89 protein-coding genes, 3 pseudogenes and 1 CRISPR repeat array (2 of these 93 cut by a window edge) are annotated in these 115,343 nt (G+C 70.1%); of the genes and pseudogenes, 66 read left to right on the plus strand and 26 right to left on the minus strand.

The window, feature by feature from the left end:
* Positions 1-352, minus strand: partial view of a hypothetical protein gene (locus M3M27_RS00490; protein ID WP_140724704.1) — the 5' portion only. It extends 44 nt beyond the left edge of the window; the window shows 352 of its 396 coding nt (coding positions 1-352); the start codon lies at positions 350-352; its stop codon lies beyond the left edge, outside the window.
* 147 nt (positions 353-499) lie between these two features.
* On the opposite strand from M3M27_RS00490, the gene M3M27_RS00495 reads away from it, so the two are divergent.
* From M3M27_RS00495 to ligD, 3 genes are read left to right on the plus strand one after another with little or no spacing between them, the layout of a single operon-like run.
* Positions 500-895, plus strand: coding sequence for a hypothetical protein (locus tag M3M27_RS00495; RefSeq protein ID WP_218569728.1), 396 nt, complete (start codon positions 500-502; stop codon positions 893-895).
* Positions 895-1,803: a Ku protein gene (locus tag M3M27_RS00500; protein ID WP_140724707.1), complete on the plus strand. Its 909-nt coding sequence runs from the start codon at positions 895-897 to the stop codon at positions 1,801-1,803. The genes M3M27_RS00495 and M3M27_RS00500 overlap by 1 nt, the downstream gene beginning before the upstream one ends.
* Before the next feature lie 3 nt (positions 1,804-1,806).
* On the plus strand, positions 1,807-4,350 hold the full coding sequence (gene ligD, locus M3M27_RS00505; RefSeq protein WP_434026816.1) for a DNA ligase D: 2,544 nt from the start codon (positions 1,807-1,809) through the stop codon (positions 4,348-4,350).
* Between the two features lie 312 nt (positions 4,351-4,662).
* On the opposite strand, the gene dld is transcribed toward ligD, so the two are convergent.
* The 7 genes from dld to M3M27_RS00540 form a co-directional block, all read right to left on the minus strand.
* Positions 4,663-6,381: a D-lactate dehydrogenase gene (gene dld, locus M3M27_RS00510; RefSeq protein ID WP_434026817.1), complete on the minus strand. Its 1,719-nt coding sequence runs from the start codon at positions 6,379-6,381 to the stop codon at positions 4,663-4,665.
* Positions 6,382-6,401: 20 nt separating this feature from the next.
* A complete protein-coding gene (lldD, locus tag M3M27_RS00515; protein ID WP_434026818.1) occupies positions 6,402-7,562 on the minus strand; it encodes an FMN-dependent L-lactate dehydrogenase LldD in 1,161 nt (386 codons plus the stop codon).
* On the minus strand, positions 7,559-8,365 hold the full coding sequence (gene lldR, locus M3M27_RS00520; protein WP_434028062.1) for a transcriptional regulator LldR: 807 nt from the start codon (positions 8,363-8,365) through the stop codon (positions 7,559-7,561). Before lldR ends, lldD begins: the two co-directional genes overlap by 4 nt.
* Positions 8,366-8,494: 129 nt before the next feature.
* On the minus strand, positions 8,495-8,950 hold the full coding sequence (locus tag M3M27_RS00525; protein WP_434026819.1) for a DUF2214 family protein: 456 nt from the start codon (positions 8,948-8,950) through the stop codon (positions 8,495-8,497).
* Entirely contained in the window at positions 8,950-9,525 is a 576-nt protein-coding gene (locus M3M27_RS00530; RefSeq protein ID WP_434026820.1) for a methyltransferase family protein, read from the minus strand. The genes M3M27_RS00525 and M3M27_RS00530 overlap by 1 nt, the downstream gene beginning before the upstream one ends.
* Before the next feature lie 17 nt (positions 9,526-9,542).
* Positions 9,543-11,057 (minus strand): carotenoid oxygenase family protein, encoded by a 1,515-nt coding sequence (locus tag M3M27_RS00535; protein WP_434026821.1) that lies wholly within the window; start codon positions 11,055-11,057, stop codon positions 9,543-9,545.
* 14 nt (positions 11,058-11,071) lie between these two features.
* Positions 11,072-11,530 carry a DUF2141 domain-containing protein gene (locus M3M27_RS00540; RefSeq protein WP_434026822.1) on the minus strand — a complete coding sequence of 153 codons (459 nt, stop codon included), beginning with the start codon at positions 11,528-11,530 and terminating at the stop codon, positions 11,072-11,074.
* Here M3M27_RS00540 and M3M27_RS00545 point away from each other — a divergent pair.
* The 15 genes and pseudogenes from M3M27_RS00545 to M3M27_RS00615 all read left to right on the plus strand — a co-directional run bounded on the left by M3M27_RS00545 (position 11,529) and on the right by M3M27_RS00615 (position 34,348).
* Positions 11,529-12,740: a histidine kinase gene (locus M3M27_RS00545; protein WP_434026823.1), complete on the plus strand. Its 1,212-nt coding sequence runs from the start codon at positions 11,529-11,531 to the stop codon at positions 12,738-12,740. The genes M3M27_RS00540 and M3M27_RS00545 overlap by 2 nt on opposite strands.
* Positions 12,737-13,373, plus strand: a pseudogene (locus M3M27_RS00550) (response regulator). The gene M3M27_RS00545 and the pseudogene M3M27_RS00550 overlap by 4 nt, the downstream one beginning before the upstream one ends.
* 307 nt (positions 13,374-13,680) lie before the next feature.
* Positions 13,681-15,526, plus strand: a pseudogene (gene cas3 / locus M3M27_RS00555) (CRISPR-associated helicase Cas3'); the annotation flags it as partial.
* A gap of 21 nt (positions 15,527-15,547) precedes the next feature.
* Positions 15,548-16,357 carry a hypothetical protein gene (locus M3M27_RS00560; protein ID WP_434028063.1) on the plus strand — a complete coding sequence of 270 codons (810 nt, stop codon included), beginning with the start codon at positions 15,548-15,550 and terminating at the stop codon, positions 16,355-16,357.
* Positions 16,358-16,439: 82 nt separating this feature from the next.
* Positions 16,440-17,987 (plus strand): type I-E CRISPR-associated protein Cse1/CasA, encoded by a 1,548-nt coding sequence (casA, locus tag M3M27_RS00565; protein ID WP_434026824.1) that lies wholly within the window; start codon positions 16,440-16,442, stop codon positions 17,985-17,987.
* Position 17,988: 1 nt separating this feature from the next.
* Positions 17,989-18,510 carry a type I-E CRISPR-associated protein Cse2/CasB gene (gene casB / locus M3M27_RS00570; RefSeq protein ID WP_434026825.1) on the plus strand — a complete coding sequence of 174 codons (522 nt, stop codon included), beginning with the start codon at positions 17,989-17,991 and terminating at the stop codon, positions 18,508-18,510.
* 12 nt (positions 18,511-18,522) lie between these two features.
* A complete protein-coding gene (gene cas7e, locus M3M27_RS00575) occupies positions 18,523-19,656 on the plus strand; it encodes a type I-E CRISPR-associated protein Cas7/Cse4/CasC (protein ID WP_434026826.1) in 1,134 nt (377 codons plus the stop codon).
* Between the two features lie 2 nt (positions 19,657-19,658).
* Positions 19,659-20,321 carry a type I-E CRISPR-associated protein Cas5/CasD gene (gene cas5e / locus M3M27_RS00580; RefSeq protein ID WP_434026827.1) on the plus strand — a complete coding sequence of 221 codons (663 nt, stop codon included), beginning with the start codon at positions 19,659-19,661 and terminating at the stop codon, positions 20,319-20,321.
* On the plus strand, positions 20,296-20,907 hold the full coding sequence (gene cas6e, locus M3M27_RS00585) for a type I-E CRISPR-associated protein Cas6/Cse3/CasE (protein ID WP_140724754.1): 612 nt from the start codon (positions 20,296-20,298) through the stop codon (positions 20,905-20,907). The genes cas5e and cas6e overlap by 26 nt, the downstream gene beginning before the upstream one ends.
* Before the next feature lie 31 nt (positions 20,908-20,938).
* Entirely contained in the window at positions 20,939-21,826 is an 888-nt protein-coding gene (gene cas1e, locus M3M27_RS00590) for a type I-E CRISPR-associated endonuclease Cas1e (protein ID WP_140724757.1), read from the plus strand.
* Positions 21,826-22,125, plus strand: coding sequence for a type I-E CRISPR-associated endoribonuclease Cas2e (gene cas2e / locus M3M27_RS00595; RefSeq protein WP_140724760.1), 300 nt, complete (start codon positions 21,826-21,828; stop codon positions 22,123-22,125). The genes cas1e and cas2e overlap by 1 nt, the downstream gene beginning before the upstream one ends.
* Positions 22,126-22,188: 63 nt before the next feature.
* Positions 22,189-29,365: direct repeats of the CRISPR family, unit length 29 nt; unit sequence GTGTTCCCCGCGCATGCGGGGATGAACCG.
* 333 nt (positions 29,366-29,698) lie between these two features.
* On the plus strand, positions 29,699-30,442 hold the full coding sequence (locus M3M27_RS00600; protein WP_434026828.1) for an endonuclease/exonuclease/phosphatase family protein: 744 nt from the start codon (positions 29,699-29,701) through the stop codon (positions 30,440-30,442).
* Entirely contained in the window at positions 30,439-31,653 is a 1,215-nt protein-coding gene (clsB, locus tag M3M27_RS00605) for a cardiolipin synthase ClsB (protein ID WP_434026829.1), read from the plus strand. The genes M3M27_RS00600 and clsB overlap by 4 nt, the downstream gene beginning before the upstream one ends.
* A complete protein-coding gene (locus M3M27_RS00610) occupies positions 31,650-32,615 on the plus strand; it encodes a lysylphosphatidylglycerol synthase domain-containing protein (RefSeq protein ID WP_434026830.1) in 966 nt (321 codons plus the stop codon). The genes clsB and M3M27_RS00610 overlap by 4 nt, the downstream gene beginning before the upstream one ends.
* A gap of 80 nt (positions 32,616-32,695) precedes the next feature.
* Complete coding sequence (locus M3M27_RS00615) at positions 32,696-34,348, plus strand: amidase (RefSeq protein WP_434026831.1); 1,653 nt, start codon at positions 32,696-32,698, stop codon at positions 34,346-34,348.
* A 3-nt stretch (positions 34,349-34,351) separates the two neighbouring features.
* On the opposite strand, the gene M3M27_RS00620 is transcribed toward M3M27_RS00615, so the two are convergent.
* Positions 34,352-35,374: a PfkB family carbohydrate kinase gene (locus M3M27_RS00620; protein WP_434026832.1), complete on the minus strand. Its 1,023-nt coding sequence runs from the start codon at positions 35,372-35,374 to the stop codon at positions 34,352-34,354.
* A 70-nt stretch (positions 35,375-35,444) separates the two neighbouring features.
* A complete protein-coding gene (locus M3M27_RS00625; RefSeq protein ID WP_434026833.1) occupies positions 35,445-35,642 on the minus strand; it encodes a hypothetical protein in 198 nt (65 codons plus the stop codon).
* Positions 35,643-35,663: 21 nt separating this feature from the next.
* On the opposite strand from M3M27_RS00625, the gene M3M27_RS00630 reads away from it, so the two are divergent.
* The 6 genes from M3M27_RS00630 (at position 35,664) to M3M27_RS00655 (ending at position 50,395) form a co-directional block, all read left to right on the plus strand.
* Complete coding sequence (locus M3M27_RS00630; protein WP_434026834.1) at positions 35,664-38,429, plus strand: TonB-dependent receptor; 2,766 nt, start codon at positions 35,664-35,666, stop codon at positions 38,427-38,429.
* A 181-nt stretch (positions 38,430-38,610) separates the two neighbouring features.
* Positions 38,611-41,799, plus strand: a complete 3,189-nt coding sequence (locus tag M3M27_RS00635) for a TonB-dependent receptor (RefSeq protein WP_434026836.1) — start codon at positions 38,611-38,613, stop codon at positions 41,797-41,799.
* 227 nt (positions 41,800-42,026) lie between these two features.
* Positions 42,027-44,159, plus strand: coding sequence for a hypothetical protein (locus M3M27_RS00640; RefSeq protein ID WP_434026837.1), 2,133 nt, complete (start codon positions 42,027-42,029; stop codon positions 44,157-44,159).
* A gap of 113 nt (positions 44,160-44,272) precedes the next feature.
* Positions 44,273-45,292, plus strand: a complete 1,020-nt coding sequence (locus M3M27_RS00645; protein WP_434026838.1) for a pectinesterase family protein — start codon at positions 44,273-44,275, stop codon at positions 45,290-45,292.
* A complete protein-coding gene (pelA, locus tag M3M27_RS00650) occupies positions 45,289-46,335 on the plus strand; it encodes a pectate lyase (RefSeq protein WP_434026839.1) in 1,047 nt (348 codons plus the stop codon). The genes M3M27_RS00645 and pelA overlap by 4 nt, the downstream gene beginning before the upstream one ends.
* Positions 46,336-46,582: 247 nt before the next feature.
* Positions 46,583-50,395 carry a LamG-like jellyroll fold domain-containing protein gene (locus M3M27_RS00655; protein ID WP_434026840.1) on the plus strand — a complete coding sequence of 1,271 codons (3,813 nt, stop codon included), beginning with the start codon at positions 46,583-46,585 and terminating at the stop codon, positions 50,393-50,395.
* Positions 50,396-50,542: 147 nt separating this feature from the next.
* On the opposite strand, the gene M3M27_RS00660 is transcribed toward M3M27_RS00655, so the two are convergent.
* Entirely contained in the window at positions 50,543-50,683 is a 141-nt protein-coding gene (locus tag M3M27_RS00660; RefSeq protein ID WP_434026841.1) for a hypothetical protein, read from the minus strand.
* Positions 50,684-51,257: 574 nt separating this feature from the next.
* Here M3M27_RS00660 and M3M27_RS00665 point away from each other — a divergent pair.
* The 7 genes and pseudogenes from M3M27_RS00665 (at position 51,258) to M3M27_RS00695 (ending at position 56,992) form a co-directional block, all read left to right on the plus strand.
* Complete coding sequence (locus tag M3M27_RS00665; RefSeq protein ID WP_434026842.1) at positions 51,258-51,677, plus strand: DUF4431 domain-containing protein; 420 nt, start codon at positions 51,258-51,260, stop codon at positions 51,675-51,677.
* 138 nt (positions 51,678-51,815) lie between these two features.
* Complete coding sequence (locus tag M3M27_RS00670; protein WP_140724791.1) at positions 51,816-52,454, plus strand: DUF6766 family protein; 639 nt, start codon at positions 51,816-51,818, stop codon at positions 52,452-52,454.
* Between the two features lie 237 nt (positions 52,455-52,691).
* Positions 52,692-53,903 (plus strand): annotated as a pseudogene (locus tag M3M27_RS00675) (TonB-dependent receptor); the annotation flags it as partial.
* The gene (locus tag M3M27_RS00680) at positions 53,878-54,885 is read left to right on the plus strand and encodes a TonB-dependent receptor (protein WP_434027926.1); all 1,008 of its coding nucleotides are present in this window, start codon (positions 53,878-53,880) and stop codon (positions 54,883-54,885) included. The pseudogene M3M27_RS00675 and the gene M3M27_RS00680, both read left to right, overlap by 26 nt.
* 19 nt (positions 54,886-54,904) lie before the next feature.
* A complete protein-coding gene (locus M3M27_RS00685) occupies positions 54,905-55,183 on the plus strand; it encodes a hypothetical protein (RefSeq protein WP_434026843.1) in 279 nt (92 codons plus the stop codon).
* Positions 55,173-55,445 carry a hypothetical protein gene (locus M3M27_RS00690; protein ID WP_140724800.1) on the plus strand — a complete coding sequence of 91 codons (273 nt, stop codon included), beginning with the start codon at positions 55,173-55,175 and terminating at the stop codon, positions 55,443-55,445. Before M3M27_RS00685 ends, M3M27_RS00690 begins: the two co-directional genes overlap by 11 nt.
* Entirely contained in the window at positions 55,442-56,992 is a 1,551-nt protein-coding gene (locus tag M3M27_RS00695; RefSeq protein ID WP_434026844.1) for a PepSY-associated TM helix domain-containing protein, read from the plus strand. The genes M3M27_RS00690 and M3M27_RS00695 overlap by 4 nt, the downstream gene beginning before the upstream one ends.
* 206 nt (positions 56,993-57,198) lie before the next feature.
* On the opposite strand, the gene M3M27_RS00700 is transcribed toward M3M27_RS00695, so the two are convergent.
* The 3 genes from M3M27_RS00700 to M3M27_RS00710 form a co-directional block, all read right to left on the minus strand.
* The gene (locus tag M3M27_RS00700) at positions 57,199-57,660 is read right to left on the minus strand and encodes a hypothetical protein (protein WP_434026845.1); all 462 of its coding nucleotides are present in this window, start codon (positions 57,658-57,660) and stop codon (positions 57,199-57,201) included.
* A gap of 106 nt (positions 57,661-57,766) precedes the next feature.
* Complete coding sequence (locus M3M27_RS00705) at positions 57,767-58,798, minus strand: aldo/keto reductase (protein WP_434026846.1); 1,032 nt, start codon at positions 58,796-58,798, stop codon at positions 57,767-57,769.
* 64 nt (positions 58,799-58,862) lie between these two features.
* Positions 58,863-60,074, minus strand: a complete 1,212-nt coding sequence (locus M3M27_RS00710) for an MFS transporter (RefSeq protein WP_140724813.1) — start codon at positions 60,072-60,074, stop codon at positions 58,863-58,865.
* 169 nt (positions 60,075-60,243) lie between these two features.
* Between M3M27_RS00710 and M3M27_RS00715 the strand changes: the two genes are divergently transcribed.
* Both M3M27_RS00715 and M3M27_RS00720 read left to right on the plus strand, forming a co-directional pair.
* The gene (locus M3M27_RS00715) at positions 60,244-61,167 is read left to right on the plus strand and encodes a LysR family transcriptional regulator (protein ID WP_140724816.1); all 924 of its coding nucleotides are present in this window, start codon (positions 60,244-60,246) and stop codon (positions 61,165-61,167) included.
* Between the two features lie 32 nt (positions 61,168-61,199).
* On the plus strand, positions 61,200-63,026 hold the full coding sequence (locus tag M3M27_RS00720; RefSeq protein ID WP_434026847.1) for a DUF885 domain-containing protein: 1,827 nt from the start codon (positions 61,200-61,202) through the stop codon (positions 63,024-63,026).
* A gap of 532 nt (positions 63,027-63,558) precedes the next feature.
* On the opposite strand, the gene M3M27_RS00725 is transcribed toward M3M27_RS00720, so the two are convergent.
* Genes M3M27_RS00725 through M3M27_RS00740 form a run of 4 tightly spaced genes read right to left on the minus strand, consistent with a single transcriptional unit; the run spans position 63,559 to position 69,470 of the window.
* Positions 63,559-65,907, minus strand: a complete 2,349-nt coding sequence (locus tag M3M27_RS00725; protein WP_434026848.1) for a glycoside hydrolase family 95 protein — start codon at positions 65,905-65,907, stop codon at positions 63,559-63,561.
* Between the two features lie 10 nt (positions 65,908-65,917).
* On the minus strand, positions 65,918-66,775 hold the full coding sequence (locus tag M3M27_RS00730) for a rhamnogalacturonan acetylesterase (protein WP_434026849.1): 858 nt from the start codon (positions 66,773-66,775) through the stop codon (positions 65,918-65,920).
* Positions 66,776-66,789: 14 nt separating this feature from the next.
* Positions 66,790-68,415, minus strand: coding sequence for a carboxylesterase/lipase family protein (locus tag M3M27_RS00735; protein WP_434026850.1), 1,626 nt, complete (start codon positions 68,413-68,415; stop codon positions 66,790-66,792).
* Entirely contained in the window at positions 68,412-69,470 is a 1,059-nt protein-coding gene (locus M3M27_RS00740) for an alpha/beta hydrolase (RefSeq protein ID WP_434026851.1), read from the minus strand. Before M3M27_RS00740 ends, M3M27_RS00735 begins: the two co-directional genes overlap by 4 nt.
* A gap of 191 nt (positions 69,471-69,661) precedes the next feature.
* Between M3M27_RS00740 and M3M27_RS00745 the strand changes: the two genes are divergently transcribed.
* The 10 genes from M3M27_RS00745 to M3M27_RS00790 all read left to right on the plus strand — a co-directional run bounded on the left by M3M27_RS00745 (position 69,662) and on the right by M3M27_RS00790 (position 79,932).
* Positions 69,662-70,441 carry a 2-keto-4-pentenoate hydratase gene (locus M3M27_RS00745; RefSeq protein ID WP_434027928.1) on the plus strand — a complete coding sequence of 260 codons (780 nt, stop codon included), beginning with the start codon at positions 69,662-69,664 and terminating at the stop codon, positions 70,439-70,441.
* A gap of 39 nt (positions 70,442-70,480) precedes the next feature.
* Positions 70,481-71,479, plus strand: coding sequence for a TRAP transporter substrate-binding protein (locus M3M27_RS00750; RefSeq protein WP_434026852.1), 999 nt, complete (start codon positions 70,481-70,483; stop codon positions 71,477-71,479).
* An 11-nt stretch (positions 71,480-71,490) separates the two neighbouring features.
* On the plus strand, positions 71,491-72,030 hold the full coding sequence (locus M3M27_RS00755; RefSeq protein WP_434026853.1) for a TRAP transporter small permease: 540 nt from the start codon (positions 71,491-71,493) through the stop codon (positions 72,028-72,030).
* 3 nt (positions 72,031-72,033) lie between these two features.
* Entirely contained in the window at positions 72,034-73,317 is a 1,284-nt protein-coding gene (locus tag M3M27_RS00760; RefSeq protein WP_434026854.1) for a TRAP transporter large permease, read from the plus strand.
* Between the two features lie 107 nt (positions 73,318-73,424).
* Complete coding sequence (locus M3M27_RS00765) at positions 73,425-74,987, plus strand: family 43 glycosylhydrolase (protein ID WP_434026855.1); 1,563 nt, start codon at positions 73,425-73,427, stop codon at positions 74,985-74,987.
* A gap of 114 nt (positions 74,988-75,101) precedes the next feature.
* Entirely contained in the window at positions 75,102-76,160 is a 1,059-nt protein-coding gene (locus M3M27_RS00770) for a LacI family DNA-binding transcriptional regulator (protein WP_140724851.1), read from the plus strand.
* Positions 76,161-76,465: 305 nt separating this feature from the next.
* Positions 76,466-77,320: a 5-dehydro-4-deoxy-D-glucuronate isomerase gene (gene kduI, locus M3M27_RS00775; protein WP_434026856.1), complete on the plus strand. Its 855-nt coding sequence runs from the start codon at positions 76,466-76,468 to the stop codon at positions 77,318-77,320.
* A gap of 97 nt (positions 77,321-77,417) precedes the next feature.
* Positions 77,418-78,176: a 2-dehydro-3-deoxy-D-gluconate 5-dehydrogenase KduD gene (gene kduD / locus M3M27_RS00780; protein WP_434026857.1), complete on the plus strand. Its 759-nt coding sequence runs from the start codon at positions 77,418-77,420 to the stop codon at positions 78,174-78,176.
* A 161-nt stretch (positions 78,177-78,337) separates the two neighbouring features.
* The gene (locus M3M27_RS00785) at positions 78,338-79,462 is read left to right on the plus strand and encodes a GDSL-type esterase/lipase family protein (protein ID WP_434026858.1); all 1,125 of its coding nucleotides are present in this window, start codon (positions 78,338-78,340) and stop codon (positions 79,460-79,462) included.
* Positions 79,463-79,584: 122 nt separating this feature from the next.
* Positions 79,585-79,932 carry a DUF488 domain-containing protein gene (locus M3M27_RS00790; protein WP_140724863.1) on the plus strand — a complete coding sequence of 116 codons (348 nt, stop codon included), beginning with the start codon at positions 79,585-79,587 and terminating at the stop codon, positions 79,930-79,932.
* 26 nt (positions 79,933-79,958) lie between these two features.
* Here the strand turns inward: M3M27_RS00790 and phhA are convergent, their stop codons facing one another.
* Positions 79,959-80,849 (minus strand): phenylalanine 4-monooxygenase, encoded by an 891-nt coding sequence (gene phhA, locus M3M27_RS00795; RefSeq protein ID WP_140724866.1) that lies wholly within the window; start codon positions 80,847-80,849, stop codon positions 79,959-79,961.
* A 129-nt stretch (positions 80,850-80,978) separates the two neighbouring features.
* Here phhA and M3M27_RS00800 point away from each other — a divergent pair, with 129 nt between their 5' ends.
* Together M3M27_RS00800 and M3M27_RS00805 are read left to right on the plus strand one after the other, a co-directional pair.
* Positions 80,979-81,461: an Lrp/AsnC family transcriptional regulator gene (locus M3M27_RS00800; protein ID WP_434026859.1), complete on the plus strand. Its 483-nt coding sequence runs from the start codon at positions 80,979-80,981 to the stop codon at positions 81,459-81,461.
* A gap of 80 nt (positions 81,462-81,541) precedes the next feature.
* A complete protein-coding gene (locus M3M27_RS00805) occupies positions 81,542-81,778 on the plus strand; it encodes a hypothetical protein (RefSeq protein WP_140724872.1) in 237 nt (78 codons plus the stop codon).
* A 105-nt stretch (positions 81,779-81,883) separates the two neighbouring features.
* On the opposite strand, the gene M3M27_RS00810 is transcribed toward M3M27_RS00805, so the two are convergent.
* The 3 genes from M3M27_RS00810 to M3M27_RS00820 all read right to left on the minus strand — a co-directional run bounded on the left by M3M27_RS00810 (position 81,884) and on the right by M3M27_RS00820 (position 85,046).
* On the minus strand, positions 81,884-82,918 hold the full coding sequence (locus M3M27_RS00810; protein WP_434026860.1) for a patatin-like phospholipase family protein: 1,035 nt from the start codon (positions 82,916-82,918) through the stop codon (positions 81,884-81,886).
* 104 nt (positions 82,919-83,022) lie between these two features.
* Complete coding sequence (locus M3M27_RS00815) at positions 83,023-84,039, minus strand: AIM24 family protein (RefSeq protein ID WP_140724878.1); 1,017 nt, start codon at positions 84,037-84,039, stop codon at positions 83,023-83,025.
* A 167-nt stretch (positions 84,040-84,206) separates the two neighbouring features.
* The gene (locus M3M27_RS00820) at positions 84,207-85,046 is read right to left on the minus strand and encodes an ABC transporter ATP-binding protein (RefSeq protein ID WP_140724881.1); all 840 of its coding nucleotides are present in this window, start codon (positions 85,044-85,046) and stop codon (positions 84,207-84,209) included.
* Between the two features lie 138 nt (positions 85,047-85,184).
* Between M3M27_RS00820 and M3M27_RS00825 the strand changes: the two genes are divergently transcribed.
* From M3M27_RS00825 to egtD, 4 genes are all read left to right on the plus strand, one after another.
* Positions 85,185-86,390: a DesA family fatty acid desaturase gene (locus tag M3M27_RS00825; RefSeq protein ID WP_140724885.1), complete on the plus strand. Its 1,206-nt coding sequence runs from the start codon at positions 85,185-85,187 to the stop codon at positions 86,388-86,390.
* A gap of 71 nt (positions 86,391-86,461) precedes the next feature.
* Entirely contained in the window at positions 86,462-86,770 is a 309-nt protein-coding gene (locus tag M3M27_RS00830; RefSeq protein ID WP_434027929.1) for a hypothetical protein, read from the plus strand.
* Positions 86,771-86,882: 112 nt separating this feature from the next.
* Positions 86,883-88,172 (plus strand): ergothioneine biosynthesis protein EgtB, encoded by a 1,290-nt coding sequence (gene egtB, locus M3M27_RS00835; RefSeq protein WP_434026861.1) that lies wholly within the window; start codon positions 86,883-86,885, stop codon positions 88,170-88,172.
* A complete protein-coding gene (gene egtD, locus M3M27_RS00840; RefSeq protein WP_434026862.1) occupies positions 88,169-89,152 on the plus strand; it encodes an L-histidine N(alpha)-methyltransferase in 984 nt (327 codons plus the stop codon). Before egtB ends, egtD begins: the two co-directional genes overlap by 4 nt.
* 69 nt (positions 89,153-89,221) lie before the next feature.
* Here egtD and M3M27_RS00845 read toward each other — a convergent pair whose 3' ends face one another.
* Positions 89,222-92,830, minus strand: a complete 3,609-nt coding sequence (locus M3M27_RS00845) for an indolepyruvate ferredoxin oxidoreductase family protein (RefSeq protein WP_434026863.1) — start codon at positions 92,828-92,830, stop codon at positions 89,222-89,224.
* Between the two features lie 166 nt (positions 92,831-92,996).
* Here M3M27_RS00845 and M3M27_RS00850 point away from each other — a divergent pair, with 166 nt between their 5' ends.
* The 11 genes from M3M27_RS00850 to M3M27_RS00900 all read left to right on the plus strand — a co-directional run bounded on the left by M3M27_RS00850 (position 92,997) and on the right by M3M27_RS00900 (position 104,313).
* Positions 92,997-93,635: a tetratricopeptide repeat protein gene (locus M3M27_RS00850; RefSeq protein WP_218569737.1), complete on the plus strand. Its 639-nt coding sequence runs from the start codon at positions 92,997-92,999 to the stop codon at positions 93,633-93,635.
* A 77-nt stretch (positions 93,636-93,712) separates the two neighbouring features.
* Positions 93,713-94,630 carry an AEC family transporter gene (locus M3M27_RS00855; RefSeq protein WP_434026864.1) on the plus strand — a complete coding sequence of 306 codons (918 nt, stop codon included), beginning with the start codon at positions 93,713-93,715 and terminating at the stop codon, positions 94,628-94,630.
* Between the two features lie 116 nt (positions 94,631-94,746).
* On the plus strand, positions 94,747-95,379 hold the full coding sequence (locus tag M3M27_RS00860) for a ParA family protein (protein ID WP_140724903.1): 633 nt from the start codon (positions 94,747-94,749) through the stop codon (positions 95,377-95,379).
* Positions 95,380-95,394: 15 nt separating this feature from the next.
* A complete protein-coding gene (locus M3M27_RS00865; protein WP_434026865.1) occupies positions 95,395-95,871 on the plus strand; it encodes a SixA phosphatase family protein in 477 nt (158 codons plus the stop codon).
* 118 nt (positions 95,872-95,989) lie between these two features.
* Entirely contained in the window at positions 95,990-96,559 is a 570-nt protein-coding gene (locus M3M27_RS00870; protein ID WP_434026866.1) for a YceI family protein, read from the plus strand.
* Between the two features lie 20 nt (positions 96,560-96,579).
* Positions 96,580-98,520 (plus strand): phospholipase D family protein, encoded by a 1,941-nt coding sequence (locus tag M3M27_RS00875; RefSeq protein ID WP_434027931.1) that lies wholly within the window; start codon positions 96,580-96,582, stop codon positions 98,518-98,520.
* Between the two features lie 275 nt (positions 98,521-98,795).
* Positions 98,796-99,218, plus strand: a complete 423-nt coding sequence (locus tag M3M27_RS00880; protein WP_140724912.1) for a hotdog fold thioesterase — start codon at positions 98,796-98,798, stop codon at positions 99,216-99,218.
* A 139-nt stretch (positions 99,219-99,357) separates the two neighbouring features.
* Complete coding sequence (locus M3M27_RS00885) at positions 99,358-100,161, plus strand: lysophospholipid acyltransferase family protein (protein WP_434026867.1); 804 nt, start codon at positions 99,358-99,360, stop codon at positions 100,159-100,161.
* Positions 100,162-100,227: 66 nt separating this feature from the next.
* On the plus strand, positions 100,228-101,232 hold the full coding sequence (locus M3M27_RS00890) for a YheT family hydrolase (RefSeq protein WP_140724917.1): 1,005 nt from the start codon (positions 100,228-100,230) through the stop codon (positions 101,230-101,232).
* Between the two features lie 287 nt (positions 101,233-101,519).
* A complete protein-coding gene (locus M3M27_RS00895) occupies positions 101,520-103,592 on the plus strand; it encodes a tetratricopeptide repeat protein (protein WP_434026868.1) in 2,073 nt (690 codons plus the stop codon).
* A 106-nt stretch (positions 103,593-103,698) separates the two neighbouring features.
* Entirely contained in the window at positions 103,699-104,313 is a 615-nt protein-coding gene (locus M3M27_RS00900) for a YbhB/YbcL family Raf kinase inhibitor-like protein (RefSeq protein ID WP_140724922.1), read from the plus strand.
* Positions 104,314-104,356: 43 nt separating this feature from the next.
* On the opposite strand, the gene M3M27_RS00905 is transcribed toward M3M27_RS00900, so the two are convergent.
* The gene (locus M3M27_RS00905) at positions 104,357-105,211 is read right to left on the minus strand and encodes a DUF4377 domain-containing protein (protein ID WP_434026869.1); all 855 of its coding nucleotides are present in this window, start codon (positions 105,209-105,211) and stop codon (positions 104,357-104,359) included.
* A gap of 404 nt (positions 105,212-105,615) precedes the next feature.
* The gene (locus tag M3M27_RS00910) at positions 105,616-106,413 is read right to left on the minus strand and encodes an undecaprenyl-diphosphate phosphatase (RefSeq protein ID WP_140724929.1); all 798 of its coding nucleotides are present in this window, start codon (positions 106,411-106,413) and stop codon (positions 105,616-105,618) included.
* 238 nt (positions 106,414-106,651) lie between these two features.
* On the opposite strand from M3M27_RS00910, the gene glnA reads away from it, so the two are divergent.
* The 6 genes from glnA to ntrC all read left to right on the plus strand — a co-directional run bounded on the left by glnA (position 106,652) and on the right by ntrC (position 113,679).
* Positions 106,652-108,061 carry a type I glutamate--ammonia ligase gene (gene glnA / locus M3M27_RS00915; RefSeq protein WP_140724932.1) on the plus strand — a complete coding sequence of 470 codons (1,410 nt, stop codon included), beginning with the start codon at positions 106,652-106,654 and terminating at the stop codon, positions 108,059-108,061.
* Between the two features lie 312 nt (positions 108,062-108,373).
* Positions 108,374-108,712 carry a P-II family nitrogen regulator gene (locus M3M27_RS00920; protein WP_140724935.1) on the plus strand — a complete coding sequence of 113 codons (339 nt, stop codon included), beginning with the start codon at positions 108,374-108,376 and terminating at the stop codon, positions 108,710-108,712.
* A 21-nt stretch (positions 108,713-108,733) separates the two neighbouring features.
* The gene (locus tag M3M27_RS00925) at positions 108,734-110,185 is read left to right on the plus strand and encodes an ammonium transporter (RefSeq protein WP_140724937.1); all 1,452 of its coding nucleotides are present in this window, start codon (positions 108,734-108,736) and stop codon (positions 110,183-110,185) included.
* A gap of 214 nt (positions 110,186-110,399) precedes the next feature.
* Positions 110,400-111,155: an N-acetylmuramoyl-L-alanine amidase gene (locus M3M27_RS00930; RefSeq protein ID WP_140724940.1), complete on the plus strand. Its 756-nt coding sequence runs from the start codon at positions 110,400-110,402 to the stop codon at positions 111,153-111,155.
* A 45-nt stretch (positions 111,156-111,200) separates the two neighbouring features.
* The gene (locus M3M27_RS00935) at positions 111,201-112,259 is read left to right on the plus strand and encodes a two-component system sensor histidine kinase NtrB (protein WP_434026870.1); all 1,059 of its coding nucleotides are present in this window, start codon (positions 111,201-111,203) and stop codon (positions 112,257-112,259) included.
* On the plus strand, positions 112,252-113,679 hold the full coding sequence (gene ntrC / locus M3M27_RS00940) for a nitrogen regulation protein NR(I) (protein WP_434026871.1): 1,428 nt from the start codon (positions 112,252-112,254) through the stop codon (positions 113,677-113,679). Before M3M27_RS00935 ends, ntrC begins: the two co-directional genes overlap by 8 nt.
* Before the next feature lie 358 nt (positions 113,680-114,037).
* On the opposite strand, the gene M3M27_RS00945 is transcribed toward ntrC, so the two are convergent.
* Positions 114,038-115,343 carry the 3' portion of a hypothetical protein gene (locus M3M27_RS00945; RefSeq protein WP_434026872.1) on the minus strand. 791 nt of this gene lie beyond the right edge of the window, so the window shows 1,306 of its 2,097 coding nt (coding positions 792-2,097); its start codon lies off the right edge, out of view; the stop codon is at positions 114,038-114,040.

Genomic DNA, 115,343 nt, shown 5'->3' on the forward strand with positions numbered 1-115,343 from the left:
TGGCGGGGAAGGTCTCTTCCAGCGCCTCGTCCTGGTTCTCGCTCTCGTGTTGCTTGCGGCGGGCGCGCTGCTCCGGGTCCTCGCGGGAGCCCGCGCCGGGCCGTTCCGGCGGGTCCTTGCGGTCGCGCGACTTGGCCGGGTCCGGGCCGGCCTCGGCGTCGACCGTCAGGCCGCTGCCGATCTCGCCGGCCACGCGGCCGGGCAGCCGCGCCGGGCGCTCGTCCTCGCCGGAAAGGGCCTCGCCCGGATCGCGCCCGGCGCCGCGGTCCTCAGCCTCCTGGGTGTCGTGCTTGCCGCGCTGCTCGCCCGGGGGCGAGGGTTGTCCGCGGAGCGGATCGCGTGACCGTGACATGGCGTACCTCCATGCATGCAGCGGGGACGTGCAGTCCACCGCCATGCCGGTGAAAACCGCGCCAATGGCGCATGCCGGTTGTCACGCCTCGCTAACGGCGGCGGCGCTACAGCTGGACGCCCCTTCCGCCGATGCCGGAGCCGTGCCATGCGCACCTTCGAACGTCGCCCCGACCGCCGCCTGTTTGCCCAACTCGAACCGTCGTCGCCCGCGGCGCTGCCCGGCAGCCTGCCCCAGCCCGAACCCGGCGGGGTGGCCCAGGATTTCCGCCACTACAGCCTGGCCGACTACCGGCGCCGCCGCCGGCGCGGCGGGCCGAGCTGGCGCGACCTGTACCCGGCCTACGCCTTCGCCCTGCTCACCCACGCCGCCGACTGGCCCCGCGCGCCGCAGGACGGCGTCGAGGACGAGCTGGCCGCGCAGTGGGAGCGCATGCGCGGCTCCTCGCGGTTGAGCTGGCGGCGCGCCCGCCCGGTGGTGGAGGACGCGTGGCTGGCGCTGGACCACATCCCGGTCGCGGCCGTGCACGAGGCGCGGCACTGATGGCGCGGCCGATCTGGTCGGGGACCCTCTCCTTCGGCCTGCTCAACGTGCCGGTGTCGCTGATGAGCGGCGAGCGCCGCACCGACCTGCACTTCCGCATGCTCGATTCGCGCGACAACTCGCCGATCCGCTTCGAGCGGGTCAATGCCGAGACCGGCGAGGAAGTGCCCTGGAAGGAGATCGTCAAGGCCTTCGAGTACGAGAAGGGCAGCTACGTCGTGCTCGAGGAGGAGGACATCCGCGCCGCCGCGCCGGAAAGCCACGAGACCGTGGAGGTGGAGACCTTCGTCGACGCCGACGCGATCGACCCGCGCTACTACGAGAAACCCTACCTGCTGGTGCCGGGCAAGAAGGCCGAGAAGGGCTACGTGCTGCTGCGCGAGACGCTGCGCAAGGCCGGCAAGGTCGGCATCGCGCGGGTGGTGATCCGCACCCGCGAATACCTGTCCGCGGTGATGCCGCACGGCGACGCGCTGGTACTGCTGCTGCTGCGCTATCCGCAGGAGCTGGTCGATCCGGAGGAATACCGCCTGCCGGGCGAGAGCCTGTCCAAGTACCGCATCAGCGACAAGGAGATCGCGATGGCCTCGCAGCTGGTGGAGTCGATGTCCGGCGACTGGAAGCCCGACGACTACCACGACGAGTTCCGCGAGCGGCTGCAGGACATCCTGCGCAAGCGCATCAAGCAGAAGGGCGGCACCACGCGGATCGAGGACGAGCCGGTCGCGCGCGAGGACGCGGCCACCAACGTGGTGGACTTCATGGCGCTGCTGCAGAAGAGCCTGGACGCCAAGAAGCGCACGCCGGCGAAGAAGGCCGCGGCCAAGGAGCCGGTCCGGAAGGCGGCGAAGAAGAAGCCGGCCAAGGCCGCCAAGAAGAGCCCCCGGCGCGCCCGCAAGACGGGGTGATCGGTGTCGCTGCGGGACTACCAGCGCAAGCGCCGCTTCGACCGCCAGGGCGGCACGCCCGAACCGAGCGGCGACGCCGCCGGCGCCCCGTCGCGGCGGCCGATCTTCGTCGTGCAGCTGCACCATGCCAGCACGCGCCACTACGACTTCCGCCTGGAGGCCGACGGCGTGCTCAAGAGCTGGGCGGTGCCGAAGGGGCCTTCGCTGCGCGCCGGCGAGAAGCGCCTGGCGGTGCAGGTGGAGGACCATCCGCTGTCCTACGCCACGTTCGAGGGCGACATCCCGGAAGGCCACTACGGCGCCGGCCACGTCGACGTGTTCGACCACGGCACCTGGTCGTGCGAGGGCGACCCGCTGGAGGCGATCGCCGCCGGCAAGCTCGACTTCGTCCTGCACGGCGAAAAGCTGGAGGGCGGCTGGAAGCTGGTGCGCACCGCGCTGCGCGGCCGCCAGCCGCAATGGCTGCTGATCAAGCGCGACGACGGCACCGCCGCGGCGCTGGACGCCGACGACCTGATCGGGGCGCGGCCGCGGCGCAAGCCGCGCGCCGGTAGCGCGGCGGCGAGCCGGAAGCAACGCGAGGGCGCCGGGGCGCCGGCCGCGCCCCGGCGCGCACGGCACGGCAAGGACGCTAACTGGCACGCGCGCGCGCTGGCCTTGCCGGGCGCGCGCGATCGCCCGTATCCGCCGGGCTTCACCGCCCAGCTGACGATGTCGCGCGCGCACGCGCCGCCGGGCGAGGATTGGCTGCACGAGATCAAATGGGACGGCTACCGGCTGCTGGCCGACCTGGTCGACGGCAAGGCGACCTTGCGCTCGCGTGGCGGGCTGACCTGGACCGGCAACTTCCCGGAAGTGGTGAAGGCGGTGGAGGCGCTACCGGTCGCGGACGCGCGCCTGGACGGCGAGCTGGTGGTGCTCGACGCCGAGGGCCGCAGCGATTTCTCGGCGCTGCAACGGGTGCTGGACGGTACCTCCCGGCAGCCGTTGCGCTACCTCGTGTTCGACCTGCCGGGCGTGGCCGGGGTGGACCTGTCGCGCGCGCCGCTGGTCGAGCGCAAGGCGTTGCTGCGCCAGTTGCTCGGCAAGCGGCCCGGCACGCTGGCCTACAGCGACCACGTGGTCGGCCACGGCCCGGAGGTGTTCGCCGCCAGCGGCGAGAAGGGGTTCGAGGGCATCGTCAGCAAGCGCGTGGACGCGCACTACGTGAACGCGCGCAGTTCCGACTGGCTGAAGATCAAGCACGAGAGCAGCGACGAGTTCGTCGTGGTCGGCTACACCGACCCGAAGGGTTCGCGCAGCGGCTTCGGCTCGCTGCTGCTGGCGCGCCCGGAAGGCGCGGGCTGGCGCTACGTCGGCCGGGTCGGCAGCGGTTTCGACGACGCGATGCTGGCACGGCTGATGCCGATGCTGGAGGCGCGCGCGACCGCCACCGCGCCGGTCGAGCTGCCCGCGCACGTGCCGTTCCCGCTGCGCACCGTGCACTGGGTCGAGCCGCGGCTGGTGGTGGAGGTCGCGATGCGCGGCTGGGCCAAGGAGGGATTGCTGCGCCAGGCCAGCTTCAAGCGCCTGCGCGAGGACAAGCCGCTGGAGGAGGTGGGGCCGGCGCCGGCGGCAGCGGCGGAAGCCAGGCCGCGCAGCAAGGCGAAGGCTCCCTCGCGGACGGAGGAACGCGGCATGGCGGAGGACGACGTGCGCATCACCCATCCCGGCCGCGTGGTGTTCCCCGGCTCGGGCATGACCAAGGGGCAGGTCGCCGACTACTACCGCGCGATCGCGCCGTGGCTGCTGCCGGACGTCGCGCGGCGGCCGCTGTCCCTGCTGCGCTGCCCGGACGGCGTCGGCGGCGAATGCTTCTTCCAGAAGCACGAGAGCCGCGCGCTGGGCCCGCACGTGCATGCGGTCGCGCTGCGCCAGAAGAGCGGCGTGGAGGACTACCTCTACATCGAGGACGTGGCCGGCCTGCTGGAACTGGTGCAGATGAACACGCTGGAGCTGCACCCGTGGGGCTCGACGGTGGACGACCCCGAGCATCCGGACCGGCTGGTGTTCGACCTCGACCCGGGCGAGGGCGTGGGCTGGAAGGAGGTCAAGGCCGCCGCGCGCGACATCCGCGCGCGCCTGCGCGAAGCCGGGCTGGAGAGCTTCGTGCGGCTGTCCGGCGGCAAGGGCCTGCACGTGGTGGTGCCGATCGCGCCCGGCCCGGACTGGGCGCAGGCGCGCGATTTCTGCGAGGCCTTCGCGCAGGCGCTGGCGGGCACCGCGCCGGACCGCTACACCGCGACGATGAGCAAGCAGAAGCGGCGCGGAGTGATCTTCGTCGACTGGCTGCGCAACGGCCGCGGCAGCACCAGCGTGTGCTCGTGGGCGCTGCGGGCGCGCGAGCCGGCGGCGGTGGCGGTGCCGCTGCGCTGGGAGGAACTGGGCCGGATCGCCTCGCCGCGGGCGTTCCCGCCGGACAAGGCGCTGGCGCGCGCGAAGCGGCTGAAGGCCGATCCCTGGGAGGGGATCGCGCAGCTGCGGCAGCGCTTGCCCGCTTTCCGGTAGGAGTGGCTTCCGTTGCGATGGGGGTTTTCCGGGAAAGCCCGTCGCGACTGAAGTCGCTCCCACGAAAAGCGAACGCGGGAACCAAACTCAGGTGTAGGAGGGACTTCAGTCCCGATGGGGCTTTCCCTGGTCCCTCGGGGCGGGGAGGCCTGTGCAGCAGTCGCTGTCGGGACTGAAGCCCCTCCCACGGGGATCCCTTGCGGGGACGGGGATCGGGAAGGCTTCTTCGCGGCCGATGGCCCTGGGGCACCCAGAGCCGCTCCCGCGGGGAGCAAGGCGAAGGAAGAAGCAAAGCGAAGACGGTGAGCGGCCTCAATGCCCGCCGCAGTGGTCGCCCCAATGCTTCTGCCTGGAGGTCTGGCCGATGCCGGGGTTGAAGGTGTTGGTCGGGTCGAGCGCGCGGTAGTGCCGTTCCAGCGCCGGCTTGGCGCGGTAGAGATGGCCGACGTTGTGCTCGGCCGGGTACTCGGCGCCGCGCCGGTCGAGCAGTCCCCACATCGCGTGCTCGATCGCGAGCGGGTCGTGGCCCTTCTTCACGATGTAGTCCTGGTGGAACACGTGGCAGAAGAAATGCCCGTAGTACAGCTTGGCCACCAGCGCGTCCTCGATCGCCGGCGGCAGCGTCTCCACCCAGTCGCGGTCGTTGCGGCGCAGCGCCACGTCCAGCGCGACGATGTCCTCCACGCGGTCGCGATGCACCTCGCGGTAGCGCACCGCCGCTCCGGCCACCGCGAAGCGGTGCAGGAAGGCCTTGCGGCCTTCCTCGGCGTCGCACCGGAAATACGCGCCGGTGCCGCTGCCGGCGAAGTGTCGCCGGAGGAAGGCGTCGGTCCAGGGCGCGTCCTTGGCCGACACGCGCAGCAGCAGGTGGTGCTCGAAGCGGTCGCGGTACTCGCGCATGCGCCGCGGCAGGTGGCGGGGCAGCAGCGCCACCAGCGCCTGCAATGCCCTGTCGGCGACCCCGCGCAGGCCCAACGCCTCGAAGAAGCCGTCGACGCGGCTCTTCAGCGCGAACGCCCGGGGCACCACGTCGGTGCCGAAGCGGTCGATCAGCAGGAAGGTGTCCTTGCCGTACTTCTCGCCGATGTCGAAGGCGTCGCGGTGGATGTACTCGCCGGCGATCGGCAGTTCGGCCAGCGCGGTGAGCAGCTCGCGGCGGATCGCGGTGAGGTCGGCCGGATCGTTGCTGCCGACGTAGAAGACCGTGGAATCCTCGCGCGGGAAGGTGTCCAGCCGCACCGCGAACACGCACAGCCGGCCGGCCGAGCCGGAGGCCTCGTAGAGGCGCGCCGGGTCGGCGTTGAAGCGCGCCGGGGTGGGCGCGTCGACGTCGCGCACGTGCCGGGCGTAGAGCGGGTCGGACGCGGCCAGCGCCGGGTCGTCGACGATGTCGGCCTCGTCGTAGTCGCCGGCCTGCAGGCGCGCAAGGATCCGCTCGGGCGTGTCGCCGAGGCGGATGCCGAGATGGTTGACCAGGCGCAGCACGCCGTCCTCGCCGACCTGCGCGTACAGCGCCAGCTGCGTGTAGGCCGGCCCGCGCCGCACCAGCGCGCCGCCGGAGTTGTTGCAGATCCCGCCGAGCACCGAGGCGCCGATGCACGAGGAGCCGATCACCGAGTGCGGCTCGCGGCCGAGCGGGCGCAGCGCCCGTTCCAGCCGGTCCAGCGTCGCGCCGGGCAGGCAGACCACCTGGCGGCCGTCGCGGATCGGGCGTATGCCCGCCAGGCGCAGCGTGCTGACCAGCACGATCTCGCGGTCGTAGTCGTCGCCGTCCGGGGTGGAGCCGCCGGTCAGGCCGGTGTTGGCGGCCTGCATCAGCACGATGCGGCCGGCCGCGACGATCGCCTGCAGGGCGGACCACAGCTCCAGCAGCGTGCCGGGCCGCACCACCGCCAGCACCGGCCCGTCGCCGAAGCGGTAGCCCTTGCGGTAGCGCCGCGTGGCCTTCTCGCCGGTCAGCACGTGCGCGGCGCCGACCGCTTCGCGCAGTTGCCGCAGCAGCACCCCGGACGGGACGGGAGAAGCGTTCATGGCGGTCTCGCGACGGCGCGCTAGGGCGAGACCGTGTTCTCGCGCGTCACCCGCGCCAGCGAATCGCGGCCGATCTCGCCGATCGACCGGGCCCCGGTCAGCGTCATCGCCACGCGCATCTCCTTCTCGATCAGGCCCAGCAGGTGCTCCACGCCGGCCTGCCCGGCCGCGGCCAGCGCGTAGACGAAGGCGCGGCCGAGCAGCACCGCGTCGGCGCCGAGCGCGAGCATGCGCACCACGTCCAGGCCGGTGCGGATGCCGGAGTCGGCCAGGATCTTCAGCTCGCCCTTCACCGCGTCGGCGATCGCCGGCAGCGCGCGCGCGGTGGACAGCACGCCGTCGAGCTGGCGCCCGCCATGGTTGGAGACCACGATGCCGTCGGCGCCGAAGCGCACCGCATCGCGCGCGTCGTCCGGGTCGAGGATGCCCTTGATCACCATCGGACCCTTCCAGAACGCGCGGATCCACTCCAGGTCCTTCCACGAGATCGACGGGTCGAAGTTGGCGCCGAGCCAGCCGATGTAGTCCTGCAGGCCGGTCGGGTGGCCGCGGTAGCGGGAGACGTTGCCGAGGTCGTGCGGGCGTCCCCACAGGCCCACGTCCCAGGCCCAGCGCGGGTGCGCCACCGCCTGCAGCATGCGCCGCAGCGAGGCGTTCGGGCCGCTCATGCCCGAGTGCGCGTCGCGGTAGCGCGCGCCGGGCGTGGGCATGTCCACGGTGAACACCAGCGTCGAGCAGCCGGCGGCCTGCGCGCGTTCCAGCGCGTTCTTCATGAAGCCGCGGTCCTTCAGCACGTACAGCTGGAACCACATCGGCCGCCCGATCGCCGGCGCCACTTCCTCGATCGGGCACACCGACACGGTGGACATCGTGAACGGGATGCCCTTGCCGGTCGCCGCCTTCGCCGCCTGCACCTCGCCGCGGCGCGCGAACATGCCGGTCAGGCCGACCGGCGCCAGCGCCACCGGCATCGCCAGCGTTTCGCCGAACAGCTGCGTCCGCAGCGACAGGTCCGAGACGTTGCGCAGGATGCGCTGGCGCAGCGCGATGTCGCCCAGGTCGGAGACGTTGCGCCGCAGCGTGTGCTCGGCATAGGCGCCGCCGTCGATGTAGTGGAACAGGAACGGCGGCAGCCGGCGCTGCGCCGCGGCGCGGTAGTCGGTGGGCGAGGAGATGATCATGGGCGGTGTACGGGAGGCAGGCGCGAGGCGCGCGCTCGCCGCGCCTCGTCATCGTCGAGCGTGCGCAGCGAGGTATGCACGAATTCCAGGTGGGCGTGCGCGGCATCGCGCGCGCGTTCGGCATCGCCGGCGAGGATCGCGTCCATCAGCGCGCGGTGCTGCACCGCCAGCGGCTCGGACGTGCGCGGCGACAGGAACAGCTTCTGCCGGCTCTGCGAGATGTTGGTCTGCAACAGCTCGAACAGGCCGCGCATCACCTGCAGCAGCACCAGGTTGTGCGCGGCCTCGGCGATGGCCAGGTGGAAATCGGCATCGGCGCGCGCCTCGCCGGCCGGGTCGTTCCTGCCGTGCGCGGCCTGCAGGGCCTGGAACGCCGCGCGGATGCGCGCGTGGTCGGCCTCGGTGGCGCGCTGCGCGGCGTGCCAGGCGGCGGCGCCTTCGAGGGCGTGCCGGATCTCCAGCACGTCGAAGCGGTACTCCGGGTCGGCCTGGAACAGCGACAGGTACGGCGCCATCGGCCCGGCCAGCACCTGCTCGGGCGAAGGCGGGCCCTGCACGTAGGTGCCGCCGCCGACGCGGGCGCGCAGCAGGCCCTGGCTGGACAGCTGCGCGATCGCCTCGCGCAGCACCGTGCGCGAGACGCCCAGCGCGAGCGCGAGCGCGCGTTCGGCCGGCAGGCGCGCGCCAGGCTGGAGCCCGCGCTCGGCGATCAGGTTGCGCAACTGCTCGGCCACCCGGTCGGACAGGCGCGGCGTCGCGCTCCCCTGCCCGTCAGCGGACTGCGTCGGTGTATGCGTGGCCATGCTCGCGATGGATGACATTGGTATTACCAATGTTCGGAATCATGGCGACAAGTATGGCAGTCTTCGATCTTAACTACCAGGAAATCCTTTCGTGGCGGCCATGTCCGAAGGTTAAATTGGTATGTCCAATCAGAACAGCCCATGGCGCGCCATCAGCGCCGCGGCGACGAACAGCAGCGGCAGCAGCGCCAATTCCAGCGCCACGCAGCGGCGTACCGGCAACAGTTCCTGCGGGTCCGGCGCGAAATCCGGGCTGAGCCGCTGCACGCGGCGCCAGCGCAGCAAAGCGATGGTCGGGTAGATCGACACCAGGCCGATCGCCGCGAACAGGCCCAGCTTGGTCCAGAACCACGGGTTGTGCAGGTAGTAGCCGGCGCCCTTGAGGCCGTAGGCCACGCGCAGCGCGCCCACCGCCAGCACCGCCACGGCCGACAGCCCGTACAGCGCGTCGATGCGCCCGAGCCGGGCCAGCGCCTCGCCGCGCGGCACCGGCCGCAACAGCACCCATTCGGCCACCAGGCTCGCCACCAGCAGCAGGAAGGCGAGATGGTGCAGGCAGGCCAGCAGCAGGTCGCGGCTTCCCATCACCACACTCCCGGCAGCAGGCGCCAGCGCGTGGCGGCATAGGCGTCGTAGCGCGCGCCGAACGCCTCGCGCAAGGCCGCTTCCTCGACCCGGATGCGACGCAGGAACGCCCAGGTCGCCGCCGGCACGATCGCCAGCACCGACAGGACGCTGCCCAGGCCGAGGGCGAGCCCGCAGAACGCCAGCAGCGCGCCGGTGTAGGAGGGATGCCGCAACCGGCGATACGGCCCGTGCTGGATCAACGGCTGGTCCTGCTGGATCGTCACGTCGACGGTGAACCAGCGGTCGAGCGTGCGGATCGCCCAGATCCGGAACGCCAGGCCGCCGGCGACCAGCACGCAGCCGCTCCAGCGCAACGGCTCGATCCACGCCGCGGGGAAGCGCCCGGAGCGGAGGAAGGACACGGCCACGCCCAGCGCGATCGCGCCGTACAGCACGCGCCACAGCATCTTCAGCGTGCCCTGGTCGCGCGCGCCGCCGTCGGCCGCGCGGCGGCGGTGGCCGAGCAGGATCTCGTAGCCGCCCCAGGCGAGGTTGAGGAGCAAGAACGGGAGGTGGGGCGAGAGTGCGGGCATAAGGGGCTCCGGAACGATCAGGCGCGGGCGAAGTGGCCATGGAAGCCGAGCGGCACCGCATACGGTAGCCATGCCGTCGCCAGCGGGCCATCGTCGATATGGCGCGCATCGAGCACCGCGATGCCGCTGCGCTGGCGGTCCGCGTCCAGCAGCGTGCCGACCAGCCAGCCGTCGTCGGGACGGTGGCTGCCCGGACGCGGCACGAACACGTGCTCCTCGGCCATGATGCCGCTGCCGTAGCGGTGCACCTGCCTGCGGCCGCGCTCCAGGTCGTAGCCGGCCACCGCGTTGAAGTACGGCGTGTCGTGGCGGCCTTCCATGCACGGTGCATAAAGGCGCGCGCCGCGGTCGCCCGGCGTGCGCGGGTCGAACAGCGGGAACTCGATGCTGGCCACGTCGTGGTCGCGCCAGCGCGCCGCGCCGTGGCGCAGGTCCAGGTGCAGCGTGCGCACGCGCGCCTGCGAGTTGCGCGCGTCGCCGCTGCCGTGCATCGCCGCCTGCATCGGCGAGCGCGCCTCGTCGATGTCGGTGTGCTGCACGGCGCGCACCACGATCTCCCCGCCGCGCTCGTAGGCGTCGGCGAAGTGGTAGACCGCGGCGAAATCGGCCTCGAACCAGCGCGGCGCGTCCAGCGCATCCTTGGGCACCACCGCGATCCGGCACGGCGCGTCGGGCGTGAAGCGCAGGCGTTGGAAGAACGCGCCGCTGCCGGCGTAGCGGAACGGCATCAGCACGAACACCAGGTAACGGTCGGTCATCGCGAAGCTGTGCAGGTAGCCCTGCACCGGCGTGTCCAGCACCTGCGCCTGGCGCAGCGTGGCGTCCGCGCCGATCCGCCAGAGCATCAGGCCGGTGCCGCCCATCAGGCCGATCGAGCCGAAGTTCCACAGGCTGCCGTCGCGGTCGGCCAGCGGGTGCGCCGAGAACGGCACCGTGGCCAGGTCCGGGCGCCAGGTGACCGGGCCGAGCGTGCCGAGTTCGTCCGGGTCGAGCTCGAACGCCGAGCCGGCCTCGCTCATCGCGAACAGGCGGCCGCCGATCGTGATCACCGACGTGTTGGCGACATTGGCGTCGTCGTTGTTGCGGATCGGCTGCATGTCCGGCACCACCGTGCCGGCGGTGGGATACAGGAAGCGCCCGGCGGCCTGCTCGCGCACGAACTTGGGCGTGGCGACCATGCGCGCGCGGTGGGTCAGCGTGCCGTCGCCGCCGAAGTGCCAGCCATGCACCATGCCGTCGCCGTCGAACCAGTGGTCGTAGCGGAAGCCGGCGCGCTCGGTCCAGGCCGGGCCGTTGCGGTACAGCGTGCCGGCGAAGCCGGCCGGCAGCCGGCCCTGCAACGCCACCGTCGCCGGCCCGAGCGTCTCGTTCCGTACGCTGCGCCAGCCGACCAGCCACGGGTGTTCGCGCAGGCCGGCGGCGAAGCCGGCGCTGTCGCCGGCCTGGGCTGGCGCACTGCGCAGCAACGCGCCGCCGGCGGCAAGCCCGGCCCCGCCGGCCAGCAGGGAGCGAAGGAAACGGCGACGGTCCACGGCGGCCTCCGGTCTCAGCGCAGCGTGATGGCGATGGACGTACCGGTCGCCGGCAGCGCGAAGCGCGCCTCGTCGAAGGTCGGCTTGCGCATCACCTTGGGATCGTTGCTGAAGCCGTAGCCTTCCAGCGGCATGCCGAGCATGTTGGTGTCGAGCTTGCCGTTGCCGTTCTCGTCGTGCATCACGCGGACCGCGTACTCGCCTGCGGGCAGGTCCTTGAACTCGACATGCGCGTCCGCACCGGACGGCGCGACCGCGGCGGCGCGCAGCGGGGCGCCCTGGCCGTCCCAGCCGGCGGCGTCGACCAGGGCGACGTGGAGCTGGCCGGCCTGGGTCCGCACGCCGTGCAGGTCGATGCCCAGGTCGGCGGCGTGGACGGCGGAACATGCGGTCAGGGCAAGCAGGGCGAGCAGCGGCAGGCGGGTGGTCATGGCGGCGTCCTCCGGGTGGGTGGCGCCAGTCTTGCCGCCCATGCCGGGCCGATCAGCTGCCGCAGGTCATCGATCCGACCTGCCGGAAGTCACTTTCGGCGGCGGCCCCATTGCCGGAGGCCGCGCCTGCGGTCAGCATCCGCACATGCCCCGTTTCCTGCGCGAACTGTTGGAGCCGATGAGCCTGGCCGGCCTGTGCACGGTCGCCGCGGTCGCGTTGTCGTTCGGGGTCGAGGCGTCCCCGCATGGCGCGCTGCGCTGGCTGCTGCTGGGCGCGTTCGCGGTACTGTTGCACGTCCACGAGCTGCTGCCGTCGCGCTGGCACCTGCGCCATGCCGCGCTGCTGGTGCAGGGCGCGGCGGCGGTGGCGCTGATCTGGCTGGAGCCGCGCGCCGGCACCGCGCCGGTGTTGCTGGTGGTGCTGGTCGCCCAGGCGGCGATGCGCTGGCCGCGCTGGGCGGTACTGGCCTTCGCGGTGGTGCTCAATACCGGGATGTATGCCGCGCTCGCCCATGCCGGGTTCGAGCGGAAACTGCTGATCGTGGCGATCTACAGCGGCTTCGAGGCGTTCGCCGCGCTCGCCGCCCACTACGCCGTCACCGCCACCCGCGCCCGCGACGCGCTCGCCCGCGTCAACGCCGACCTGCTCGCCACCCGGGCCCTGCTCGCCGACAGCGCGCGCGACGCCGAGCGCCTGCGGCTGGCGCGCGAGCTGCACGACGTGGCCGGCCACAAGCTCACCGCGATGCGGATCAACCTGCGCATGCTGGCCGCCGATCCGGAACTGGCCGGGCGCGCGGAGATCGCCGCGGCCGAGAGCCTGTCCGCCGAGCTGCTCGCCGACATCCGCCGCGTCGTGCAGTCGCTGCGCGACGACGACCGCGGCCTCGACCTGGAGACCGCGCTGCGCGCGCTCGCCTCGCCGTTCCCGCGCCCGCGCCTGCAGCTGGCGATCGCCCCGCAGGTGTGCGTCACCGATCCGGCCGTCGCCGAGACGGTGCTGCGGCTGGTGCAGGAGGCGTTGACCAACGCCGCGCGCCATGCCGACGCCGCGCAGGTCCAGGTCCGCATCGCCCGCGAGGACGGCCAGCTGCGCATCGACATCGAGGACGACGGCCGCGCCGCCGCCACGATCCGCGAGGGCAACGGCATCGCCGGCATGCGCGAACGCCTGGCGGCGCTGCGCGGCCGGCTCGAGCTCGGCCGCACCGCCCGGGGCGGCCTGCATCTTTCCGCGAGGCTGCCTGCATGACCGCTGCGACCACCGTCGCGCTCGCCGACGACCAGGTGCTGGTCCGCGCCGGCCTGCGCGCGCTGCTGCAGAGCCAGGGCATCCGGGTCGCGCTGGAGGCCGACGACGGCGAGGCGCTGCTGGCCGGGCTGCAATCCACCGCGGTGGACGTGGTGCTCAGCGACATCCGCATGCCCGGCATGGACGGCATCGCCGCGCTCCAGGCGTTGCGCGCGCGCGGCGACCGCACGCCGGTGCTGTTGCTGACCACCTTCGACGACAGCGACCTGCTGCTGCGCGCGACCGAGGCCGGCGCGCAGGGCTTCCTGCTCAAGGATGCGGCGCCGGAGGACCTGCGCGAGGCGATCGTGCGCGTGGCCGCGGGCGAGACGCTGCTGCAGCCGGTCAGCACCGATCCGGTGCGCTCGCGCTACCAGTACCGCGACCAGGGCGCGCCGCGCGACACCTTCGGCGAGCGCGAGGTGGCGATCCTGCGGCTGCTTGCGGGCGGCTATTCCAACAAGGAGATCGCGCGGACGCTGTTCCTGGCCGAGGGAACGGTCAAGAACTACGTGTCGACGATCCTGGAAAAGCTGGGGACGCGCGATCGCACGCGGGCGGTGTTGAAGGCGATTCACGTTGCGGGTGATTTGAGGGAGTGGGTGTTTTCATCGGAGCATGGCCACCTTACAGTAGCCAGCAGGCGCGTCTGCATGCCCCCTGGAATGTCGTAAGGGAAAAGATGACCGTTGGGGGGGCATTGAACCGTCGTGGAGATGCGATACTTTTGACGCGCGGATACAGGGGATGCGGGGACGGAAGGCATGGAAGGCCGGGGCGGCAAAGTCCATTCAGTAGCGGAAGGTATTGCAGATGGCGTCGGTTTTCGTCGGTTCTCGGGACAGCCAGGGCGATATGGGCCAAGAGCGGCGAAGGAGAGGGGCATCGGCTTCTGGCACACATGCTGGACGTGGCCGCGGTCGCCGAGGTCATACTGGAGCAGGAGCCATCTCACTCGCTGGACTGGGGAGCATCGGCGTGGGGATTGCCCCGTGGGACATTGCCGGCGTTGGCTGGCTGCCCTGATAGGGCTGCACGATTTTGGCAAGGCGATTCCTGGCTTCCAGGCCAAGTGGCCGGAAGGCAATGACAGCCAACCAGGCGCAAGGCCTGTCGTTCCCGCTCCATGCCTGCAGTGTTACCGATCACTCCTGTGCGACTGCGGCGTTGCTGGGCGGGCCGTTGTATCAGTTGACGAGCGCTGGGCCAGATTGGGTTCGTCATGCCGTCCAGGCCATCAGTGCGCACCACGGCTTCCATTCGCGCCGGCACAGGTAAACAGTTCGCGGCCCAAGGGTGAACCACCGGCTTGGGCACAAGCTCGCCAGGCCATCCTCCATGCCTACTGGCAGACGCTCGCACCGCAGGGCACGCCCAGCCTGGAGGAAGTGAGCCTTCCTGCAGTGAACTGGCTGGCGGGATTGACCAGTGCGGCGGACTGGATCGCCTCCAATCCCGACTGGTTCCCGCTGGGCGAGCGACACGACGATCTGGGTGTCTACTACGACCATGCGCGGAAACTGGCGGCGGATGCACTGCGTCATGTCGGCTGGAACCGCGCACAGGCGCTCCTGGATGCGCCAGCGGGGCTGGATGCTTTGCTGGCGCGCATCACGCAACGCCAGGACCTGCAGGCCCGGCCGCTGCAACAGGCCGGGGAGCGCCTGTTGAATGGTGCGAAAGGGCCGTCGCTGCTGCTGGTCGAAGCCCCAATGGGCGAAGGCAAGACCGAGCTGGCGTTCCTGTCCCACTTGCGGCTGCAAGCCGCCAACGGCCATCGGGGGCTGTATGTCGCCCTGCCGACCCAGGCCACCGGCAATGCGCTGTTCAAGCGCGCGCAGACGTTCCTCGAAGCCTTCGCTGCGGGTCCATTGGACGTGCAACTCGTGCACGGCGGCGCTGCGATGAACGAGGATGCGCAACGCCTCCGCACGGTCCACCTGCGCGGCATCAACCAGGACAGCGGCGAGGCGCTGGCGGCCTCGGCCTGGTTTTCCCAGCGGCGCCGACCGCTGCTGTCGCCTTATGGCGTGGGCACGATCGATCAGGCGCTGTTCGCGGTACTCAACGTCAAGCATCACTTCGTGCGCTTGTGGGGATTGGGCAACCGGGTCGTCGTGCTCGACGAAGTGCATGCCTATGACACTTACACATCCGGCCTCATCGCCACCTTGCTGCAATGGCTCAAGGCCCTCGGCAGTTCGGTGGTCCTGATGAGTGCCACGCTGCCCAGGACGCGGCGGGACGAACTATTGGCGGCTTGGGGCGTGGATGTCGGCGCCGTGCCGGAATGGGCCTATCCGCGCGTACTGCTGGCCGATGATGATGGCCTGCGTGTGCGTGGCGAGCACTTCCAGGCCCGGCCTTTGTCGCCGATCCGGCTGGCGGGTCTGGGGGAGGATCTGGCGGCCTTGGCCGATCAGGCCGCGGCATTGCTCGAAAACGGCGGCTGCGGGGCCGTGATCGTCAACACGGTCGATCGTGCCCAGGCGCTTTATCGGCTGCTGCGCGATCGGGTGCAACCAGAGGTTCCGTTGCTGCTGTTCCACGCGCGCTACCCGATGGACGAACGTGGCGAGCGCGAGCGGCAGGTGTCGGCATGCTTCGGGCCAGGAGGCGACCGCCCCGCGAAAGCACTGATGATCGCCACGCAGGTGGCCGAACAATCGCTGGACCTCGACTTCGATTTCATGCTCAGCGACCTGGCCCCGGCCGATTTGTTGCTGCAACGCGCGGGTCGCCTGCATCGGCACGAACGCCCGAGGCCAATGGCGCACAGCGAAGCGCGACTGTGGGTGGCCGGTCTGGGGCCGGAGTTCCCCGACCTGAAGGCCACGGCCTGGGGCTTCGTCTATGACCCCTACATCCTGGGACGCACCTGGGCGCTGCTGGGATGCGAGACGGTACTGGACCTGCCCGGCGACATCGACCGGCTGGTGCAGGCGGTCTATGGCGACGAACCGCTGCCCGGGGATCTGGACGAGCAGGTGCAGAACGCCATAGAGATCGAAGCCTATGGCGAGTTCCGTGCCAAGGTGAACAAGGAGCGGCAGGAGTCGCGCAACATCGCCATCGATCCGCGGGCCGAGCCGCAATCCGCCTACAACGACAAGCCGCGCGGCAACGACGAGGACGACCTGCTGGGGTTGCGCAACGTTACGCGCCTGGGACGCGAGACCATTACCCTGGTGCCGGTGGATGTCGTCGAGGGTGGCTGGCGCGTGGGGGATTCGACGTTCGCACCGGATCAACCGCTGGATGATGCCGCTGCCCGTCGCCTATACGGACGTCAGTTACGTCTTACCCGCACGGCAGTGGTGAAGCACTTTCTCGGCGCGGAGCCCCCCATCGGATTCGCCGAGCATCCCCTGCTACGGAATTTCCGTCCGCTGCCGTTAACGCAGGGACGATACGACCAGCTCGGCATCCACTTGCGGTTGGATGCCGAGCTTGGACTGGTTTACGACTCGGCAGAAGAGCCACTCATCCCCGCTATGCAGGGAGGCCATGGGGAGCACCCAGGCTTCTCAAACAACCAAACGGTTCATCCCCTCGCGAAAGGGGACGACCAAGGATAGCATCTGATAGGGGGGGGGGGGGCTGGCCCAAACAGCCAAACTTTAGTATTAGAGTGGGTTAACTGATCTCAGGGAGGTGGTCATGGGGGGGGTATTCAACCTGCTGGACGAGCCATGGTTGCCGGTTCGCCTTGCCGACGGGCATACCAAGGAACTTGGCCTGCTGGATGTCTTCCGGCGAAGCAGCCAGATCATGGCATTAGCTGAAACGGCCCCTCCGAGCTTGGTGGCGCAATACCGGCTGTTGCTAGCCGTTCTCCATCGCGCGTTGACCCGCGCCTTTCCGGAGGGGTGGAAGGACAAGGACCGTGCCCGTTGGTATCGCGAAGGCTTGCCGGTCGAAGCCGTCGCCGACTACCTCGAGCACTGGCGCGAACGTTTCTGGCTGTTCCACCCCGAGTGCCCCTTCATGCAGGTGGCGGCCTTGGCCGAGGCCGAGCAGACGCGGGACAAGCGCAAGCCTTGGACGCAGATCGCTCTGGCCAGCGCCAATGGCAATACACCAGCAGTGTTCGACCACGCTTGCGACGATGCGCCAACGGCCATCAGCCCGGCTGTTGCGGTCAGCGCCATGCTTGGCTTCCTGCAATTCACGCCCGGTGGCTTGGTCAAGACCTTGCGCGATTCCGACAAGGCAGGCGCCCTCGCCAATACCGCTGCCGTCCTTCCAGTCGGGACGAATCTGGCACGGACGCTGGTGCTGTGCCTCCACGGTTGGAGTGGCAGCGGCGATCTGCCCGCGTGGGAGCGTGCGCCGTTGACCGTACCCGAACTACGCGCTGATCCGGTATTGGCAACCGGCCCCAATGATCGTTACACCCGCCTGAGTCGTGCCGTACTGCTGTTGCGCGAATCCGATGGATTGGTCCGCTGGCTGCATTTCGCGGCGGGCTTCGCACTGGGAGAGGACACCAATGCGCCAGATCCCATGGCAAGTTTCCGCACGCGCAGCACTGGGCTGGTGAGGCTAAGCTTCGGCGAGGGCCGAGCGTTGTGGCGCGATCTGCCGGCACTGGTGCCCAATCCCACTGGAGCCAGTCAGCCCGCGGCGGTGCTGAATCATGCCATTGCGCTGCATGAGCAGCTCAATCCCTTCGAATCGGTGCACCAACCCTTGCTGGTCGCCGGATTGGCCAGCGATCAGGCCAAGTTGTTGCGCTGGCGTTCGGAAAGCATCGCCCTGCCCGTGGCCTTGCTGGAAAACGCGGACAAGGCAGGTTATCTGCGTGATCTGGTGGAAAAGGCCGAGGCGGTGTTCGGCGAAATACGCAAGCTGGCTGCACGCATGCTGGCCGAAACGCTGCCAGACGCGGCAAGCAAGGACACCTATAGCCGGGCACGCAGCATGCTCGACACCGGCCCGTTCACTACCAGCTACTACGCCACCGCCGAGCGCACCCTGCCCGAGCTGCTTCGCCTGCTGGGCGAAGGCGATTTCGTGCAGGCCACCACGCTATGGCACGCCACCCTGCGCCACAGTGCATTGACAGCCTGGGAACGCGCATCCACCGGGTTGGGCCGTTCGCCTCGGGCCCTGCGGGCAGACGCCAAGTTCCGGCCCCATTTTCATGGCCTGCTGAACAAGCACGTGCCTATCAGCGAATCATCCACGACCGCCAAGGAGGCTTGACGTGAGCGAACACGCGGAAAGATTCATCGAGCACCTGAGTGCCTTGCGCGAGCGGGACACGGGTGCCATGGCCGCGCTGCGGCATAGCCTGACCTTCGATCCGGGGGCTTATCCCAGGGCATTCCCTTATGTTGAGCGATTCGTCGGTGCCGACCGACCCGCCACGGATGCATGGCGACTCGCCCTGTATGCCGTGGCGGGGCTATTTGCGCGATATCCCGAACAACAGGACCGCAGTTTCGCCGCCGCCTTCGGTAGGCTGCTCCGCGAGCGCGAGAGCCAGAGCATCGAACAACGCTTCATCGCCTTGCTCGAAGCCGATGCCGACAACATCCTCGACTACCTGCGCCAGGCCATCAGCCTGCTGGCGGCGGAGGGCATCGGGCTGGACTACGCCCGATTGCTGGACGATCTGGCCGTCTGGATGAACCCGAATGTAGACCATGACCGCTTGCGCCAGCGCTGGGCGCGCGACTTCTACCGCGCCGCCGAATTCCAGGCCGACTCTGACACCGCCTCATAAAGGAAGACCCTCATGAGCACGTTCATCGAATTCCATTTGATCCAGAACTTCGCCCCGTCCAACCTCAACCGCGACGACACCGGGGCACCGAAAGATGCCATCTTCGGGGGCCAGCGCCGGGCACGGGTGAGCAGCCAGTGCTTCAAGCGGGCGACCCGCCTTGCGGCCGCCGAGCATGATCTGGTGCCGCAGGCGCATCGCGGCATCCGCACCAAGAAGCTGAAGAACCTGCTGGTCGAACGCCTGCCCGGGCATGACGCCACCGAGGTTGCGGGCAAGATCGAGGCGGCGTTGGGGGCTGCGGGACTGAAGCTAAAGGATGACGGGAAGACCGAGTACCTGCTGTTCCTGGGCGAAAACGAGGTGGCCGCGTTCGCGGAACTGATTGGCCAGCATTGGGACGAACTGGTCGTGGGAGGCGAGAAAAAGAGCAAGAAGGACGCCAAGGCCAGCGTCCCGGCAGAGATCGTGAAGAAGGCCAAATCACTGCTGGATGGCGGCAAGGCCGTGGACGTGGCCTTATTTGGCCGCATGCTCGCCGATCTGCCGGCAGTCAATCAGGATGCCGCCTGCCAGGTCGCCCACGCCATCAGTACCCATCGCGTCGAACGCGAGTTCGACTACTTCACCGCTGTGGACGACAAGGGTGACGAGGACGAAAAGGGGGCGGGCATGATCGGCCAGGTGGAATTCAATTCCGCCACCTTCTACCGCTACGCCGTGCTGGACGTGAACAAGCTGTTCGACAACCTGCAAGGCGACCGCGAGCTGGCGCTGTCGGCCATCGAAGCATTCACCCAGGCACTGGTGCGTGCCATTCCCAGCGGCAAGCAGAACAGCTTTGCGGCACACAACCCGCCGGAGTTCATCGGCATCAGCCTGCGCCATGCCACGCCGCTGAACCTGGCAAACGCCTTCGAGAAGCCGGTACGGCCCAAGCCCGACGACTCCCTCACCGCGCAGTCGGTCGGCGCGCTGGCCAGCTACGAGGACAAGCTCGCTGCGGTCTACGCCACGCCGCTGGACCAGTGGCTGTACCTCGACCTCACCGGCCGTTGGCCGCAAGGCAAGGGCGAGGCGCAGAAGTCGCTGCCCGAGCTGGCGCGGCGCGTGCGGGAACTGGCCGCCGCTGCCCTGGGGGAATGAGCGTGGCCACCTTGCTGTTGCGCCTGCAAGGGCCGATGCAATCGTGGGGCACTACCAGCCGCTTCGACGAACGCGACACGCAACTGGAACCTTCCAAGTCCGGGGTGCTCGGGTTGGTCTGCGCCGCGCTGGGTCGCGACCGCAGCGAACCGGTCGATGACCTGGCCGTACTGCGCATGGGTGTGCGCGTGGACCGCGAAGGCGTGCCGATGCGGGATTACCAGACCGCCACCGGCGTGGTGAACGCCGCTGGCAAGGTGGAGAAGGAGCGCACCGTGGTCAGCCCGCGCTACTACCTTGCCGACGCCGTATTCCTGGTGGGCCTGGAAGGTGAGCGAGCCTTGCTCGAGCGCATCCACGAAGCGCTGCCTCGGCCTGCCTGGCCGCTGGTACTGGGACGCAAGAGCTTCGTGCCATCGGAACCGGTGCATCTGCCTGATGGATTGGTCGAAGCCGGGTTGGAGCAGGCATTGACCCAATGGCCCCCGCTGGCGGCGCATGGCGCAGAGGCGCTCCGCTTCGTGCTGGAAGATGACGCTGAAGGCGCGATCCGGCTCGATCAGCCGGTGGCGCCTTTCGCCGAACGCCGTTTCGGGCCGCGTTTCGTGAGATCTCTGGTGTTGCCGGCAGGAGGGGAGCATGCATCTGACACGACTGAGGCTTGATCCCTTCGCTCCGCGGGCACGGCGCGATCTGGCCGACCCCTACGAGATGCATCGTAGCTTGGTACGTGCATTCGTCGTGGACGAGACACAGACGCCACCGCGCTTCCTCTGGCGCCTGGAAACGCAGGCCGCATGGAGCGATCCGCAACTGATCGTGCAATCCAGCAGGCCAGGGAACTGGAGGTATCTGGATGACTCGGCTGGCTATCTGAAAGAGCCGGTGGAGACCAAGGCCGTCACCATTGAGGACCTGCTCAGGGTTGACGCCCGTTATCGCTTCCGCCTGCTGGCCAACCCCACGGTTGCCCGCGAGGGCAAGCGCTATGGACTGAGTTCGGAGGAGGCGCAGCTGGCATGGTTGTCCCGGCAAGGAGAGCGTGTGGGCTTCCGTGTCGAAATGGCCCTGGTGGCGGCCAGCGATGTTCTCACCAGCCGCAAGGGCGCGACACGCATCCACCTGCGGCGGGCATTGTTCGAGGGGATTCTCCGGGCAAGCGATGTCGCGGCATTGGGCAACGCCTTGCAGGCCGGCATCGGTCCCGGCAAGGCCTTCGGGTGCGGCCTGCTGAGCCTGGCGCGGATCTGAATCCGTGCTCCCCCCGCTCAAACCACTGCCGATGAAAGATCGCGTGTCGATGATCTTCATACAGTACGGGCAGATCGACGTACTGGATGGTGCTTTCGTGGTCATCGACAAGAACGGCGTGCGCACGCATATCCCGGTCGGGTCGGTGGCCTGCATCATGCTGGAGCCGGGCACGCGCGTCTCGCATGCGGCGGTGAACCTGGCGGCGACCGTGGGCACGCTGCTGGTATGGGTGGGAGAATCTGGCGTGCGACTGTATTCCAGCGGTCAGCCCGGCGGCGCACGCGCCGATCGCCTGTTGTATCAAGCCAAACTGGCATTGGATGATGAGCTGCGCTTGAAAGTCGTACGCAGGATGTACGAGGTCCGCTTCGGCGAACCCGCCCCGGCAAGGCGAAGCGTGGAGCAACTGCGCGGTATCGAAGGTTCCAGGGTACGGGCCAGCTACAAACTACTGGCCGAGCAACACAAGGTGGATTGGCGTGCGCGCAATTACGATCGCAATCAGTGGGACGCGGCCGATATCCCGAATCGTTGCTTGTCTGCGGCGACCGCCTGCTTGTATGGCATCACCGAAGCTGCGGTTCTTGCTGCTGGCTATGCCCCGGCTGTGGGCTTCATCCACACCGGCAAGCCGCTTTCCTTCGTGTACGATATCGCTGATTTGTACAAGTTCGAGACCGTGGTGCCATTGGCCTTTCGTATCGCAGCCAAGTCGCCTGCTTTCCCAGAACGCGAGGTCCGTTTGGCGTGTCGCGATCTGTTTCGGTCGGAAAAGCTGCTTGGCCGAATTATCCCACTGATTGAAGACGTGTTGGCCGCTGGCGGTATTTCTCCGCCAGTGGCGCCGCCCGAGTCCGTACCCCCCGCCATTCCCAACCCCGACAGCCTGGGCGATTCTGGACATCGGAGTCGTTGATGACTTTCTTGGTCGTTGTCACTGAGAACGTTCCGCCACGTTTGCGTGGAAGGCTGGCGATCTGGCTGCTGGAAGTGCGCGCAGGCGTGTATGTCGGCGATGTTTCAAAACGTGTCAGAGAGATGATCTGGCAGCAGCTGGAAGCAGGTTATGAAGACGGCAATGTAGTGATGGCTTGGGCTAGCACAAGCGAGTCCGGTTTTGACTTCCAGACTCTGGGCGCGAACCGTCGCATGCCGATCGATTACGATGGGCTAAGGCTAGTGGCTTTTGAGCCACAGGCTGCCTCCGATCTTTGACAAAAAGCTGGTAGCTTGTTGACCTTCGTATTTTTGCTTTTGGGTCAATGGGTTGCATTTGGTGTGTTCCCCGCGCATGCGGGGATGAACCGCAGCGTACCGCAACAAGCGCGAGTTCGAGCGCGTGTTCCCCGCGCATGCGGGGATGAACCGGCTTGGGCTAACCGCCTAGTGGATCAACTCGTGTGTTCCCCGCGCATGCGGGGATGAACCGTACTACCGAGATGGGAAGGAGACGCAGCAGGTGTGTTCCCCGCGCATGCGGGGATGAACCGCCTATGGGGCGGCTAATGCTATTCCTCCCGCCGTGTTCCCCGCGCATGCGGGGATGAACCGCGCTGGGCCGGGCCTACGCCCTGCCGGTGGCGTGTTCCCCGCGCATGCGGGGATGAACCGGCAAACGGGATCTCCGTCAGCGGCCGCCCTGCGTGTTCCCCGCGCATGCGGGGATGAACCGCCGTCCATGTCGCCTCGATCAGCCTCAACGGTGTGTTCCCCGCGCATGCGGGGATGAACCGTGTCCTGGCGACCTGCAGGCGATCCTGGGCCGGTGTTCCCCGCGCATGCGGGGATGAACCGGAGCTGCGTACGGAGCGCTGGTGGACGGTCGAGTGTTCCCCGCGCATGCGGGGATGAACCGTGGCCGAAAACGTCGCCAGCGAGATCCGCCGCGTGTTCCCCGCGCATGCGGGGATGAACCGCAAGGGTTCAAGATGGCCGCTGCGATGCAGCCGTGTTCCCCGCGCATGCGGGGATGAACCGTCCTCGGATGTTGATCAGATCATCAATACCGCGTGTTCCCCGCGCATGCGGGGATGAACCGACCCACCGTCCCTGATGGGAGGGTTAATGGCAGTGTTCCCCGCGCATGCGGGGATGAACCGTAGAGCTGCCTGCCTAGCAAACTCAGCCTGGTGTGTTCCCCGCGCATGCGGGGATGAACCGGATGTTCTGTTCCCCATCCAATACAACCAGATGTGTTCCCCGCGCATGCGGGGATGAACCGACGGACCGGCGTGGAAGCTCCGGTAGCCGTGAGTGTTCCCCGCGCATGCGGGGATGAACCGCCGACCGAGTTCGTGGACGCCAAGGTCGAGGGGTGTTCCCCGCGCATGCGGGGATGAACCGTCGGTCATCCCGCCGCGCGTGAGCGCCTCCCGGTGTTCCCCGCGCATGCGGGGATGAACCGGCAAACGGGATCTCCGTCAGCGGCCGCCCTGCGTGTTCCCCGCGCATGCGGGGATGAACCGTAGACGGCCCGGTTGGTCCGCTGCTGATTGCGGTGTTCCCCGCGCATGCGGGGATGAACCGCGTGGGTTGTGGTTCGACCATGAGTCGGCGGAGTGTTCCCCGCGCATGCGGGGATGAACCGCACGGTCCACGCGGCCGTGTCAACGTAGGTGTTGTGTTCCCCGCGCATGCGGGGATGAACCGTTCTGCGCGGCCTCCTCCGCGGCATCCGCGTAGTGTTCCCCGCGCATGCGGGGATGAACCGCCGCCCCCTGTCGCTGCTGCGGGTTACGCCCCGTGTTCCCCGCGCATGCGGGGATGAACCGGGGTTGCGGCTCGACTTGGCGATCCAGCGCAAGTGTTCCCCGCGCATGCGGGGATGAACCGGCGGCCAAGACGCACCCGTGGCGGGTGTTCAAGTGTTCCCCGCGCATGCGGGGATGAACCGGATGCCACGGTCGGGCATCTCGTGGACCTCATGTGTTCCCCGCGCATGCGGGGATGAACCGATAAATCTTCCTTGTCGCCTGCCGGCGCCCCCGTGTTCCCCGCGCATGCGGGGATGAACCGTCCATGCCCACGTGCAGCGCCTCGCCGGTCTGGTGTTCCCCGCGCATGCGGGGATGAACCGAGGACTGGACGCAGGTCCGGTTTCCGGTCGATGTGTTCCCCGCGCATGCGGGGATGAACCGGCGTACTACCGACAGTGGTATGCAGCCAATTCGTGTTCCCCGCGCATGCGGGGATGAACCGACCTAAACGACCTGATGTGCCCACACTCTGCCGTGTTCCCCGCGCATGCGGGGATGAACCGATGATCGCGTCCGCCAAGGTGCAAGTGGAGTAGTGTTCCCCGCGCATGCGGGGATGAACCGGATGTGATCGCACTGCAAGTCGTTAGGCGAGCGTGTTCCCCGCGCATGCGGGGATGAACCGCCAATCTCTGGAGGCTCCTTACGCAGCGCGTAAGTGTTCCCCGCGCATGCGGGGATGAACCGGCTTGGGCTAACCGCCTAGTGGATCAACTCGTGGTGTTCCCCGCGCATGCGGGGATGAACCGTTGCGCCAGTAGGTCGCCGTCGAGGCATCGATGTGTTCCCCGCGCATGCGGGGATGAACCGCCTATGGGGCGGCTAATGCTATTCCTCCCGCCGTGTTCCCCGCGCATGCGGGGATGAACCGCGATTGTTGGCCGGTCGATTCCAGCCAGGCTCGTGTTCCCCGCGCATGCGGGGATGAACCGGTCCTATCCAGGGTCCGCGACATCCGGAATGCGTGTTCCCCGCGCATGCGGGGATGAACCGATCGGCTCACGAGGGCGCGCGACCTCGGCCTCGTGTTCCCCGCGCATGCGGGGATGAACCGCAGTTTGACAGGCGCGAGGGTCTCACCAAGGCGTGTTCCCCGCGCATGCGGGGATGAACCGGACATCCCTCGGCACCTGTGGCATCACGTGTAGTGTTCCCCGCGCATGCGGGGATGAACCGATGCGATAGACGCGCTCGCCCGGAATGCGCAGGTGTTCCCCGCGCATGCGGGGATGAACCGATGGGCGTGGCCTTCGACACCACCGCCGAGGAGTGTTCCCCGCGCATGCGGGGATGAACCGTACCACTGAAACGATCAGGGCAGTACGCGAACGTGTTCCCCGCGCATGCGGGGATGAACCGTTCAGCTACCAGCTGGCGCTGGGGCGCGCTGAGTGTTCCCCGCGCATGCGGGGATGAACCGTCACCGAGTCGAACACGCGGGCCAGTTCCTCGCGTGTTCCCCGCGCATGCGGGGATGAACCGGCGCCCGACGACGTCAGCGGCCAAGTGCCCCGGTGTTCCCCGCGCATGCGGGGATGAACCGTCCTCCGCGTCCGCGGCCGGCACGGTGGTGATGTGTTCCCCGCGCATGCGGGGATGAACCGGACATGGTCTGCCACCCGAGCGGCGGGGAGCGGTGTTCCCCGCGCATGCGGGGATGAACCGTCGCTGCGAATGTCCGCATGGGAGGCGCGTCGGTGTTCCCCGCGCATGCGGGGATGAACCGTCCCAGTTCTGGGCCGCCGCGCGCGCGAATCCGTGTTCCCCGCGCATGCGGGGATGAACCGGTGCCTGCGCTCGCCCAGGTCGGCGACTTCCCGTGTTCCCCGCGCATGCGGGGATGAACCGGCGACGAGCCAGGCATGCAGCAGCGGCTATCAGTGTTCCCCGCGCATGCGGGGATGAACCGCGCTACGACGAGCGCTTGCAGAAGGGCGGCCAGTGTTCCCCGCGCATGCGGGGATGAACCGGAGGAAGGAATGGGAGCGGCTGAACGCCTACCGTGTTCCCCGCGCATGCGGGGATGAACCGGCCATCCCGGTCTGGGACGGAACGAACTTCGTGTGTTCCCCGCGCATGCGGGGATGAACCGCCGGGCCGATGCGGTCAGGCGACGCCTGTGGTGTGTTCCCCGCGCATGCGGGGATGAACCGTCGGCGATGGCAGCGGGGTCCACGTCGATGCCGTGTTCCCCGCGCATGCGGGGATGAACCAGGGCCTGGAGCGGTTCTGGAAGAACGCCAACTCGTGTTCCCCGCGCATGCGGGGATGAACCGCCATTACCCATCTGCCCCAGCATCTGGGTAAAGTGTTCCCCGCGCATGCGGGGATGAACCGCTCAAAATTGGATTTTGCGGAATCATCTGGCGGTGTTCCCCGCGCATGCGGGGATGAACCGATCGCCGGCCGATACGCGGATCGCCTGCTCGCGTGTTCCCCGCGCATGCGGGGATGAACCGAATCCCCCAATAGAGTACCCAGCTCCTCAGATGTGTTCCCCGCGCATGCGGGGATGAACCGTGGAACGGCGACAAGGGCAGCCGCGCCTATGACGTGTTCCCCGCGCATGCGGGGATGAACCGCAGGGGCAGTTCCAGGTCGACTACACGCTGGCGTGTTCCCCGCGCATGCGGGGATGAACCGCAGAGCGTCCCGGCCGGCACGCCGGTCACCAAGTGTTCCCCGCGCATGCGGGGATGAACCGTCCACATACAACGTGGACGCCGCGCTGAACTAGTGTTCCCCGCGCATGCGGGGATGAACCGGTGAGTGCCACGGCCTCCGGCTCGCGCGTCTCGTGTTCCCCGCGCATGCGGGGATGAACCGCGCGTAGGCTCGCCATCCGAGCTTACGGAGAGGTGTTCCCCGCGCATGCGGGGATGAACCGCGACAGGTGGTGCGTGTGGTTGTTGGGATTGAGTGTTCCCCGCGCATGCGGGGATGAACCGTACACGTAGGCATCCACCGCGGACGCCGTGATGTGTTCCCCGCGCATGCGGGGATGAACCCGCTACGTCCTGGACGCGGCGGAGCCGTTCATCGTGTTCCCCGCGCATGCGGGGATGAACCGGCATTCTGGAGAGCGAGCAGGCCAAGAGCCGGGTGTTCCCCGCGCATGCGGGGATGAACCGGAGAGGTCATGGCCGATCTGAGCCTCGAGTAGGTGTTCCCCGCGCATGCGGGGATGAACCGTCCGGACCGTAGATCCGCCGGGTACTCTCGCGGTGTTCCCCGCGCATGCGGGGATGAACCGAGCATCGGCTACTCGACGGACCTCGAGTACCTGTGTTCCCCGCGCATGCGGGGATGAACCGGTCTGACGTGCTGGCGTTGTTGGTGTGCTGGCGTGTTCCCCGCGCATGCGGGGATGAACCGGACGGTCTCCCCATCCCGGATCGCCAGAATGTCGTGTTCCCCGCGCATGCGGGGATGAACCGGACGGTCTCCCCATCCCGGATCGCCAGAATGTCGTGTTCCCCGCGCATGCGGGGATGAACCGCGCGCGCAATGGGGGCGTGGCAGTGCGTGGAAGTGTTCCCCGCGCATGCGGGGATGAACCGGTCAACCCTGTCTCGCCAAACGGACCGGTCATGTGTTCCCCGCGCATGCGGGGATGAACCGCCGCCGAAGCCGCCAGCCGCGCCGAGCTCGGTGTGTTCCCCGCGCATGCGGGGATGAACCGACGGTGTGGTCGGCCGCCGCCATCGCATGCGGGTGTTCCCCGCGCATGCGGGGATGAACCGTCGCCCAGCTGGCGCGAAACATAGCTTCCGACGTGTTCCCCGCGCATGCGGGGATGAACCTGGCGATGTGGAGACATTACCGAAACGGTTATCGTGTTCCCCGCGCATGCGGGGATGAACCGGCCGACACGTGGTACGTGTTGCGCGCCGGAAAGTGTTCCCCGCGCATGCGGGGATGAACCTGGCGATGTGGAGACATTACCGAAACGGTTATCGTGTTCCCCGCGCATGCGGGGATGAACCGTTGAACGTGACAGCGGAGTCTCCCGGCACGCCCGTGTTCCCCGCGCATGCGGGGATGAACCGTTGGTGACGACGTTGCCTCCCTGGGTGTTGCGGTGTTCCCCGCGCATGCGGGGATGAACCGGCGTAACTCCGCCAGCGCCTCCATCACCTTCGCGTGTTCCCCGCGCATGCGGGGATGAACCGAAATAATCGCCACCGGACGCCCCGGGCCAACAGTGTTCCCCGCGCATGCGGGGATGAACCGAATCGGCAGGACTTTCGGGCATTGTCCGGATAGTGTTCCCCGCGCATGCGGGGATGAACCATGCGTTCTCGCATCTCCGTGTCTCGTTTCCACGTGTTCCCCGCGCATGCGGGGATGAACCGCACCCAGCGCGATGCCGGCCGCTACCCGGTCCGTGTTCCCCGCGCATGCGGGGATGAACCGACGCTGACGGCGAACCTCGGCGAGGTTATCAGGTGTTCCCCGCGCATGCGGGGATGAACCGGAATCCGGGCGCCGTGGCTGCGAGATGTGGGCGTGTTCCCCGCGCATGCGGGGATGAACCGACGCCCTCCTAATCCCGCCGTGGTTGTGCGCAGTGTTCCCCGCGCATGCGGGGATGAACCGGCGAAGGGCGAGCACAAGCGATTCATGAACGCGTGTTCCCCGCGCATGCGGGGATGAACCGCCGGCGCCACCGCCCAACCCGCCAGAACCAAGGTGTTCCCCGCGCATGCGGGGATGAACCGACGCTCAGCGTGTACTTCTGCCCCGGCGTGCAGTGTTCCCCGCGCATGCGGGGATGAACCGCGTACCCAGGACGCCGCAGCGATCAACACCGGGTGTTCCCCGCGCATGCGGGGATGAACCGTGTTTAACGCACGGCCGCAACCGATCCCGTTAGTGTTCCCCGCGCATGCGGGGATGAACCGCCACTACTCGCATTCGGCGTATTCGCGCCTTCGTGTTCCCCGCGCATGCGGGGATGAACCGGTCACGCCCGGCAGCCAGCTCTACTACTGCGCGTGTTCCCCGCGCATGCGGGGATGAACCGGTGCAGCGGCGGAAGATCAGTCGCGGAGTCGAGTGTTCCCCGCGCATGCGGGGATGAACCGCAAATCGGCAACGCCGTGCCGAACCGCACAGCCGTGTTCCCCGCGCATGCGGGGATGAACCGCCGAGAGAATCCAGCGGCACCATCGCCGACTGGTGTTCCCCGCGCATGCGGGGATGAACCGATCAACCAATCGCCAGCAGTTACACCAACCGGGTGTTCCCCGCGCATGCGGGGATGAACCGTACCTAGGACGCTGAAATGGCATTCAATCAACAGTGTTCCCCGCGCATGCGGGGATGAACCGATCACGCGCGGCTGGATTTCCTGCACCTCCGCGTGTTCCCCGCGCATGCGGGGATGAACCGCGATACGTTTGCATGTGAATGCCTCAGTTGTAGTGTTCCCCGCGCATGCGGGGATGAACCGCAGGCCGATCAGGCCAAGGAGATCCAGGACATGTGTTCCCCGCGCATGCGGGGATGAACCGTCGGCCGGCGATCCGTCGGCCGAGCAACTCGAGTGTTCCCCGCGCATGCGGGGATGAACCGTGCCTCGAGCAGTACGAGTCGCGGTTGGACGCGTGTTCCCCGCGCATGCGGGGATGAACCGGCGAGCGTGAGGACCAGGACGAAAGAAAGCATGTGTTCCCCGCGCATGCGGGGATGAACTGTGCGTGCAGTCCTGCGAGGCGTGCAGCACGCCGTATTCCCCGCGCATGCGGGGAACCGCAGGTCGCGCGCGGGCAGTACGACGTGCGCGTGTATTCCCCGCGCATGCCGGGGTGAGTCGCATGAAGAGCTCCTGCAGACTCAATCAGAGTCGAGTGTCGTCATGTCAATAATTCAACAAAAGGGAAGATGTCGAGGAGTCGATGATTGAGCCTCGGGTTGACACCGCATCGTTAAGCCCGCGTCGAAATCCCGCCTGGACAGATGCTCCTTCCGTCACGTCACGGTGCGTACACCCTCGGGACAATGCCATCGGCTCCAAGCGCCCGTGCCGCATGACTTCGATCAACGTCCTCACCGTCAACGTGCACAAGGGATTCAACCTGCTCGGCCGGCGTTTCGTGCTGCCCGAGCTGCGCGAGGCGTTGCGCGCGGTGTCGGCCGAGATGGTGTTCCTGCAGGAGGTGCTGGGCGAGCACGCGCGACATGCGCGGCGCCATGCCAACTGGCCGGCCGAGCCGCAGTACGAGTTCCTGGCCGATACCTTGTGGCCGCAGTTCGCCTACGGCCGCAACGCGATCTACCCGCATGGCCACCATGGCAACGCGATGCTCTCGAAGTTCCCCATCGCGTCGTTCGAGAACCGCGACGTGTCCGTGCAGGGGCACGAGCAGCGCGGCCTGCTGCATGCGGTCGTGCAGGTCCCCGGGCATGCCGTCGAGGTGCACACGATCTGCGTGCACCTGGGGCTGCGCGAGGCGCATCGCCGCCGGCAGATCGACCTGCTGTGCGGCATCGTCGCCAACGGCGTCCCCGCCGATGCGCCGCTGATCGTCGCCGGCGACTTCAACGATTGGCGCACGCGCGGCCATCCGCGCCTGCGCCGCTGCGGGTTGACCGAGGCCTTCGAGCATGCGCACGGGCGCGTCGCCAGGACCTTCCCTTCGCGCTGGCCGGCGCTGCCGGTCGACCGCATCTACCTGCGCAATGCGCGCATCGACGAGGCGCGCGTGCTGTCGGGCCGGCCGTGGTCGCACTTGTCCGACCACGTGCCGCTGTGGGCGAGGATCGCGCTGTGAGAGGCGGGCAGGACATCGGCGCCTGCTGGCGCGGCGGCCATCGCCTGCGCCTGCTGGAGAACGGCGACGCCTACTTCGCCAGGGTGTACGAGGCGATCGATGCGGCCCGGCGCGAGGTGTTGCTGGAGACCTTCATCTGGTTCGAGGACGAGGTCGGCATCCCGCTCAAGGACCGGCTGGTCGCCGCGGCGCGGCGCGGCGTGCACGTGCACCTGCTGGTGGATGCGTTCGGCTCGCCCGACCTGTCGCCGGCGTTCGTCGCCGAGCTGCTCGAGGCCGGCGTGGAACTGCGCATGTTCGATCCCCAGCCGAAGCTGTTCGGCATCCGGCTCAACGTGTTCAGGCGCATGCACCGCAAGTTGCTGGCGATCGACGAGACCGTCGGTTTCGTCGGCGGCATCAACTACTCGGCGGACCATCTGGCAGGCTTCGGCCCGGAAGCCAAGCAGGACTACGCGGTGGAGGTGGAAGGCCCGGTCGTGGCCGACATCGTCTCGTTCATGCGCCAGGCCATGGCCACGTACGGCACCGGCGAGCGGTGGGAGCCGGCCGCGACGGTCGACGCGCGCGCCGCCGGAAGCGCCGAGGCGTGCTTCCTGCCGCGCGACAACGCGCGCCGGTCCCGGAGCATCGAACGCGCGTACCGGCAGGCGTTCCGCGCGGCGCGCCGGGAGATCGTCGTCGCCAACGCCTATTTCTTCCCCGGCTATGGCTTCCTGCGCGACCTGTGCGATGCGTCGCGGCGCGGCGTCGACGTGCGCCTGGTCTTCCAAGGGCAGCCGGACACGCCGCTGGCGTTGATGGCCGCGCGGGCGCTGTACCGGCACCTGCTGGACGCGGGCGTGCGGATCTTCGAGTACTGCGAACGCCCCTTCCACGGCAAGATCGCGGTCATCGACGAGGCATGGTGCACGGTCGGCTCGAGCAACCTCGATCCGCTGAGCCTGTCGCTCAACCTGGAGGCGAACCTGTTCGTGCGCGACGCCGCGTTCGCCGGCGAGCTGCGCGGGCGCCTGGGCCGGCTGATGGACGCGCATTGCCGCAAGGTCGATCCGGCGAGCGTGCCGCGCGGACGCATCTGGCGCCGGTTCATGCAGCCGCTGCTGTTCCACGTGCTGCGCCACTTCCCCGAGTGGGCCGGCCGGCTGTCCTCGCGCAGGCCGCGGACCACGCTGGTGCAGGCGCCGCGCATGCGCGGGCCGGCGCCATGAAGCCCGCGCGCGGCCGCCGCTGGCAGCGCGTGCGACGGATCGCCTTCTTCGTCTTCCTGGCGGGCGTGGCGTTGTTGCTGGTGCGCTACGGGCGCTCGGTGGACTGGGCGCAGGTCGGGGCGACGCTGTCCGGCTACTCCGCCGCCACGCTGGCGGCGGCGGTGGCCCTGGCCGCGTGCAGTTACCTGCTGTATTCCGGCTTCGATCTGGCGGCACGCCGTTACGCGCGCCACGCGCTGCCCGCGCCGAAAGTGATGGCGATTTCCGTCATCGCGTACATCTTCAGCCTCAACCTCGGCGCCCTGGTCGGCGGCGCGGCCTTCCGCTACCGGCTGTACGCGCGCGCGGGGCTCGGCGTCGGCACCATCAGCCGCATCGTGGGCTTCGCCATCGCCACCAACTGGATGGGCTACCTGCTGCTGGCGGGCGTGCTGTTCGTGTCCGGGCAGGTGCGCGTGCCGGCGAACTGGCCGGTCGGCGCGACGAGGCTGCCGTGGCTGGGCGCGGCCATGCTGTCGCTCGTTGCCGGGTACCTGGTCGCCTGCCACGTCGCGCGCGGGCGCGTGCTGCACCTGCGCCGGCGCCATTTCCGCCTGCCCTCGCCGGCGCTCGCCCTGCTGCAGCTGGTGCTGGCATCGGCGAACTGGGCGCTGATGGGGGCGCTGCTGTTCGTGCTGATGCCCTCCGGCGCGACCTATCCCGCGGTGCTGGCCGCCTTGCTGGTGGCCGCGATCGCCTCGGCGGTCGCCCACATCCCGGCCGGCGTCGGCGTGCTGGAGGCGGTGTTCATCCCGCTGCTGGGGCACCAGGCGCCGGCACCGCAGGTGCTGGCCGCATTGCTGGCCTATCGCGCCTGCTACTACCTGGGACCGCTGCTGGCGGCGATCGCCGGCTATGCGGTACTGGAGGCCCGCCGGCGGCGCGATGCGACGGCGCACGGCGATCCGCGGCCGGGACCGTAGCGGGCATTCCGCCGTATGCTTCGCCGCGGCGCCACGAGCGAAGGCGATCGGCCGGAGACAGCGCCAGCGAGGTCGTCCCCATGCAGCTCCGCCGCGGTTCCGCGACGACATTGGCAGCGCTCCTGTCGCTGGCGTGCATCGCCGCGCCCGGCCGTGCGCAGACCGCGTTCGATCTCGAGACGGCCAGCATCGCCGACATCAACCGCGCGATCGACAGCGGGGCGCTGACGTCCGAACGGCTGGTGCAGTTGTCGCTGGCGCGGATCCGCGCCTACGACCCGCACCTGCACGCGATCATCGGCCTCAACCCGCACGCGCTCGAGCAGGCGCGCATGCTCGACGCCGAGCGGCGCAGCCAGGGACGCCGCTCGCCGCTGCACGGCATCCCGGTCCTGGTGAAGGACAACATCAACACGCGCGACCTGCCGACCACGCTCGGTTTCTACGGCCTGAAGGGCGCCATTCCCAAGGCCGATGCCACGGTGGTCGCGCGGTTGCGTAAAGCGGGCGCGATCATCCTGGCCAAGGCGAACCTGAGCGAACTGGCCTCCGGGCCGCCGCTGAGCTCGCTGGGCGGGCAGACGCGCAATCCGCACGATCCCGCCTACAGCCCGGCCGGTTCTTCCAACGGGACGGCGGTCGGCGTGGCCGCGGGATACGCGCCGGTCGGCATCGCCACCGACACCACCGGTTCGGCGCGCTGGCCGGCGGCGACCAACGGCGTGGTCGGCCTGCGCCCGAGCACGGGGGCGCTCAGCTACGCCGGCATCCAGCCGAACGCGCCGACGCTGGACACCGTGGGCACCATGGCCCGCTCGGTGGCGGACGCCGCGCTCGTGTTCGCTGTGCTGGAAGGAACCGATGGAGCGGGCGACGGGAACGGGCCGACGTCCACCGGCACCCTGCCCGGCCTCCGCGCGGACGCCTTGCGCGGGGCCCGCATCGGCTTCCCACGCCGTGACTTCTCCGGCGACGATCCCGCCGTGGACGCGGTGATGGGCGACGCCCTCGCCCAGCTCGAGGCCGCCGGCGCCACGGTGGTCGACGTCGAGCTGCCGTTCTGGCTGCCCCGCCTCGCGGGCGACCTGCAGTCGATCATCGTGCGGACCGAGTCCGCGCCCTCGCTCGATGCATACCTGGCGGCATCGTTCCCGCCGGGGTTCCCGCGCAGCCATGCGCAGATCCTGGCGATGAGCGAGGCCCTCAACGCCGCACCGCCCGCGGGCGCCACGCCCAACCCGGGGCGGCTGGACGGCTACCGCGACGAAGCCCGGGCGCCCGCGTCGACCGATGCCTACTACCAGGCCGCCGTGCGCGAGGGGTTGCAGTTCGTCAGGGCGTCCATGCGTGCCGTCCTGGTCCAGAACCGGCTCGACGCGATCGTCTATCCGACCCAGACCATGCGCATCAACCGCATCGGGGAAGCGCCGGCGCGGAATTCGCGCGGGCTGTTCGGCAACCATGGCCCGGTCCTGGCCAGCCTGGCCGGCTGGCCCGAGCTGACCGTGCCGGCGGGCGCCACGCCGGAAGGCCTGCCCGTGGGCATCTCCTTCCTCGGGCCCGCCTCCAGCGAGTCCCGCCTGCTCGGCTACGGGTTCGCGTTCGAACAGAAGACGCATGCGCTGCGCCAGCCGGCGCAAACGCCGCCGCTTGCCGGCGATCGCTTCACGTATGCCGGGCCGGCGCAGGAAACGACGACGCAGGGATCGCGCGCGTCCCCGCAGCGTCCTTAGCGCCTAGCGCCGCACGTCGTAGCGGCCTTCCCCGACCAGCGCCTGCACCTCGGCCACCGATACCGGGTTGAAATCGCCGGGAACCGAGTGTTTCAGGCAACCCGCGGCCAGGCCGAAGCGCACCGTCGCCTGCATGTCCCAGCCCTCGATCAGCCCGTGCAGGATGCCGGCCGCGAACGCATCGCCGCCGCCGATGCGGTCGACGATCGGGACCAGCTGTTCCTCCGGCGCCACGGCTTCGCCGCCGTCGCGCTGCAGCAGCATCGCCCCCAGCGCGTGGTGGTCGACGTTGTGCGCGGTGCGCTGGGTGCAGGCCATCCAGCGCAGCTGCGGGAACGCCTCGAACGCCTGCCGCGCGGCGGCGCGCACGCGCTCGCGCGGATCGTCCTGCTCGAACCGCCCGCCCAGCACCACGCCGATGTCGCGATGGTCGGCGAACGCGATGTCGGCGCAGGCGAACAGCTCGCGCAGGATCCCGGCCGCGTCGCCGCCCCAGCGCTGCCACAGCTTGGGCCGGTAGTTGCCGTCGAACGACACGCGCACGCCCAGTTCGCGCGCGGTGCGGGCCGCCGCCAGCGTGGCCTGCGCGACGTTGTCGCCCAGCGCCGGGCTGACGCCGGACAGGTGCAGCCAGTGCGCGCCCTGCAGCAGGCCGCGCCAGTCGTAGCCGGCCGGGTCGGCCAGGGCGAAGGCCGAGTCGGCGCGGTCGTAGACCACCTCGCTGGGCCGGTGGACCGCGCCGGTGGTCAGGAAGTACAGGCCCATGCGGCCCTCGGTGCGGCGCACGTGCCGGGTATCGACGCCATGCCGGCGCAACTCGCCGGCGACGTAGGCGCCCAGCGGATTGTCGGCCACGGTGCTGGCCATCGACACGGCATGGCCGAAGTGCGCCAGCGACACGCCGACGTTGGCCTCGGCGCCACCGGCGTGGACTTCCAGGCTGGGCGTTTGCAGCAACAGCTGGTGGCCCGGGGCCCCCAGCCGCAGCAGCAGTTCGCCGAAACAGACGATGCGGTGCGGGGTCATGCGTTGCGTTTCCTCGTTGTCGGGGCGCGAAACGAGGTGGGGACCCGTCGCGAGTGATTGGCCATCGGTGTCATTCTATCCGCGCCCCTCCGGCGTCCGGCAAGCCCCCGCGGAAGGCATTGTCGCCGGGACTGTCGCGGGACAAGTCGCTGATTCGGGGGGATTTCCTGCTGCGCTGCAAGATGTGACCACGTTCTTCACCTGCTACCGTCGTTTTGACCAGCGGTGTCATCCGCTGCAGACCAGCCTGGATATCAGCGTAGTTCATGTGCCCTTGGGAGGGGAGGACATGCAATCTCGTAGTCATCGCCGGAAGACACCGGTTACCTTGCTCGCGCTCTCGATCGGCCTGGCCCTGCAGGCCGGCCACGCTTTCGCCCAGGACGCCGCCACGCCGGCCGGCGCGGCGCCCGCGGCACAGGATCCCACCGACCTCGACACCATCGTCGTGACCGGCTACCGCGCCAGCGTCGAGAAGGCGCTGGACATCAAGCGCGCCGAGAAGGGCATGGTCGACGCCATCGTGGCCGAGGACATCGCCAACTTCCCCGACCTCAACCTGGCCGAGTCGCTGCAGCGCATCCCCGGCGTGGTGATCACCCGCGATGCCGGCGAGGGCCGCAACATCTCGGTGCGCGGCCTGGGCCCGGACTTCACCCGCGTGCGCATCAACGGCATGGAGGCGCTGACCACGGTGGGCGGTTCGGACCAGAGCGGCGGCTCCAACCGCAGCCGCGGCTTCGACTTCAACGTGTTCGCCTCGGACCTGTTCTCGCAGCTGATCGTGCGCAAGACCGCCTCGGCCGACGTCGAGGAAGGCTCGCTCGGCGCCACCGTCGACCTGCGCACCGCGCGCCCGTTCGACTACGACGGCTTCACCTTCGCCGCCAGCGGCCAGGCCAGCTACAACGACATGTCGCAGAAGGCCGACCCGCGCGTGGCCGCGCTTGTGGCCAACACCTGGGCGGACGGCACCTTCGGCGGCCTGCTGTCGGTGGCCTACTCCGAGCGCCAGCTGCTCGAGGAAGGCAGCAACAGCGGGCGCTGGGCCAACGGCCCGGCCAACAACGGCTTCAACCCGTCCTCGCCGTTCTCGCAGGCCAACAGCGCGGACGTGTTCAGCCCGCGCTTCCCGCGCTACACGCTGATGGAGCACGACCAGAAGCGGCTGGGCGTCACCGGCTCGCTGCAGTGGAAGGTCAGCGACGACACCGAGCTCTCGCTGGACGCGCTGTACTCCAAGATCGACGCCAAGCGCACCGAGAAGTACATCGAGGCGATCAGCTTCAGCCGCGGCCGCTCGCAGAACGGCAAGCCGGAGATGATCGTCAAGGACGGCTATGTCGATCCGTCGACCGGCGCGCTCCTGTACGGCGAGTTCGACAACGTCGACATCCGCTCCGAACAGCGCTACGACGAGTGGAACACCGTGTTCAAGCAGATCGGGCTCAGCGGCGAGCACCGCTTCAGCGACACGTTCAAGATCAACGGCCAGGTCGGCACCTCGAAGTCCAAGCACGAGAACCCGATCCAGACCACGGTCATCATGGACAAGTACAACGTGGACGGCTACAGCTACGACTATCGTGGCGACAGCCGCTTCCCGGCGTTCGACTACGGCATCAGCCCCACCGACCCGAACGGCTGGACGCTGGCCGAGATCCGCCTGCGCCCGCAGTACGTCGACAACGACTTCGACACCGCCAGCCTGGACTTCGACTGGAACTTCGGCCCGAACTTCACCCTGAAGGGCGGCGTGCTGGCCAAGAACTACAAGTTCGGCACCAAGGAATTCCGGCGCGCCTCGGAGGTCACCGTGCCGAACTTCGCCGACGGCACCAAGACCGTGCCGGCAGGCTATACCGAGATCGCCACCCTGGAGGGCATCACCGGTTCTCCCAACAGCTGGGTGATCCCCGACCTGAACGCCATCGCCGATGCGCTGGACATCTACAGCAACAGCGGCACCTTCGCCCTGGCCGAGCGCGCGGTGAACACGCGCAGCGTGGAGGAGAAGGATCGCGGCGCCTGGTTGATGGGCGAGTTCTCCTTCGACATCGGCTCGATCCCGTTCTCCGGCAACCTGGGCGTGCGCTACGTCAAGACCAAGCAGTCCTCGACCGGCTACGCCACCGTCAGCGGCTCGCCGGTGAACACGACGGTCGAGCGCGAGTACGACGACACCCTGCCCTCGCTGAACCTGGTCGCGGAGATCACGCCCGACTTCCTGGTCCGCTTCGGCGCGGCCAAGGTGATGGCGCGCCCGGGCCTGGGCAGCCTGACCCCGGGCGTGACCGTCAACGTCTCCGGCGGCGCGCGCACCATCAGCGGCGGCAACCCGAACCTGGACCCGATCCGCGCCAAGACCGCCGACCTGGGCTTCGAGTGGTACTTCCAGGAAGGCGCGATGCTGGGGCTGGCGCTGTTCTACAAGGACATCGAGAGCTTCGTGCAGACCGCGCGCACCGTGATGCCGTACTCGGCCAGCGGCCTGCCGCTGAGCCTGCTCGAGGGCACCGGCGCGGGCGCCAACGACGACTTCACCTTCAGCGTCCCGCTCAACACGCCCGGCGGCGACCTGAAGGGCGTGGAGGTCAACTACACCCAGCCCTTCACCTTCCTGCCGGGCAAGTGGAGCAACCTCGGCCTGCAGGTGAACTACACCTACGTCGATTCGAAGATCCAGTACCTGACCACCAGCGGCGCAAACTCGCTCAACACCGACCTGACCGGCCTGTCGAAGAACTCCTACAACGGCACGCTGTTCTACGAAGGCAAGAAGTTCAGCGGCCGCGTGTCCTACACCCACCGCGACAAGTACCTGACCCAGGTGCCCGCCACCGAGGCCGGCTTCGACGTGCACGGCATGAGCGCGGTCAACACCGTCGACGCGTCGCTGAGCTGGAAGATCGACGACCGCATCGAGCTGAGCCTGGAGGGCATCAACCTCACCAACGAGGCGTCCGACGAGTGGGTCGGCTCGGGATGGGAGCTGCCGCTGCAGTACAGCGAGACCGGCCGCCAGTACCTGCTGGGCTTCCGCTACAAGTTCTGAGTACCGCTCCACGCGAGCCTTCCGTCCGCCGGCCCTGCGCGCCGGCGGACGCTCCGGCCGGCCGCGATGCGGCACGGCCCTTGCCGGACCTCTGTCCGGATTTCATTGACATGCGCCAAGGCGGGCAACGCCCAGGGGGATGGAAGGGCGGTCCGCCAGCGCGTCCTAGGGAGAGACATCGATGACCGTATCCATGCCGCGCGCCCCCGTGCCCGCCGCGTTCACCCTGCTTTCGCTGTCCATCGCCGCGGCCCTGCAGCTGGCGGCCGCGCCTGCCACCGCCCAGGAGCCCGTGTCCAGGACCGAGCAGGACGTGCAGGACCTCGACCGCGTCGAGGTCAAGGCCAGCTACCGCGAGAGCCTGCAGCAGTCGCTGGACGAGAAGCGCTACAGCGTCGAGCAGGTGGACGCGATCTTCGCCGAGGACATCGGCAAGTTCCCCGACCTCAACCTGGCCGAGTCGATGCAGCGCATCGCCGGCGTGGCGATCGACCGCGACGGCGGCGAGGGCAAGCAGATCTCGGTGCGCGGCCTGGGCTCGGACTTCACGCGCGTGCGCATCAACGGCCTGGAGGCGCTGGCCACCGCCGGCAGCGGCACCGACGGCGTCAACCGCAGCCGCGGCTTCGACTTCAATACCTTCGCCTCCGAGCTGTTCAGCCGGGTCAAGATCAACAAGACCCAGTCGGCGCAAATGGACGAGGGCTCGCTGGGCGCGACGGTCGACCTGCGCGGCTCACGCCCGTTCGACTTCGACGGCTTCCAGGCCGCCGGCTCGGTGCAGTACGGCTACAACGACCTGTCCGAGAAGAAGGACCCGCGCGTGTCGGCGCTGGTCAGCAACATCTGGGCGGACGGGCGCATCGGCGCGCTGATGTCGGTGTCCTACAACAAGCGCCACCTGCGCGAGGAAGGCTACAACCCGGTGCGCTGGGAGCACGGCAACTACCGCAACTCCAACCAGTCCACCGCCAGCAACAACGGCACCTACGGCTTCTGCAGCCCGGTCGGCTACGACCCGCAGACGCCGCGCAACCCGCTGTCCAACGAGACGCCTGCCGGGGTCGGCTCGGCCGCCAACCAGGCCCGCAACAACGGTTGGGGCAGCTACGGCATCGACGCCACCCATTGCGGCACCGGCATCGACCGCCCGGCCAACACGCCGGAGAACATCGAGGCCTACGAGACCGCCACCAACGCGTGGATCCCGCGCTATCCGCGCTACGTGCGCACCGAGCACGAGCTGGAGCGGCTGGGCGTGACCGGCTCGGTGCAGTTCAAGGTGAGCGACGACACCCGGCTCAACCTGGACATGCTGTACTCCAAGTTCGACAAGACGGTGCGCGAGGACTCGGTCGGCGCCAACCTGCACCGCACCGCCAACCTCGGCGGCAAGACCCAGATCGTGGTGCGCGAGGCGCAGGTCGACGACCAGAACCGGCTGGTGTACGGGGTGTTCGACAACGTCGATTTCCGCACCGAGTCGAGCATGATCGACGAGACCACCGAGTTCAAGCAGTTCAGCCTGGACCTGGAACACCGCTTCAACGACGCGGTGCGGCTCAACGCCGTCGTCGGGCACTCGCAGTCCGACTACGAGCGGCCGGTGTACTCGATGGTGAGCTTCGACAACACCAACCTCGACGGGTTCGTGCTGGACATGCGCAACGGCGGCGACTACCCGTCGATGACGTTCCCGTTCGACATGTCCAACCCCGGCAACTGGGCCTGGCTCGGCTACGGCGCGGTGCCGGTCAACGCCAACGGCACCGCGCGCGGCACCAACATCAGCGAGGTCCGGCTCAACCCGAGCTACGTCAACAACGCCTTCGACACGGCCAAGGTGGACCTGGAGTTCAACCTCAACCCGACCTTCACCCTCCGCTTCGGCGGGGCGTACAAGAACTACGACATGGACACGCAGGAGTACCGGCACATCGCCTACGGCCGGCTCGCGCAGAGCCTGCCCGAGGGGGTGACGGTCGGCGATCTCAGCACCACGCTCGGCGGCTTCGGCAGCAGCCTCGACGGCGTGCCCCGCAGCTGGCTGGTGCCGGACTTCGGCAAGGTCGCCGAATTGCTGAACATCTACTGCAACTGCGACACCGGCGTGCCCGGCGGCGACTACCGCCTGGCCGGCATCGGCCACTACGGCTCGTCCAACAACAACTTCGAGGTCAACGAGAAGAGCCTGGCCACGTACCTGCAGCTGGACTTCAACACCGACTTCCTCGGCCGACCGCTGCGCGGCAACCTCGGCGTGCGCTACGTGGACACGCAGATCACCGCCTCGGGCTACACGCCCTGCCAGGCCAGCAGCGCGGAGAACCGCTCGGCCGCCTGCGAGCCGTTCTTCGGCGTGGCCAGCGCCACCGACGCGGCGGGCGACCGCTGGCTCGCGCGCAGCGCGGTCACCCACTCGTACAAGGACGTGCTGCCCTCGCTCAACCTGTCCTGGGACGTCGCCGACGACGTGGTGCTGCGCTTCGGCGCGGCCAAGACGATGGCGCGCCCGACCCTGGCCTACCTGTCGCCGAGCATGAGTGGCGGCCCGACCCAGTACTTCGACGACGGCCGCTACTACTCGATCAACCTGGGCAACCCCAAGCTCGACCCGTACCGTTCCACCAACTACGACCTCAGCGCGGAATGGTACTTCCGGCCGGGCTCGCTGGTGTCCGCCGCGGTGTTCTACAAGGACATCGACAGCTACGTGCAGCGCACGCGCATGCTGACCACCTGGGAAGGGATGGGCTACTCGCTGGACCTGCTGCCGGTCGGCTTCACGCCGGACACGATCTTCAACGTGCAGAGCTACTTCAACACGCCCGGCGGCCCGCTCAAGGGCTTCGAGCTGACCTACCAGCAGGCCTTCGACTTCCTGCCCGGGTTCTGGCGCAACTTCGGCATCCAGCTGAACTACACGCAGGTCGATTCCAAGATCAAGTACCTGTTCAGCACCGCGGGCAACGGCAACACCACCATCACCACCTCGGTGACCGAGAAGGACCTGCTGAACCTGTCGCCGCACTCGTACAACGCCACGCTGTACTACGACGACGGCAAGTTCAGCGCGCGCGTGTCCACCAGCTACCGCGACGGCTACATCAACAACATTCTCTCGCAGGAGGACGTGTGGGACCTGGACGGCAACAAGCTGGCCACGGCGGACGTGACCGGCAAGTACAGCGTCGAGAACGTGGACTTCAACATGTCCTACCGGGTCACCAAGAAGCTCACGGTCACCTTCGAGGCCACCAACCTGCTCGACACGGCCGACCGCCGCTACGTCGATTCCACCCTGGAGCTGCCCGACAAGTACACCGTCACCGGGCGCCAGTACTACCTGGGAGCGCGCTACAAGTTCTGATCGACCCGCCGGCGCCATCCCTCGCTGCCGGAGCGGCGGGGTTGCGCCGGCGACGGCCGTCTCCGCACGGAGGCGGCTTGCGCGCCGGGACGCGGCGCGCAGGTACGGGGGCGCTCCACGGGACGTGGAGCGGAAGTCGCCTGGAGGCACGGTTCCGGCTCAACCATACTTCGGAGGGATTTATGGATATGAGGTCATGTGCATCGCGTTGTCTGTTGGCAATGGCAGTGGCAATCGCGGGAACCGTGGCGGCGGGATCCGCCCAGGCGCAGAGCGGCGCCAACCTCAGCCTGGGCGCCTCGGCCGACGGGTCGAGCAAGGCCAGCGGCACCAGCTACGGCAACGTGGCCGACGGCAACCCGGGCACCTGGTGGTCGCCCGGGGGCTCGACCGGCCGCGTCTCGGTGAAGTGGGGCGCGGCGACCACGGTCGGCGCGGTGGTGATCCGCGAACCGGCCGGCCATGAAGGCCGCATCGGCAGCTGGCGGCTGGTCAACAACGACACCGGCGCGGTGCTGGCCACCGGCTCCGGCGCGGGCACGATCAGCTTCGCGCCGGTCGCGCTGACCAAGATCAACTTCGAGATCACCGGTTCGTCGGCCACGCCGGCGGTGGCCGAATTCGAGACCTATGCAGGCGGCGGCACGTCCACGCCGGCGCCGCTGAGCGTGTCGCTCAACGCCTCCGCGTCCGGCACCAGCGCGGTGTTGAGCTGGTCGGTCGCCGGCGGCACCGCGGCCAGCCAGCAGGTCTTCCGCGATACCGATTCCAACCCGAGCGGGCGGGTCAGCATCGCCACCGGCGTGAGCGGCAGCGGCCACACCGATGCGGGGCTGGCGCCGGGAACCTACTACTACTGGGTCCGCGCCACCGACGGCAACGGCACCGGCTACGACTCCAACGCCGCCAGCGTGGTGATCTCCTCGCCCAGCGGCGGCGGGGGCGGCACCGGCACGCAGACCGCCTGCCAGACCCTGGTCAACGACCCAGGCATGAACTGGCGCGAATCGCCGGTGCTGACCACCGACCAGGCCATCGTCGCGTGCCTGGCCGACTCGCTCGGCGCGGCGGTGGGGTTCGGCTACAAGGCGACCGGCGGCTACGATCCGGCCGGCGGCAGCCGCCTGGTGGTGATCACCAAGAACGGCACGACCTCGCCCGAGCAGCAGATCCTCGATGCGATCAGCACCCAGGACTACAAGTGGATCGTGTTCGACAAGCGCGACTTCGCCGCCGACACCGAGCTGGCCATGTACCGGCTGGGCTGCAGCGACCCGAGCGTGCTCGCCGCGCTCGACAACGCCACCACCGCCGAATGCCGCGACCACCGCGTGTGGTGCGCCAACCGCGGCGTGGCCGCCGGCGAGGCCTGCGAGAACACGTTCTTCAACAGCCGGCTCAACAACAGCAGCCTGAACGCGCTCAAGCTGAAGATGATCGACTCGAACACGACCATCGACGGCCGCGGCAGCAAGGCGTACTTCTTCTTCAACGGCTTCAAGATCGGCGCCGACAGCAACAGCGCCAGCACGCACGCCTCGCAGAACGTGATCATCACCAACAACCGCTTCGTCGGCGCCGGGCACATCGAGGACCACGACCTCGACCCGGACATGATCCGCTCCACCGGCGAATCGCACGACATCTGGATCCACCAGAACACGTTCGAGCACACCGGCGACTCGGCCTACGACGTCAAGGTCGGCGCGCACGACATCACCGTGTCGTTCAACAAGCTGGTCAACGTCAAGCGCGCCTCCCTGCACGGCTCGAGCGACAGCGAGACGGTCAGCAGCAAGATCACCACCACCGTGCACGACAACCTGTACGTGACCACCGACGAACACTACGCCGAGAGCGCCTACAACGGCCTGCGCCGGGTGCCGCTGCTGCGCCGCGGCCAGTCGCACATGTTCAACAACGTGTTCTACGGCTATCGCAAGGACCTGCTCAGCATCCGCGTCGGCGGCCGCATCGCCTTCGAGGACAACATGTTCCTCAACAACCTCGCCAACGGCAAAGGCGACGACATGGCCTACTGGGTGGCGAACCTGATCCGCGACTACACCGGCGGCAGCATCGACGTGGCGCGCAGCTACGTGTGGGGCGCGAACGCCGCGTGCCAGCCGCAGGGCACGCCGGGCGACCTGAACTTCGCCTACGGCGCCACGCCGGACATGCTCGCCGGCTACGATGACCTGTCCAGGGACCTGATCAACGCCAACCGCCTGCCGGCCGGCACCGACCTGCTGAAGTACGTGCTGGCCACCGCCGGCAAGGGCGGCATGGCGCCGTTCGTGTCGCCGGACACCGCAGGCCGGGCCGCGATCATCGCGGCCGCGCCCGGAAGCTGCCAGTGAGGGCATGGTTCGCCAGGGGTGCCGTCCTCGTGCGGCGCCCGTCGACCGGGGCCTCCCTGGTCCTGGAACCCCGGGGCGATTCGGGGTTCCTTCCGCATGATGGAGCGAGCGCGATGGTCACGACGGAAGAAAAGGCGCAGGCCCTGCACGGGCGCAACCGCATGGCCCGGGCGCGGCGGCGCCGGGCGGGTTGGGCGATGCTGGCGTGGACGGCGTTGGCCGCGATCCCGGCGCAGGCCGCCGAGGGATGGCAGGTCCTGAGGGTGGCGGCGTCCGGCGGCGATTTCGCGCGCGTGCAGGAGGCGGTGGACGCCGCGGTGCGCGCGCAGCGGCCCACCGAGATCCGCATCGCCGCCGGCGATTACCGCGAGCGCGTGAACGTGCCGTCGAACGCGCCGCCGCTGCACATGGTCGGCGCCAGCGCGACGCTGACGCGGATCGTGTTCGACAACTACGCCGCCAGGATCGACCCGGCCACCGGCCAGCCGTTCGGCACCTCCGGCTCGGCCAGCGTGGTGATCGCCGGCAACGACTTCACCGCCGAGAAGCTGGCCTTCGGCAACGACGCCGGCCCGGTCGGCCAGGCGGTGGCGGTGCGCCTGGACGGCGACCGCATGGCGTTCCGCGACGTGCGCTTCCTCGGCCACCAGGACACGCTGTACCTGCGCGGCACCGGCCTGGCGTACTTCCGCGATTGCCATGTCGAGGGCACGGTGGATTTCATCTTCGGCGCCGGCACCGGGCTGTTCGAGGGCGGCGAGATCCGTTCGATCGGCGATGGCTACGTCACCGCCGCCTCCACCCCGGACACTGCGCGCGCGGGACTGGTGTTCCGCAACGTGCGCCTGACCGCGGCCAACGGCGTGTCCCGGGTCTATCTCGGCCGGCCGTGGCGGCCGTACGCGCAGGTCGCGTTCGTCGGCAGCGAGCTCGGCGCGCACGTCCTGCCGGCCGGCTGGCACGACTGGGACAAGCCGGAGACGCACGTCACCGCCCGGTTCGGCGAGCACGGCAACCGCGGCCCCGGCGCGGACACCTCGCGGCGCGCGGCCTGGGCACGCCTGCTTTCGGCCGCGGAGGCGGCGCAGCTGGACGCGGCGCACCTGCTCGGCAGCTGGAGGCCGTTCCCGTGAGGCGCCTGGTGTGGCTGGCGGCATGGCTGGCATGGCCGGGCGGCGCGGCGGCCGATGCCGTCGCCGACAACATGCTGCTGCTGCAGACGCCGTCGGGCGGCTGGTCCAAGCACTACCAGGGCAAGGCGGTGGACTACGGCCATGCGTTCGACGCCGCCGAGCGCGCCGCGCTGCGCGATCCGGCGCGCCCGGACGAGGCGACCATCGACAACAAGGCGACCACCACCGAGATCGCCTACCTGGCCGAGGCCTATGCGCGCGAGCGCGACGCGCGCTACCTCGACGGCGCGCGGCGCGGCGTGGAGTACCTGCTGGCGGCGCAGTACCCGAACGGCGGCTGGCCGCAGTTCCATCCGGACCATTCGTCGTACCGCCACCTGGTCACCTTCAACGACGACGCGATGACACGGGTAATGGACCTGCTGCAGGACATCGTCGAATCCAAGGGCGCGCTGGCGGCGTTGCACGACGAGTTCGGCGCGCGTGCCGGGGCCGCGCTGGCGCGCGGGCTGGCGTGCGTGCTGGACACGCAGGTGACGATCGACGGCGAACTCACCATCTGGGCGGCGCAGTACGACGAGCACACCCTGCAGCCGGCCAAGGCGCGTGCGTTCGAGCCGGCCGCGCTGGCCACGTCCGAGTCGGTGGGCGTGGTGCGGTTGCTGATGCGCCAGCGCGCGCCCTCGCCCCGCACGAAGGCGGCGATCGAGGCGGCGGTGCGCTGGTTCCAGCGCCACCGGCTGCCGGACCTGGCCACGCGCCGCATCGAGACACCGGCGGGACCGGACCGGGTGGTCGAGCCGGCGCCGGGCGCATCGCTGTGGGCGCGCTTCTACGACCTGCAGCGCCAGCAGCCGCTGTTCGGCGACCGCGACGGCAGCGCGTTCACCGACTTCGGCCGGATGTCGCCGGAGCGCCGCGCCGGGTATGCCTGGTACGGGACCTGGCCGCAGAAATTGCTGGAACATGATTGGCCACGCTGGCGCGCACGGCACGCCGGCATGGCGGAACCGGAGGACGGCGCGCCGGCGGCGCGGCGGTAGTGGATCGAAAGTGGAGGAAGCAGGCGTGGTGCGATCGGGAAGGGTGGTGAAGTGGGGGCGCTGGCTGGGAGCGTGGACGGCGGGAGCCGTCCGGGCTGCGAAGCCCGCCGATGCGGTTCGTTCTTGCGCCGCCTCTTGGCCGGTGGCGCTGCTGCAGGCCGGCGAACCGCCACGAAACCGACCGCGCGCGGCGGGCTGCTCGCCTCGAACGTTTCTGCCGTCCGCGCTCCTGGGACTGCTGGGACTGTTGGCGGGCGCGGCCGGTGCGGCGGAGGCGCCCCGGCTGCTGTTCCAGGCGACGGCCGACAAGGGGTTCGATGCCGACGTGGCCGCCGGCGATCCGGTCCCCAATTTCCGCGACAAGGTCGCGCTGGTCGACAACGGGCGCTCGGGCAAGGCGATCGAGTGGGCCGACGACGGCGTGCTGGCCTGGAACGCGCCCGGCAACCTCTACGCCCAGCGCGGCACGCTCGCGTTCTTCTGGCGCGCGCGCTACCCGGTGGGCGAGGCGCCGTTCGTGATCTTCCGCGTCGGCTACGCCGACCACACCAGCTGGGACATGGCCTGGCTGCGCATCGACTGGAACGGCCACGGCTTCGACGCCTTCGTCACCGACGCCAACCTGGCGCGCACGCGCGTGTCGTTCAAGCTCGACACGCCCCCCGCCGCCGACGCGTGGACGCACCTGGCCTTCGGCTGGGACGAGACCCGCGGCGTGCGTTTGTTCGTCGATGGCCGCGAAGTGGCGCGGCAGGGCATCGAGGAGTCCGCACGGGGATGTGAGGGTCCTTGCGCGGGGCGCGCATCCTTGGATTTCGACGCCGCCCTCGACCAGTTCGGGCTGGCCGGCCGGGTGATGTCGCCGCACCAGGTGCAGAGCCGCTACAACTTCCTGCGCGGCAGCGACTTCGACGAGATCCGCATCTACGACCGCATGCTCGACGCGGCCGGCGTGGCCGCGCTGGCGCAGCTGCGCGAACCGGCCGGCGCCGAGCCGGCCGACCCGGCGGCGCTGCGCGCGGCCTGGCTGCACCGCTTCGGCTGGGACCAGGGCCAGGCGCCGCCGGCGCTGGTCGATCCGGTCACCCGGATCCGCAAGGTCGAGTTCGCCGATGCCAAGGACCTGAAGCAGTGGATGTGGAAGGCCACCGACGGCATCGCCGAGACCACCTGGCCGGGGGTCTACAACCGCTCGCGGCTGCCCGGCCGCAACGACTATTTCCAGCTGCCCGACTGGAACGTCTACGTGGAAGGCGGCAAGGCGCTGGACCTCACTCTGCCCGACGAGCCGTTCAACCGCATCGAGATCCGCGGCGCGGCCTTCGGCCAGGCGAGCTACGGCGACGGCAAGGCTCCGCCGCAGCCGCTGTTCAAGCGCAAGCAGGGCGTGGTGCGCAGCGTGGACCAGTTCGCCGAGCGCCGCGGCGGCACGCTGCGCTTCAGCAACACCGAGCAGGAAACCCCGATCCAGGAGATCTGGGCCTACCACGTCGGCGCCGGCGAGGTCCCGGCCGGCACCGCCACGCTCGACTACACCGTGCGCAGCGACGTCGCCCCGGACTACGCCAACCTCGCGCCGCTGCGCGACTACATCGCCGGGCGTTATCCGGAAGGCGAGCGCGACACCGTGGTCGCGCTGCCGGCCAAGGCGCCGGCGCGCAAGCGCGGCGACGCGCCGCCGTCCGCGTCCGGGGCGCACATGCCGGTAGTGCACGTGCTGGTGCCGTCCACGCTCGGCGACCCGCCGCCCGACCAGCCGCTGATGCGCAGCTGGGCCTATGGCTGGGAGAACATGTACGACGGCCTGGACGGCATCGCCATCGACCTGCCGGCGCTGGACCTGCCGGCGGTGCAGGACGGGCTGATCCCGCTGAACATCCGGGTCAAGGACCCGGTCTGGCCGGCGCGCGACATGATCGACGTGTCGGTCTCGGTGGCGCCGAAGCAGGCGCGCACGCTGTGGCTGGACCTGCGCGACCGCATCCTCGGCGACGACAGCCTGATGCTGTCGATCGCCTCGGCCGCGCCGGGCTTCGATCGCGCCGCGCTCGACGGCGCGCGCATCCGGCTGGTGTTCAAGCCGCGCGCGGAAGCCAAGATCGAGCACGTCGCCGACCGCTTCAACCAGGTCAAGGACAACTGGGGCTTCCTGGTCGAGGAGCACACCACCTCGCAGCGCCAGCGCCTGTACGCGCGCCTGGACCGCGACATCCACGACCTGCTGCGCGTCGACCCCGACCACGCGCTCGGCCGCCAGTACTGGAACGACATCAGCTACGGCAACCAGTCGCCGCTGCCGGTGGCGCTGCCGGACGTGCCCAAGGGCGTGCCGGCCTGGGCGTTCTGGCAGCTGGAGGACCTCAAGGCCACGCGCCGCTACATCAACTGGTGGATCGACCAGCGCCAAGTGGATTACGGCGATTTCGGCGGCGGCATCTCCGACGACTCGGACCTGGTGCAGCAATGGCCGGGCGTGGCGTTGATGGGCGTCGACCCGGACAAGCTCAATGCCTCGCTGTGGGCGCTGTCGGACGCCAACTACCGCAACGGCATGTTCACCGACGGGCTGTCCACCATCGAGACCGACGAGCTGCATGCCTACGAGGAGGGCATCAACCTCAACAGCGCGCTGCTCTACCTCAACTGGGGCGATCCCGCGGTGGTCGAGCGCGCGATGCGCACGGTGAAGGCGTTCGACCGCATCATCCAGGTCAATCCGCAGGGCCACCTGCTGTTCGCCAGCAACTGGTTCGGCGGGCGCAAGGTCTACCGCGAGCCGAACTGGCAGTGGCAGAAGCCGTACTCGTTCCCGATCCTGCACCCGGCGCTGCTGCTCGGCGGCTACAACGCCGACCCGAACGCACGCCGCATCGTCACCGGGCTGGCCGACGGCTATCTCGCCCACGCCCATACCGACGCCAAGGGCCGCTGGGTCCTGCCGAACGAGATCAACTGGAAGACCGGCGCGGTGCGCGGCGGCGAGCTGTGGCAGGGCAGCGGCGGCGCCGACACGCTGCACGCGTTCTGGGCCGCGTGGCGCTGGACCGGCGATGCGCGCTACCTGAAGGTGTTCGACTACCGGGTGGCCGGCAGCGGGCCGAACGGGCTGTCCAACCTCAACGAGAACTTCCTCGACCTGCTCGGCAAGCGCGACAGCTGGGGCGCGCAGCTGGCGCAGGCGGCGGCCAAGGGCGAGGGCGCGCCGGACTTCCCGCACTACGTCGCCTGGGAGAACAGCGGCGACACGCGCTGGCTGGAGGCGCTGTTCCGCGCCGAGACCCGCGAGAAGCTGCAGAACTTCTACATGAACACCGAAGGCCATTGGTGGAGCGACCGGGTCGAATCGCCAACGGTGAACCTGCAGCGCGCGCGCCTGGGCGGCGTGGCGCTCAAGCGCAACCAGACCTATCCGGGGCATACGGTGAGCTGGCGCTTCGACGATCCGGAAGGGGCCGTGCAGGTGGCGCTGCTGCTGCCGAAGCCGCGCGCGGACCGCTTCAGCGTGATCGCCTTCAACACCGGCGCCAAGGCGCAGAAGGCGACGATGACCGGCTGGAACGTGCAGCCGGGCCGCTGGCGGATGCGCATCGGCGCGGACCGCGATGGCGACGGGCGCATCGACGGTCGCGCGCAGGAGCGCGAGGTGGCGTTCGAGCGCAGCGGCTCGGTGCCGGTGGAGTTCGCGCCGCGCCAGGGCACGGTGATCGAGATGGAGCGGGTCGCCGCCGCCGCCGTCCCGGTGGAGTTGCGGCCCGACCTGGGCATCGGCCGCGGCGACGTGCGCATCGATGGCGACGCGGTCGAGGTGACGGTGCACAGCCTCGGCCATGTCGATGCGCCGGCCGGCATGGTGGTGCTGGAGGATGCGCGGGGCCGCGAGCTGGCGCGCGCGGCGCTCCCGGCGCTGGCCGCGCCCGCGGACCTGCAGCCGAGGACGGCGACGGTGCGCTTGTCGATGCCGGCGGGGATGCGCCGCGACGAGTTGCAGGTGGTGGTGCGGGCGGAAGGGGAGGTGGCGGAGGTGACGCAGGCGAACAATCGGGTGCGGTTGGTGCCTTGATGGGGTGGGATGTGTGTTTCCTCCCACGCCATCTCACGGCTTCACGTGATCTCCCTACCGTCATCCCCGCGAAGGCGGGGATCCAGGGACTTTTCTACCGTCATTCCCGCGAAGGCGGGAGGGGCTTTTCAGCAGCCGAACGGCTGATCATCCAGGGACGTTGCTTTTGCTTTTGGGGCCTTTGGCAATAAAGGCCGAAGCTTTCGCCTTCGGCGAGTTACCTTTCTTTGCTTGTGCAAAGAAAAGTAACCCAAAGAAGCGCTTCACAGCAGCCGAATGGCTGATCAAGCACACCCCGCCTTCGCGCCCGCAGCTTTGCTGCGGGTCCGCGGAGCCGGCGGGATTTTTCGACGGGGCTCGTCCGCTACGCGGCCGAGTCCGGGGCATTCGCCGCGCGGCGAATGCCCGCCCGCCGGGGCGAAGCGGTGCTTCGCCTTTTTCCGGCGAGCCCTGCCCCGGCGAAAAACGACGTGCTCGTCCGCTACGCGGCCGAGTCCGGGGCATTCGCCGCGCGACGAATGCCCGCCCGCCGGGGCGAAGCAGTGCTTCGCCTTTTTCCGGCGAGCCCATGCACGTCGCCCTTCGGGTGTTTCCCATCGCCTCCGCCGCTTCGGAGGGGCCCGCGCCGCAGTGACATTCGTGGGCCGTGGAGGTTGGCGCGCCGCCGCGCGAAGAGGCGTTACCCGATCCAAAGCAAGATCGCGAGCAACAGCAACAGCAACAGCAACAGCAACAGCAACAGCACTGCAACCTGCGCGCTCCATGGCTCCCACAGGAACCGTTTAACCCTGAAACAGAGCCGCCACATATTCGGCGCACCAAGGAGCTAAGCTTGCGCGGCCCGACCTGCCCGAGTCCTCCGATGAAAGCGCCGCTCCTGCCGTTGTTGCTCGCCGTCGCCACGCTGGCCATCTCGACCCCGGCCCTGGCGCGTTCCTGCCTGCCCTATGGGCCGCTCAAGGTCACGCTGTCCGGCACCCTGGAGCGCAAGACCTTCCCCGGTGCGCCGGATTTCGAGGACGTGAAGCAGGGCGACCAGCCGGAGACCGGCTACTACCTGCGCCTGCCGTCCGCGATGTGCGTGGCGGCGTCGGCGAAGACGCAGCAGCAGGCGCACGACGGCGTGGGCGAGCTGCAGTTGGTGCTCGACCAGGCGCAGTACGCGCACCTGGCCGGCGAGATCGGCCAGACGGTGCGGCTGACCGGCACGCTGCTCGAGGCCTCCACCGGGCACCACCACGCGCCGGTGCTGCTGAAGGTGGACGCCATCGACGGCGATTGATGCGGGCGACGCTCACGGCGTCTTGTCCTGCGGCGGGCTAGTGTCCGTCCCACGTTGCGTCGTCCGCGCGGTACGGACGGCGACGAGGATGCTTGGCGGGCGGCGCATGCGCGTCGCCCGCGGCAGGAGGACATCGCCATGTGGAAACGAAACGGCCTGTCGCTGGTGCTGCTGGCCCTCACCATTCTCTTCATCGCCGGCCAGGCGCTGGCCGGCCTGCAGGTCTACAACGACGAGCGCATCGAGCATGGGCTGCCGGTGGTGACGCTGCTGGCCTACCTGCATTCGCCGCATTTCGTCTCGGCCATGTTCGAGAACTGGGAAAGCGAGTTCCTGCAGATGGGCATGTACGTGCTGCTGGCGGTGAAGCTGCGCCAGGCCGGATCGGCCGAGTCGCGGCCGCTCGATCCGGCGCAGGAGCAGAACCGCGTCGATCCCGGCCCGGCGCCGTGGCCGGTGCGCAAGGGCGGCCTCTGGCTCTGGCTGTACGGCAACTCGCTGGCGATCGCGTTCGGGTTGCTGTTCGCGATGAGCTTCGTGCTGCACCTGTGCGGCAGCTGGCGCCACGAGCTGGAGGAGCGCGCGCTGAAGGGCGAGTCGCCGGTCAGCCTCTGGTACCACCTGTCCGGCAGCGAATTCTGGTTCGAGTCGTTCCAGAACTGGCAGAGCGAATTCCTCGCGGTGCTGTCGCTGGTGGTGCTGACGATCTGGTTGCGCCAGAAGGACTCGCCGCAGTCCAAGCCGGTCGCCGCGCCGCACAGCCAGACCGGCGACTAGCGCGCCTGCCGCGCCCGCTGGCCGGAGCGGGCGCGGTCTGCTAGATTGCGCCGCTTGAACGCTGCCCGGGGAGGGCAGCTGCACGGGCACAGCCGCCGCCATGCCTCTTCGTTCCGATGCCACGGAGAGATTCGCATGCGCGCCACCCCCACGGTGCTCGCCGCCACCATCGCCGGACTGCTGGCGGCCGCCCCCTCGCGCGCGGCCGATGTCGCCGCGCCGCCGGCCGATGCGGCCATGCTCGACCGCGTCGTCGTCACCGGCGAGAAGAACGCCCGCTCGCTGCAGGACACCGCCAGCAGCGTGGCGGTGACCACCTCCGCGCGGATCGAGCAGGAGACCCTGCGCAACCTCGCCGACGTGATCGGGCGCACCGCCAACGTCTCCCCGATGTACGGCGCGCGCGGCTTCACCCTGCGCGGCATCGCCGACGAGGCCGGCGCCGCCAATCCGCTGGCCACCACCTACCTGGACGGCGCCGCGCTGCCCAGCCAGGTCAGCGATGCCGGCCCCACCGACCTGTGGGACATCGCCCAGGTGGAGGTGTTCCGCGGCCCGCAGTCCACGATCCAGGGCGAGAACGCGCTGGCCGGCGCGATCGTCATCCGCACCGAGGACCCGACCTTCGACTGGAGCGGCCGCGCCCGCGCGCTGCTCTCCGATCCCTCCGACCGCCGCCTGGCCTTCGCCGGCGGTGGCCCGCTGGTGGACGACGAACTCGCCTTCCGGGTGGCGGTGGAGGACCGCGACTTCGAAGGCTACGTGCGCAACGCCACCCGCAACGCGCGCGAGGACGCGCTGGACTCGACCATGGCGCGCGCCAAGCTGCTGTGGACGCCCAAGGCCCTGCCCGGCCTGACCGCGCGCCTGGGCTATACCCGCGACGACCGGCAGGGCCCGTACATGTACGTGTACAGCCGCCTGGACCTGCCCGATCCCCTGCACGACCCGGTCAACCTGTCCGACGATCCCAACACCACCGACGCGCTGTCGCAGGTCGCCAACCTCGAGGTGGACTACGACTTCGGCGGGCCGTGGTCGCTGTCGTCGGTGACCTCGTGGACCGACACCGAGGCGAGGCGCCACTTCGACGGCGACCTCACCGCCGAGAACCGCGACTACGGCGATGTCGAGGAGCGCTACCGCTCGCGTTCGCAGGAACTGCGCCTGCGCTATGCCGGCCCGCGCCTGAAGGGCCTGGTCGGCGTGTACGGCTCGCGCCGCGACATGGCGCGGCGCCAGCTCAGCCGCGCCAACATCGATACCCCCGTGGGCACCATCGCCGGCGTGCTGCAGGGTGCCGGTTTCCCGGCCGCCGCCGCCGCGCAGCTGGCCGGGCGCTACGCGCAGGCGCTGCCGGCGATCCCGGTGGACTACCTCAGCGACTCGCCCAGCCGCTCGGACAACCTGGCCTTCTTCACCGATGGCGAATACGCGCTCGGCGGGCGCCTGGCGCTGCTGGCGGGGTTCCGCTACGACCGCCAGGAATACACCTTCTCCAGCGACACGCTGGCGACCTTCGTCGGCACGCTGCCCGATCCGGCCGCGTTCGGCGCGCCGGGCACGGCGCTGTACCGGGCCGCGGCCGGCATCAACCAGGCGGTGCTCGGGCTGGTGGCTCGGGCTGGTGGCGCAGGCCAGCGGCGGGCATACCCCGTCGAGCAGCCGCGATTTCCAGGCGTTCCTGCCCAAGGCGGGCCTGCGCTGGTCGTGGGACGCGAACCGCTCGCTGGCGCTGACCGTGCAGCGCGGCTACCGCTCCGGCGGTTCCAGCTTCAACGTCGCGCGCAGCCAAGTGTTCGCGTTCGACCCGGAATACACCTGGAACTACGAGCTGGCCCTGCGCACGCAATGGCTGGACGACCGGCTCACCTTCAACGCCAACGCCTACTACATCGACTGGAAGGACAAGCAGGCGCTGGCGCGCTTCGGCCTGAACGGCTACGACTACCACACCGTCAACGCCGGCCGCGCGCACCTGTACGGCTTCGAGGTCGAGAGCGCCTGGCGCGCCAGCGAACGCTTCGACGCCTATGCCTCGCTGGGCTTCTCGCGCACGCGCTACGACGAGTTCGTGCTGCCCGACGGCGCGTCGCTGGACACCGACTACAGCGGCAGCGAGTTCGTCTACGCCCCGCGCTGGACCGTGGCGGCGGGCGCCAACTGGCGCTGGGGCGAGGGCTGGCTGGCCAACCTCAACGCCAACTGGCGCGACCGGGTGCGCACCGACGTCGGCGACGATGCCCCGGTGCTGTCCTCGCGCCTGCTGGTCAACGCCCGGTTCGGCTACGAGAACCTGGACTGGAGCGCCTACCTGTTCGCCAGCAACCTGTTCGACCGCGGCTATGTCCAGTACCGCTGGGGCAGCGAGCCCAACGGCATCGTCGGCGCGCCGCGCGTGGTCGGGATCGGTTTTGATTATCGTTGGTGAGCCTGCCGGAGCCGCACGCATGACCCTTCTCTATCTCCTGTCCTCGCTGGCCTCGGCGCTGGCGTTCTACCTGGCCACCGCGCACCAGCAACTGCGCCCGGGCTGGCGCGCGCATGCACGCGCGCTGCGCGGCCTGGGCTGGCTGCTGGCCGCCTTGGCGCTGGCCGCGGCGATCGCCGCGCTCGGGACCTGGGCCGGCGTGTTCTCCGTGCTGACCGCCTTCATGCTCGGCGCGGTGCTGCTGCCCTATCTCGATGCGTGGCGCCGCGTGCGCCGGGAGCGTGGCCATGCCGGGTAAATGGTCCGCTGCGATCCTGCTCGGCCTGCCGCTGTCCACCGGGTTGGTCGGCCTGATCGTCCTGCTGTGGCCGGGGCCGCTGCAGGTGCATACGTTGCCGTGGCTGCTGCTGTCGTTCCCGGCATGGATCGGCGCGATGGCGCTGGCGTTCGCCTGCCGCAGCGGCGCGCGCGCCTGGGCATGGCTCGGCGGTGCGACGCTGCTGTGCTACGCCGCGTTGTATGCGGTCAAGGCGCTGGGCTGGACGGAGCTGGGCGCATGAAGGCCGCGACGCTGCGCAGCTTCCTGTCGCTGCATACCTGGGCCGGCCTGCTCGCCGGCATGGCGCTGTTCATCGCGTTCTACGCCGGCGCGATCACCGTGTTCACCCACGAGCTGGGCGATTGGCAGCGCCGGCCCGCGGCGACCGTGCCGGCGCAACCGCCGGAACGATCCGCGCAGGCCCTGCTCGACGGCGTGCTGGCCCGGCATCCGGCGCTGGCCGAGTTGTTCTCGCTGATCCTGGCCGGCGAGCACGGCCCGGTGCCGCGGCTCTACGCGTTCGGCCCGGCGGCGGAGAACGCGTTCGGCGGGGTCGTGATGTTCGAGCCGGGAGCCGATGGCGGGGTGGAACGGCGGCCCTGGCGGGTCGGCTTCGTCGATTTCCTCTACGACCTGCATTTCACCGCAGGCCTGCCGCGCACGTTCGGCACCTACCTGTTCGGCGTGGTCTGCATCCTCTATGGATTGGCGCTGGTCAGCGGCGTGGTGATCTACGCGCCGGCGTTCCTGAAGGACCTGTTCGCGCTGCGGCTGGGGCGCAACGTCAAGCGGCTGTGGCAGGACGCGCACAACGTGATCGGCATGCTGTCGCTGCCGTTCCACGTGGTCTTCGCGTGGTCCGGCGCGGTGCTGTGCCTGGGCGTGCTGCTGCTGGCGCCGTTCCAGTACCTGGTGTTCGGCGGCAAGCTGATGCAGGTGCTGGAAGCGGATTTCGAGCTGACCCCGCACGTCGAGCCCGCCCGCGTGAAGGCGCCGGCGTTGCCGGTCGCCGAGCTGCTGCGGCGCGCGCGCGAGGCCAGCCCCGGCCTGGTGCCCGAGAGCCTGTCGTTCCACGATGCCGGCGATGCCAACGCGCGCGTGGAGGTGTACGGGCACAACGAGCAGCGCCGGCTCAACACGCTCGGCGGCGTGGCGATGGAAGCGGCCACGGGCAAGGTGCTGAACGTGCTCGAGCCGCGCACGATGTCGCCGGGCGTGGCGTCGTTGCGCGGCCTGCAGGCCTTGCACTTCGGCAATTTCGGCCATGCGCCGCTGCAATGGCTGTACTTCCTGCTCGGGCTCGGCGGCGCGTTCCTGTTCTACAGCGGCAACCTGCTGTGGGTGGAAGCGCGGCGCAAGCGCCGCCAGCCGGAGCAGCCGGCGCGCACGCACGCGATGGCGCGGCTGACCGTGGGCGTATGCCTGGGGTGCGTGGCGGGCGTGTCGGCGCTGTTCGTGTCGGCGCGTCTGTTGCCGCCGGGGCAGGAGAAGCTGGTCTATTACGCGGTGTTCCTGGGCAGCTTGGCGTGGGCGTTGCTGCGGCCGACGGCGCGCGGCGCCTATGAGTTGTTGCTGCTGTGCGCGCTGGCGACGGCGCTGGTGCCGGTGGCGGGGCTGTTCGGTGCGAATGGCTGGGTCATGCCATGGAACGACATGGTCGTCCTGGCGGTGGACGCGTGCGCGCTGGTCCTGGCCTGGGCGTACTGGGCGATGGCGCGGGCGAGTCTGCGGCGTGCTCGTGGAGGTGATCCCAATAGCGTCTGGGCGTTGCCGGTACGACTTGAGTAAGCGGGCCTTCTTCCAAACCCTGAGAGCGGCCGTTGTGGGAGCGGCTTCAGCCGCGATGGGGCCTTGCCGGTAATCGATAGGGAATAGGACCTTTGTGGGAGGGGAGCGCCTCGGCAAAGCCCCATCGCGGCTGAAGCCGCTCCCGCAAAGGCCGCGGCCAAGCTTGCACGAGACAACGGACGCAGCCTCATCCGAGGGACGAAAGATCAGATCCCGGTGGCGCTCAGGGCCTTCAGGCGTTGCGCGCGTTCGGCGTAATCGACGAATTCGCCTTCGATCGGGTCGTACCAGTGGATCCTGCCGTTGCGGCCGACCCTGAAGCGGTCGCGTACCGGGGTGGTCTGCGAGTCGCCAGGGCAGCCCTCGCCGTGGCGTTCGCGTACGGCGATGTCGAAGCTCCGGTCGCCGTCGCCATCGCCGCTCTCGAGCACGTAGGCGTTGCATGCGTCCGGGTACACCTTGTCGCGTTCCAGGCGTGCGGTCAGCCGTTGCAAGGCCTGTTCGGCGTCGCGTACGTGCGCTTCGTGCAGGGGAGCCTGCGGCGCGCTGACCAGCGGCCGCGCCGGCGGGTCGGGGGATGGCGCGACGGGCGGCGCGGCGGGCTGCGGCTTGCAGGCCGACAGCGCCAGCAGCAGGGCCGGCAAGGCGCCGCGATGGATCGGTTTCATGGGGGGGCCCCTCAATCTACGGCAAGCCGCCGGCCTGTGCCGGCGGCAAAACTCCGGCGGCCAGGCCGCCGGAAGGCGCATTGTAGGGGGTGCCCGCGGGGGCCGGTCAGACCGGCACGGGGCTGCGTTCGGCGAACTGGCCGCGCCAGTACGGGTAATACGGATAAGGCGGCTCCACCGCGCTGGCGGCGTCCAGCCGTGCGACCTGGTCGGGGCTCAGCGACCAGCCCACCGCGCCGAGGTTGTCGCGCAACTGCGCTTCGTCGCGCGCGCCGATCAGCACCGTGCTCACGGTCGGGCGCTGCAGCAGCCAGTTGATCGCCACCTGGGGGATGCTGCGGCCGGTCTCGGCGGCGATCGCGTCGAGCACGTCGACGATGCCGAACAGGCGTTCGTCGTCGATCGCCGGGCCGATCGACGCGGTCGCGTGCAACCGGCTGCGCTCGGGCAGCGGCTGGCCGCGGCGCAGCTTGCCGGTCAGCCGGCCCCAGCCGAGCGGACTCCACACCACCGCGCCGACGCCCTGGTCTAGGCCGAGCGGCATCAGCTCCCACTCGTAGTCGCGCCCGGCCAGCGAGTAATAGGCCTGGTTGGCGACGAAGCGCGACCAGCCATGGATATCGGCCAGCGACAGCGCCTTCATCAGCTGCCAGCCGGCGTAGTTGGACGCGCCCAGGTAGCGCACCTTGCCGGCGCGCACCAGGCCGTCGAGCGTGGACAGGGTTTCCTCCAGCGGCGTCATCGCGTCGAAGGCATGCAACTGCAGCAGGTCGATGTAGTCGGTGCGCAGGCGCTTGAGCGAGGCATCCACCGCGCGCAGCAGGCGCAAGCGGGAGGCGCCGGCATCGTTGGGGCCCTCGCCCAGGCGCATGCCGGTCTTGGTCGAGATCAGCACCTGCTCGCGACGGCCCTGCAGCGCCGCGCCGAGGATTTCCTCGGAGGCGCCGTCGGAGTACACGTCGGCGGTGTCGAACAGGTTCAGGCCGGCCTCCAGGCACAGGTCGATCATGCGCCGGGCCTGCTCGACGCCGGTATCGCCCCAGGCGGAGAACAGCGGTCCCTTGCCGCCAAAAGTGCCGGCGCCGAAGCCGAGCACAGGAACCTTGAGGCCGGAACGGCCGAGCAAACGGGTTTCCATCGGGATTTCCTTGGGTGAAATCAGCAGAAGAGTCGGCAGAAGAGAACGACGGGCGATCGACCGATCAACCCGCCTCGTTGCATTCGATGGCGCGCGACACGGCCGTGCCGCGCTCCAGGCGGATCGCCCACCACGCCACCAGCAGCGCGGACGCGGGCACCAGCGCGCCGATCCACGGCAGCGGGGTCAGGCCGGCACCGTGCGCGATCACCGCGCCGCCGAGCCAGGCGCCGAAGGCGTTGCCCAGGTTGAACGCGCCGATGTTCAGGCTCGACGCCAGACTCTGCGCGCCTTCGGCCTTCTGCAGCACCCACAGCTGCAGCGGCGACACCGTGGCGAACGCGGCGGCGCCGAGCAGGCCGGTGAACAGCACCATCGCCCACTGGCTGTGCAGCACGAATCCCATCAGGCCCATCACCAGCGCCAGTCCGGACAGGGTGCCGAGCAGCGCCGGCCGCAGGCTGCGGTCGGCCAGGCGCCCGCCGAGCAGGTTGCCGACGATCATGCCGACGCCGAACACCAGCAGGATCGGCGACACCGCCGCGTCGGCGAAGCCGGCGACCTCGGTCAGCAGCGGCTGGATATAGGTGTAGACGGTGAACATGCCGCCGAAGCCGAGCACGGTCATCAGCAGGCCCAGCAGCACCTGCGGCCGCAGTACCGTGGCGACCTCGCGGCGCAGCGACGACGGCGCGTGCGTGGCGCGGTCGTGCGGCACCAGCGTCGCGATCACCACGGTGGCGACCGCGCCGATCGCGGCCACGGCCCAGAACGTGGAGCGCCAGCCGAACTGCAGGCCCAGCCAGGCGCCGGCCGGTACGCCGAGAAGGGTAGCCACGGTCAGCCCCGTGAACATGATCGAGATCGCCGAGGCCTTGCGGTCCTCGTCCACCAGCGAGGTGGCGACCACCGCGCCGACGCCGAAGAAGGTGCCGTGCGCGAGCGAGGTGAGCACGCGCGCGGCCATCAGCAGCGGATAGCTCGGCGCCAGCGCGCAGGCCAGGTTGCCGAGCGTGAACACCACCATCAGCGCCACCAGCACCGCCTTGCGCGGCAGCCGGCCGGTGGCCGCGGTGAGCAGCGGCGCGCCGACGAACACGCCCAGCGCATAGCCGGAGATCAGCAGCCCGGCGCTGGCGATGGACACGTGCAGGTCGGCGGCGACCTGCATCAGCAGGCCCATGATGACGAACTCGGTGGTGCCGATGCCGAAGGCGCCCGCGGTCAGGGCGTACACGGCCAGCGGCATGCGGTTGCGTGAGGCGGGAATGTCCATGGAAGGGTCCTTGAACTCGAACAGGGGGAAGCCGCGCCGCTCCCGGCGGGCGCCCGGGGCGGCGACGGGATGCGAACCGGAGGATCGGGAAGGGACACAGCCTGCGCCCAGGGTTTATTCGCAAAAACCCCTGGTATCCTGAAATACCTTCAACATTCCGTTGAAAATCATGGACCGGATCGGCGATATCGCCCTGTTCCTGCGCGTGCTCGACCTCGGCTCGATCAGCGCCGCCGCACGCAGCCTGGACCTGTCGGTGGCGGTGGCCAGCCAGCGCCTGAAGCGGCTGGAGCGCGAACTGGGCGTGCGCCTGCTGCACCGGACCACGCGCCGCCTGCATCCCACCCCGGAGGGCCAGGCCCTGGCCGAGCGCGGGCGGGTGCTGGTGCAGGACCTGGAAGCGCTGGCCGAGGGCCTGCGCGAGAGCGCGCAAGGCGTGTCCGGCACGCTGCGGGTGACGATGTCGGCGTCGTTCGGCCAGCAGTACGTCTCGCCGCTGTTGCCGGAGTTCCAGGCGCTGCACCCGGGCGTGCGGATCAGCGCGCACCTGAGCGACGACCTGGTCGACCTGGTCAAGGAAGGCTTCGACCTGGCGATCCGGATCGGGCCGCTCGGCGATTCCGGGCTGGTCGCGCGCCGCATCGCCGAAAACCGCCGGGTGCTGTGCGCCTCGCCGGGCTATCTGCGCCGCCACGGCACCCCGCGCACGCCGGAGGAACTGGCCGGCCATGCCGGCGTGCTGCTGATGGGCCGCGACGGGCGCCAGGACGTGTGGACGCTGACCACGCCCGAGGGCGGCACGGTCAAGGTGCGCATGGAAAGCCGCTTCGAGAGCAACTTCGGCGAACTGCTGCGCGATGCGGTGCTGGCCGACCAGGGCATCGCGGTGCATTCGCTGTGGCACATCGCCGACGACCTGCGCGCCGGGCGGATGGCGGTGGTGCTGCCGGACTACCCGCCACCGACGACCCAGATCAACGCGCTGATGCCGGCGCGGCGCCTGCAGCCGCCGCGGGTGCGCAGCTTCGTCGAGTTCCTGATCCGGCACCTGGGCGATGCGCCCTGGGAGAAACCGGCCGTGACGGCCCGGTAAGATCGACCGGTTCCCTTCGACCGAGGAAGTCCATGCCCGCGCACGCCCTGTCCCGACCGCTCGTCCTCGGCCTCGCCCTGGCCACCGCGCTGCTCGCCGGCTGCGACCGCGCCGCATCGCGGCCGGACGCCCCGGCGCCGTCGGCCGCCGCGCCGGCCGCGTCGATCGACGCGTTCTTCGCCGAGTTCAGCGATGCGTGGATGCGCAGGCAGCCTTCGGCCGCGACCGCCAGCCGCTATTTCGACGGCGAGGAACAGGCGCGCCTGGACCGCCAGATCACGCCGATGACCGCCGCGTTCGAGCGCGAGAGCGTGGCGCTGGCGCGGCAGGGACTGGAGCGGCTCGGGCAGTTCGACCGCGGCGCGATGAGCGATACCCAGCGGGTATCGGCCGAGCTGATGGCCTGGCAGTTGCAGGCGATCGTCGACGGCGAGAAGTACATCGACCACGATTTCCCGCTGCAGCAGATGAACGGCGCCAACGTCCAGCTGCCCAACCTGATGACGGTGGTGCACCCGCTGGGCAGCGCGCGCGACGCGGACAACTACCTCGCGCGCCTGTCGCTGTTCCAGGCGCGGATGGGCGAGGCGGTGCAGCGCGCCGAGGACGGCGCCGCCAAGGGCATCCTGCCGCCGCGCTTCATCATCGACGAGACGATCGCGCAGATGCGCCAGTTCGTCTCGCCGCCGCCGGAGCGCAATCCGCTGGTGACGACGCTGGACACCAAGCTGCGATCGGCGCAGGGCGTCGATGCGGCGCAGCGTGCGGACTTCGTCGCGCAGGCCGCGAAGATCGTGGCCGGGCAGGTCTACCCGGCCTGGCGGCAGGCGATCGCGGTGCTGGAGCGGCAGCGCGGGCAGGCGAGCGACGACGCCGGCGCCTGGCGCCTGCCCGATGGCGAGGCCTATTACCGCTACCAGCTGCGCCGCTTCACCTCGACCGGCCTGGACCCGCGGCAGATCCACGAGATCGGCCTGCGCGAGGTGGCGCGCATCGAGGGCGAGATGGACCGCATCCTGCGCTCGATCGGGCGCGACCGGGGCAGCGTCAAGGAGCGCATCGCCCGGCTGGAGAAGGACCTGGCCTACCCGGACGACGATGCCGGCCGCAAGGCGATCATGGCCGACATCGACGGGATGATCGCCGACGCGCAGAAGCGCTCGGCGGCGCTGTTCGACATCGTGCCCAAGAGCGAGGTGATCGCGCGGCCGTACCCGGAATTCCGCTGGAAGAGCGCCGCCGCCAGCTATACCGCGCCGCCGCTGGACGGTTCGCGCCCGGGCGTGTTCCAGATGCCGCTGCGCCCCGAGCGCCTGACCCGCTTCGGCCTGCGCACGCTGACCTACCACGAGACGGTGCCCGGGCATCACTTCCAGATCGCGCTGTCGGTGGAGAACAAGGCGTTGCCGAAGTTCCGCCAGACCCGCGCGCTGGGCGGCATCTCCGCCTTCAGCGAGGGCTGGGCGCTGTATGCCGAACGCCTGGCGGCGGAGAACGGCTGGTACGAAGGCGATCCGGCCGGCCTGCTCGGCCAGCTGGATGCGGAGCTGTTCCGCGCGCGGAGGTTGGTGGTCGATACGGGGCTGCACGCGATGAAGTGGACGCGCCAGCAGGCGATCGACTACGGCATCGAGCGTTCCGAGGTGGATCGTTACGTGGTGTTCCCGGGGCAGGCGACCTCGTACAAGATCGGGCAGCTGGAGATCATCCGCTTGCGCGACAAGGCGCGCGCGGCGCTGGGGGATCGGTTCGATCCGCGCCAGTTCCACAACCGGGTGTTGTTGACCGGGGTGGTGCCGTTGCCGTTGTTGGAGCGGGAGGTGGATGCGTGGGTGGCGGAGGTTAAGGGGACGGGGTGATGCAGTGCCCGGGGCGAAGACCCGGCAGCTTTGACGTTATCTGCCCGGCCCATGCAATCTCACTGTCCTGCGGAATCTCTCTATCGTCATTCCCGCGAACGCGGGAGGCGCTTTTCAGCAGCCGAATGGCTGATCATCCAGGGACGTTGCTTTTGCTTCTTCTGTCTGGGGTAGCGGCAAAAGCTTTCGCCTTGCGGCGAGTTACCTTTCTTTGCTTGTGCAAAGAAAGGTAACCCAAAGAAAGCACACCCCGCCTTCGCGCCCGCAGCTTTGCTGCGGGTCCGCGGAGCCAATGGGATTTTCGGACGCGGCATCCTGCCGCGGCCGAAAACGGCGCACATCCTTGTGCGCCGCCCTTCGGGTTTTTCCCATTGTCTCCGCCGCTTCGGAGGGGCCCCGGTAAGTCAAAGTCAAAAGCTCAAAGCAAAATCACGAGCAACAGCAACAGCCAGTGTTTTGGCTTTGTGGGAGGGACTTCAGTCCCGACGGCTTTACCGTCGCCGCTCAGTACCAGCGCAGTGCCAGTAACCCCCTAACCCTCGCGCACCAACCTCGCTCCATCCCAGCGCAGCGCAATCGTCTGCCCTGCCCGCAACGTCCATTCGCTGGTGGTATCGGCATGGTCGAGCCGGTAGCGGCCGCCTTTGGCGCTGGTCAAGCGCACATGGCCGAGTTTGCCGGTGCGCCAGCGCAGGTCGAGGGTGGCGGTGTTGCGTGCGCGCAGGCCGCGGACTTCGCCGTCGGGCCAAGCCTTCGGCAGCGCCGGCAGCAGGAAGATCGTGCCGCCCCAGCTCTGCAGCAGCATTTCGGTGATGCCGGCGGTGCCGCCGAAGTTGCCGTCGATCTGGAAAGGCGGGTGCGCGTCGAACAGGTTGGGATAGGTCCGCGCCGGGGCCAGCAGCATGCGCAGGATCTTGTGCGCGTGCTCGCCGTCGCGCAGGCGTGCCCACAGGTTCAGGCGCCAGCCGATGCCCCAGCCGGTGGCATCGTCGCCACGCAGTTCCAGCGAGCGGCGGGCCGCGGCGGCCAGCTCGGGCGTGTCGCGCACGTTGATCTGGCTGGACGGATGCAACGCGTAGAGGTGCGAGACGTGGCGATGGTGCGGTTCGGGCGCCTGCATGTCCCAGTCCTCGCGCCATTCCTGCAACTGCCCGGCTTGGCCGATGCGGTCCGGCGCCAGCCGCGCGCGCAGGGTCGCCAGCCTGGCCGCGAAACCGTCATCCTGCCCGAGCCGCCGCGCCGCCTCGATGCACTGCCCGAACAGGTCGCGCAGCAACTGCGAATCCATCGCCGGGCCCGCGCACAGGGTGGAGCCATGCGGGTGCGGGTTCTCCGGCGACATCGACGGATTGGTGACCAGCTCGCCGGTGCGCGGATCCTCCACCAGCACCGCGGCGTAGAACTCGGCCGCGCCGCGGAACAACGGGTATACGCGGCGCAGGTAATCCAGGTCGCGGCCGTAGTCCCAGTGGTCCCACAGCGGTTGCAGCAGCCAGGCGCCGCCCATCGGCCAGATGCCGAAGCGCGCGGCGTCCACCGGGCTGGCCTGGCGCCACAGGTCGGTGTTGTGGTGGACCACCCAGCCCGGTGCGCCGTACATGCGCTGCGCCGTGCGCCGGCCGGTCTCGGCGAGGTCGCGCACCATCGCTTCCAGCGGCTCGACGCACTCGGCCAGCGCGGTCGCCTGCGCCGGCCAGTAGTTCATCTCGGCATTGATGTTGAGCGTCCATTTGCTCGACCACGGCGGGTCCTGCAGGTCGTTCCAGATGCCTTGCAGGTTGGCCGGCTGCGTGCCCGGTCGCGAGCTGGCGATCAGCAGGTAGCGACCGAACTGGAAGTACAGCGCCGCCAGCGCCGGATCGTCGGTTCCCTCCGCGCCGGCCACGCGCGCATCGGTGGCGCGCCGGTGCGCGTCGTGGCCGCCCAGGTCGAGCGAGACCCGCCGGAACAGCGGCTGGTAATCGTCCAGGTGCGCGCGCAGCAGCTGTTCGTACGAGCGGCCGCGGACCGCATCCAGGCGCTCGCGCGTGATCGCCTGAGGGTCGCCGGACACGTCGTCGTAGCGGCGATAGCTGGTGGCTGCGCTGGCGATCAGCACCAGTTCGTCGCAACCGTCGAAACGCAGGCGCCCGTCCTCGGCGGCGATCCGTCCACCCTGGGCCAGCAGCCGCACGCGCAGGCAGGTGCGCAGGCCGCCCGGGATGCCGGAGCGCTCGCCGTTGCGGCCGTCCATGCGCAGCTCGCCGCCTTCGGACGCCACCTCGTGCGGCAGTTCGCTGGCGGCCGAGAGCCAGCCGTCGATGCGGCCGGGCCGGTCGCAGCGCAGCCGCATCACCAGGCACTGGTCGGGCGCCGAGATGAAGCTTTCCCGGGTGTGCGTGGCGTCGCCGGCGCGGTAGCGCGTGCGCACCAGGGCCCGGTCCAGGTCGAGCTCGCGCCGGTAGCCGGAAATGCCGCCCTGGCCGTCGAGGTCCAGCCACAGGTCGCCCAGCGCCTGGAACGGCATTTGCCCCGCCGGTTGCGACATCATCGTGCGATCGGCGAGCGCCTCGGCCTCGGCGTAGCGCCCTGCGAAGACCAGTTCGCGGATCCGCGGCAACGCGTCCAGCGCGCCGGCCGGATTGGCGTCGTAGGGCTGGCCGGCGAACAGCGTGTCCTCGTTCAACTGCAGCCGTTCGCGCGCGGTGCCGCCCCACACCATCGCGCCGAAGCGGCCGTTGCCCAAAGGCAGCGCATCCACCCATTGCCGCGCCGGTTGTCGGTACCACAGCGTGAGCGCATCGTCCGCGGCGACCGTGTCCTGCGCCTTGGCGAGGGCCGGCAACTGCGCCAGCAGCGCGGCGGCCGCACCGGACTTGAGGAACCCGCGTCGCGTGGTCATCGGCATCGTCTCAGGGAATCAGCATGCGGCGCATCTGCGGCACGTTGCGCGCGAGCTCGTCGGCGACGAGCGCGGCGAACAACGCGGCACCCTCCGGGCCGAGGTGAGTGTAGTCGAAGGCGCGCTTGGGCTGGCCCATCGGCTCGGCGGCGGCGTTGTCCTGCCGGGGCGCGGCGGAGGCAGGGGCGTTGGGCGCCGCCGCGGCGACGGTGGTGCCCGCCTGCGCGGCGCTCACCTGCTCGGGTGTCGCCGGGGCCTGCGCCAGCCGCATCGCCAGCACCGGGCCCATGCCTTGCACCAGGGCCTGGCTGCGCGCGTGCAGGTCGATGAGCGGCACTTGCATCTGCGCGGCGACCCGGCGCACCGCCTCGGCCCAGGGGCCGAGGTCGTCGATCAGGCGGCCGTCGCGGAACTGGCGCCGGGTCAGCGGCGTCACCAGTACCGGGATCGCGCCGGCGGCGCGGGTGTCCTCGACGTAGCGGCGCAGGTTGGCGGGGAATTCGCCGGCCAGGTCGGTCGAGCGCCCGGGCTTGCCGGGCTGGTCGTTGTGGCCGAACTGGATCAGCACCCAGGTGCGCTCGTAGCCGCCGCTGCGCATCTCGTGCAGGGCGATGTCCCAGGACCCCTCGGCGCGGTAGTTGTAGGTGCTGCGCCCGCCGCGCGCGAGATTGACGCAGGCCAGGAACGAGGAGACGTGGTCGGCGCAGAACGCCGGCCCCCAGCCGCCCTGCACCGCGGTGGTGGAGTCGCCGACCAGGATCACCTTGCTGGCGTGGATCGGCGCCACCGGCGGCCGCATCGCGTCCTCGGCGGCGTGCGCGCCGGAGACGGCGCAGAGCAGGGGCAAGGCCGGGATGAACTTCCGCATCGGGTCTCTCCGGGTCAGAACGTACCGCGCTGCACGAACGGCACCTGCGCATAGAGCCGGCGTTCGCCGCCGCGCGGGTCGTCCTGCAAGCAGCTGTCGCTGTCGAACACCATCGTCTCGCGCCGTGACAGCGAATAGGGCTTCCATGCCGGCAGGCCGGCGTGGTTCGGGTCGCCGCGGCGGGCGAAGGCGAGCAAGGCGTCGCTCATCGCGGCGGCCATCCGGCGCGCGTCGGCGTCGTCGCCGGTGCGCGCGCCGGCCGCGGCGGTGTTGTCGAACACCAGCGGGATGTCCAGGGTGTGGAAGGCGCGCAGGCGCGCGTCGGCGCCGCCGCGCGCGTACCAGTCCAGCTGGTAGGCCCAGGTCGGCGCGCCCTGGCGCGCGCGCGCCTCCAGTTCCTCGACCGCGCCGCGCCAGGAGCGCCCGGCGGTGGTGGCGGCGAAGAACACCTCCGAGGGCGTGTAGTGCGGATACAGCCGGCGGTATTCCGCGACCACCACCTGCGGCGGCAGGTCGACGTACTGCTGCGCCTGCAGTTTCGCCGGCAGGTCGTCCCAGCCCAGCGCGAAGTTCTCCTCGTCGTTGCCGAGGAAGGCGCGGGTCTCGTCGCGGGTGTTGCCGATCACCATCGGGATCGCGCGCGACTGCTCCGGCGCCTCCGGCCAGAACGGATGCGCCGGCAACGCGCGCGCATCGAGCACCGGGCCGAGATAGAGCGAGGTGCTCTCGGCGCGCGACGGATCGCGGACCTGCGCCGCCTTCAGCAGGTCCGCGACCGGCAGCGTGCGCAACCTGGCGACCTGGTCCGGCGCGATCTTCAGCGCCTCCAGCACCAGCTGCGCGCGTTGCGTGGCCGCGCGCGGGCCGGCCGCGGTGACCTGCTGCCCGCTCATCGTCCAGGCGCGGTGGAACAGGCCCCTGGCCGCCGGCATCGCCATCAGCGTGGCGATCTTGGCGCCGCCGCCGGACTGGCCGAACAGGGTGACGTTGCCGGCGTCGCCGCCGAACTCGGCCGCGTGTTCGCGCACCCACTGCAACGCGGCGACCAGGTCGAGCTGGCCGGCGTTGCCCGAGTCGGCGAAGCTCGCGTCGCCCAGCTGCGCCAGGTACAGGTAGCCGAACAGGTTGAGCCGGTGGTTGACCGTCACCACCACCACGTCGCCGCGCCGGCACAGGTTGCCGCCGTCGTAGAGCGGGTCGCTGCCGGAACCGTTGTTGTAGGCGCCGCCGTGGATGTAGACCAGGATCGGGCGCCGGCCGCCGTCGCGCAGGCCCGGCGTCCATACGTTGAGGAACAGGCAGTCCTCGCTGGTGGCTTCGCCGCCGGCCTTCGGCTGCGGCGCGGCGGGCCCGTAGGCGGTGGCGTCGCGCACGCCCTGCCACGGCGCTTCCGGGCGCGGCGGCTGGAAGCGGTAGGCGGCGGTGTCCGCGCCGTACGGGATGCCCTTGAACACGTGCACGCCGCGTTCGCTGTAGCCGCGGATGCGGCCGCCGCGCACGCGGGCGAGCGGCGCGGTCGACCCGGCGGCGGCGAACGCGCCGGGCGCGAGCGCGCCCAGGCCCAGCGCCAGCCCGCCCAGCGCGGTGCCGCGCAGGAATCCGCGGCGGGTGGTGTCGTGCGATGTCGTGTCGTGGCTCATTTCGCCGTTTCCTCTTGGAGGCTGTCGATCCAGGCCAGCGCCAGCCGCGGCCAGGCCGCGGTGGTCAGGCCGGCGGTGCCGCGCGTGCCGAAACCGTGGCCGCCGCGCGGGAACAGGTGCATTTCCGCCGGCACCCCGGCGCGGCGCAGCGCGTCGTAGAACAGCAGGCTGTTCTCCACCGGCACGACGGCGTCGTCCTGCGCGTGCACCAGGAAGGTGGGCGGCGTGCGCGCGTCGACCCGGTTCTGCAGCGAGTAGCGCCGCACCGTTCCGGCGTCGGGCGCGTCGCCGAGCAGGTGCCGGCGCGAACCGGGATGGGCGATGGGTGCGGAGGCTTCGCATTCGCCCGCCGCGGCGGCGCAGCGCGATGCCTGGCCCATGTCGATCACCGGATAGACCAGCAGCTGGAAGTCCGGGCGCGCGCTCAGGCGATCGGCGGCGTCCTGCACCGGGTAGCTGCGTTCGTCGAAGCGGGTGCCGAGGCTGGCGGCGACATGCCCGCCGGCGGAGAAGCCCATCACGCCGACCCGGTGCGGATCGATGCCGAACGCGGCGGCGCGGGCGCGGATCAGCCGGATCGCGCGCTGCGCGTCCGCCAACGGCACGTCGCGGCCCTGCGGGTGGCCCTCGCCCGGCAGCCGGTAGCGCAGCACGAACAGGGTGATCCCGCCGGCCTCGGCGAACGCCGGCACCAGCGCCGAACCTTCCTTGTCGAGCACGATGCGCTGGTAGCCGCCGCCGGGCGCGACCAGCAGCGCGGTGCCGTTCGGCCGCGCCGGTCGGTACACCACCAGGTAGGGCCGCGCGACGCCTTCGATATAGCGGTCGGGCAAGGCCGGATCGGCGCTGCGCTCGAGGATGCGCTGCGGCATCGCCAACGGCGCATCGCCCGGCGCGAGCCCGCCCGGCCACAGCTCGATCCGGCTGGCCGCCTCGGCGGCGGTGTCCGCCGAGACCGCCGGTTGCGCCAGGGCCGGCCAGGCCGGCGCGAAGAACAGCAAGGCCAAGGCCAGGCGCCCGGCCGGACGGCGCCCTCGCGTGCTGCTGGCGTGCATCTACAACCCCTCCCAAGGTCCCCGCGGCACGGCGCCAGGGCGCTTTGCCGCACTGCACATTGTCAATGACACCGGTTTACCATATACAGACCGCAACGCCACTGTCGATGGGCAGTGCAACAAACCGTCCGAACTCCAGGAGGAACCCTTTGAACCACGACGCCGGCAAACAGGATTCGCCTCCGTCCGCGCTGTCCGGGATCGCCCAGCGCTTTGTCCAGGCGCGGCGCGAAGGCCGGTCGCTGCCCGGATTCCCTGGGGAGATCCCGGTGGACATCGAAACCGCCTACCGGGTGCAGGACCTGGCGATCGCCCAGTGGCCGGACCGGGTGGTCGGCTGGAAGGTCGGCTACATCGCCGCCGAGCGCCGCGACGATTCCGGCGACGACCGCCTGCTCGGCCCGATCTTCTCGCGCGCGCTCTGGGATGCCACCGGTGGCATCGTCGAGTTCCCGGTGTTCGTCGGCGGCTTCGGCGCGGTCGAGGCCGAGTACGTGCTGCGCCTGGACGCCGATGCGCCGGCCGGCAAGCTGCACTGGACGCCCGAGGAGGCGGCCGCGGTACCGTCCACCCTGTTCACGGGCGTGGAGATCGCCAGCAGCCCGTTGGCCACGATCAACGAGCTGGGCCCGCGCGTGGTGGTCTCCGACTTCGGCAACAACAACGGCCTGATCCTCGGCCCGGAGATCCCGGACTGGCCCGCGCGCGAGGAACGGTCGCTGCGCGCGCAGACGCTGATCGAGGGGCGGACGGTCGGCACCGGCGGCGCCACGCTGCTGCCCGGCGGCCTGCGCGCGGCGTTCGCGTTCGCGCTGGGCCGCTCGGCGCGGCGCGGCCGCCCGTTGAAGCGCGGCGACCTCATCGCCACCGGCAACGCCACCGGCATCCACGACATCAAGGTCGGCGAGCTGGCGACGGTCCGCTTCGAAGGCTGGGGCGACATCCAGTGCAGGGCGGTCGCCGCCGGCTGAATTCCCACACCGGATCATGAGCAGCGCGGGAGGGCGCGGATGATCACACGCAGAGGTTTGCTCGGTGCCGGCATCGGCGCCGCACTGGCCGCGCCGCTGGGCGCGGCCCGGGCCATCACCCGGGTGCCGGGCGGCCAGCTGTTGACCGCCACCGACGTGCACGTGGCCGACTACCCCACCGTCGAGGCGGTGCGCTGGATCGGCCAGCAGCTGGAGAGCGAGACCGGCGGCCGGCTGAAGCTGCGCCTGTACCACTCCGGCCAGCTCGGCCGCGAGGCCGAGGCGATCGACATGGCGCGCTTCGGCGCCATCGACATCACCCGCGTGTACTCCGGCGCGCTCAACAACGCCTTCCCGCTGACCCAGGCGCTGTGCCTGCCGTACGTGTTCGACTCGGTCGCGCACCTGCGCCGCGCCCTCGACGGCGAGGGCGGCGAGACGGTGCTGCGCGGGTTCGAGGCGCGCGGCCTGGTCGGGCTGGCGATCTACGATTCCGGCGCGCGCTGCTTCTACAACACCAAGCACCCGATCGTGGAGCCGCGCGACCTGCATGGCCTGAAGGTGCGCGTGGCCAACTCCGACATCTTCATCCGGCTCATGCGCCTGCTCGGCGCCAATCCCACGCCGATGTCGCTGGGCGAGACCTTCTCGGCGATGGAAACGCACATGATCGACGGCGCCGAGAACAACATGCGCAGCTTCCAGTCCAGCCGCCATTTCGAGGCGGCGCGGTTCTGGTCGCAGAGCGAGCACTCCTACGCGCCGGACATCCTGGTGATGTCGCGCGCCAGCTTCGAGGCGCTGGAACCGGCCGACCGCGAGCGCATCGTGCGCCTGGCGCGCGCGTCGGTGCCGGTGATGCGCCGCCTCTGGGACGATTCCGAGGACGCCGCGCGCCGCGCCGTGGTCGCCCACGGCGTCAAGACCAACGACGTCGACATGGCGGCCTTCCGCAAGGCCGCCCAGCCCCTGCTCGACGAATACCACCGGCGCCCCGAGATCGAGGCGCTGTACCGCCGCATCCGCGACCTGGCCTGAAGACGTTCCCGATGACCGAGACCGCCTCCGATACCGCCGCCACCTACGTGCCGCCCCCGGCACAACGTGCGCTGGACCGCTTGTCCGACCTCGCCATCTACATCGCCGCCGCCTCCCTGCTGGGACTGGTGGTGGTGCAGGGCTGGCAGGTCTTCACCCGCTACGTGCTCAACGACTCGCCGAGCTGGACCGAGCCGGTCACGCTGCTGCTGCTGAGCACCGCGATGAGCCTGGGCGCCGCCGCCGGCGTGCATACCAACCGCCACTTCGGCTTCTTCCTGCTGGCCGAGAAGTTCCCCGAAGGCGGCCGTCGCGCGCTTGAGGCGCTGCGCGCGCTGGTGATGGCCGCCATCGGCGCGGTCATCGCCTGGTGGAGCGCGCGCCTGCTGCTGGACGGGCTGGACATCAAGATCGCCGGCGCGCGGATGCCGCAGAGCATCAACTACCTGCCATTGGCGCTCGGCGGCGCGCTGATGTGCGTGTTCGCGCTGTACCGCGCCTGGCGCGCGGTGCGCCCGTCGCCCGCCGGCACCGTCGAAGGGGAGCACTGAGCCATGGCGATCACCCTGCTGTTGGGCCTGTTCGTCGTCCTGATGGCCGTCGGCGTGCCGGTGGCCTACGCGCTGGCCGTGGCCGCGCTGGCGACGCTGCTGTACCTGGACCTGCCCAGCGTCGTGCTGGTGCAGCAGATCTCCGCCGGTTCCGGCTCGGCGTCGCTGATCGCGATCCCGTTGTTCATCTTCGCCGGCGAGCTGATGCTGCGCGGCGGCATCTCCGAGCGCCTGATCGCGCTGGCGGCCTCGCTGGTGGGGCGCATGCGCGGCGGCCTGGGCCAGGTCAGCGTGCTGTCCTCGCTGTTCTTCGGCGGCGTGTCCGGCTCGGCGATCGCCGACGTGTCGGCGGTCGGCGGCACGATGATCCCGCAGATGGTCAAGCGCGGCTACGACCGCGACTTCGCGGTCAACGTCAGCATCACCGCGGCGCTGGTCGCGCTGCTGGTGCCGCCTTCGCACAACCTGATCCTGTTCTCGGCCGCGGCCGGCGGCGGCATCTCCATCGCCGACCTGTTCGCCGCCGGCATCGTGCCCGCGCTGCTGATGACCGTGGCGATGATGGTGACCGGCTACGCGGTGGCGCGCCATCGCGGCTACGGCACCGAGCCGTTCCCGGGCTGGCGCGCGGTGCTGCTGCGCCTGGTCGGCGCGCTGCCGGGCCTGGGCCTGGTGCTGCTGATCTTCGTCGGCATCCGCGCCGGCATCTTCACCGCGGTGGAGAGCGCGGCGATCGCCGTGGTCTACGCGTTGCTGGTCACTGCGATCCTGTACCGCCAGCTGCGCTGGGCCGAGTTCTTCGCGGCGGTCACGCACGCCGCGCGCACCACCGGCGTGATCCTGTTCGTGATCGCGACCGCGGCGGTGTTCGGCTGGCTGCTGGCCTACCTGCAGGTGCCGGCGGCGGCGGTGGAGTTCCTGCAGCGCTTCGCCGACAGCGAGCGCACGGTGCTGGCGATGATCGTGGTGATCCTGCTGGTGCTGGGCATGTTCATGGACCTGGCGCCGAAGATCCTGATCTGCACGCCGATCTTCCTGCCGGTGGTCAAGGCCTACGGCGTGGACCCGGTGCATTTCGCGCTGGTGATGGTGCTGGCCGGCGGCATCGGCCTGATCACCCCGCCGGTGGGCTCGGTGCTGTTCATCGGCACCGCGATCGGCAAGATCAGCATCACCGATTCGATGCGCACGATCTGGCCGTTCTGGCTGGCCGCGCTGGCCGTGCTGCTGATCGTGACGTTCTTCCCGCAGCTCTCGCTGTGGCTGCCGGCGTTGCTGCGCGGGTGAGTGATGTCGTGGGAGGGACTTCAGTCCCGACAGGGGCCTTGCCGGTAAAGCTCGTCGCGACTGAAGCCGCTCCTACGGAAAAGCAGGGATTCTTCGGAGGAAAAACGATGCGCAAGTGGAACCTGTGGGTACTCCTGGCCGCGTTGGCCTGCGCCAGCGCGCACGCCGCCGAGTGGAAGCGCGGCATCGAGAACCAGCGCATCGCCGACCTCGGCGACGGCACCTTCCTCAACCCGGTGCTGGCCGGCGACCATCCCGACCCGTCGGTGCTGAAGGACGGCGACGACTACTACATGACGCTGTCCTCGTTCGACGCCTATCCCGGCCTGCCGCTGTGGCACTCGCGCGACCTGGTCAACTGGCAGCCGATCGGCCACGCGATCCGCACCAACGTCGGCGCGATCTGGGCGCCCGACCTGATCAAGCACGAGGGCCGCTACTACATCTACTTCCCCGCGCGTCGCGGCGAGACCGGCACGCGCAGCAACTTCGTGGTCTGGGCCGACCGCATCGAGGGGCCGTGGAGCGAGCCGATCGACATCGGCCTGGGCAAGTACATCGATCCCGGCCATGCGGTCGGCGAGGACGGCAAGCGATACCTGTTCCTGAGCGGCGGCGACTACGTGCAGCTGTCCGACGACGGCCTGAGGGTGGTCGGCACGCCCAGGCACGTCTACGACGGCTGGAAGTACCCGGAAGAATGGGACGTGGAGGCCTACGCGCAGGAAGGCCCCAAGATCACCCGCCACAACGGCTGGTACTACATGACCACCGCGGTCGGCGGCACCGCCGGCCCGCCCACCGGGCACATGGTGATCACCGCGCGCTCGCGCTCGATCCACGGGCCCTGGGAGAACGCGCCCAACAACCCGATCACGCGCACCGTCAGCCGCGACGAACCGTGGTGGTCGCGCGGCCACGCCACGCTGGTGGAAGGCACCGACGGGCGTTGGTGGATGATGTACCACGGCTACGAGAACGGCTTCTGGACGCTCGGCCGGCAGGCCTTGCTCGATCCGATCGAGTGGACGCCGGACGGCTGGTTCGTCGCCAAGGGCGGCGATCTCGGCAAGCCGCTGAAGAAGCCCAGCGGCGAGGCGGTGCCGCATGGCCTGGCGCTGTCGGACGACTTCACCTCCGGCAAGCTCGGTCCGCAGTGGTCGTTCTTCGATCCGGCCCGCGACGAGTACGCACGGCTCGCGTTCGGCGACGGCGTGATGACGCTGCAGGGCAAGGGCCGCCAGCCGCGCGACAGCTCGCCGCTGACTCTCACCGCGACCGACCCGGCCTACCAGTTCGAGGTCGAGCTGGAGATCGAACCGGGCGCGCAGGGCGGCGCGCTGCTGTTCTACAGCGAGCGGCTCTACGCCGGCGTCGGCAGCAACGGCGAGAACTTCATCATGCACCGCTACGGCGAGGAACGGCCGGCGAGCCTGGCGCCGAGCGCCCGCGGCGGCAGGCTGTGGCTGCGCATCACCAACGACCGCCACATCGTCACCATCCACAGCAGCCCCGACGGCAAGCGGTGGACCAAGTACCCGGTGCAGATGGAGGTGTCCGGCTACCACCACAACGTCGCCGGCAAGTTCCTGGCGCTGAAGCCGGCGCTCTACGCCGCCGGCAACGGCAAGGTGCATTTCCGCCACTTCCGCTACCGGGCGTTGGACTGACGGCACCCGTGGGAGCGGCTTCGGCCGCGGCCGGGCCTTGCAGGGCAGCCCCGCCGCTCCTACGGACGCCTGGCCCAGCGGCTAGAATTCCCCCATTCCAACCGGTCACCCACCATGCCGCGCAAGAAAGCCGAAGAGCCCGCGTCGGGCCTGCCCAAGGGCAAGGCGGCGACCATCAACGACATCGCCCGCCTGTCCGGTGTCTCCAAGAAGACCGTCTCGCGGATCATCAACAACTCGCCACTGGTGCGGCAGGACACCCGCGAGAAGGTCGAGGCGCTGATGCGCGAGGTCGGCTACGCGCCCGACCCGCTCGCGCGCGGGCTGGCGTTCCGCCGCTCGTTCCTAATCGGCATGGTCTACGACAACCCGACCGCGCAGTACATCGTGGACATGCAGTACGGCGCGCTCGACGCGCTGCGCGGCTCCAGCTTCGAGCTGGTGGTGCACCCGTGCGACACCCGCAGCCCCGGCTACATCGAGGGCGTGCGCCGCTTCGTGCAGGCGCAGAAGCTGCACGGCGTGATCCTGGTGCCGCGCGCCTCCGAGGACCAGGCGCTGGCCGACATGCTCGCCGAGATCGGCTGCCGCTACACCCGCATCGCCTCGGTGGCGCTGGACACCACCTCGCAGACGGTGATCACCCACGACCGCGACGGCGCCGCCGAGGCCGCCGACTACCTGCTCTCGCTCGGCCATCGCGACATCGCCCTGGTCACCGGTCCCAGCGCCTACCGCTCCTCGATCGAGCGCACCGGCGGCTTCCTCGAGGCCTTGCAGCGGCGCGGCATCGAACTGCCGCCGGAACGCGTGGTCGAGGCGGGCTACACCTTCGAGTCCGGCGTGGCCGCGGCCGAGAAGCTGCTGCTCGGCAGCAAGCGGAGGCCGACCGCGATCTTCACCGGTAACGACGAGATGGCCGCCGGTATCTACAAGGTGGCCCTGCGCGCCGGCATCAGCATCCCGCGCCAGCTCTCGGTGATCGGCTACGACGACAGCTCGCTGGCCTCGCGGCTGTGGCCGCCGCTGACCTCGGTGCGCCGCCACACCCGCGACACCGGCCGTACCGCCGCGGCGATGCTGATCCAGCCGGAAGGCACGCCGATGCTGCCCACCGCCAGCGTGCGCCCGCACTTGATCGTCAGGGATTCCTGCCAGCCCCCGGAGGACTGACCGAAGGTCAGTCCTCCGGGGGTTGGCGGGGAAAAGCGCCGCCCGCTGTGCGGGCGGCGCCCCGAAGTTCGCGCAGCGAACTTCGGGGCCCTTCCTCGCCTCGCCTATCCCCGCGCCTTCGGCGCGCCCCCTTAACAAAGGGGGCTTTCCTCCAGTGACCTTGATGCGATCGGCCTGCTCCGGCGCTGGCGGCAGGCAGGTGTCCCCCACCTTGCACCGCAAAATGACACCGGTTTCCAAAACCCACTAGAATCGCTCCCGACCCTTGCGGGGACGCATCGTCGCCCCGCCCACCGGAGAGCCCCATGTCCCTGTACTGCAAGACCCACTACGCCACCCATCCCGCCGCCGTCCAGGGCGCCAGCAACGACGAGCTGCGCGAGCTGTACCTGCTCGACGGGCTGTTCGCGGAAGGGCGGATCGTCCTCAAGTACACCCACTACGAGCGCTTCGTGATCGGCGGCGCCGCCCCGACCGACGCCCCGATCGCGCTGCCGGCGCAGACCGAGCCGGCCTCGGCCGCCGGGCATCCGTTCCTGGAGCGCCGCGAGCTGGGCGTGATCAACGTCGGCGCCGGCACCGGCACGGTGACCGTGGACGGCACCGCCTACACCCTGGCGCCGAAGGACGGCCTGTACGTGCCGATGGGCAGCGCCGAGGTGGTGTTCGCCTCGGCCGATGCGGCCCATCCCGCCAAGTTCTACCTGGCTTCCACCCCGGCGCACGCGCGCTTCGAGGCCAGGCACATCTCGATCAAGGATGCCGTCCCGCTGGAGCGCGGCGCGCTGGAGACCAGCAACGAGCGCACCATCTACCAGTACATCGTGCCGGCGACCTGCCCGTCCTCGCAGCTGCTGCTGGGCCTGACCATCCTCAAGCCGGGCAGCGTCTGGAACACCATGCCGCCGCACCTGCACGACCGCCGCAGCGAGGTCTACTTCTACTTCGACCTGGGCGAGAACGACCGCGTCTACCACTTCATGGGCGAGCCGGACGCGCAGCGCCACATCGTCATCAAGAACGACGAGGCCGTGGTCTCGCCGCCGTGGTCGATCCACATGGGCGCCGGCACCAGCAACTACGCCTTCATCTGGGCGATGGGCGGCGAGAACCTGGACTACACCGACATGCACGTGCTGGACATCTGCCAGCTCAAGTAACGCCGTGGAGCGGGGCTCCGCCCCGCTGCGCCTTTCATGGGAGCCGGGGAATCCGCCGGCCGCCCGACACCATCCGCGTCAACCGAGGGGATTTCGCATGGCAAACAACCCGTTCAGCCTGGAAGGCAAGGTCGCGCTGGTCACCGGCGCCAACACCGGCCTGGGCCAGGGCATCGCATTGGCGCTGGCCGAGGCCGGCGCGGACATCGCCGGCGCCGGCATCGTCCACGCCGCCGAGACCGAGGAGAAGGTCAAGGCGCTGGGCCGCCGCTTCCTCGACATCGAGGCCAACCTGATCACCATCGAGCCGGTGCAGCGCGTGCTCGACGAAACCATCGCCGGCCTCGGCCGCGTCGACATCCTGGTCAACAACGCCGGCCTGATCCGCCGCGCCGACGCGGTGGATTTCAGCGAGAAGGACTGGGACGACGTCATGAACGTCAACATCAAGGCCGCCTTCTTCATGAGCCAGGCCGCCGGCCGCCACTTCATCGCGCAGGGCAGCGGCAAGATCATCAACATCGCCTCGATGCTGTCGTTCCAGGGCGGCATCCGGGTGCCGTCGTACACCGCCAGCAAGAGCGGCATCGCCGGCATCACCCGCCTGCTGGCCAACGAGTGGGCCGGCAAAGGCGTGAACATCAACGCGATCGCGCCGGGCTACATGGCCACCGACAACACCGCCCAGCTGCGCGCCGACGAGGACCGCAGCAAGGCGATCCTCGACCGCATCCCGGCCGGGCGCTGGGGCACGCCGGCCGACCTCGGCGGCACCGCCGTGTTCCTGGCCTCGCCGGCCTCGGACTACGTCAACGGCGCGATCATCCCGGTCGACGGCGGCTGGCTGGCGCGTTGACCGCCGTTTCCTTCCCCCGCTTGCGGGGGAAGGTGCCCGAAGGGCGGATGGGGGCGACTCCGCTGGGAGCCGATCAAGACCATGGCTCATCTGCGTTCCCATTTCCAGATACGAGCCGGTAATGCCGGCCTTTAGCCGGCATGCCACACGGGAGCCACGCCATGCTGCGCCTGTTGCTGCTGTTGCCGCTTCTGCTTGCCGGTGCGACCCACGCCGCCGCCCCGCAGCGCGTCTTCGTCGCCGGCGATTCCACCGCCGCCGAGTACGGTCCCGAACGGGCGCCGCAGGCCGGCTGGGGCCAGATGCTGCAGTCGTGGCTCGACCCGGCGCAGTGGAGCGTGCGCAACCATGCCAAGGGCGGGCGCAGCGCGCGCAGCTTCATCGAGGAAGGCCGTCTGGACGCGATCGCCGCGGAACTGCGCGCCGGCGACGTGCTGCTGGTCCAGTTCGGCCACAACGACGCCAAGTTCGAGGACCCGACCCGCTACGACGATCCGCAGGAGGCGTATCCGCGCTACCTGATGCGCTACGTGCAGTTGGCCCGCGACAAGGGCGCCACGCCGGTGCTGATCACGCCGGTGGCGCGGCTGCTGTACGACTTCGGCTCGCTGCTCGACACGCACGGCCCGTACACCCAGGCGGTCAGGCAGCTGGCGCAGCGCGAGCAGGTGGCGCTGATCGACCTCAACGCCAGCTCGACCGCGTGGATCCGCGGCCTGGGCGAGGAAGCGGCCAGGCCCTATTTCATGTTCGTGCCGGAGCAGGGCAAGGCCGACGGCACGCACTTCAGCCGGGCCGGCGCGACCGCGGTGGCCTGCCTGGTGATGCAGGGCTGGGTGGCCTTGCAGCCGGCACTCGAGGCGCAGCTGCGGCGCGACATCGACTGCGGCGCCAGCGCCGACGCCGCCCGGGTCCGCGCCGCGCAGGCGCATCCCTCGCTGGTCCAGCACGAGCGCGACGTGGCGCGCGAGCAGCCCGGCCCGCACGGCGGCGCCGGGACGACCACGGCCTACCCGTTCTTCGCCGACGCGCCGGGGCTGCCCTTCGTGCTGCGCAAGCGCGTGCTGCACAAGGGCGCCGGCATCGGCCTGCACCCGCACCACAAGGACGAGGTCTATTACATAGTCAGCGGGCGCGGCCTGTACGCGCTGGACGGCAGGCAATACGAAGTCGGGCCCGGCCATGCCCTGCTCACGCGCCCGGGCAGCACGCATGCGCTGCTGCAGACCGGCGAGGAACCATTGGTGATCCTGCTGGCGTATCCGACCAAGAGCAGCGGGCACTGATTCCCGCGGGATCGAGGCTTGTCGTTGCCCGCGGCAGCGTAGTAGCGTCGTCCCGGGTCGGAAGCGGCAATGGCGGAAGGGCGCGATGCCGTCGCCTTGCAAGCCAGGCGAGGTGCACCGGAATGAAGGTATCCCTGAAGCGCGTCTACGAGCCGCCCGCCTCGAGCGACGGCAAGCGCATCCTCGTCGAGCGGCTGTGGCCGCGCGGCATGACCAGGCAGGCCGCGCATGTCGACCTGTGGCTGAAGGACGTGGCGCCGTCGCCCGCGCTGCGCAAGTGGTACGGGCACGAGGTGGCCAAGTGGGACGCGTTCCAGGCCAAGTACCGCGCCGAGCTCGAATCCAATCCGGCGCTGGAGGAACTGCGCAGGCTCGCCCGGCAGGGCCATGTCACCCTGGTCTACGCTTCGAAGGACGAACGGCACAACAGCGCCCTCGTCCTCAAGCAGGTCCTCGACGGCACGGCGTAGCGACGGGAACGCCGCGCCGCGCGGGCTCACACGTCGCCGTCCTGGCTCCAGCCTTCGCCGCTGCCCCGCTGCAGCACGCGGTCGGTATCGAGGACTTCGCCGGCCGGAATCGCGTCCTGGTCGGCCAGGCGCGCGTAGACCGGGGTGAAGTCCGGCGCGGTCGCCTGCATCAGCTGCTCGAAGCTGTCGATGACGAAGTAGGTCTTCTGGAAGCTGTCGATGCGGTAGCGCGTGCGCATGATCCGTTCCAGGTCGAAGCCGATCCGGTTGGGCGCGGGCGATTCCAGCGAGTACAGCGACTCGCCCTTGGACGAGACGATGCCGGCGCCGTAGATGCGCAGGCCGTCGGGCGTGTCGATCAGGCCGAACTCCACCGTGTACCAGTACAGGCGGGTGAGATTCTGCAGCGCCTCCGGGCCGATGCCGTGCGCCTTCACGCCGCCGCGGCCGTAGGCCTGCATGTAGTCGGCGAACACCGGGTTCATCAGCAGCGGCACGTGGCCGAACAGGTCGTGGAACAGGTCCGGTTCGGCGATGTAGTCGATCTGCTCGGGCCGGCGGATCCACCACGTCACCGGGAAGCGGCGGTTGGCCAGGTGGTCGAAGAAATCCAGTTCCGGCAGCAGGCCTTCCACGCCGACCAGGGTCCAGCCGGTGGCCGCGCCGAGCGCCTCGTTGAGCCGGTCGAAGCGCGGGATCGCGCGCGCATCCATGCCCATCGCGTCCTGCGCGCGCAGGAATTCCCCGCAGGCGCGCCCGACCAGCAGTTCGCGCTGGCGCGCGTAGAGCGTGCCCCAGGTGCGGTGGTCGTCGGCCGAATAGCCCTCCCAGGGCTGCTCGACCACGGCGGTGGTGTAGACCGGCACGTAGCCCTTGTCGGTGAGCTGGTTCTCGACGCGGCGGGGAACGGCGTTCATCGCGGACTCCGGGATGGGATCGGGCTGGATGCACGATAGCGGAGCGCGGGCGCAACGGGCTTGCAAAGTTGCGCGGAAAAGCCAATTTGGCGCAATCTTGTTGCGTCAATGGATTTTGCAGCGCAACACATGGTCGCCTCGATCCCGCTCGACCGCACCGATCTTCGCCTGCTCGCCCTGCTGCAGACGCAGGGCCGCACCAGCAACGCCGACCTGGCGGCGCAGATCAATCTCTCGCCCTCGGCCTGCCTGCGCCGCACCCAGCGCCTGGAGGCGGCGGGAATCATCGCCGGCTACGGCGCGCGGCTGGACGCGCGCGCGCTGGGCCTGGGGTTGCAGGCGTTCGTGCGGGTGCAGCTGAAGCAGCACGGGCAAGGCGACATCGAGCGGTTCGCCGAAGGCGTGCGCGGCTGGGACGAGGTGGTGGCGTGCTGGGCGCTGACCGGGGACATGGACTACCTGCTGCACGTGCAGGTGCAGGACCTGGAGCACTTCTCGCGCTTCCTGCTCGACCGCCTGCTCAACGCCACCGGCGTGTCCGACGTCAATTCCAGCTTCGTGCTGCGCACGGTGAAGGAACCGGTCGCGCTGCCGCTGTCGCATCTGGATTAGGCGCCCGGCGTTGGCCTACACTCGCCGCCGGTCCGGCGGAGCCGGCGGTTTTTCTACGGCGATCAAGGAAAGGGGATCGAATGGACGCGAACCGGCGTGTGTCGAGGGAGCGCGTGAACGGGGTGTTCTTTGCCAGCGGCCCGGGGTTCTGGGAAACCCGGCCGGTGTTCTGGCTGTTCGTGGCGACGTCGTCGCTGTGCCTGCTGTTCGATTCGCGGGCGCTGGGGTGGAGCGGTCTGTCGGCGTTGATGCTGGGGGCCTGGGCCAGCCGGCGCGGTTGGCGGGTGCGTGAGGCGCGGCGATTGGGTGGGGACTAGCAGTTCGTCGTTGGTTCCGCCATCTGTTTCTTTTTCCCGCGGCACGCGCAAGCCACGGACCGGCGGCTTGCCGGTCATGGGCAGCCGTGGCGACTCGGGAGGCGCTCAGTCCCCGGCCGGGGCCGGGCAGTCGCCCTCGCGGCGCATCAGCTTGCTCAGGCGCGAACGGTTTTCCAGGCATTCGCGGTGGGCGGCTTCGGCGGCTTGCCTGGCGGCGGCGCGGGTGGCGCTGCTGCGCTGGTCCTGCAAGCGCGCGACCGCGGCGCGGATCTGCGGCATCGCCGCCATCGCGGCGCGCTCGCCTTCCAGGATCGCGGCGTTGCGCTGGGCGAAGTCGGCCGCGCCGATGTCCAGCACCTTCGGCCGGATCACGATGTCGGCGCGCTTGAGCTCGGCTTCGCCCAGGCGCTGGCCCATGATCGCGATCGACTGGTTCACGGTGCCGAGCAGGTCGCCCGGGGCCTTGCCGCTGGCCTTGCTGGAAATGTCCACGGCGACGACGAACTCGGCGCCGAGCTGGCGCGCGGCGTCCACCGGCACCGGGCTGACCACGCCGCCGTCGACGTAGTGGTACTGGCCGATCGTCACCGGCTCGAACACGCCGGGAATGCTGCTCGAGGCGCGTACCGCCTGGCCGGTGTTGCCGCGCACGAACACGGTGCGCTCGCCGTCCTCCAGGCGGGTGGCGACCGCGGCGAACGGCTTGGCGAGCTTGTCGATCGGCTTGCCGCCGACCTGCTGGTTGACGTAGTCCTGCAGCTTCTGGCCCTGCACCAGGCCGCCGGAGAACAGGCGCACGTCGCGGATGCTGGCCTGGTCCAGCGCCACCGCCTTCTCCTGCATCTGGAAGGCGTCCATGCCGCTGGCATAGAGCGCGCCGACCACGCTGCCTGCGCTGGTGCCCGAGACCACGACCGGGGCGAAGCCATTGGCTTCCAGCATCTTGATCACGCCGATGTGGGCGAAGCCCTTGGCGGCGCCGCCGCCGAGCGCGATGCCGATCTTGACCGGCTTGGCCTGCGTCGCGGGGACGGGCGGGACGGACGGCGGCGGTTCCGGGCGCGCGTTGCCGCCGCAGCCGGCGAGCAGGCAGGTCAGGGAGGCGGCCAGCAAGGGAAGCAACAGGGAGCGCGCGCGCATCGTGGGCAGCGGAAATGGACGGAACAGGCGCGGCAGCATACCGGCTGCGCGGCGGCGATTCACCGGCGCGGGCGCGGGAAGACGGCGCCCGCGCCGGTGGGGCTTCAGAAACGGTTGTCGCCGTCGAGGATGCGGCCCAGCCCGCCCAGGATCGAGCCCTCGCCGCGGTCCTGGCCGCCGCCCTGCGGCGCGGCGGCGAGCATGCGCCCGGCCATGCGCGAGAACGGCAGCGATTGCAGCCAGACCTTGCCCGGGCCGGTGAGCGTGGCCAGGAACACGCCCTCGCCGCCGAAGAACATGCTCTTGAGCCCGGCGACGCGGCGCACGTCCATGTCGACCGTGGCGTGGTAGCCGACCACGCAGCCGGTGTCCACGTCGATGCGTTCGCCGGCGGCGAGTTCGCGCTCGACCACGGTGCCGCCGGCGTGCACGAACACCCAGCCGTCGCCCTCGAGCTTCTGCATGATGAATCCCTCGCCGCCGAACAGGCCGGTGAGGATCTTGCGCTGGAAGGCGATGCCGAGCTGCACGCCGCGCGCGCCGGCCAGGAAGCTGTCCTTCTGGCAGATCAGCCGGCCGCCGTGGTCGGCCAGGTTGATCGCCAGCACCGTGCCGGGATACGGGGCGGCGAAGGCGACCTTGGCCTTGCCGCTGCCGGTATGGGTGTAGACGGTGGTGAACAGGCTCTCGCCGGTGACCACGCGCTTGCCGGCCGACAGCAGCTTGTCCATGAGGCCGCCGGAGCCGCCCTGGCCGCTGTGCGAACCGTCGCCGAACACCGTGTCCATCTGCACCGCGGAATCCTTGTACATCAGCGCGCCGGCCTCGCCGATCGCGCTCTCGCCGGGGTCGAGTTCCACTTCGACGAACTGCATGTCGTTGCCGATGATGCGGAAGTCGATCTCGTCGGCGCGCCGGCCGCTGCCGGTCAGCGGCGGCGGCACGCCCGGGCCGGCGGCGGCGCCGAGTTCGGGGATCTCGCGGACCGGCTTCCAGCCGCCCATGCCCTCGCGCCAGCCCATCGCGCCGGGGTTGAGGCGGGCATGCTGGCGCGCAGCGTCGTCGTCGAGCGGCCCGGTGCGCTCGGAATGTCCGGGAACGTGGAAGTACCACTGGGCCATGGCGAAGCTCCTGGTGTGCGATGGCGCGAGTCTAGGCACGCCGACGTGACCGTCGCCATCTGCCCGAAGTCATGGGTAAGGCGGCGGTGAGCGACACTCGCAGAAGCCGCTCCCACAAAAGCCGCTTCTGCACGGATTCCGCGGTGCTTAAAGCCCGCCGGGGCGAGTCAGCTCCCGACCACCGCCATGTAACGCCCGTTCTCCTGCTGCACCCGCACCGGGCCGTCGAACACCGCCGAGAGCTTCTCGTCGGTCAGCAGGGCATCGCGCTCGCCATCGGCGAAGATGCGCCCGGCGCGCAGCAGGATCACCCGCTCGATCTCCGGCACGATCTCCTCGATGTGGTGGGTCACCAGCACCAGCGTGATGCCCTGCTGGGCGAGGTGGCGCATGGTGTCGACCAGGTGCTGGCGCGCGATCAGGTCCAGCCCGGTGGACGGCTCGTCCAGCAGCAAGGCCTGCGGGCGGTTGACCAGCGCGCGCGCGATCAGCACGCGCCGGGTCTCGCCGGCCGACAGTTCGGCGTACGGGCGGTGCAGCAGCGGCAGCGCGCGGGCCAGGGCCAGGGCCTCGGCGGCGCGTTCGCGCATGGCCTCGGTGACCTCGCGGTGGGCCGGCACCACGTAGCTGGCGAAGAAGCCGGACAGCACCGCGTTCTCCACCGTCAGCCCCGGCATGTCGGCCAGGTTGACGCTGAGGTCGCCGGTGACGATGCCCAGCTGCGAGCGCAGCCGGTCCACCTGCCAGCGGGTCTGGCCCATCACGCTCACCGGCGGCCTGGCCGACGCCTCGTTCCCGACCCGCGCCAGCGGGTACAGCTCGCGGGTGATCAGCTTGATGAAGGACGACTTCCCGCACCCGTTGGGGCCGAGGATCGCGGTGTGCTGGCCGGCGTCGATGCGCAGGCTGAGTTCGTGCAGGACCTTGACCTGGCCGCGCATCACGCTGGCGCGGTCGAGCTCGATCAGGGGCGGCGGAACGGCGACGGCACTGGCGGCAACGGACATGAATGCGGGGTCTGGGGTATCGGGAAGGGGCCGCCTGAACGACATACGCCGGCGACGGGTGAAGTTTGCCGCCATTCGCCCCATGATGTCTTCTCCCCCGCGCCACCGAATGCCGCCCGCCGGCCAGGAGTCTTCCGCATGTTGCCCGACCCGATCATCCACTTCCTCACCGGCGGACTGCTGGCGCCGGGTTGGTGGGGCATGCTCGCGGTGCTGCTGGTGTTCACCCAGCTGACGATCTTCTCGGTGACGCTGTACCTGCATCGCAGCCAGGCCCATCGCGGCGTGGACTTCCATCCGGCGCTGGCGCACTTCTTCCGCTTCTGGACCTGGCTGACCACCTCGATGATCACCCGCGAATGGGTGGCCATCCACCGCAAGCACCACGCCAAGGTCGAGACCGAGGAAGACCCGCACAGCCCGCAGACCAAGGGCATCGGCCGCGTGTTCTGGCGCGGCGTGGAGCTGTACCGCGAGGCGCGCGGGATGCGCGGGGACATCGAGCAGTACGGCAAGGGCGCGCCGGACGACTGGATCGAGCGCCGCCTCTACACGCCGCACGCCAACCTCGGCCCGGTGCTGCTGTTCGCGGTCAACGCGCTGCTGTTCGGCCTGCCCGGCGTGGCCCTGTGGGCGATCCAGATGGCCTGGATCCCGTTCTGGGCGGCCGGCGTGGTCAACGGCCTCGGCCACTGGTGGGGCTACCGCAACTTCGAGTCGGCCGATACCTCCACCAACCTCACCCCGTGGGGCGTGTGGATCGGCGGCGAGGAACTGCACAACAACCACCACGCCTTCCCCAGCTCGGCGCGCTTCTCGATGCGGCGCTGGGAGTTCGACATCGGCTGGGCCGCGATCCGCCTGCTGGAGGCGCTGCGCCTGGCCAAGGTGTTGCGCGTGGCGCCCAAGCTCGACATCCGCCCCAACATCGCCGTGCCCGATGCCGACACGCTGCGCGCGCTGCTCTCGCACCGCTTCCAGGCGATGACCGACTACCAGCGCAACGTGATCGCCCCGGCGCTGAAGGAAGAAGCCGCCGCCGCCGGCGCCAAGTTGCGCCAGCTGCTGCCGCGGCGCCTGCGCAAGGGCCTGGTCGACGACGGCCGCTGGCTGCAGCCGGATGCGCGCGAGCAGCTGCGTACCTGGGTCGAGCAGCGCCCGCGCATGCGCACCCTGGTCGAGTACCGCGCGCGCCTGTCCGCACTGCTGGAGGCGCGCAGCCACGACGCGGCCGAGCGCCTGCGCCAGCTGCAGCAGTGGTGCCACGAGGCCGAGGCCAGCGGCATCGCCGCGCTGCAGGCCTATGCCGCGCGCCTGAAGGGCTACGCCTTGCGCACCGCGTGACGCGCGTCCGCGCCGATGCCCGCAGCGCCTACGAACGCCACCCCGGGCGGCGTTCGTCGTTCGGGGCATGGCTGCTGCTGGGCGTGGCGGGCCTCGCCTGCGGCCAGGTCGCCGACACCGGCGACTACCTGCGGCGCATGGACCGCGACGGCGATGGCCGGGTCAGCCTCGAGGAATACCTGGACTGGATGACGTATGCCTTCGACCAGCGCGATCGCAACCGCGACGGCGTGCTCGACGCCAGCGAACTGCCTGGCGGGCGCGGCAAGCCGGTGACGCGCGAACAGCATCGCGCCGCGCTGGCCGACCGCTTCCGCAAGCAGGACGCCGACGGCGACGGCCATCTCAGTGCGAGGGAGTTGCTGGCGCCGCCGCGCTGAGGGTTTCCGGGCGGCCTGCTGCCATCGCCGAGCGCGGCCACGGTCCAGGCGCCGTGATGCCGTCGCAATCCGCTGACGGCACTTTCACGCTCACTCCCCAAGGATGCACGCCATGCATCCTGCGTCTTCCTCCTCCGATCCGCGCGGCAGCCAACGAGAAGACGGCCTGCTCGCCGCATTCGTGCAGGCGCGCGGTTTGACCGCGCGGCTCGCCGCGCCGCTCAGCGCCGAGGACGCGATGGTGCAGAGCATGGAGGACGCCAGTCCCGCCAAGTGGCACCTGGCGCATACGACCTGGTTCTTCGAGCGCTTCGTGCTGCGGTCCGATCCGCGCTACCGGCCGTTCGAGCCGGCATGGGACTACCTGTTCAACAGCTACTACCAGAGCGTCGGGCCGATGCATGCGCGGCCGCGCCGCGGCCTGCTCTCGCGGCCGTCGCTGCAGCAGGTGCGCGACTATCGCAGCGCCGTGGAAGAAGCGGTGATCGAACGCCTGCAGCGGGGCGCGCTCGACGCGGATGCGCTCGACATCGTGCAGCTCGGCATCCAACACGAGCAACAACACCAGGAGCTGCTGCTCACCGACATCAAGCATGCGCTGTGGAGCAACCCGCTGCAGCCGGCCTACCGCGACGACCTGCGCCTGCCGCGCGCCGGGACGTCCACGCTGCGCTGGCTGCCGCGCGGCGAACGCATCGCGCAGATCGGCGCCGACGCGTGGCCGGCCGCGGCCTCGTTCGCCTACGACAACGAATCGCCGCGCCATCGGGTGCTGGTGCCGGCGCACGCGCTGGCGAGCCGGCCGGTCAACAACCGCGAGTACCAGGACTTCGTCGACGACGGCGGCTACGCGCAGCCGTCGCTGTGGCTCAGCGACGGCTGGGCCGCGGTGCAGGCGCAGGGTTGGCGGCGGCCGCTGTACTGGCATGAGGACGGCCTGCGCGAGTTCACGCTGGGCGGCTGGCGCGAACGCGACCCGGACGCCCCGGTGTGCCACCTGAGCCTGTTCGAGGCGGATGCGTTCGCGCGCTGGGCCGGCGCGCGGCTGCCGACCGAAGCCGAGTGGGAGCAGGCCGCGACCGGCGTGGCGGTGCACGGCAACTTCGTCGAGGACGAGCTGCTGCACCCGGTGTCGGTGCCGGCCAGCGACGCCGGCCTGCAGCAGCTGTACGGCAACGTCTGGGAGTGGACCGGCAGCGCCTATCTTCCCTATCCCGGGTTCCGGCCGTGGCAGGGGGCGCTGGGCGAGTACAACGGCAAGTTCATGAACGCCCAGTGGGTGTTGCGCGGCGGCAGCTGCGCGACGCCGCGCGAGCATGTCCGCGCCAGCTATCGCAACTTCTTCCAACCTGCCGCGCGCTGGCAGTTCGCCGGCGTGCGCCTGGCCAGGGACCTGGCATGAGTGCAGCCGCCTTTGCCGGGCGCGCCCCGGTGACGTTGACCGACCTCCACCCGCGCCCGGACGACATCGCCGCCGATGCGGTGGCCGGCCTTTCGCGCACGCCCAAGCACCTGCCGTCCAAGTATTTCTACGACGCGGAAGGGTCGCGCCTGTTCGAGGCGATCACGCGCCAGCCGGAGTACTACCCGACCCGGACGGAACTGGCGCTGCTGGACGCGCGCATGCCGGCGATCGCGCAGGCGATCGGGCCGGGCGCGCACGTGGTCGAGTACGGCAGCGGCAGCGGCCGCAAGACCGAGCGGTTGCTGGAGGGATTGATCGACCCGGTGGCCTATACGCCGGTGGAGATCTCGCGCACGGCGGTGCTGGAAGCCACCGAGCGGCTGGCCGGGCGCTTCCCGCAGCTGGAGATGCTGCCGGTCTGCGGCGATTTCACCCGGCCCCTGCAGTTGCCGCAGGCGCGCCGGCACGCGCGGCGCATGCTGATGTTCTTTCCCGGTTCCACGATCGGCAACTTCACCGACGCCGAGGCGGTGCGCCTGCTCGACGCGATGCGCAGGAGCATGGGGCGCGACGGCGCGGCGCTGATCGGCATCGACCTGGTCAAGGACCCGGCGCTGATCGAGGCGGCCTACAACGACGCGGCCGGCGTCACCGAGCGCTTCACCCTGAACCTGCTGGAACGCCTCAACCGCGAGGTGGGCAGCGACTTCGACGTGGATGCGTTCGCGCACCGCGCGGTGTACGTGCGCGAACGCGAGCGCATCGAGACCGCCCTGGTCAGCCGGCGCGCGCAGACGGTGCACCTGGCCGGGCGCGGCTTCCGGTTCGAGGAAGGCGAGGCGATGCTGGTCGAGTACAGCCAGAAGTACAGCGACGACCACTTCGCCGAACTGGCCGCGATCGCCGGCCTGCGCGTCACCCATGGCTGGAACGATCCGCGCGACTGGATGGGGCTGCGGCTGCTGCGGCCGTCGTGACCGGCGGCCGGTGACGTCCCCCGTTCGTTCGATGGCATCGGGCGGAAGCCATCGAACGCGGGCGGCGGCTCAGGCCGCCTGCACGATGTGCAAGGCCTTGGGGTTGCGCCACTGCGCCAGCAAGGCGGCCTCGCGCGCCTTGGCCTCCTTGAGGTGCGCCTCCTTGACGTGGCCGTAGCCGCGGATGTGTTCCGGGATGCCGGCGATCTGCGCGGCCAGGCCGACGTTGTCGGCGTCGAGCTTCTCCAGCAGCGACGCCACGGTGGCCGCGTAGTCGGCGATCAGCTGGCGTTCGAGGCGGCGCTCGGCGGTGTAGCCGAACACGTCCAGCCGGGTGCCGCGCAGCTTCCTGAGCCGGGCCAGCCACTTGAACGCGGTGAACATCCAGGGGCCGTACTCGCGCTTGACCAGGCGGCCATCCGCATCGCGCTTGGCGAACAGCGGCGGGGCCAGGTTGAAGCGGACCTGATAGTCGCCTTCGAACTGCTGCTCCAGCTGGCGCTGGAACTCGCCGCTGGTGTAAAGCCGCGCCACTTCGTACTCGTCCTTGTAGGCCATCAGCTTGAAGTAGTAGCGCGCCACCGCCTCGGTCAGGGCGGTCGAGCCGGGGGCGCGCCGCGCTTCCGCGTCGCGCACGCGCTCGACCAGCGCGCGGTAGCGCGCCGCGTAGGCCGCATCCTGGTAGTCGGCCAGGAAGGCCGCGCGCCGCTCGATCGCCTCGTCCAGCGAGCGCGACAGGCGCTGGTCGTCGAGCGGCGCGTACATCCCTTCGGCATCGTTGGCGGCCGGCGGGCGGTGCGCGTCCTCCACGCGTCCGCCAGGCATGCTGGCCAGGCCGGCCGCGCGCTGCACCGCCGGCAGGTCGATCGCGGCCAGCCGGCCCCATGCGAACGCCTGCTTGTTCATTGCCACCGCGGCGCCGTTGAGTTCGATCGCGCGCATCAGCGCGGCGAACGACACCGGCACCAGGCCGAGCTGCCAGGCGTAGCCGAGCATGAACAGGTTGGTGGCGATCGCGTCGCCCAGCAGCGCGGTGGCCAGCTGGGTGGCGTCGAGCAGCAGCGGATCGCGCCCGCCCAGCGCCACGCGCACGCCGGCGACGATCTCCGCGGCCGGGAACTGCATGTCCGGACGCGTGGTGAAGGTGCCCGGCATCGCCTCGTAGGTGTTGAGCACGACCTGCGAGCGGCCGGCGCGCACCTTCGACAGCGCCGAGTAGTCGTTGACCACGACCATGTCGCAGCCCAGCACCAGGTCGGCCTCGCCGGCGGCGATGCGCACCGCGTGCAGCTCCTGCGGGCTTCGCGCGATCCGGAAGTGGGTGGTCACCGCGCCGCCCTTCTGCGCCAGCCCGGTCTGGTCGAGCACGGTCGCGCCCTTGCCTTCCAGGTGCCCGGCCATGCCGAGCAGCGCGCCGATCGTCACCACGCCGGTGCCGCCCACGCCGGTGATCAGGATGTTCCAGGGCCGCGCGAGGTCGCTGCGGAACGCCGGCTCGGGCAGGTGCTCCAGCAGCGCGTTCGCATCGTCCTTCCTGCCCTTGCGCAGCCGCCCGCCGTGCACGGTGACGAAACTCGGACAGAAGCCGGACACGCAGGAGAAATCCTTGTTGCAATTGGACTGGTCGATCTCGCGCTTGCGCCCGAACTCGGTCTCCTTCGGCAGCACCGACACGCAGAAGCTCTTCTCGCCGCAATCGCCGCAGCCTTCGCAGACCAGCGAGTTGACCAGGGTGCGCTTGGCCGGATCGGGCAGCTTGCCGCGCTTGCGGCGGCGGCGCTTCTCGGTGGCGCAGGTCTGGTCGTAGATCAGGATCGACACGCCCTTGACCTCGCGCAGGCGCTTTTGCACCTCGTCGAGCTCGGCGCGGTCGTGGAATTCCACGTCGGCCGGGAACAGCTCGCGGCGGCGCGTCCACTTGCCGATGTCGTCGGACACCAGCACGATGGCGTGGATGCCCTCGGCGCGCATCTGGTGGGCGATGTCCGGCACGGTCAGCGTGCCGTCCACCGGCTGGCCGCCGGTCATCGCCACCGCGTCGTTGTAGAGGATCTTGTAGGTGATGTTGACGCCGGTGGCCACCGATTGGCGGATCGCCAGCGTGCCGCTGTGGAAATAGGTGCCGTCGCCGAGGTTCTGGAATACGTGCGGCGTGGTCGTGAACGGCGCCTGCCCGGACCAGGACACGCCTTCGCCGCCCATGTGGGTGAAGGTGTCGGTGCGCCGGTCCATCCACGTCACCATGTAGTGGCAGCCGATGCCGCCCATCGCGCGCGAGCCTTCCGGCACCACGGTCGAGGTGTTGTGCGGGCAACCGGAGCAGTAGTGCGGCACGCGCGGGAAATGCGCGCGCGGCAGCGCCATCTCCGCTTCCTTCTGCTCCATCCAGCGCAGCCGCTGCTCGATCGATTCGCTGTCGAAGAAGCGCTGGACGCGCTTGCCGATCACCGCGGCGATGGTGGCCGGGGTCAACTCGCCGGTCGACGGCAGGATCCACTCGCCCCGTTCGTCGTACTTGCCGACGATGCTCGGGCGGGAGCCCCAGGCGGCCGGCCAGTTGTAGAACAGCTCCTTCATCTGCGACTCGATGAAGGCCTTCTTCTCCTCGACCACCACGATGTCCTCGAGCCCGCGCGCGAACGCGGCGATGCCCTGCGGCTCCAGCGGCCAGGTCATGCCGACCTTGTAGAGCCGGATGCCGATGTCGGCGCAGGCGCGCTCGTCCAGGCCCAGGTACTCCAGCGCCTGCAGCACGTCCAGGTAGCTCTTGCCGGTGGTGACGATGCCCAGCCGCGCCCGCGGCGAGTCCATCACCGTCCGGTCGATGCCGTTGGCGCGCGCGAACGCCTGCGCCGCCTTGACCGCGTAGCGGTGCAGGCGCATCTCCTGCTCCAGCGGCGGGTCGGGCCAGCGGATGTTCAACCCGCCCGGCGGCAGCTCGAAGTCCTCCGGCAGCACGATCCGGCGCGCGAACGGGTCCACGTCCACCGAGGCCGAGGACTCCACGGTCTCGGCGATGGTCTTGAAGCCCACCCAGCGCCCGGTATACCGGCTCATCGCCCAGCCGACCAGGCCGAGGTCGAGGATGTCCTGCACGCCGGCCGGATTGAGCACCGGCATCATCGCGCTGACGAACTCCTCCTCGCTGCCGTGCGGCAGCGAGGAGCTGCGGCAGGCGTGGTCGTCGGCGGCCAGCGCCAGCACGCCGCCATGCGGCGAGGTCCCGGCGGCATTGCCGTGCTTGAACACGTCGCCGCTGCGGTCCACGCCCGGCCCCTTGCCGTACCACATGCCGAACACGCCATCGACGGTGGCGCCGGGGAACAGCGGCACCTGCTGCGTGCCCCACACCATCGTCGCCGCCAGGTCCTCGTTGAGGCCCGGTGTGAACTTCACCTTGGCCGCCTCCAGGTGCTTGCGCGCGCGCCACAGCTCCAGGTCGAACCCGCCCAGCGGGCTGCCGCGGTAGCCGCTGATGAAGCCGGCGGTATCGAGCCCGGCCGCGTCGTCGCGCAGGCGCTGCATCAACGGCAGCCGCACCAGCGCCTGCACGCCGCTCAGGTAGATGCGGCCGTCGGTGCGGGTGTACTTGTGCTCGAGCGTGTAGTCCGCATCCACAGTGCCGGGCGCCGGGGTGACGGCAGGGGAAGGCGGCGTGGATTCGGCGATGCTGGTCATGGCGTTCCCGGTGGGGTGGCGGGCGGGAACCTCGACTCGATGGAGATCCCCCGTGACCGCGGGATTGTAACAGCGCGTATTTTTCGTCCTGGGGCCGTGTGCTCACTCTGCTGGGTTAGGATGGGCCCGGGAGGAGCTTTGCCGCAGGTGCTAGGGGGAAGAGATCGTGAAAGTTGCAAATGCATGGGCCTGGACATGGGCCCTGCTGGGGCTCGCCTGCTTCGGGGTGCAGGCGCAGGGTTTGCCCAAGCCCAAGGAGTTCTACTTCGACGAGGACAGGTCGACGACGCGCGCGATCGTGGCCGTGCCGGGCCAGGGCGACGCCGTGGTCGACCGGCTCGCCTCGATCGTGCAGCGCGACCCGCGCGCGGTGGAGGCGCGCGTGCAACTGGCCGGCATCGCGTTCCGCAGCGGCCGCCGCGAGCTCGGCGAGCAGCTCTACCGCGCGGCGATCGAGAGCATGTCCAGCAACAGCCAGCAATACCGGACGGTGATCTGGAACTACGGTTGGGACCTGCTGCGCGTCGGCGACGCCGCCAGGGCCGTCGAGCAATGGGCCTTGCTGGCCAACGGCCGCCCGGCCACGCCGGAGTGGCTGCCGCCGACGCTCGCGCTCGGGCTGTGGCGCGCCGGCCGCAAGGACGAGGCCCTGCAGTGGTACGGCGCGGCGATGCGTACCTGGCCGGACAAGTGGGGCAACGGCGCCAATCTCGCCACGCAGCTGCCGGACTGGAGCGAGGCCGATCGCGCCACGCTGGCCGACGTGCTGGCGGCCTGGCAAGCCAATCCGCCGGCCTGGCCGTGAGGCGTGCCCGGCCGGCACCGGCCGGGCGGACGCGTATGCGATCCTGAGTTCCCCCACGCTCCCGTCGTACCGCTGACATGGCTTTCGATGCATTCGCGCTGATCCTGGCGATGCTGGCGCTTGGCCTGCTGTTCGCTCGCCTGCGCGCCTTGCCGGAGAACACCGCCGACGTGCTCAACCGCGTCGTGCTGTACGTGTGCCTGCCCGCTTCTGTGCTGACCTACGTGCCGCGCCTGCACCTGGACGGCGCCCTGGCCGGCGTCGTGGCCACGCCGTGGCTGCTGGCCGCCGCCGCGACCGGGCTGGTGGCGCTGTGCACGCGGCTGTTCGGCTTCCGCCGCGAGGAGCACGCGGCGTTGCTGATGTGCGTGGTGTTCACCAATTCCAGCTTCATCGGCTTCCCGATGGTGCGCGCGCTGCTCGGCGACGCCGCGCTGCCCTACGCGGTCGTGTACGACCAGTTCGGCACGTTCGTGCTGCTGTCCACCTACGGGCTGTACGTGCTGGCGCGCTACAGCGGCGACACGCCGCCGAGCGCGCGCGCGATCGTGTGGCGGGTGGCGCGGTTCCCGCCGCTGTGGGCGCTGGTGTTCGCCGCCACGCTGATGCCGGAACAGCCGCCGGCATGGATCGGCGCGGCGCTGAAGAGCCTGGCCGACGCGATGCTGCCGCTGGTGATGCTGGCGGTGGGGTTCTCGCTGCAGCTGCGCCTGCCGGCCGACGAGCTCAAGCCGCTCGGCATCGGCCTGCTGCTCAAGCTGGTGCTGGTGCCGGTGCTGTCGGTGCCGCTGTCGTGGGCGCTCGGCCTGCATGGCCTGATGCTCCAGGCCAACGTGCTGGAGACGGCGATGCCGACGATGATCACCGCCGCCGCGCTGGCGATCTCGCACCGGCTCGCCCCGCGTCTGGCCGCGGCGATGGTCGGCTACAGCATCCTGCTGTCGCTGTTGACGCTGCCGGCCTGGGCCTGGCTGTTGCCGCGGCTGGCCGGTTGACAGCGCCGGCGGGGGGGCGGACTGCCCCGCGCCGGGCGCGGCTGTCACATCGTTCGACTACCTCCTCACCATCACGCGGTGTACGCTGCCCGCCTGTTCCCGGAAGCGAGGCGTGCATGAAGACGTTCCTGGTGGCGGGCTCCAAGGGTGGCGTGGGCAAGACCACGATCGCCACCAACCTGGCCGCGCATTCGGCATTGCAGGGCAAGCGGACCGTGCTGGCGGACGCCGATCCGCAGGGATCGTCCACCCGCTGGGCCGAGCGCCGCGCCGCGCTGGAGTCGGCGGTGCTGCCGGTCGACGCCACCCGCAAGCGCAAGTGGATCGCCGCGGTCCCCGAGGACACCCAGCGGGTCGTCATCGACGTCCCCGCCGGGGCGATGGCCGACGACCTGGAACCCTTCCTGGAACGCGCCGACGCGGTGGTGGTGCCGGTGCTGGCCTCGGCGCTGGACATCGAGGCGGTGGTCGGCTTCCTCAACACGCTCGCCAAGGTGCCGCGGGTGCACCAGCGCAAGCTGCCGGTCGGGCTGGTGCTCAACCGCAGCAAGCCCTGGACCCAGACCACCCAGCAGGCCGTGGAGATGATCGGCACCTGGCCGTACCCGCTGGTCGCCCAGCTGCGCGACACCCAGGCCTACGTGGTGCTGGCCGGGCTGGGACGCAGCCTGTTCGACTACCGTTCCGCCCAGGTCCGCGAGCACCAGCAGGACTGGGAACCGCTGCTGGCGTGGCTGGACAAGGCCTGAGCCCGGGAAACAGACATGCGCGAACTGATCCTGCTGCGACACGCCCACGCCGAGCCGGCCGACACCGGCCAGGCCGATTTCGATCGCCCGCTGTCCCCGCACGGCATCGCCGAGGCCGAGGCGGCCGGGCGCTGGCTGCGCGAGCAGCGGCTGGTCCCGGACCGGGTGCTGTGCTCGCCGGCGCGGCGCGCCCGCGAGACGCTGGAGGCCGTGCTCGGGCTGACCGGCTACATCGAGCAACGGCTGGATGAGCGCATCTACGAGGCCACCCCGGGCACGCTGGCCGGGATCGTCGACGAGCACCGCGAGGCCGAACGGCTGCTGCTGGTCGGGCACAACCCCGGCCTGGAGCGGCTGGTGGCGCTGATGCACAGCGGCCAGTCGGGCGACTACCGGGGCATGCCGACCGCCTCGATCGCGCTGCTGGCGCTGCCGGCGGAGGCCACGATCGAGCCCGGCATCGCCCGCCTGACCGCATTCTGGTGGCCCTGAGAGCTTGCCCATGATGCCTGTCGCGGAAGGCCGGATCGGGCGACGTACAGGAAGGACAGCAAGGGGCAAGACAGGGGGAGCGCGTGGACGCCGGCGCGGCGCGGCGGCGTGGTGGGCCGTGGCCGGGCGCTGGATCGCGGCCGCGTTGCTGGCGCTGTACTGGGCGCCGTCGGCGCTGGCGCAGCAGAAACTGGCGCTGGACCCGGCCCGCTCGCAGTTCGGCTTCGAGATCCGCACCCGCTTCGGGCAGAAGATCACCGGCGTGTTCCGCCAGTTCGACGGCGAGATCCAGGTGCTGCCGGACGGCCGCCACCAGGTCCGGTTGCGGATGTACACCGGCCAGGTCGAGATCCCCGGCAAGCCGCGCTACACGGCCTGGATGCGCGGCGAGGACTTCTTCGACGTGGCGCGCTACCCGGTGGTGCAGTTCGACTCGCTGCCGTACTCGCCGGCGGTGGCCGAACACGGCGGCGACATCGTCGGCACGCTCACCCTGCGCGGGGTCAGCCACCTGGAGACGCTGACGGTGATGCCGCCGGAATGCCACCGTCCGGGCTATGATTGCGACGTGATCAGCCGCGGTACGGTCCTGCGTGGACGCTATGGGATGGACAGTTGGCAGGTGGCCCTGGGCGACAGGGTGACCTTCGTATTGCGCGCGCGCCTGCAGGAGACGCCGCAACCGTGAATCGCCTGCTGCGGTACCTGATGCTGGCAACCGTGCTGTTCGCCAGCGGTTGCGCCAGCCTGTCCAACGCCCAGCGCGGGCAGGCCGCCGCCATCGCCGCGGCGGCGCGCCAGACCACGCTCGACTGCGACCGGCCCGACCGCTGCGCCCGGCCTTCGCCGCTGCGCGCGCTGGGCGGGACGGCGATCAGCCAGTCCACCCCGAAGGCGCCGCGCCACTACGCGACCATCCTCGACCATGGCGAAGAGGCGCTGGTGGCGCGCCTGAACCTGATCCATGCCGCCACCCGCAGCATCGACCTGCAGACCTACATCTTCGACAAGGACGACAGCGCGCGGTTGGTGATGGACGCGCTGCTCGACGCGGCCCGGCGTGGGGTCAAGGTACGGGTGCTGATCGACCAGCTCTCGGCGATCTCGGACCTGCAGATCCTCGGCGCGCTGGCCAGCGCGCACCAGAACTTCCAGCTGCGCATCTACAACCCGACCTTCGGCAAGGCCAAGCTCAACTACTTCGACTACGCCGGCAGCGTGCTGTGCTGCTTCCGCCGCTTCAACCAGCGCATGCACAACAAGCTGCTGGTCATCGACGACGTGATCGGCGTGGTCGGCGGGCGCAACTACCAGGACGACTATTACGACTGGGACAGCGAGTACAACTTCCGCGACCGCGACGTGATGATCGCCGGGCCGGAGGCGCGCGCGATGGCGGCCAACTTCGACGCGTTCTGGCGGGCCCAGCGCAGCGTGCCGGCCGAGCGGCTCAACGACGTCGGGCGCCTGCTGCTGCGGCAGGGCGCGCCGGCGATGCCCCCGGCGGCGTTCCAGCGGCCCGACCGGGTCGCGCGGGTGCAGGCGGAGGCCGCCGACCCGGCGTTCGTCCGCGAACGCTTCGTCGACACCGCGCTGCCGGTGCGGCGCGTGCGCTATTACGCCGACCTGCCGCAGAAGCACCGCAAGGAACACGCGGCCAAGGCGGTAGCGACCGCGCCCGAGCTGGACGGGCTGATCGCCGGCGCGCAGGAGGAGGTGATGCTGCAGACGCCGTACCTGGTGCTGTCCAAGCCGGCGCAGCAGATCTTCCGCGACCTGCGCAAGCGCGAGCGCCCGCCGCGCATCGTGGTGTCGACCAACAGCCTGGCCGCCACCGACAACCCGATCGTCTACGCGCTGTCCTACAAGTACAAGCGCCGCAACATGCGCGAGCTGGGCTTCAACATCTACGAGTACAAGCCGTTCCCGCTGGACGCGCCGGTCGACTACGGCAACCTGGTGCCGCACCCGCTCGGCGGCAACGGCGACAACCGCCGCGAGAACCGCGTGGTCGGCGGCAGCGCGCTCGGCAACGCCGCGCGCGGCAGCGGCGGGTTCGGCGGCAGCCGGCGCCAGGGCGGCAGCGCGGTCGACCGGCGGCTGTTGCGTACCGAGACCCGGCCGTCGTTCCTGGGCACGCGCGCGGTCAACAAGCCGCTGCCGGTCACCCGCGACGGCGCGCGCATGGGCCTGCACGCCAAGTCGCTGGTGGTGGACCGCCGCGTCGGCGTGATCGGCACGCACAACTTCGATCCGCGCAGCGAGAACTACAACACCGAGGGCGCGGTGGTGATCGACGACCCGGCGTTCGCGCGGGCGCTGGCGGCCAGCATCGAGCGCGACATCTCGCCGGAGAATTCCTGGACGGTGGCGCCGCGGGTCAAGCCGCCGGTCATCGGCGGGCTCAACTACAGCGTCGGCAAGGTCTCCGAGGCCCTGCCGGTGCTGGATTTCTGGCCCTGGCGCTATGCCACCAACTACGAGTTCAAGCCCGGCCCGGACTGCCCGTTCCCGCTCAAGCGCCAGGACCCGCGTTTCCACGAATGCTATGTCGTGGTCGGCGACTTCCCCGAGGTCAACGTCGGCCCGAAGTGGCTGCTGGTGCGGATGTTGACGGCGTTCGGGGCCGGCCTGGTGCCGATTCTTTAGGGAAGCCGGGACTCGGGCGCCGGAACAGCCAGTTCCGGCGGGAGGACCGTTGTGGGAGGGACTTCAGTCCCGACGGGCGGTACCGGCCCACTGTCGGGACTGAAGTCCCTCCCACAGGAAAAACCAAAAAAGCCGCGAATCGCTCGACCCAGGCAGGATGCTCTTCCCGAATCCCGAATCCCGAATCCCCAATCCCCAATCCCCAATCCCGAATCCCCAATCCCCAATCCCCAATCCCCAATCCCCAATCCCCAATCCCCAATCCCCAATCCCCAATGACCTTCCGCGCCCCCGTCTCCCTCGATGAACTTAACGCGCTCAGCCGCGGCACGCTGATCGAACACCTCGGCATCGTCTTCACCGGGGCCGGCGAGGACTGGGTGCGGGCGACCATGCCGGTCGATGCGCGTACCCGCCAACCCTACGGGCTGCTGCACGGCGGCGCCTCGGTGGTGCTGGCCGAGACGCTCGGCAGCAGCGCGGGCAACCTGTGCGTGGACCCGGCCGCGGAGGTCTGCGTGGGCCTGGAGATCAATGCCAACCACCTGCGCGCGGTCACCCAGGGCGTCGTGACCGGCACGGCGCGGGCGGTCCACGTCGGGCGCAGCACGCAGGTCTGGGACATCGTGATCGAGGACGAGGCCGGCCGGCGCGTGTGCGTCTCGCGGCTGACCCTGGCGGTGGTGGCGCGGCGCTAGCGCGCCGGCCCGCTCGGCCAAGCCTGCCCGCGCGCGCTCCACCGCTGGAACACGTTCGCCCATCCACGGCACTGCGCGGGGCGGCATTCGCTGCCACAATAACCGCGCTTCCTCACACGTTTTCCGGTACCTTGCCCGAATGAGCGAGTCATCCCTGCCCGCCACGCGCGACGCCGGCGGCACGCTGCGCTGGTTCCGCTACCTGTACCGCGTGCCGCTGCTGCTCCTGCATGTCCTGTTCGGCCTGCCGGTCACGTTGCTGTGCATCGTGGTGCCGCCGCTGGCCAACATCCGCCTGGGCGCGCACGACACCCTGGAGCAGTTCATGATCCGCTGGTGGCAGGGCAACCTGATGCGCATCTTCGGATTCCGCCTGCGCCGCTTCGGCGCGCCGTTGAACGGTCCGACCGTGTTCGTCGCCAACCACGTGTGCTGGGTCGACATCTGCGTCCTGCACAGCCAGCGCGTGATGGGCTTCGTCGCCAAGCGCGAGATCGCCGGCTGGCCGCTGATCGGCTGGCTGGCCGCGCGCGGCCAGACCATCTTCCACCAGCGCGGCAGCACCGAGTCGCTCGGCGGCGTGCTGCAGGCCATGCTGCAGCGGTTGCGCAGCGGCCGTTCGGTCGGCGTGTTCCCGGAAGGGCGCACCCGCGGCGGCGAGGAGGTCGGGCCGTTCCATGCGCGCATCTTCCAGGCCGGCGTCGAGGCCGGCGTGCCGGTGCAGCCGGTGGCGCTGCGCTACGGCGAGCGCGGCAACGCCCAGACGCTGGTCGCGTTCGGCCCGGGCGAGAGCTTCTTCGCCAACTTCCTGCGCTTGCTCGGCGAGCCGTCGCGCGTGGCCGAGATCCACTTCCTCGAGCCGATCGCCGCGCACGACCTGGAAGGCCGGCGCCGCATCGCCGAGACCTCGCGCGCGCGCATCGTCGCGGCGATGGAATCCTGACCGGGCCATGCGAGCGGCCCGCGCCCCCCGCCTCCCGATCGCCGGCCGGCGCGCAGGCGCGCACGCATGAACGCCGAGGACTTCAACCCGCCGCGCTGGCTGCGCAATCCGCACGTGCAGTCGGTGCTCGGTTCCAGCGGCTTGCGCCGCCGCCGCGGCGAGCGCCTGCTGGCGGCGACCGGCGCGATCACCACCGAGCACATCCTCGACGGCGGCGACGGCGTGCGCCTGCAGGGCTGGCTGAGCGTGCCGCGCGGGTCCGCGCCGCGCGGCACGGTGCTGTTGCTGCACGGCTGGGAGGGCAGCGCCGATTCCAACTACATGCGGATGACCGCCGCGCGCCTGCTCGAGCGGGGCTACCAGGTGTTCCGGCTGAACTTCCGCGATCACGGCGGGACCCACCACCTCAACGTGGACCTGTTCCATTCCGATCGCCTGGACGAGGTCGTCAACGCCGCCTGCGACCTGTGGCGGCGCTTCCCGGCGCCGCGGTTGCTGGCCGCGGGCTATTCGCTGGGCGGCAATTTCGCGCTGCGGCTGGGCCTGCGCGCGCCGGGCGCGGGCCTGCCGCTGGAACGCGTGGCGGCGGTGTGCCCGCTGCTGGACCCGGCGGCCACGATGGAGCGCATCGAGAGCGGCCCGCAGTTCTACGACTGGTATTTCCGGCGCAAGTGGCGCGAATCGCTGCTGCGCAAGCGCGCGCTGTTCCCGGAGCAGCACGGCTACGACGATGCGACCCTGGCGATGGACATGCGGGGGCTGATGGCCTGGCTGGCCGAGCGCCATACCGGCCATGGCACGCTGGAGGCGTATTTCGACAGTTATTCCATCGCCGGGGACAGGCTGGCCGGTTTGCAGGTGCCGGCGGACGTCCTGATGGCGGAGGACGATCCGGTGATCCCGTTCGAGGATTTCCGCAACCTGCGGTTGCCGGCGAGTGCGCACCTGGAAGTGGCGCACTGGGGCGGGCATTGCGGGTTCCTCGAGAATGCCCGCGGGGACGGATTCGCAGAGCGGTGGGTGGCGGAGCGGCTGGACCTGGCCGCGTCGGATGCCGCGCCGGGCGGTTGATGCCGGGCGTTGCCGGTTGCGTTGGGACCGATGCTCGCCGGGTGCTTTCCGCCGTCGTCCCCACGAGGCAGGAGGAGCGTAGGGCCGCCGGTTCGCGCGGCACTGAGCGCAATCGAGTAATGCCCGGCAAGCGGGGGCGAGGATCCAGTGGCTTTTCCGCTCCCTGCCCGACCTATGCCATCCATCTGACGCCATCTTCGCGAAGGCGGGGATCCGCGGACTTCGAAAGCCGGGGCGGGGCTGCTGGCGGCCGGTACAATAGGGGTTTGCCCCGACACGCCGACGCCATGCAAGAACAGATCCTCCAAGCCCTGCGCCGCGATGCGGCCGACGATGCGGTCGCGCTGGCGCGCGAGTGGGTGGCGCAGGAGGCGCATGCAGCGGCGGCGCAGCGGTGGCTGGGCGTGGCGCTGCAGCAGCAGGGCGATATCGCCGGGGCGCTGGCGGCGGTGGATGCGGCGATCGCGTTGGCGCCGGAGGAGGCCGAGCTGCATCTGCAGCGCGCCGGGCTGCTGATCGCCAGCCGCGACCTGGCCGCCGCCGACAGTGCGCTGGCGCAGAGCACTTCGCTCGATCCCAACCAGCTCGCGTCCTACGTGATGCAGGCGCACCTGGCGATCGCGCGGCAGGACCTGGACGAGGCCGAGCGCCTGACACGCACCGCGGCGCGGGTGGCGGCCGACCACCCGCATGTCGCCGCGCTGGAAGGCACGGTGGCCCTGCATCGCGGCGACATCGACCGCGCCCTGGCATTGCTCTCGCGTGCGTCCTCGCAGTTGCCGGGCGATCCGCGCGTGCTGTTCTCGCTCGGCTTCGCCTACCTGCAGAAAGGGCACTTCGCCTTCGCCGAGCGCGCGTTCCAGCGCGTGATCGAGATGAACCCGCCGGGCACCGCGCTGCGCGCGCTGGTCGCGCAGCTGGCGCAGCGCCAGGGGCGACTGGGAGACGCGATCGAGGCCTTGCAGGACGTGCTGACGCAGCCCGGTGGCGACACGCCGGCGATGCGGCGGCTGGCGGGCGAGTTCGAACTGCAGGCGGGCCGCCCGGCCGAAGCCGTGCCGCACTTGAAGCAGGCCCTGGCCGCCATGCCGGACGATCGCCGCACCCTGCAGGCGTCGCTCGCGGCCTGGGAGCGCCTGGGGGCGGTCGACGACGCCCGCGCCACGCTGGAAGCGGCATTGGCGACCACGAGCCGGGCGCACGACCTGTGGCGAGCGCGGCTGGCGATCGAGCCGGTCGGCGGCGAAGCGGCGCGCGAGGTGGCCGAGCGCTGGCTGCAGGCCATGCCCGGACACCTGCCGGCGCTGGAAACGCTGCTGCGCATCCACGACATGCAAGGCGACGGCGAGCGGGCCGAGGCGGTCGCGCGCCAGATCGTGGCGGTCGAGCCGGGCCGGATCAGTGGCGAGGAACGCATCGTCGACGCCCTGCTGCAGCGCGATCCGCCCGCGGCGGTGGCGCACGTGCGCATGCTGATGGAACGCCTGCCCGCGCCGCAGCGCACCGTGCTGCGGCCCTGGCTGGGACAGGTGCAGGACCGCGCCGGGCAGCCGCAGGACGCGCTGGAGACCTGGATGGAATTCCACCGCGAGCAGGCCCCGCACCGGCTGCCGTTGCCGCCGCAGGCCGAGCGCCAGCCGGCGCAATGGCCGGAGCTGGCTGCGATCCCGGAACAGGTGAGCGCACGGCCGTTGCTCGTGTGGGGCGCGCCCGGCTCGCAGGTCGAGCGCGTGGTCGCGGTGATGGGCGCGGCCAGCCGGGTGCTGCGCGGCGACCGCTTCGGCACCCAGCCGCCGCAGGACGCGTTCCAGAACTACCACACGCTGGCAAAGCTGGCTTCGGGCGAGCTGGCCCCGGCGGCGCTGGTGGAAGGTTGGAAGGCGCAACTGCCGCGGCGCGGCATCGCCGACGGCAACGTCATCGACTGGCTGCTGTGGTGGGACAACGCGCTGCTGCAGGCGCTGCGCCCGCACCTGCCCGAGGGTCGGCTGGCGATCGCGCTGCGCGACCCGCGCGACATGCTGCTGGACTGGCTCGCCTTCGGTGCGCCGGCGCCGCTGGCGATCCAGTCGCCCGAACAGGCCGCCGATTGGCTGGCGACGATGCTGGAACAGGTCGCGGTGCTGCACGAGCAGGACCTCTACCCGCACCAGCTGATCCGCCTGGACGGCGTCGAGGCCGATCCGCAGGGCGTGGCGCGGGTGCTCGGCGAGACCTTCGGGCAACCATTCCCGGTGCTGCCGTCGGTCGGCGCGCCGCGCATGGCGAGCGGCCGCTGGCGCGACTACGCCGGCCTGCTGGCGGGCCCGTTCGCGAGGTTGGCGCCGGTCGCCGCGCGCCTGGGTTACGCGCCCGAATGAAGATCGCCGCCGCCGGTCGCGGGGACGAGGGGACGTCGCGCCGTCGCGCCCCTGCCCGTCCTTGCGGCCGCCGGCATCCCGAAACGTCCCCGCAGGAGATCGAGACATGCGCCTGACCAGCCAGAGCATCGAGAACGGCAAGCCGATCCCGGCCGAATTCGCCGCCGGCACGCCGGAGGGCTTCGCGCCCAACCGCAACCCGCACCTGGCGTGGAGCGAGGTGCCGGCCGGCACGCGCTCGTTCGCGCTGCTGTGCATCGACCCGGACGTGCCGACCGTGCCGGAGACCGTGGGCCGCGAGGACGTGGAGATCCCGGTCGACCAGCCGCGCACCGACTTCGTGCACTGGGTGATGGCCGACATCCCGGCCGACGTGCGCGAGATCGCCGCCGGCAGCTGTAGCGACGGCTTCGTCGCCAAGGGCAAGCCGGATCCCGCCGGCCCGGCCGGCGCGCGCCAGGGCGTGAACAGCTATACCGGCTGGTTCGCGGGCAATCCCGACATGGCCGGCGACTACCTGGGGTACGACGGCCCCTACCCGCCCTTCAACGACCTGCGCCTGCACCGCTATTTTTTCCGCCTGTTCGCGCTGGACGTGGACAGGCTGGCGCTGCCGGCCCGCTTCGAGGCCGGCGACGTGCTGCGCGCGATGCAGGGCCATGTACTGGCCGAAACGGCCATCCACGGCACCTACACGCTCAATCCCAAGCTGCGCGGCTGAGCCTGCGGTCCGCGGCGGCCCGGGCCGCCGCGGACGAACCCGCTCACGGCGCGGGCTTCACCGTTTCCGATTCCACGACCATGTCCAGCACGTAGGCGTACTTGGACGCGTCGGCGGGGACGTCCTGGCGGGTGTAGCGCCGCACCCTCAGGACGTTGCGCACGCCGTCCTGGTGCTGGTAGCCCTCGATGTCGTCGTAGAAGTTCTGCCATCCGCCCGGCTCGCCCTGGCGCAGGCCGTTGGCGTCGTAGCGCAGCTCGCGCACCTGCAGGCACTGCTTGTCCGGGATCAGCGGATGGCTGCACGGCCGGGTCTGCGCGGCGACTTCCAGGAACACCTGCTCGCCCGGACCGCCGTAGCGCGTCTCCGCGGTCGGCGTGCCGGCAAGCACCAGGAGGGTGCCGTCCTGCCGCTTCAGGGTCAGCCTGGGCTCGGCGCCGCCGCCGTCCACCGCGATGGCGAAGCTGCCCTCCAGCGCCTGTCCGGCCGCCTTCTCCTGCTCGATCCGACCCGGTTCCGGGCAGGCCATCATCGTCGAGGCCATGCGCCCGACCTGCAGGGTTCCGCCTTCCAGCGTATAGCTGCCGCCGCGGCGGTTGCACAGGTGCGAGACGGAAACGCGGCCGTCGCCGAAATCCAGCTGCAACGGCGGCTGCCCGTCGACGAACAGGGCGTTCAGCGGGCTCCCCTGCCCGTCCTCGGCCTTCTCCAGGTGCCAGTGGTGGGCCGCCAGCGTGGCGGCGAGGTCCGTGGAGGCGGCCGGGGCGGTGGCCGGGGCGGTGGCGGGCGGTGTCCCGGTGCCGGGCAGTTCGCCGGGCGGCGTGGCGGTGTCCGAGGACGGGTTGCTGCAGGCCGCCAGCAGGGCGGCGAGCGCGGGCACGAGCATCAGGGTCTTCATGGAGGATTCTCCTTCGGATGTGCGCGCCCAAGCCTATCGACTATTTGGCCCCGGTGGCGGAATTCGGAGCGGGCGCTGTCTTCTTTTCGGGGGAGGGTTTACGGAAGGGACTTCGGTCCCGGCGGCTCTTCCATCGGTTGCTCGCTCGGGCAGCAGGCGTCGATGGCAGCGGCTTTCGCCGCGTGGGCGGGTCGCTTCGATCCGCCATGCGGCTGCCGTGACGTGCTTCCTTGCGTGTTCGGCGGCCGCTCGAGGAGCGCGGCGCAAGGATCACGCAACCGCTGCCATCGCGTCCGTGGCCGCGATCGCCACGCCGCGCCGGTCCCTGCCGTTCCCGCGCAGGCGGGACACATCGGCAGGGCCCGATAACGCCGACGGGATCCGGCCGCGATGGCGACGGCGGATCAGGCGCCCGTCGCCGGCAGCCAGACCAGCAGCGCCACGCCCAGCGCGATGCGGTACCAGGCGAAGGCGGTGAACTTGTGCGACTTGATGTAGCCGAGCAGCCACTTCACCACGGCGAACCCGGTCACCACCGCGGCGGCGAAGGCCACGCCGACGTCGATGAAGTCCTCGCGGCCGATGCCGCCATCGTGGAACAGCTCCAGGAACGCGTAGCCGCTGGCCGCGAACATCGTCGGGATGCCGACCAGGAACGCGAATTCGGCCGCCGCCGGGCGCTTGCTCAGGCCCAGCAGCATCGCCACGAAGATGGTGGTGGCCGAACGCGAGGTGCCGGGGAACACGCCGGCGACCACCTGCGCCAGGCCGACCGCGATGGCGACTTTCCAGGTCACCACGTCGCGCTCGGGCAGGCGTCCGGCGAAGTGCTCGGCCACCATCATCCAGACGCCGCCGATGATCAGCGCCCAGGCGACCGGCTGCACCGTTTCGGGCAGTTCCCAGCCGGCCTTGCGCACCACCAGGCCGACCACCGCGGTGACCGCGAAGGCTCCGACCAGCTTGGCGACGTAGTCGCGGTTGGCGCGGTCGCCCAGCCCGGTGGCCAGCGCCCACAGCCGTTGCCGGTAGACCAGGGTGATCGCCAGGATCGCGCCGGCCTGGATGACGATGTTGAAGAAGTCCGAGCGCCGGCCCAGCCATTGCTCGGCGATCAGCAGGTGGCCGGTGGAGGACACCGGGAGGAATTCGGTCAGGCCTTCGAGGATGCCCAGCAGGAGGGCGGAGAACAGGTCGGACATGCCGGGGCGCTTTCCGGGGACGTGAGGGGCTCCCAAGCATAGAGCATGCCCACCTGTGAACCGCTTAATCACCAAAATGGTGCAATCATTGCGATGTGCACCAACATGGGTCTGCAATGTGAGTGCCGCGTGAAACCATTCCCATACGAATCAATGGGTTGGGGCGGTGCGGGAGTTGGCACGGCGATTGCTGTAGAGCAGGCACATTCACCACTCCACTCACCCGAGGTTTTCTCCGATGTCTGCGGAAAATGTTGAGAAGCTGATCAAGGACAACAAGGTCGAGTTCGTCGACCTGCGTTTCGTCGATATGCGCGGCGTGCAGCAGCACGTGACGTTCCCGGCCAGCATCGTGGAGCCCTCGCTGTTCGAGGAAGGCAAGATGTTCGACGGCTCCTCGATCTCCGGCTGGAAGGGCATCAACGAGTCGGACATGGTGCTGCTGCCCGACGCGGACACCGCCTACCTGGATCCGTTCTACGCCGATCCGACCCTCGTGCTGACCTGCGACATCCTCGATCCGGCCACCATGCAGGCCTACACGCGCGACCCGCGCGGCATCGCCAAGCGCGCCGAGGCCTACCTGAAGTCCTCCGGCATCGCCGACCAGGCCTTCTTCGGCCCGGAGCCGGAATTCTTCATCTTCGACTCGGTCCGCTTCGCCAACGACATGGGCCACACCTTCTTCCAGATCGGTTCGGAAGAGGCGGCCTGGAACACCGGCGCCAAGTTCGAGGGCGGCAACAGCGGCTATCGCCCGGGCGTGAAGGGCGGCTACTTCCCGGTCCCGCCGACCGACTCGCTGCACGACCTGCGCGCGGAGATGGTCAAGACCCTGGAGCAGGTCGGCATCGAGACCGAAGTGCACCACCACGAGGTCGCCACCGCCGGCCAGTGCGAGATCGGCACCAAGTTCAGCTCGCTGGTCAAGAAGGCCGACGAACTGCTGACGATGAAGTACATCATCAAGAACGTCGCCTACCGCAACGGCAAGACCGCGACCTTCATGCCCAAGCCGATCGTCGGCGACAACGGCTCGGGCATGCACGTGCACCAGTCGCTGGCCAAGGGCGGGCAGAACCTGTTCTCCGGCGACGGCTACGGCGGCCTGTCGCAGCTGGCGCTGTGGTACATCGGCGGCATCTTCAAGCACGCCAAGGCGATCAACGCGTTCGCCAACTCGGGCACCAACAGCTACAAGCGCCTGGTACCGGGCTTCGAGGCGCCGGTGATGCTGGCCTACTCGGCGCGCAACCGCTCCGCTTCGTGCCGCATCCCGTGGGTCTCCAACCCGAAGGCGCGCCGCATCGAGATGCGCTTCCCCGATCCGCTGCAGTCCGGCTACCTGACCTTCACCGCGCTGATGATGGCCGGCCTGGACGGCATCAAGAACCAGATCGACCCGGGCGCGCCGAGCGACAAGGACCTGTACGACCTGCCGCCGGAAGAGGAGAAGCTGATCCCGCAGGTCTGCTCCAGCCTCGACCAGGCGCTGGAAGCGCTGGACAAGGACCGCGAGTTCCTCAAGGCCGGCGGCGTGATGAGCGACGACTTCATCGACGGCTACATCGCGCTGAAGATGCAGGAAGTCACCAAGTTCCGCGCGGCGACCCACCCGCTGGAATACCAGCTGTACTACGCCAACTGAGCAACCGCGGCGATGGCGAAGGCTCCCCCTCCCACCTTCGCCATCGTCGCACCCTCTCCCGCGGCTGGGGAGTCGCGGGAGGGAACGCCAGGCAACACGCCGGCGCGCTGATGCGCCGGTCTCCAGGGGCAAGAGAGAACGGGCCGGTTCGCGGGTCTTCGCCCTCCTCCACGTTCGCGGGCGTCGTGGCGCCCGCAGGAGGCCCGGAAACGGTTCGCGCAAGCAGTGGGGCGCCGCATGGGCGTCCCGGGTGATTCGAAACCGCCGGTCGGCGCAATGCCGGCCGGTTCCTTCCACCATCGGGGTATGCGCATGAAACTGATCACCGCCATCATCCGGCCGTTCAAGCTCGACGAGGTGCGAGAAGCCCTGTCGCAAGCGGGCGTGTCGGGCATCACCGTCACCGAGGTCAAGGGCTTCGGGCGGCAGAAGGGCCACACCGAGCTGTACCGCGGCGCCGAGTACGTCGTCGATTTCCTGCCGAAGATCAAGATCGAGACCGTCGTCACCGACGACCGCCTGGACGCCGTGGTCGAGGCGATCCAGACCGCGGCCGGCACCGGCAAGATCGGCGACGGCAAGATCTTCGTCACCGCGATCGAGCAGGTCGTGCGTATCCGCACCGGCGAAATCGGCGCCGACGCGCTCTAACCCCCACTCGGAGACCTCGACATGAAGATTGGTCTTTTCGCCGGGTGGAAGGCCCGGTTCTACACCGTTTGCATGCTGATGCTGCTCAGCGCGCTGGCCGCGCTCGGCGGCGCCAATACCGCCCACGCCCAGGACGGCGCGACCCAGACCGCGCCGGCCCCGACCGAGCCGGTGGCCACCGAGCCGCTGCCGGATGCGCAGGCCGCCGCCGCGGCGCCGGCCGCCGAGGCCGAACCGGCGCCGGTGGTCGAGAAGGGCGACGTCGCCTGGATGCTCACCTCCACGCTGCTGGTGCTGCTGATGGTGGTGCCCGGACTGGCGCTGTTCTACGGCGGCATGGTGCGCGCCAAGAACGTGCTGTCGGTGCTGATCCAGGTCGCGGTGGTGTTCTCGACGATCGCGATCCTGTGGGTGGTCTACGGCTACAGCCTGGCGTTCTCGGGCGAGGGCCCGTGGGTCGGCAACCTCGACAAGGCGCTGCTGAAGGGCGTGAGCATCGAGACCCTGGCCGCGACCTTCACCAAGGGCGTGAGCCTGCCGGAGTACGTGTTCGTCGCGTTCCAGTGCACCTTCGCCGGCATCACCGGCGCGCTGATCGTCGGCGCGTTCGCCGAGCGCGCGCGCTTCGCCGCGGTGCTGCTGTTCGCGGTGATCTGGTTCACCTTCGGCTACCTGCCGCTGGCGCACATGGTCTGGGCGACCGGCGGCTTCCTGTTCGAGAAGGGCGCGCTGGACTTCGCCGGCGGCACCGTGGTGCACATCAACGCCGGTATCGCCGGCCTGGTGGGCGCCTACTTCGTCGGCAAGCGCACCGGCTTCGGCCGCGAGGCGATCAAGCCGCACAACGTCACGCTGACCTTCGTCGGCGCCTCGCTGCTGTGGGTGGGCTGGTTCGGCTTCAACGCCGGTTCCAACCTGGAAGCCACCGCGGGCGCCGCGCTGGCCTTCCTCAACACGCTGCTGGCGACCGCCGCCGCGGTGCTGGGCTGGTCGTTGACCGAGAAGATCGTCAAGGGCAAGTCCTCGGCGCTGGGCGTGGCCTCGGGCATGGTGGCCGGCCTGGTCGGCATCACCCCGGCCTGCGGCACGGTCGGTCCGTTCGGCGCGATCGCCATCGGCCTGGCCTGCGGCGTGCTGTGCGTGTGGGGCGTCACCGGCCTGAAGAAGCTGCTGGGCGCGGACGACAGCCTCGACGTGTTCGGCGTGCACGGCCTGGGCGGGATCATCGGCGCGATCCTGACCGGCGTGTTCTCCGCCGCGTCGCTGGGCGGCCAGAAGGGCGAAGGCTACGACATGCTGCACCAGGTCTGGATCCAGACCGAGGGCGTGCTGATCACGCTGGTGTGGATCGGCTTCGTCTCGGTGGTCGGATTCCTGGTCGCCAAGGTCGTGTTCGGCCTGCGCGTGGCCGAGGATGCCGAGCGCGAGGGCCTGGACATCACCTCGCACGGCGAGTCCGCCTACGAATCGTAAGCAAGCAGTGCCGGTCCGCGGGCGGCCCGCGGACCGGCGTTTTCCCCCGAATATCCAATGTCGTCGTCGTGTCGGGACTCCTTGGGGCGGAGCACCCGGAGCCCGTTCCATCGAGGTGTCCGCATGCTCGTCCGCCCCGCATCCGCCGTCGCTCCCGCCGCACCCGCCGTCGCGCGCGGCTTGCAAAGCGGCCTGGCCGCCGCTGCAATGGGCCATGGCCACGCGCATACGCTTCGCTTTTCCCCTGCTGCCCGTGCTGATGGCGGCGCTGCTCGCCTCCTGCGCGCACGTGGCGCGCAACCCGATGGCGCAATGGGTGCCGTCGCCGAACCACAACCCGCGCCAGCCGGTGCTGATCGTGCTGCACCACACCGAGCAGGACTCGGTGGAGCAGAGCCTGCGCACGCTGCGCACCCGCAACAGCGGCGGCAGGGTCAGCGCGCATTACCTGGTCGGCAAGGACGGCGCGCTGTACCAGCTGGTGCCCGACAGCGAGCGCGCCTGGCATGCCGGCGCCGGCCGCTGGGGCACGATCGGCGACGTCAACTCGGCCTCGATCGGCATCGAGCTGGACAACAACGGCCATGAACCGTTCGCGCCCGAACAGATCGCCACGCTGCTGCGGTTGCTCGACGACCTGTGCACGCGCTTGCGCATCCCGCGCAGCGAGGTCATCGGCCATGCCGACCTGGCGCCCGGCCGCAAGACCGACCCGAGCCGCTTCTTCCCCTGGGACAGGCTCGCCGCGGCCGGCTTCGGCCTCTGGCCCGATCCTGCCGACGGTCCCGCGCCGGCCGGCTTCGATCCCTGGCTGGGCCTGCAGGCGCTGGGCTACCCGCTGGACGACCCGGCTGCCGCGGCCGGCGCGTTCCACCGCCATTTCCGCGGCCGCGACGACCTCGGCGGCACCCTCGATGCCGAGGACGCCCGCATCCTGCACTCGCTGCTGCGCCAGCAACGCCAGCGCTGAGGCGCGTTCAGGCGTCCGGCCGGCGCTTTGCACTACATTGGTGCAATGCGCATGACGACCGCCGTCCTTCCCTCGCTCGAGAGCCTCGGCACTCCGGTGGCCTGGGCCGATGCCGACGGCCGCGTGCGGGGGGTCAACCCGGCCTTCGCGCGCTGGCTGGGGGTCAGCGCCCGGCGCGTGCAGGACCAGCCGCTGGCATCGCTGGAGATGCAGGGCGACGCGATGGCGCGGTTCCTGGTCAACCAGGAACGCGACGTGCTGCGCCTGCACCGGGTGGCGATCGGCCTGCCCGGCGAGAGCCCGCGCTTCGCCGAGGGCTGGCTGACCCGCCTGGACGATGGCGGCTGGCTGCTGGAAGCGCACCCGGTCGACGAGTTCCCCGCGCTCGATCCCACCCACGCGCTGCCCAGCGCGCTCAGCGCCGCGCTCAAGGGCCTGGCGCACGAGCTGCGCAACCCGCTGGCGGGGCTGAAGGGCGCGGCGCAGCTGCTCGCGCGCCGCGCCGCCAACCGCGACCAGGACGAGCGCGAGCTGATCGACCTGATCGGCGCGGAGATCGAGCGCCTGAACACCCTGCTGGAACGGCTGCTCTCGCCCGCGCCCGCGCGCCCGCACGAGGGCCTCAACATCCACGCCGTGCTGGAACGCGTGCTGCGCCTGGCCGAGAGCGAGGGCGGCTGGTCGGTGCGGCTGCAGCGCGACTACGACCCGAGCATCCCCGAGATCCTCGGCGATGCCGACCGCCTGACCCAGGCCGTGTGGAACCTGGTGCGCAACGCGATCCAGGCCGGCGCCAGCGTGGTGACGCTGCGCACCCGGGTCGAGCACGGCCAGCGCATCCGCGACCGCGTGCACGCGATGTCGCTGCGGTTGGAGATCGTCGACGACGGCGGCGGCGTGCCGGAGGAACTGACCGAGCACCTGTTCCTGCCGCTGGTGAGCGGGCGCGCCGAAGGCAGCGGCCTGGGCCTGGCGCTGGCGCAGCAGGTCGCGCGCGAGCACCACGGCACGCTGACCTTCCGTTCGCGCCCCGGGCATACCGTTTTCACCCTGCTGCTGCCGCAACTGAGCGGCGAGCACGAGAAGGAGCACCTCCATGGCTGACGTCGATCCCGCCTCGCACCGCATCTGGGTGGTGGACGACGACCGCTCGGTACGGTTCGTGCTGTCGACCGCGCTGCGCGACGCCGGCTACACCGTGGACGGGTTCGACAGCGCCTCGGCGGCGCTGCAGGCGCTGGCGGTGCGGCCGATGCCGGACCTGCTGTTCACCGACGTGCGCATGCCCGGCGACGATGGCCTGACCCTGCTCGACAAGCTCAAGTCGCGCCATCCGCAGCTGCCGGTGATCGTGATGTCCGCCTACACCGACGTGGCCAGCACCGCCGGTGCGTTCCGCGGCGGCGCGCACGAGTTCCTGTCCAAGCCGTTCGACCTGGACGATGCGGTCGCGCTGGCCGCGCGCGCGCTGCCCGATGCCGACGAGCAGGGCGCGGCGGGCGCGGTCCCGCCGATCGCGGAAGGCAGTACCCAGCTGATCGGCGATACCCCGCCGATGCGCGCGCTGTTCCGCGCGATCGGCCGGCTCGCGCAGGCGCCGCTGTCGGTGCTGATCAACGGCGAGACCGGCACCGGCAAGGAGCTGGTCGCGCGCGCGCTGCACAACGAGTCGCCGCGCGCGCGCAAGCCGTTCGTCGCGCTCAATACCGCGGCGATCCCGGCCGAGCTGCTGGAGAGCGAGCTGTTCGGCCACGAGGCCGGTGCGTTCACCGGCGCGACCAAGCGCCACAACGGCCGCTTCGAGCAGGCCGACGGCGGCACGCTGTTCCTCGACGAGATCGGCGACATGCCGCTGCCGCTGCAGACCCGGTTGCTGCGCGTGCTGGCCGAGAACGAGTTCTTCCGCGTCGGCGGGCGCGAGCTGATCCGCGTCGACGTGCGCGTGATCGCCGCGACCCACCAGGACCTGGAGGCGCTGGTCGAGCAGGGCCGGTTCCGTGCCGACCTGCTGCATCGCCTGGACGTGGTGCGGCTGCAGCTGCCGCCGCTGCGCGAGCGCCGCGCCGACGTGGCGCAGCTGGCCGAGAACTTCCTGGCGATGGCCGCGCGCAAGCTCGACACGCCGCCCAAGCGCCTGTCGGCGGCCGCGCTGGAGGCGCTGCGCCGGCACGACTGGCCGGGCAACGTGCGCGAGCTGGAGAACGTGTGCTGGCGCCTGGCCGCACTCGCCACCGCGGACGTGATCGACGCCGGCGACGTCGATGCGGCGCTGTCGCGCAACCGCCGCCCGGCGCGCGTGGCCGAGGAAGGGGAATGGGACGTGCTGTTGGCGCACTGGGCGCGCCAGCGGCTGGACGAGGGTGCGCAGGGCCTGCACGCCGAGGCGCGCGAGCGTTTCGACAAGGCGCTGCTGGAGGTGGCGCTTCAGGTGACGCAGGGGCGGCGGGCGGAGGCGGCTGCGCGGTTGGGGGTAGGGCGGAATACGGTTACGCGCAAACTGGGACCGGGCAGGAGGAGGCGTTGAGGGAGTGGGGGTTTTTACGCTGTCTGTCCCGATCACGTTCTTTCTCGCTGATTGTTTCCTCGCGCTGGCGCTCCTGCCCGCCGCCTTTCTCGCGATCCATCCCATTCGCGCAATTTCCCCAAACGTAATCCCACCGTCGTCTTTGTGGGAGGGACTTCAGTCCCGACACTTGGCCGGTACAGCCCGTCGGGACTGAAGTCCCTCCCACAATCACTACTCAAGGCGAACAGCGCCTTTGGCAATGGCACCAAGGGCAAAGCTTTCGCCTTCCGGCGAGTCACTTCAACGGCAAAATCACGAGCAGCAGCAACAGCAACAGCGCCGTTACGGATTGCAACGATCCTCTTGCCGCCGTCCCCTACTCGGAAGCGCCCCGCACGCCGGGCAGCGCCAGGAACACCGTGCTCCACAGTTGCGCGGCATTGGACTCGTCGGCGTCGCCGTGGCGTTGTCCGAACGGCACGACGCGGTAGTGGCCGTCCTCGTACGCCCAGGACCACAGTTCGGAGGTGCGTACCTCGGGCGTGGCCTCGATCGCCTTCCATAGTTGCCGGCGCGCTTCGGCGATGCGGGCGCGGGTGGCGGCAGGCAGGTCTTCGCGGCGCTGCTGGCGCTCCAGGCCGGCCGCCAGCAGGGCCTGTTGCCACGACCACACCACGGTGCCGTGGTAGGCATCCGCACCGAACGCCGGTTGCAGCGCGGGGGCGTATGCAGGATTGGCGACCAGCAGGCCGATGCCGGTCATCAGCCCGGCTGGGAAGGGGCGCAGCATCGATGCGAGCAGCCGCTCCACTTCGGCCGCCGGGGGATCCAGGAACAACAGCGCGAAACCGCCGTCGGAGTTCAGCACCGGCACCGGCTGGCCGTCCGCCTTCAACGCGAGCGCGTCGAAGCGCAGCGGCGCTTGGCCCAGGGCGGACAGCGCGGCGGACGGGTCCACGCCGATGCGCCGGGCATAGGCGGTCACGGCCGCGCGCGCTTCGTCCGGGGTGCGTTCCAGCGCGAACAACGGCGGGGCGTGCTCGCGCCAGCGGGCCGCCATGGCCTTTGCCGTGGCGAGCTTGCGCGCCTGCCCGGCCTCCAGGTACGGCCGCAGCGCGGGCAGCGCCGCCAACCGCGCTGCAGCCTCGAGCGCGGCCGGCACCAGCACCGCGTTGACGTTGTACGGGTAACGGCCGCCACCGAGCCCCTGTTCGCTGTCGCGCCACTCGCCGGTGGGATGGCCCGGGAGCAGGCCGACCAGGTTGTCCAGGCGCGGCTCGGCGGCGAAGGCGGCGGTGCGATCGACCACCCAGGCGAGATTGCGCGCCAGGGCGTCGCCGTAGCGTTCGCCGCTCGTCGTGGTGCGCGCCAGGAACTCCGCGGCGTGGGTCCGGCCGTCGGCGCTGTCGAGCAACCATGCCGCCGCCACCGGCGCCAGCATGAAGTCGTCGTCGATCATCTTGTAGTCGTACAGCGGCGTGGCGTCGCCGCGCCGGCCCGCGGCGCGGTGCCGCAACACCGCGAACTCGCCGATGTCCTCCTCGTGCGCGACCTCGCCGTCGCGATCCAGGCGCTCCAGGACGGAACCCAATCCGGCCTCCACCGCCTCGGGCGCCAACGCGGGCAGCAGCAGGCGCAGCGAGAGCAGCGTGTCGCGGCCGAAATAGGTATCGAAGCGCCAG

Origin of the sequence: Xanthomonas boreopolis (genome assembly GCF_046529185.1) — a bacterium.
Taxonomy (GTDB): Bacteria; Pseudomonadota; Gammaproteobacteria; order Xanthomonadales; family Xanthomonadaceae; genus Pseudomonas_S; species Pseudomonas_S boreopolis.

Excerpts from the sequence above, each read along its gene's own strand:
- M3M27_RS00600 (WP_434026828.1), top strand. The coding sequence starts at position 29,699 with ATGACTTCGATCAACGTCCTCACCGTCAACGTGCACAAGGGATTCAAC.
- M3M27_RS00935 (WP_434026870.1), top strand. The coding sequence starts at position 111,201 with ATGCGCATGACGACCGCCGTCCTTCCCTCGCTCGAGAGCCTCGGCACT.
- M3M27_RS00625 (WP_434026833.1), bottom strand. The coding sequence starts at position 35,642 with ATGAACTACGCTGATATCCAGGCTGGTCTGCAGCGGATGACACCGCTG.
- M3M27_RS00760 (WP_434026854.1), top strand. The coding sequence starts at position 72,034 with ATGGCGATCACCCTGCTGTTGGGCCTGTTCGTCGTCCTGATGGCCGTC.
- M3M27_RS00900 (WP_140724922.1), top strand. The coding sequence starts at position 103,699 with ATGCGCCTGACCAGCCAGAGCATCGAGAACGGCAAGCCGATCCCGGCC.
- M3M27_RS00645 (WP_434026838.1), top strand. The coding sequence starts at position 44,273 with ATGGTCACGACGGAAGAAAAGGCGCAGGCCCTGCACGGGCGCAACCGC.
- cas1e (WP_140724757.1), top strand. The coding sequence starts at position 20,939 with ATGAAAGATCGCGTGTCGATGATCTTCATACAGTACGGGCAGATCGAC.
- ntrC (WP_434026871.1), top strand. The coding sequence starts at position 112,252 with ATGGCTGACGTCGATCCCGCCTCGCACCGCATCTGGGTGGTGGACGAC.
- M3M27_RS00880 (WP_140724912.1), top strand. The coding sequence starts at position 98,796 with ATGACCTTCCGCGCCCCCGTCTCCCTCGATGAACTTAACGCGCTCAGC.
- M3M27_RS00845 (WP_434026863.1), bottom strand. The coding sequence starts at position 92,830 with ATGACCAGCATCGCCGAATCCACGCCGCCTTCCCCTGCCGTCACCCCG.
- M3M27_RS00765 (WP_434026855.1), top strand. The coding sequence starts at position 73,425 with ATGCGCAAGTGGAACCTGTGGGTACTCCTGGCCGCGTTGGCCTGCGCC.
- M3M27_RS00635 (WP_434026836.1), top strand. The coding sequence starts at position 38,611 with ATGACCGTATCCATGCCGCGCGCCCCCGTGCCCGCCGCGTTCACCCTG.
- egtB (WP_434026861.1), top strand. The coding sequence starts at position 86,883 with ATGCATCCTGCGTCTTCCTCCTCCGATCCGCGCGGCAGCCAACGAGAA.
- M3M27_RS00705 (WP_434026846.1), bottom strand. The coding sequence starts at position 58,798 with ATGGAAACCCGTTTGCTCGGCCGTTCCGGCCTCAAGGTTCCTGTGCTC.
- M3M27_RS00615 (WP_434026831.1), top strand. The coding sequence starts at position 32,696 with ATGCAGCTCCGCCGCGGTTCCGCGACGACATTGGCAGCGCTCCTGTCG.
- M3M27_RS00885 (WP_434026867.1), top strand. The coding sequence starts at position 99,358 with ATGAGCGAGTCATCCCTGCCCGCCACGCGCGACGCCGGCGGCACGCTG.
- M3M27_RS00910 (WP_140724929.1), bottom strand. The coding sequence starts at position 106,413 with ATGTCCGACCTGTTCTCCGCCCTCCTGCTGGGCATCCTCGAAGGCCTG.
- M3M27_RS00630 (WP_434026834.1), top strand. The coding sequence starts at position 35,664 with ATGCAATCTCGTAGTCATCGCCGGAAGACACCGGTTACCTTGCTCGCG.
- M3M27_RS00540 (WP_434026822.1), bottom strand. The coding sequence starts at position 11,530 with ATGGGCGGCAAGACTGGCGCCACCCACCCGGAGGACGCCGCCATGACC.
- phhA (WP_140724866.1), bottom strand. The coding sequence starts at position 80,849 with ATGAACGCCGTTCCCCGCCGCGTCGAGAACCAGCTCACCGACAAGGGC.
- M3M27_RS00665 (WP_434026842.1), top strand. The coding sequence starts at position 51,258 with ATGAAAGCGCCGCTCCTGCCGTTGTTGCTCGCCGTCGCCACGCTGGCC.
- M3M27_RS00695 (WP_434026844.1), top strand. The coding sequence starts at position 55,442 with ATGAAGGCCGCGACGCTGCGCAGCTTCCTGTCGCTGCATACCTGGGCC.
- M3M27_RS00740 (WP_434026851.1), bottom strand. The coding sequence starts at position 69,470 with ATGCACGCCAGCAGCACGCGAGGGCGCCGTCCGGCCGGGCGCCTGGCC.
- M3M27_RS00925 (WP_140724937.1), top strand. The coding sequence starts at position 108,734 with ATGAAGATTGGTCTTTTCGCCGGGTGGAAGGCCCGGTTCTACACCGTT.
- M3M27_RS00930 (WP_140724940.1), top strand. The coding sequence starts at position 110,400 with ATGGCCACGCGCATACGCTTCGCTTTTCCCCTGCTGCCCGTGCTGATG.
- M3M27_RS00815 (WP_140724878.1), bottom strand. The coding sequence starts at position 84,039 with ATGGCCCAGTGGTACTTCCACGTTCCCGGACATTCCGAGCGCACCGGG.
- glnA (WP_140724932.1), top strand. The coding sequence starts at position 106,652 with ATGTCTGCGGAAAATGTTGAGAAGCTGATCAAGGACAACAAGGTCGAG.
- M3M27_RS00865 (WP_434026865.1), top strand. The coding sequence starts at position 95,395 with ATGCGCGAACTGATCCTGCTGCGACACGCCCACGCCGAGCCGGCCGAC.
- lldR (WP_434028062.1), bottom strand. The coding sequence starts at position 8,365 with ATGGCCACGCATACACCGACGCAGTCCGCTGACGGGCAGGGGAGCGCG.
- M3M27_RS00690 (WP_140724800.1), top strand. The coding sequence starts at position 55,173 with ATGCCGGGTAAATGGTCCGCTGCGATCCTGCTCGGCCTGCCGCTGTCC.
- M3M27_RS00685 (WP_434026843.1), top strand. The coding sequence starts at position 54,905 with ATGACCCTTCTCTATCTCCTGTCCTCGCTGGCCTCGGCGCTGGCGTTC.
- M3M27_RS00805 (WP_140724872.1), top strand. The coding sequence starts at position 81,542 with ATGGACGCGAACCGGCGTGTGTCGAGGGAGCGCGTGAACGGGGTGTTC.
- M3M27_RS00860 (WP_140724903.1), top strand. The coding sequence starts at position 94,747 with ATGAAGACGTTCCTGGTGGCGGGCTCCAAGGGTGGCGTGGGCAAGACC.
- M3M27_RS00785 (WP_434026858.1), top strand. The coding sequence starts at position 78,338 with ATGCTGCGCCTGTTGCTGCTGTTGCCGCTTCTGCTTGCCGGTGCGACC.
- M3M27_RS00700 (WP_434026845.1), bottom strand. The coding sequence starts at position 57,660 with ATGAAACCGATCCATCGCGGCGCCTTGCCGGCCCTGCTGCTGGCGCTG.
- M3M27_RS00670 (WP_140724791.1), top strand. The coding sequence starts at position 51,816 with ATGTGGAAACGAAACGGCCTGTCGCTGGTGCTGCTGGCCCTCACCATT.
- M3M27_RS00735 (WP_434026850.1), bottom strand. The coding sequence starts at position 68,415 with ATGAGCCACGACACGACATCGCACGACACCACCCGCCGCGGATTCCTG.
- M3M27_RS00720 (WP_434026847.1), top strand. The coding sequence starts at position 61,200 with ATGCCCGCGCACGCCCTGTCCCGACCGCTCGTCCTCGGCCTCGCCCTG.
- M3M27_RS00770 (WP_140724851.1), top strand. The coding sequence starts at position 75,102 with ATGCCGCGCAAGAAAGCCGAAGAGCCCGCGTCGGGCCTGCCCAAGGGC.
- M3M27_RS00895 (WP_434026868.1), top strand. The coding sequence starts at position 101,520 with ATGCAAGAACAGATCCTCCAAGCCCTGCGCCGCGATGCGGCCGACGAT.
- M3M27_RS00920 (WP_140724935.1), top strand. The coding sequence starts at position 108,374 with ATGAAACTGATCACCGCCATCATCCGGCCGTTCAAGCTCGACGAGGTG.
- M3M27_RS00750 (WP_434026852.1), top strand. The coding sequence starts at position 70,481 with ATGATCACACGCAGAGGTTTGCTCGGTGCCGGCATCGGCGCCGCACTG.
- M3M27_RS00715 (WP_140724816.1), top strand. The coding sequence starts at position 60,244 with ATGGACCGGATCGGCGATATCGCCCTGTTCCTGCGCGTGCTCGACCTC.
- M3M27_RS00620 (WP_434026832.1), bottom strand. The coding sequence starts at position 35,374 with ATGACCCCGCACCGCATCGTCTGTTTCGGCGAACTGCTGCTGCGGCTG.
- M3M27_RS00710 (WP_140724813.1), bottom strand. The coding sequence starts at position 60,074 with ATGGACATTCCCGCCTCACGCAACCGCATGCCGCTGGCCGTGTACGCC.
- M3M27_RS00810 (WP_434026860.1), bottom strand. The coding sequence starts at position 82,918 with ATGCGCGCGCGCTCCCTGTTGCTTCCCTTGCTGGCCGCCTCCCTGACC.
- M3M27_RS00820 (WP_140724881.1), bottom strand. The coding sequence starts at position 85,046 with ATGTCCGTTGCCGCCAGTGCCGTCGCCGTTCCGCCGCCCCTGATCGAG.
- M3M27_RS00755 (WP_434026853.1), top strand. The coding sequence starts at position 71,491 with ATGACCGAGACCGCCTCCGATACCGCCGCCACCTACGTGCCGCCCCCG.
- M3M27_RS00725 (WP_434026848.1), bottom strand. The coding sequence starts at position 65,907 with ATGACCACGCGACGCGGGTTCCTCAAGTCCGGTGCGGCCGCCGCGCTG.
- cas6e (WP_140724754.1), top strand. The coding sequence starts at position 20,296 with ATGCATCTGACACGACTGAGGCTTGATCCCTTCGCTCCGCGGGCACGG.
- casA (WP_434026824.1), top strand. The coding sequence starts at position 16,440 with ATGGGGGGGGTATTCAACCTGCTGGACGAGCCATGGTTGCCGGTTCGC.
- M3M27_RS00790 (WP_140724863.1), top strand. The coding sequence starts at position 79,585 with ATGAAGGTATCCCTGAAGCGCGTCTACGAGCCGCCCGCCTCGAGCGAC.
- M3M27_RS00855 (WP_434026864.1), top strand. The coding sequence starts at position 93,713 with ATGGCTTTCGATGCATTCGCGCTGATCCTGGCGATGCTGGCGCTTGGC.
- M3M27_RS00730 (WP_434026849.1), bottom strand. The coding sequence starts at position 66,775 with ATGCGGAAGTTCATCCCGGCCTTGCCCCTGCTCTGCGCCGTCTCCGGC.
- egtD (WP_434026862.1), top strand. The coding sequence starts at position 88,169 with ATGAGTGCAGCCGCCTTTGCCGGGCGCGCCCCGGTGACGTTGACCGAC.
- M3M27_RS00905 (WP_434026869.1), bottom strand. The coding sequence starts at position 105,211 with ATGAAGACCCTGATGCTCGTGCCCGCGCTCGCCGCCCTGCTGGCGGCC.
- M3M27_RS00525 (WP_434026819.1), bottom strand. The coding sequence starts at position 8,950 with ATGGGAAGCCGCGACCTGCTGCTGGCCTGCCTGCACCATCTCGCCTTC.
- M3M27_RS00530 (WP_434026820.1), bottom strand. The coding sequence starts at position 9,525 with ATGCCCGCACTCTCGCCCCACCTCCCGTTCTTGCTCCTCAACCTCGCC.
- M3M27_RS00825 (WP_140724885.1), top strand. The coding sequence starts at position 85,185 with ATGTTGCCCGACCCGATCATCCACTTCCTCACCGGCGGACTGCTGGCG.
- M3M27_RS00500 (WP_140724707.1), top strand. The coding sequence starts at position 895 with ATGGCGCGGCCGATCTGGTCGGGGACCCTCTCCTTCGGCCTGCTCAAC.
- cas2e (WP_140724760.1), top strand. The coding sequence starts at position 21,826 with ATGACTTTCTTGGTCGTTGTCACTGAGAACGTTCCGCCACGTTTGCGT.
- M3M27_RS00545 (WP_434026823.1), top strand. The coding sequence starts at position 11,529 with ATGCCGGGCCGATCAGCTGCCGCAGGTCATCGATCCGACCTGCCGGAA.
- kduI (WP_434026856.1), top strand. The coding sequence starts at position 76,466 with ATGTCCCTGTACTGCAAGACCCACTACGCCACCCATCCCGCCGCCGTC.
- cas7e (WP_434026826.1), top strand. The coding sequence starts at position 18,523 with ATGAGCACGTTCATCGAATTCCATTTGATCCAGAACTTCGCCCCGTCC.
- dld (WP_434026817.1), bottom strand. The coding sequence starts at position 6,381 with ATGAACGCTTCTCCCGTCCCGTCCGGGGTGCTGCTGCGGCAACTGCGC.
- M3M27_RS00495 (WP_218569728.1), top strand. The coding sequence starts at position 500 with ATGCGCACCTTCGAACGTCGCCCCGACCGCCGCCTGTTTGCCCAACTC.
- lldD (WP_434026818.1), bottom strand. The coding sequence starts at position 7,562 with ATGATCATCTCCTCGCCCACCGACTACCGCGCCGCGGCGCAGCGCCGG.
- M3M27_RS00890 (WP_140724917.1), top strand. The coding sequence starts at position 100,228 with ATGAACGCCGAGGACTTCAACCCGCCGCGCTGGCTGCGCAATCCGCAC.
- M3M27_RS00680 (WP_434027926.1), top strand. The coding sequence starts at position 53,878 with ATGGCGAATACGCGCTCGGCGGGCGCCTGGCGCTGCTGGCGGGGTTCC.
- M3M27_RS00800 (WP_434026859.1), top strand. The coding sequence starts at position 80,979 with ATGGTCGCCTCGATCCCGCTCGACCGCACCGATCTTCGCCTGCTCGCC.
- M3M27_RS00560 (WP_434028063.1), top strand. The coding sequence starts at position 15,548 with ATGGCGCACAGCGAAGCGCGACTGTGGGTGGCCGGTCTGGGGCCGGAG.
- M3M27_RS00610 (WP_434026830.1), top strand. The coding sequence starts at position 31,650 with ATGAAGCCCGCGCGCGGCCGCCGCTGGCAGCGCGTGCGACGGATCGCC.
- kduD (WP_434026857.1), top strand. The coding sequence starts at position 77,418 with ATGGCAAACAACCCGTTCAGCCTGGAAGGCAAGGTCGCGCTGGTCACC.
- M3M27_RS00875 (WP_434027931.1), top strand. The coding sequence starts at position 96,580 with ATGCTGGCAACCGTGCTGTTCGCCAGCGGTTGCGCCAGCCTGTCCAAC.